Raw genomic sequence first — 83,273 nt, forward strand, 5'->3', positions numbered from 1 at the left:
GCTGGTCCGGTTCCGGACGACCTTGTCCCGTTCGCTCTTGTAGGCGGCCAGCTCCTTCTGCATGCGGGCGATCTCATCGCTCTCGGCCGATGCGGCCGAAGGGGCCGGCGGATCGGAGGCGTTCGCCGAGAGCAGGTCCGAGAAGCTGGGCGCGCCGGTGGATGGGCCGACGCCGGGCGTCCGGCTCCGGTCCGGGACGGCCGCGGGACCGGCGGTCGGATGAGTCCCAAGGATTTGCACATTCCCCTCCATCACGGTTCATGGGCGTTGTCGGTGGAGGAGGGAATAGCAAAGGTTGTGCCATGCCTGCGCCGCGCCGGAAAAGCCGCATATGCCGTCCGCAGGCCGTCCGGCGAGCGTCAAGTGGCGGATTCGCTCGACTTGCGCGTGATCGGACTTTGCCCATGGGCACAATTTGCCCGGCGGAGGAGGATTGGTGAGGGAACCGGTCGTGACGCCGCAGGATCGGCAACGTTTTGGTGCAACCCAAATTGCCAAGCGCGTGCCGACTTGCTATAGGTCCCCACCCCCTTCCGCTGGTGGACGGCCGTCCGCGATGCACACGTTCAGCACCACCGTCACCCGGCGCGCCCTTCTGATGCTGCTCGCCGCCGCGTTGACGCTGTTGGGGATCGTCGCGATGTCGGGATGGCTGGCCGAGAGCGCGCGGGAATTCTCGGGGGCCGTTGGCCGCACGACCGCGTTGCGGGTCGCCGCCGGGACGCTGCTCAGCCAGCTGCAGGACGCCGAGGTCGGTCAGCGCGGGTATCTGCTCACCGAGGATCGCCGGTATCTCAAGCCCTACGAAGCCGCCGTCACCGCGGTCGACGCCACGATCGCCCGGCTGCACGACCTTGCCGACGGGGATGCCGACGAGTTGCGCATCGTCGACCGCCTCGCCGTCCTCGCCGCCGCCAAACGGGAGGAGCTGGCGCAGACCATCGCGCTGATGGAGGCCGGCCGCCGGGACGAGGCGCTGTCCGTCGTGCGCACCGGCCATGGCATGATGCTGATGGACGACGCCCGGCGCTCGCTCGCCGATCTGATCACCCCCGCCGATGCGCAGCTCGACAGCCAGCTCGCCGCCCTTATCGGGCAGGTCCGTGCATCGGGTTGGGTGGCCAATCTGGGCGGCCTGTTCATCGTGCTGGTCGTCGGCGGCGCCGTCTGGATCGCCATCCGCTACACGCGCGACCTCATGCGGGCGCAGCACGCGATCCAGGCGCTCAACGATTCCCTGGAACAGCGCGTCTCCGCGCGCACGATGGAGCTGCAACGCGCCAACGGCGAGATCCAGCGCTTCGCCTACATCGTCAGCCACGACCTGCGCGCGCCGCTGGTGAACGTGATGGGCTTCACCGGCGAATTCGAGGCGGGGCTGGCGAGCGTGCGCGCCCACCTTGACCGCCTGCCGCGGGACGGCGGCGACACCGTGGCGTCGGAGGCGCGCCGGGCGGTGGAGGAGGACCTGCCGGAGGCCATCGGCTTCATCCGTGCCTCGACGACGAAGATGGACCGGCTGATCAACGCCATCCTCGCCCTGGCGCGCCAGGGCGGCCGGGCGATGAACCCGGAACCGGTCTCCATGCGGGCGCTGCTGGACGCCGTGGTCGCCAGCCTCCGCCATCAGGCCGGCGAGCAGCGCTGCGCCATCGCCATCGAGGGGCTCCTGCCGGTCTTGATGGCCGATCGGCTCGCCCTGGAGCAGGTGTTCGGCAACCTGCTCGACAACGCGATCAAGTATCTCGATCCGGCGCGGCCGGGACGGATCGTCGTCCGCGGACGGGCCGACGAGGATCGCCTGCTTTTCGAGGTCGCCGACAACGGCCGAGGAATCGCGCCGCAGGACCACGAGCGGATCTTCGAGCTGTTCCGCCGGTCCGGCGCTCAGGACCGGCCGGGGGAGGGGATCGGGCTGGCCTATGTGCGGACGCTGGTCCGGCGCCTGCAGGGCGACGTCACCGTCGAATCGGTTCCTGGACAGGGCAGCGTCTTTCGCATAAGCCTTCCCAAAGCCCTTGCCCTGCCATCGGAGGCGCCCGCTCATGGCGCATGACACCCAGTCGATGCGCATCGTCATGATCGAGGACGATGAGGGGCATGCCCGGCTGATCGAGAAGAACATCCGGCGGACCGGCGTCACCAACGACATCGTTCCCTTCGCCGACGGCACCAGCGCGCTGGCCTATCTGTTCGGCGCGGACGGAAGCGGGCGGGAGAGCATGGGGCGGGCGCTTCTCATCCTTCTCGACCTGAATCTTCCCGACATGACCGGGATCGACATCCTGGCCCGCCTCAAGGCCAACCCCCACACCCGGCGCTTTCCGGTCGTCGTGCTGACCACCACCGACGACCTTCAGGACATCCGGCGCTGCTACGACATCGGGGCCAACGTCTACATCACCAAGCCGGTGAACTACGACAGCTTCGCCGACGCGATCCGGAAACTGGAACTGCTCTTTTCCGTCATGCAGATCCCCGGGGCGGAAGCATGAGCGACCCGACCGTCCGCATCCTCTACATTGACGACGACGTCGCCATGGCGCGGCTGGTGCAGCGCAGGCTCGAACGGCGCGGCTACGCCGTGGAATGGGCGAAGGACGGCTGGGAGGGGTTGGCGCGGCTGGACCAGGGCGGCATCGCGGTGGTCGGCCTGGACCACGAGATGCCGGGGGCGACCGGGCTGGACATCCTGCCCGGCCTGCTGTCGCGCGAGGACGCGCCGCCGGTCATCTATGTCACGGGCGCCGGCGACACACGGGTGGCCGTCGCGGCGCTGAAGGCCGGCGCGGACGATTACGTCCCCAAGGAGGCCGGCGACGGATTCTTCGACCTGCTGGTGGCGGCCATCGAGCAGGCCCGGGAGAAGGCGCATCTGCGCCGGGAGCGGGAGCGTGCGGAGCGCGAGGTGCGCGCCGCGCGGGACCGCGCGGAGTTGCTGCTGCGCGAGGTCAACCACCGCGTCGCCAACAGCCTCGCCATGGTCGGCGCCTTCATCCAGATGCAGCAATCCGACCTGTCCGACTCCGAGGCCCGCGCCGCGCTGCAGGAGACCCAGGCGCGCATCGTCGCGATCGCCGGCATCCACCGGAGCCTCTACACCTCCGACGATGTGCGCTCCGTCCGGCTCGACCTCTATCTGGAAACGCTTCTCGCCGGGATGCACACCGCGATGGCGTCCCGGCGCCCGGACCGTTTCATCGTCGCCGCCGACGCGGTGTCGGTGCCGACCGATCAGGCCGTGTCGCTGGCGGTGATCGTGACCGAGCTGGTCACCAACGCCTGCAAATACGCCTATCCGGATGGCCGGACCGGCAGCATCCGCGTCCGGGCCACGGCCGCCGACGGGGCTCTGTCGGTGAGCGTGGAGGATGACGGCGTCGGTTTCCGCAATGGCGACGCTCCGCGTGGAACCGGCCTCGGCACGCGGATCGTCCAGGCGATGACGGCCAGCCTGGGGGCGCGGTTGGCCTATGACCGCAAGCAGGCCGGCACCTGGGTGACGCTGACGATGCCGCTGCCGACGCCGTGACGGCGGCCCGCAGGGTCCTGAGCCTCAGGCGGCACTGATGCCGGGATTGCGGCCCATGTCCTGGACCGCCGTGGCCACCACCGCACCGACCGGCGCGCCGGAATTCCTGCTGCGCAGCGGCAGCGAGACTCCGGCGCGGCCGGGAATCAGCGTTTCCCCTTACCGGGCAGGCGGTGCAGCAGTTCACCCACGATGCCGCGGCGGAACAGCAGCACGCAGACGACGAAGATCGCGCCGATCACCACCGGCACCGGCAGGCTGGTCGAGGCGAGATAGCTTTCCAGCGTCACCACCAGCGCCGCCCCCACCACCGGGCCGAGCAGCGTGCCCATGCCGCCGAGCAGCGTCATCAGCACCACCTCGCCCGACATCTGCCACGTCACGTCGGTCAGCGAGGCGAGTTGGAAGACCAGCGCCTTGGTTCCGCCGGCCAGCCCGGCCAGCGCCGCCGACAGCACGAAGGCCAGCAGCTTGTAACGGTCGGTGCGGTAGCCCAGCGACACGGCGCGCGGCTCGTTCTCGCGGATCGCCTTCAGCACCTGACCGAAGGGCGAGTGGACCGTGCGCCAGATCAGGGCGAAGCCGCCGAGGAAGATCGCCAGCACGACGTAGTACATGGTCAGCGGCCGGCTGAGGTCGAACAGCCCGAACAGATGCCCGCGCGGCACCGCCTGGATGCCGTCCTCGCCATGGGTGAAGGGCAGTTGCAGGGCCAGGAAGAAGATCATCTGGCTCAGCGCCAGGGTGATCATGGCGAAGTAGATGCCCTGCCGGCGGATGGCGAGCAGGCCGAAGACCAGCCCCATCGCCCCGGCGGCCGCGGTGGCGGCGAGCAGCCCGGCCTCGGGCGTCCAGCCCCATTCCTTGACCGCGTGGGCGGCGACGTAGGCCGCCCCGCCGAAGAAGGCGGCATGGCCGAAGCTCAGCAGACCGGCGAAGCCGATCAGCAGGTTGAAGGCGCAGGCGAACAGCGCGAAGCACAGCACCTTCATCAGGAAGACCGGGTACAGGGCGTAGGGCGCCAGGACTGCCAGAAGCAGCAGGGCCCCGGTCAGCAGGACCTTCGGGGAACCGCCGCGCAGGGCGAGACCTTCGTGCAGCGTGTCCCTGGTTTGCAGGCTCATGGCTTATCTCTCCCGCCCGAACAGGCCGGCGGGCTTGACCATCAGCACCACAGCCATGATGACGAAGACGACGATGTTGGAGGCTTCCGGGTAGAAGACCTTGGTCAGGCCCTCCAGCAAACCCAGCCCCAGGCCGGTGACGATGGCGCCGAGGATCGAACCCATGCCGCCGATCACCACCACCGCGAAGACGACGATGATGAGGTTTGAGCCCATCATCGGCGAGACCTGATAGATCGGTGCGGCCAGCACCCCGGCCAGCCCGGCCAGCGCCACCCCGAAGCCGTAGGTCAGCGACACCATCACCGGCACGTTGATGCCGAAGGCCTGGACCAGGGTCGGGTTCTCGGTGGCCGCCCGCAGATAGGCGCCCAGCTTCGTCCGCTCGATGGCGAACCACGTGCCCAGGCAGACCAGCAGCGAGGCCGCCACCACCCAGCCGCGGTAGGTCGGCAGATACATGAAGCCGAGGTTGGTCCCGCCCTTCAGCAGGTCCGGGATCGGGTAGGGCTGGCCCGACACGCCGTAGTGATGGCGGAAGGCGCCCTCGAAGATCAGCGCGAGGCCGAAGGTCAGCAGCAGGCCGTAGAGATGGTCGACCTTGTAGAGCCGGCGCAGCAGCGTGCGCTCCAGCGCCAGCCCGACCAGCCCGACCACCAGCGGCGCCAGAATCAGTGCCCCCCAGTAGCCGACACCGGCGTAGGTCAGCAGAAGCCACGCCACGAAGGCGCCGACCATGTAGAGGGCGCCGTGCGCCATGTTGACGACGTTGAGCATGCCGAAGATCACGGCCAGCCCGAGGCTGAGCAGCGCGTAGAAGGAGCCGTTGATCAGGCCGAGCAGAAGCTGGCCGAACAGGGCCTGCGGCGGAATGCCGAGCAGTTGGGACATCGGGCGTTCTTCTCCCGCTCACACGCCGAGATAGGTGTGGAGCTTGTCCATATTGGCGTGGAGCTGGTCGTTGGGGATCATGTCCACCACATGCCCCTCCTCCATCACGTAGTGACGGTCGGCGATGGTGGCGGCGAAGCGGAAGTTCTGCTCGACCAGCAGGATGGTGAAGCCGCGCTGCTTCAGCGCCCGCACCGCCACGCCGATCTGCTCGATGATGACGGGGGCGAGTCCCTCGGTCGGCTCGTCCAGCAGGATCAGGCCGGCGCCGGTGCGCAGGATGCGGCCGATCGCCAGCATCTGCTGCTCGCCGCCGGACAGGCGCGTGCCTTGCGTCGCCCCACGGCCCTTCAGGTTGGGGAACAGCGCGTGGATCTGCGGGACCGTCATCCCGCCCTCCTTCACCACCGGCGGCAGCGCCAGATTCTCGTCCACGCTGAGCGAGGAGAAAATCCCGCGCTCCTCCGGCACGTAGCCGATGCCGAGGCGGGGAATCTTGTGCGGCGCCATACCGATCAGCTCCTGGCCCTGGAAGCGGATGGAGCCGGTGCGCTTGCCCATGATCCCCATGATGGCGCGCATGGTGGAGGTCTTGCCGGCGCCGTTGCGGCCGAGCAGCGTCACCACCTCGCCCTGCCGCACCGCGATGTCGACGCCGTGCAGCACATGGCTTTCGCCGTAGAAGCCGTGCAGGTCGGCGATGTCGAGCATCGCCGTCCCGGTCCGGGCGGTCGTTGCGCGCATCCCCTCAGGCATGTCCGGTCCCCATGTAGGCTTCCATGACCTGCGGGTTGCGCGAGACGGCCTCGTACGGCCCTTCCGCCAGGATTTCGCCGCGGCGGAGCACCGTGATGGTGTCCGACAGGTGGGCGACGACCGACAGGTTGTGCTCCACCATCAGGATGGTGCGGTCGGCGGAAACGCGCTTGATGAGGGCGGCGGTGCCCTCGATGTCCTCGTGGCCCATGCCGGCCAGCGGCTCGTCAAGCAGCATCACCTCCGGGTCGAGTGCGAGCGTGGTGGCGATCTCCAGCGCGCGCTTGCGCCCGTAGGGCAGCTCGGCGGCCAGATGGTCGGCCCACGGGGTGAGGTTCACCGCCTCGATCAGCTCCAGCGCGCGGCCCCGCAGGTCGCGCAGCGTCTCCTCGGACTTCCAGAAATGGAAGCTGGTGCCGAGCGGGCGCTGCAACGCGACGCGGACATTCTCCAGCACGCTGAGGTGCGGGAAGACCGCGGAGATCTGGAAGGAGCGGACCATGCCGAGCAGCGCCACGTCGGCGGGCTTCATGGCGGTGATGTCTCGTCCCTTGTAGAGAATCCGGCCGCGCGTCGGTGTCAGGAACTTGGTCAGCAGGTTGAAGACCGTGCTCTTGCCCGCCCCGTTCGGGCCGATCAGCGCGTGGATGGTGCCGCGGCGGACCTGGAGGTTCACCTCCTTCACCGCGACGAAGCCCTTGAACTCCATCGTCAGGCCACGCGCTTCCAGAATGATGTCGCCGGTGTGCCCGGTCATGTGTCCGGTGGTCATGTCTGTCCTTTCCCGGTGATGAGCCGGCCTCGCGCCGTTCGCGCAAGGGGCGCGACGCCGCCGGTGCCGCGTCGCCGCGTCGCCGAAGCGCCGCGCCCCGACGGCGTGTTTCGCCTTACATCTTCTTGACGAGCGGGCAGTCGCTTTCGGACAGCGGCCGGAAGGCGCGTTCGGCGGGAACGCTGCGGACCAGCTTGTAATAGTCCCAGGGCGCCTTGGACTCCGCGGGGGTCTTCACCTGGAACAGATGCATGTCGCGCAGCACCCGGCCGTCCTCGCGCACCGAGCCGTTCTTCGTCATGAAGTCGTTCACCGGGGTCGCCTTCATCGTCTTCATGACGTCGGGGGCGGCGTCCGTCCCGGCGGCCTTGATCGCCTTCAGGTAATGGCTGACCGCGCCGTAGACGCCAGCCTGATAGAAGGTCGGCATCGCCTTGCGCTTCTCGAAGAAGCGCTTGGAGAAGGCGCGCGTCCCGTCGTCCATGTCCCAGTAGAAGGGGGTGGTCAGCATGATGTCCTGGGTCGCCGGCAGGCCCAGCGCATGGACCTCGCTGATGGCGAGCAGCAACGCCACGATGTTCTTGCCCGACTGGCCGAGCCCGAACTCCGCCGCCTGCTTGATCGCGTTCTGGGTGTCGGCCCCGGCGGTGGCGAGCGCCACGACCTTCGCCGGCGACGCCTGGGCCTGGAGCAGGAAGGACGAGAAGTCGGCGTTGTTGGCCGGCACGCGGACGCTGCCCAGCACCTTGCCCTTCTGGCTTTCGACGACGGCGCCGGTGTCACGCTCCAGCGCATGGCCGAAGGCGTAGTCCGAGGTCAGGAAGTACCAGCTGCTCAGGCCCGAGGCCACCACCGCCTCCGCCGTCACATGGGCGAGGGCGTAGGTGTCGTAGGTCCAATGCAGCCCGTTCGGTGTGCAGGCCTTGCCGGTCAGGTCCGAACTGGCCGGGGAGGAGAAGATGGCGACGCGGTTGGCCTCCTTGGTGATCTGCTGCACGGCCAGCGCCACCGCGGAGTTCGGCACGTCGATGATGGCGTCCACCTGATCGACGTCGTACCAGCGCCGCGCCGTCGAGGCGCCGATGTCGGCCTTGTTCTGATGGTCGGCGAAGATCAGCTCGACGGGCGTGCCGTTGATGGCGCCGCCGAAATCCTCCACCGCCATCTGCGCGGCGGCGATCGAGCCCTGTCCGGTGCTGTCGGAGAGCTGGCCCGACAGATCGGTCAGGATGCCGATCTTGATCTTGCCGTCGCTGTAGGCGGCGCCCTGGGCGTGGGCCGGTGCGGACTGGGCCTGGGCGAGCAGGCAGGCGGCGATGGCCGCCGTCACGGCGTAGCGCTTCACGATTTCCTCCCAATGAATCCTTGGACCCGAGATTTTCTTATGATGATCAGCCGGCGTTCCGCGACGCGGCCATGGTCTGGGCCGCGTGCTGGGCGGCGAGCCGGCCGAACACGGCGCCGCGCAGGACCGAGGTCGAGCCGGTGTAGACCTGATGGTAGAGGCCGACCGTCTCGCCCGCCGCGTAGAGGCCGGGCATCGGTTGGCCGTTGCCGTCGAGAACGCGGGCGTCCACATCCACCTTCAGCCCGCCGAAAGTGAAGCAGTTGGCCGAGACGATGGGGAAGGCGCGGAACGGCCCCTTGACCAGCGGGCGCGCCCAATTGGTCTTGGCCGGGGTCAGGCCGGTCGTCGCCAGACCGTCCACCCGCGTCGGGTCGAAACCGGCGGCGTCGGCCGGGCAGGCGGCGTTGTAGGCGGCGACCGTCGCCTTGGTGGCCTCGGCCGGCAGGCCGAGCTTCTCGATCAGGGCGTCGAGCGTCGGCGCCTCGATGGCCGGCACGTCGCTGCGGATGCTGGTGCGCCAGCGCGGGATGTCTTCCACCTGATCGTCGAACAGGACGTAGGCGAGCCCGTCCGGCTGGTCGGCGACAACGCGCGTGATGTGGTCGTAGGTGGCGTCGGCGGTGCCCGGCGCCTCGTCGAGGAAGCGCTCGCCCCGCTTGTTGACCAGCACGCCGTAGGGCCAGATGAAGATCACCGCCTCGGGCTGGCGGGAGCGCGGATCGACCGGCTCGGCGTGGTAGGAGCCGAAATCGCCGGCCGGCGCCGCTCCGGCGTCGAGCGCCATGCGGATGCCCTCGCCGCGGTTGTAGTAGCCGCCGCGCGCCACCGGCCGCACATGCTTGGCGCGCGCCCCCATGTAGCGGGTCATCATCTCCGTGTTGCCCTGGTAGCCACCCGAGGCCAGCACCGTCGAACGGCCGCGGATGGCGACACGCAGGCCGTCCGGCCCGGTGGCGTGGACGCCGCCGATGCGGCCCTGTTCGTCGCGCAGCAGGTCGAGCGCGGTGGTGCGGTAGAGCACGCGGGCGCCCAGCGCCTTTGCCTCCGCCATCAGCCGCTCGATCAGGGCGAGGCCGCCGCCCTGGGCGGCGATGCGCTGGGTGTTCTGGGTCAGCAGATAGATCGGCTGCGGCTCGAAGCGCAGGCCGAACTCCTTGAGCCAGCCGATGGTCGTCGGCACCCGCTCGGCGAAGCGGGCGATCACCTCCGGATCGGGGAAGGGATGGGCCTTCACGTAATCGGGCCAGTATTCATAGGGCTCGGCGGCGGCGGCCAGCACGTTGGGGTCGATGTTCAGCCCGGCGTTGGCGGCGAAATGCTCCTCGAAATCGTCGGCGATCTCGGAATCGTTCTTCATCCGCATGTAGGCTTCGGTCCAGCGCGAGTTGCCGCCGAAATCCTCCTCCGGCGCCCGCTCCAGCAGCGTGACCGACAGCCCGGCCTGCAGCGCCGTCACCGCCGCCGAAAGCCCGGCGATGCCGCAGCCGACGATCACCAGATCGCTGATTTCATTGTCGCTGGGGGTGTCGCTGGCGATGTTGTTGCCGGCCGGGCTCATCCTGGTTTCCTCCGTCATTTCATTCGTCTCCTGACCTGTCCCGCTTCATCCGGCGAGGCGTTTCTGATTCTTGCCCGGTGCACGGTCGGTGGTGCCATTGATGGTGCCATCGGCCACGATGATCCCGGCCTCCACCAGCCGCTCGACCACCGCGGGGTCGTAGCCGGCCTCGGCCAGCACGGCGCGCGTGTCCTGGCCGACGCGCGGCGGATCGCATCGGATCGCCAGATCCGCGTCCGCCACATGGATCGGCAGCCGCGGCAGGGCGGTCCGCACCCCGTTGGGCAGGGTGGTCGGCATCAGCCCGCCGGTCGCCCGCAGATGCGGGTCGTCGAACAGGTCCTCCGGCCGGGCGATCGGGGCGAAGGGGATGCGGGCGCGCTCGCACACCGACACCGCCTCCTCCATCGACAGGCCGCCGAACAGCGCCGTCAGCAGCGGCAGCAGGCGCGCCCGGGCGGCGATGCGGTCGTTGTTGGTGCGGAACTGCGGATCGTCGCGCAGGTCCGGCCGGTCGATGGTGGCGCAGAAGCGCTCCCAATGGCTGTCAGTGGTGATCCCGACGAAGATCGGCCGCCCGTCGGCGGTGTGGAAGGTCTCGTAGACCGCCCAGGCCGACACGCGCTCCGGCATCGGCGGGATCGGCGCGTCCGACTGGGCGGCGTAGCAGAGATGCTGCCCCATCAGGAACACCGTGGTCTCAAACAGGGCGGATTCGACGGTCTGCCCCCGGCCGGTCCGCTCCCGCTCGCGCAGCGCCACCAGGATGGCGATGACCGCGAACATGCCGCCGGTGATGTCCACCACCGAGGTGCCGGCGCGCAGCGGCCGGCCGCTCGGCCCGGTCATGTAGGCGAGCCCGGTCATCATCTGCACCACCTCGTCGAGGGCGAGGCGCCCGGCGTACGGGCCGTCGAGGAAGCCTTTCAGGCTGGCGTAGATCAGCCGCGGGTTGACGGCGGCCAGCGTCTCGGCGCCCAACCCCAGCCGGTCCATTGTGCCGGGGGCGAAATTCTCCACCAGCACGTCGGTCTCGGCGACGAGGCGGCGGGCGATCTCGCGTCCTTCCGGCGATTTCAGGTCGACGGCGAGCGAACGCTTGTTGCGGTTGAAATAGCCGAAATAGCCGGTGCCGAAGCCCTTCAGATGGCGGGTGGGCTCGCCGTTGGGCACCGGCTCGATCTTCACCACGTCGGCGCCGAGGTCGGCGAGGATCATGGCGCAGGACGGCCCCATCACCGTGTGGCCGAAGTCGAGCACCTTGACGCCGGCCAGGGGCAGCGGATTGTCGGCGGACGGGCCGGTCATGCGCCGCCTCCCGGCACCGGGCGCGGCGCGGCGCCGTCGTAGCGGTAGGGGATGGACGGCGGCATCGGCCCCTTGATCCGGCCGCCCTGCTGCGACTGCTCCCAGGCGTGCGCCAGGATGCCGACCGAGCGCGACAGCACGAACAGCCCGCGCCCGAGCCCGGACGGGAAGCCGAGTTCGGCGAACACCACGGCGGTGGCGCCGTCAATGTTCATCGGCACGCGCTTGCCCTTGCGGGCGGCCAGCGCGTCCTCGACGGCGCGGCCGATGGCGGCGACCTCCCCGGTCACCGCCCCCTCGCCCTTCGCCTCCTCCACCAGGGCCAGCAGGCGGCCGGCGCGGGGATCGACGGGGTGGAAGCGGTGGCCGAAGCCGGGAATGTGCTCGCGCCGCTCCAGCCGGGCGGCGATCTCGGCGTCCGCCGCCGCGGCCAGGGTGGCGCCTTCCGCCATGCGGGCGGCGATGGTCGTGTACAACTCCATGCATTGCTGGCCGGCGCCGCCATGGACGTCGCCCAGCGCGTTGATGCCGGAGGCCATGGCGTTGTTCAGCCCGACGCCGCAGGTGGCGGCCATGCGGGCCGTGGCGATGGACGGCGCCTGCGGCCCGTGGTCCACCGCCGCGACCAGCGCGGCCCCCAGCAGCCGGCCCTGCGCCGGCGTCGGCAGGTCGCCGCGCAGCATCAGCCAGACCATGTCGGGGAAGCCGATCGTGCCGATCAGCTCCTCGATGGCGTAGCCGCGCACCCGGATCGAACCTGGATGGATGTCGATGATCGACGTCCGCCACCAGGCGGCGGCGGTATCGATGGTCGCTTCGGACATGGGAATGCTCCCGGGGCAAGGCCCCTGCAGGCCCGGCCTCAGCCGAGCACGAAGGGGTTGGCGCGGTTGGGCTTGGTGGTGATCCAGACGCTCTTGGTCTGGAGATACTCCTTGATCGCCTCCACGCCGCCCTCGCGGCCGAGGCCGGAGCGCTTGTAGCCGCCGAAGGGCGTGGTGAAGCTGGTGGAGCGATAGTTGTTCACCCACACCGTCCCGGCGCGCAGCCGGTCCACGCACTGCATCGCGCGGTGCAGGTCGCGCGTCCACACGCCGGCCGCCAGACCGAACTCGACGTCGTTGGCGATGCGCAGCGCGTCCTCCTCGTCCTCGAAGGGGATGACACAGAGCACCGGGCCGAACACCTCCTCCTGGGCGATGCGCATGTCGTTGCGGACGCCGGTGAAGATGGTCGGCGCGACGAACTGCCCCTGGCCGTACTCCGGTCCCGACAGGGCATGGCCGCCGAGCGCGCAGACCGCGCCCTCCGCCTTGGCCATCTCGATCATCCGCAGGATCTTCTCCCACTGCGCGCGGGTGGCGATGGGTCCGATCTGCGTGTCCATCTTCGACGGATCACCGATGCGCGCCTCGCCCGCCGCCGCGACCAGCTTCTCCACGAAGGCGTCGTGGATGGTCTTCTGCACCAGCAGGCGCGAGCCGGCCATGCAGGTCTGGCCCGAGGCGCCGAACACGCCGGAGATGGCGCCCTTCACCGCCTGGTCGAGGTCGGCGTCGTCGAAGACGATGTTCGGCGACTTGCCGCCCAGTTCCAGCGTCACCTTCTTCAGGCCCGGCGCCGCCGCCTCGTTGACGCGCTGGCCGCCGATGTCGCCGCCGGTGAAGGCGACCTTGGCGGTCAGGCGATGGCGGACCAGCGGCTCGCCGACCTCGCCGCCGAAGCCGGTGACGACGTTGACGACGCCGCGCGGGAAGCCCGCCTCATGGGCCAGCTTCGCCAGCTCCAGGATGGAGGCGGAGGTGTATTCCGACGGCTTGATGACGATGGTGTTCCCGGCGGCCAGGGCCGGGGCCATCTTCCAGGTGGTCAGAGCCAGCGGCGAGTTCCACGGCGTGATGGCGACGACGACGCCGAGCGGCTCGTACTTCACATAGTTGAAGACGTCGGCCTTGTTGATCGGCACGACGGCGCCCTGAACCTTGTCGGCAAGGCCGGCGTAGTAATGGAACCACTGGGCGACGTTGCGCACCTGCCCGCTGACCTCGGCCATCAGCTTGCCGTTGTCGCGCTGCTCGATGGCGCCCAGCCGGTCGACGTTGCGCTCGATCAGCTCGGCCAGCCGGCGCAGCAGGGCGCCGCGCTGGGTCGCGGTCAGCCCGGCCCATTCCGGAGCCAGGAAGGCGCGGTGCGCCGCTTCGATCGCGCGATCGGCGTCGCCCTGCGTCCCGCGCGGAATCTCCGCCCACGCCCGTCCCGAATAGGGCTCCGTCGATTCGAACCACTCGTTGGACACCGGATCGCACCAGTCCCCGTCGATGAACAGCCTGTAGCGTTCCACCCTTCGCCTCGCAGAAGTTCTGTTAGATAGAACCATGTTTCATCTAAGAGAACATAGGCGTACTAAATGCGTCAACCCCGAACCGTTCGCCCTCCCACTTTTTTCCGCCCCGGCCATCCTTGACGTCCGACGGTTGTGTCGGGGAAAAATGCGCGCTAAGGCTGCCAATGGCCAAGGCCGCCAGGCTGCCAATGAAGGATGCGATATGACCGACGCAAAGCCCAAGACGACCATGGCCACGACCACAGCCACGACCACGGCCTCCGCCGGCGGAGTGGAGGCCGTCGACCGGGCGCTGAGCATCGTCGGCTGCTTCCAGGCGGGCGATCACGCGCTGAGTTTGACGGAGATCGCGGCGCGGACCGGGCTCTACAAGAGCACCATCCTGCGGCTGACCGTGTCCCTGGAGAAGGCCGGCTATCTCGTCCGCCACCAGGACAAGTCCTACCGGCTCGGCCCGGAGCTGATGCGGCTGGGGGGACTCTACCAACGCTCCCTGCGCCTGGAGGACCATGTCCGGCCGGTGCTGCGCCAGCTGATGCGCGAGAGCGGGGAGAGCGCGTCCTTCTTCCGGCGCGAAGGGGCGTGGCGGATCTGCGCGTTCCGCGAGGATTCGACGCAGGCGATCCGCGACCACGTCCACGAAGGCGACCGCCTGCCCCTGGACCGGGGGGCCGCCGGCCATGTGCTCCTCCGCTTCGCCGGAGCGGTGTCGGCGGAGGACTTCGCCGCCCTGCCCCTGCTGTCCTTCGGCGAGCGCGAATCCGAAACCGGCGCCGCCGCCGTTCCGGTCTTCTCCCAGCGGGAGGGGCTGGTCGGCGCCCTGACCCTGTCGGGCCCGCTGACCCGCTTCACCGAGGAGCGCGTGGCGGTGATGATGCCCCTGTTGCTGGCCGCCGGCCACCGGCTGTCGGAAACCCTGGGCGGCCATTACCCGAGCTGAGGGTTCGTCTGCGGGCGGAGCCGGGGGGCGTCGCTCTGCCCAGGCGGCTTGCCAGCGCCGCCGCCTTGCGGTAGAAAACACCTCTGGTCGGCAGTTCACCAAGGCGTCGCCGCCCCGTTCCGGGGAGCTAAACCTGCCACGACACCCCATCGACCGACACCTCATCGCGTGCCGCGTCGGAAGTTGGCGACCACCGGCATCCCTCCGCGGATTGGCGCGTTGTGAGGATGAATCCATGTCCAGAACGCCGCTGCCCTACAGCGCGGGCGATATTTCCGCTCTTGCGCGCTCGCTGCGCGCGCAACTTGCCAACCGGACCGAGCCGCCAGGCCATGTCGAATGGCTCAACATGCTGGCCAAGGCCGTCGGCTGCCGGAACTTCCAGCATTTCCGGGTCCAGGCCCAAACACAGACACAGACACAGATCCAGCCCCAGGCCCAGACGGTGGAGCAATTCACGGCGCAGGACCCTCCCGGCGTGGTGGTGGACGCGCCGCCACCGGTCGATCCGGTTCGGCTCCTGAAGGTGGCCCGCTGCTTCGACGCCGCCGGCGCCCTGCTGCGCTGGCCGCCGAAGCGCAGCGAGCGCGATCTGTGCCTGTGGGTTCTGTGGTCGCGGATTGACGCCGGTCGGGCGATGGGCGAGGGCGAGGTGAACGACGTCCTGCGCGGCGCCAACCGGTTCGGCGACCATGTCCTGCTGCGCCGCGAGCTGTGCGATTTCGGCCTACTCGACCGGACGCGCGACGGGCGTGTCTACCGGCGCGTCGAGCGCCGGCCGCCGCCGGAGGCGCTCGCCATGATCCGGCGCCTGAAGGCGGCACCCGCCGCCGGAGGGGCGCCGTCCTGAGGCGTCGGTCTCCGGCGGGTCGGCGGTGGCCTAGTCGCCCAGCGCGAAGGCCACCGCGGCGTCGGTGTGGAGCGCCGTCGTGTTGAACATTGGAAACCCCGGCCGGTCGGCCTGATCGACCAGCAGGAAGATCTCGGTGCAGCCGAGGATCACCCCCTGCGCCCCGTCGGCGGCCATCCGGTCGATGATCTCCAGATATTGGGCCTTGGACTCCGGGCGCAGGTCGCGCCGCACCAGCTCGTCGAAGATGATGCGGTCGACCGTCGCCTTGTCGGGATCGGAGGGCACCATGATCTCGACCCCGAAGCGCTCCTCGTAACGGCGGCGCAGGTCCTCGGAGAGCATCGTCGCCATCGTGCCGAGCAGTGCCACCCGCGACAGGCCGGCGGCCCGCATCGCCGCACCGGTCGGGTCGGCGATGTGGATGAAGGGGGTGGCGCGGTCGGCCATGATCGGCTCGACCACACGGTGCATGGTGTTCGACACGCACAGGATCACGTCGGCCCCGGCGCGCTCCAGCGCGTCGACCTTGCCGGACAGATAGCGCCGCGCGGCGTCCCATTCGTTCCGTCGGACGAAATGCTCGATGTTGCCGAAATTGACGCTGACGATGACGATCTCGCCGTTGTCCCAGCCGCCGAAGCGGGCGTTCAGCCCCTCGTTCAGCAGGCGGTAATATTCGGCGGTGGCCTGGTTGCTCATGCCGCCGAGGACGCCGATGGTCTTCTGGGGCAGGGGCCGGGCGGTGGGCGTCGTCATGTCGTGATCCTGTCGGTTGGGCCGCGGATGATAGAGCGGCCGCAGCGGAATCGCCAACCCTTCAGGCCTTTTCCACGGTCCGCCCCTCCTGGGTGAACAGGTAGGGGACGAAGCTGCGGTGGTGCTCGTCCACCGAGAGCTGGCTGCCGATGGGCGGGAAGGCGCGCTGCTGGCAGTCGGTGCGCTCGCAGATTCGGCAGTTCACGCCGATCGGCACGGCGGCGGCCTCGTTGGAGGTGTCGATGCCGGCGGCGTAGACGATCTCGTTGGCGTGGGTCGCCTCGCAGCCGAGCCCGACGGCGAACTGGCGCGACGGCTTCAGATAGGCGCCGCCGCGCTTGGTCACCGTGCGGGCGATACCGATGTAGGTGGTGCGGTCGGGCATGGTGGCGAACTGCACCAGGATCTTGCCGGGCTGGGCGAAGGCCTCGTGCACGTTCCACAGCGGGCAGGCGCCGCCGAAGCGCGCGAAGTGGAAGCGCGTCGCCGAATGGCGCTTGGTGATGTTGCCGGCCATGTCCACCCGCACGAAGTAGAAGGGCAGGCCGCGCGCCCCCGGCCGCTGCAGGGTGGACAGCCGGTGGCAGACCTGCTCGAAGCTGGCGCCGAAGCGGCTCTGCAACTGCTCGACGTCGTGGCGCAGCGCGCGGGCCTGGGCGGCGAAGGCGCGGTAGGGCAGGACCAGCGCCCCCGCGAAATAGTTGGCGAGCCCGACGCGGCAGATCGACCGCGCGTCCTCGCTGGAGAATTTCGCCTGGGCGACGCGCTCCTCGATCACGTCGCCGAAGCCCAGCAGGGCGATCTGGTGCGCCATGTGGAAGGCGCGGCTGGGGCCGTTCAGCAAGGCGGACAGGCGCAGCGTGCCGGTGCTGCCGTCGTAGCTGCGCATGGCCGTCTCGCCATCGTCGGCGACGATCTTCACACGGACGTCGTGCCGCCGCTTCAGATAGGCGGCCAGCTCGTTCAGCAGGGCGCCGGAGTGGATCTTCTCCGTGTTCCACAGATTTTCCGCCGCCTCGTCCAGCGGGCCGATGTAGTTGTTGCAGTAGTGGAAATAGTCGCGGACCTCCTCGTAGGGGAACTGTGGCCCGGCGAAGGCGTCGCTCGGTTCCTGGTTGGACAGGCTGTCGGCCAGCGACTGCACCCGCTCGTGAAGCTTCTGGTAGGCCTGGTGCAGGCTCAGCACGCGGCGGGCCAGTTCCGGGCTTGAGCCGACGGCGCTGCGCAGCTCCGCGTTGGTCAGCGGCGCCCCGGCGAACAGCGGGTCGGCCAGGGCCTCGCGCAGGTCGGCGACGAGACGGCTGTCCTCGTCCTCGACGAAGTTGGACAGGTCCACCTCGAACACGGCGGAGATCTTCAGCAGCACCGGCAGGGTCAGCGGACGCTGGTTGTTCTCGATCTGGTTCAGGTAGCTCGGCGACAGGTCCAGCGTCTTGGCCAGCGCCGCCTGGGTCAGCCCGCGCTGTTCGCGCAGGCGGCGGAGCTTGTAGCCGAGGAAGAGCTTCTGCATGGACCCGCCTATCACCCGAAGATTATGCCGAAGTGCATATTTGCAATCTTGGCAAACCGCGCGCTGCGTTTGCAAAGATGTTCGCAACTTCGCACATTTTTCCCGCCCGGCCAATTGCCCTGTTGCAAATCTTGTGAATAATCCAGGCGTTCCGGTGAGGGGACCGCAGCCACAAGGTTCGCAAGGTCCTCCGCCGCTCGCCAAAGTGGGAAACGCCTGATGCAAGAAATTCTGGCCAAGTTGGACGCCATGCGCTCCGGTGCGCGGCTGGGCGGCGGCGAAAAGCGCGTCGCCGGGCAGCACGCCAAGGGCAAGCTGACCGCGCGGGAGCGCATCGAACTCTTCCTCGACGAAGGCTCGTTCGAGGAGTTCGACATGTTCGTGCAGCACCGCTGCAACGACTTCGGCATGGAAGGCCAGAAGGTTCCCGGCGACGGCGTGGTCACCGGTCACGGCACGGTGAACGGCCGCCTCGTCTTCGTGTTCAGCCAGGACTTCACCGTCTTCGGCGGCTCGCTGTCGGAAGCCCACGCCGAGAAGATCTGCAAGATCATGGACCAGGCGATGAAAGTCGGCGCGCCGGTCATCGGCCTGAATGATTCCGGCGGCGCCCGCATCCAGGAGGGCGTGGCCTCGCTCGGCGGCTACGCCGAGGTGTTCCAGCGCAACGTCAACGCCTCGGGCGTCATCCCGCAGATCTCGCTGATCATGGGGCCGTGCGCCGGTGGTGCGGTGTATTCGCCGGCCATGACCGACTTCATCTTCATGGTGAAGGACAGCTCCTACATGTTCGTGACCGGCCCGGACGTGGTGAAGACGGTCACGCACGAGGTGGTCACGGCGGAGGAGCTGGGCGGGGCGATCACCCATTCCAGCAAGTCCGGCGTCGCTGACATGGCCTTCGAGAACGATGTGGAGGCGCTGCTCCAGCTCCGCCGCTTCATCGACTTCCTGCCGGCCTCCAACCGCGAGCGGGCGCCGGAGCGTCCCTGCACCGATCCGATCGACCGCGACGACCTGTCGCTCGACACGCTGGTGCCGGAGAACCCGAACAAGCCCTACGACATGAAGGAGCTGATCCTCAAGACGGTCGACGAGGGTGACTTCTTCGAGCTTCAGCCCGACTACGCCAAGAACATCATCATCGGCTTCGGCCGCATGAACGGCAGCACGGTCGGCATCGTCGCCAACCAGCCGATGGTGCTCGCCGGCTGCCTGGACATCGACAGCTCCAAGAAGGCCGCGCGCTTCGTGCGCTTCTGCGACGCCTTCGAGATTCCGATCCTGACCCTGGTGGACGTCCCCGGCTTCATGCCGGGCACCTCGCAGGAGTACGGCGGCATCATCAAGCACGGCGCCAAGCTGCTGTTCGCCTACGCCGAGGCCACCGTGCCGAAGATCACCGTCATCACGCGCAAGGCCTACGGCGGCGCCTATGACGTGATGGCGTCCAAGCATCTGCGCGGCGACATCAACTACGCCTGGCCATCGGCGGAGATCGCGGTGATGGGGCCGAAGGGTGCCGTGGAGATCATCTTCCGCGGCGACATCGGCGACACCGCCAAGATCGAGGCGCGCACCGAGGAGTACCGGCAGAAGTTCGCCAACCCGTTCGTGGCGGCGTCGCGCGGCTACATCGACGACGTCATCATGCCGCACGGCACCCGCCGGCGCGTCATCAAGGCGCTGTCCATGCTGAAGAACAAGCAGCTCCAGAACCCCTGGCGCAAGCACGACAACATCCCGCTCTGAAGGCGCGCCGCCCCATGACGACCCTGTTCTCAAAGATCCTGATCGCGAACCGCGGCGAGATCGCCTGCCGCGTCATCCGCACGGCGCGCCGCCTGGGCATCAAGACGGTCGCCGTCTATTCGGACGCCGACAAGAACGCCCTGCACGTCGAGATGGCCGACGAGGCCGTCCACATCGGCGCCGCCCCCTCGGCGCAGAGCTACCTGCTGATCGACCGCATCGTCGACGCCTGCAAGAAGACCGGCGCCCAGGCCGTCCATCCCGGCTACGGCTTCCTGTCGGAGAAGCGCGAGTTCCAGGAGGCGCTGGCAGCATCCGGCATCGCCTTCATCGGCCCGGACGCCCACGCCATCCAGGCGATGGGCGACAAGATCGAGTCCAAGAAGCTGGCCAAGGCGGCGGGCGTCAGCACGGTGCCCGGCTATCTGGGCGTCATCGCCGATGACAGCGAGGCGGTGACCATCGCCCGCGACATCGGCTACCCGGTGATGATCAAGGCGTCGGCCGGCGGCGGCGGCAAGGGCATGCGCGTGGCCTGGAACGACGAGGAGGCCCGCGAAGGCTTCCGCTCGGCCCAGAACGAGGCGCGTTCCTCCTTCGCCGACGACCGCGTCTTTGTCGAGAAGTACATCCAGCAGCCGCGCCACATCGAGATCCAGGTGCTGGCGGACGGGCAAGGCACCGCGCTCTATCTGGGCGAGCGCGAATGCTCGATCCAGCGCCGCCACCAGAAGGTCATCGAGGAGGCGCCGTCGCCCTTCCTCGACGCCGCGACCCGCAAGGCGATGGGCGAGCAGGCCGTGGCGCTGGCCCGCGCCGTGGACTACAAGTCCGCCGGCACGGTCGAGTTCATCGTCGACGCCGAGCGCAACTTCTACTTCCTGGAGATGAACACCCGTCTCCAGGTGGAGCATCCGGTCACCGAGCTGGTCACCGGCCTCGACCTCGTCGAGCTGATGATCCGCGTCGCGGCGGGCGAGAAGCTGACGCTGCGCCAGGACGACATCAAGCTGCACGGCTGGGCCATCGAGTCCCGCGTCTACGCCGAGGACCCCTTCCGCAATTTCCTGCCCTCGACCGGCCGGCTGACCCACTACCGTCCGCCGTCGGAGGACCCGCATGTCCGCGTCGATACCGGCGTCTACGAGGGCGGCGAGATTTCCATGTACTACGACCCCATGATCGCCAAGCTGTGCAGCTGGGGGTCGACGCGCGACGCCGCCATCGCCCGCATGCGCGAGGCGTTGGACCAGTATTACATCCGCGGCGTCAGCCACAACATCCCGTTCCTCGCCTCGCTGATGGCCAACCAGCGCTTCGTCGACGGCCGGTTGACCACCAACTTCATCGCCGAGGAATACCCGACCGGCTTCCACGCCTCCGACCTGCCGCCGGACGACCCGGCGGTCCTGATCGCCGTCGCCGCGGTGATCCACCGCTGCCTGAACGACCGCGACATCCAGATCAGCGGCAAGATGCCGGGCAACAAGGTCCGGGTGCGCGACGACTGGGTCGTCGTGATGGACGGCGCGCAGCACCCGGTCCATGTCCGCCCGACGGACGGCAGCCCGCAGCGCATCGGCTACACCGTCGATTTCGAGGGCATGCACCATGTGGTGTGGAGCGACTGGATGCTCGGCCAGCCGCTGTTCCGCGGCACGGTGAACGGCGCGCATGTCTGCGTCCAGGTGGACCGCGTCGGCGTCGGCTACCGCCTGTCGCACTCCGGCAGCCAGGCGCTGGTCAAGGTGCTGACCCCGAACGCGGCGCGGCTCGACGCGCTGATGCCGGTGAAGGCACCGCCGGACATGTCGAAGTTCCTGCTGTCGCCGATGCCCGGCCTGCTCGTCTCGGTCGCCGTGACCGAGGGGCAGGAGGTCAAGGCCGGCGAGGTGCTGGCCGTGGTCGAGGCGATGAAGATGGAAAACATCCTGCGCGCGGCGCAGGATGGCACGGTGTCCAAGGTGCACGCGACGCCCGGCTCCAGCCTGGCGGTCGATCAGAAGATCCTGGAGTTCGCGTGAGCCAAGCGGGCTCCGACATATAGGGAAAGGTAAGGACGATGGCTTTCGCAAACACGCTTTCGCAGCGTGCCGCTTCGCTTCTCGAGACGGTCGCCCCGCGGGGCGGCCTGCTCACCGCCGCCACCGCGGCGGTTCTGGGCAGCCTGCTCCTGGCCGCCTCGGCCAAGGTCCAGGTGCCCTTCTGGCCGGTGCCGATGACGATGCAGAGCATGGTCGTCATCCTGCTCGGCATGGCCTACGGCAGCCGGCTCGCCACGGCGACGGTCCTGCTGTACCTGCTGGAAGGCCTCGCCGGTCTGCCGGTCTTCGCCGGTCCGGGCGCCGGCCCGGCCTACATGGCCGGCCCGACCGCCGGCTACCTGCTGGGCTTCGTCCTGGCCGCCGGCGTCACCGGCTGGCTGGCCGAGCGCGGCTGGGACCGCAGCCCGCTCAAGGCCGTCGGCGCCCTGGCGATCGGCCATGCCCTGCTGTTCGTCCCGGGCGTGGCCTGGATGGCCGTCCTGTTCGGCGGCGAGAAGGCCGTCGCGCTGGGCCTGACGCCGTTCCTGGCCGCCACGGTCCTGAAGACCGCGCTGGGTGCCGCGATCATGCAGGCCGCCTGGAAGGTCGTCGCCCGCCGGTCGCAGGGCTGAGGGTAGGGGGGATTTTGCCCCCTCCCTAACCCACCCCCGCCTTTGGCGAGGGAGGGGACTTATCTCCCTCTCCCGCGAAGCGGGGGAGGGCCGGGGAGGGGGCAAGCGCCCACCCATTCATTGATCGTTTCAAATCATTCGAACCAAGAAGCCGTGTCGAGGAGACGTCCCATGAGCGAGTTCCCGAAGAAGACCCAGGCCGACTGGCAGACCCTGGCCACCAAGGACCTGGGCGCCAACGGGACGCTCGACGACCTCGTCTGGAAGACTCCGGAGGGGCTGGACGTCAAGGCCCTCTACACCGCCGACGATCTGGAGGGGCTGGAGCTGGACAGCCTGCCCGGCTTCCCGCCCTTCACCCGCGGCCCGCGCGCCACGATGTACGCGGTGAAGCCCTGGACCATCCGCCAGTACGCCGGCTTCTCGACCGCCGAGGACTCCAACGCCTTCTACAAGGCGAACCTCAAGGCCGGGCAGATGGGCCTGTCGGTGGCCTTCGACCTCGCCACCCACCGCGGCTACGACAGCGACCACCCGCGCGTGGTCGGCGACGTGGGCAAGGCCGGCGTCGCCATCGACAGCGTCGAGGACATGAAGATCCTGTTCGATGGCATCCCGCTCGACAAGATGTCGGTGTCGATGACCATGAACGGCGCGGTGCTGCCGATCCTCGCCGGCTACATCGTCGCCGCGGAGGAGCAGGGCGTCAGCCAGGACAAGCTGAGCGGGACCATCCAGAACGACATCCTCAAGGAGTTCATGGTCCGCAACACCTACATCTACCCGCCCGAACCCTCGATGCGGATCATCGCGGACATCATCGAGTACACGGCGCTGAACATGCCGAAGTTCAACTCGATCTCGATTTCCGGCTATCACATGCAGGAAGCCGGGGCGACCGCGGTGCAGGAACTGGCCTTCACCATCGCCGACGGTCTCGAATACGTCCGCGCCGCCATGTCCAAGGGGCTGCCGGTCGACAAGTTCGCGCCGCGCCTGTCCTTCTTCTTCTCCATCGGCATGAACTTCTTCATGGAGATCGCCAAGCTGCGCGCCGCGCGCCTGCTGTGGTCGACCCTGATGAAGCAGAAGTTCGACCCGAAGGACGCCCGCTCGCTGGCGCTGCGCACCCACTGCCAGACCTCCGGCGTCAGCCTGACCGAGCAGGACCCCTACAACAACGTCATCCGCACCACCATCGAGGCGATGGCCGCGGTGCTGGGCGGCACCCAGTCGCTGCACACCAACGCCTTCGACGAGGCGCTGGGCCTGCCGACCAAATTCTCCGCCCGCATCGCCCGCAACACCCAGCTCATCATCGCCGAGGAGTCGGGCGTCACCAATGTGGTCGATCCGCTGGGCGGCTCCTACTACATCGAGAATCTGACCCACAGCCTCGCCAACGCCGCGCTCGACCTCATTAACAAGGTCGAGTATCTGGGCGGCATGACCAAGGCGGTGGACAGCGGCATGCCCAAGCTGCTGATCGAGGAGGCCGCCGCCCGCCGGCAGGCCCGCGTCGACCGCGCCGAGGAGGTGATCGTCGGCGTCAACAAGTACCGTCCGGAGAACCCCGAGATGGTCGACGTGCTGGACATCGACAACACGGCGGTCCGCGAATCCCAGATCGCCCGCCTGAACAGCGTGCGCGCCAACCGCGACGACGCCAAGTGCCGCGCCGCTCTGGAGGCGCTGACCAAGGCCGCCACGGAGAAGTCCGGCAATCTGCTCGCCCTGGCGGTCGAGGCCACCCGCGCCCGCGCCACGGTCGGCGAGATTTCCGACGCGCTGGAGAAGGCCTTCACCCGCCATGTCGCGGTCATCCGCTCGGTTTCCGGCGTCTACGGCGCCGCCTACGAAGGCGACGAGGGCTTCAAGAGGATTCAGGAGGAGGTGTCCGCCTTCGCCGCCGAGGAGGGCCGCCGCCCGCGCATCCTCGTCGTGAAGATGGGCCAGGACGGCCACGACCGCGGCGCCAAGGTGATCGCCACCAGCTTCGCCGACATCGGCTTCGACGTGGACATCGGGCCGCTGTTCCAGACCCCGGAGGAGGCCGCCCGTCAGGCGGTGGAGAACGACGTGCACGTCATCGGCGTGTCGTCCCAGGCCGCCGGCCACAAGACGCTGGTCCCGCAACTGGTCGAGGAGCTGCGCCGCCAGGGCGCCGGCGACATCCTCGTCGTCTGCGGCGGCGTCATCCCGCCCCAGGACTACGACTATCTCTACAAGGCGGGCGCCGCCGCCATCTACGGCCCCGGCACCAACATCCCGAAGGCCGCCTCCGACATCCTGGCCATCCTGCGCAAGCAGAAGGCCGCGGCGTGATGACGAGCGAGGGGGTGTGGCTCTCTCGCGCTCCACAGCCAGGGGTCGTCGTGGCCCCTGGAATCCGGGATTTGACCCATGGGCAGCGGCGCTGGGCTGAGGAAAACGGCCCGGCGTTGAATGCTTATGATGAGTTCGTTGCGAAGCATGGTGTGTTCAGCGAAGGCAAGCGGCTATTCTGAACGGCCTTGCCGTCTTTTCCCGTTCAGTGGGGAAAGGGGGTAGAGCGGAGGCTCGTAGCGAAAGTTTCTTCCTTTGTCCATCACCGCCGAAACCGACCTCTACGCCCCCGTGAAGGCCTTCCTCGAAGCCCAGGGCTACGATGTGAAGGCCGAGATTCACGGCTGCGACCTCGTCGCGGTGCGTGGGGCCGAGCCGCCGTTGATCGTCGAGCTGAAGAAGCGCTTCACCCTGGACCTGCTGCTTCAGGGGGTCGACCGACTCGCCCTAACCGACACCGTCTATCTCGCCGTGCCGCAGCCGGGGCGCAAGGCCAGCGGCGCGTCGCCCCACGACAGCGGGGTGCGCAAGCTGTGCCGGCGGCTGGGCGTCGGCTTGCTGATCGTCGACACCGGCCGGGCGGCTGGGCATGAGGTGGAGGTCCTGCTCGACCCCGTTCCCTACAGCCCGCGCAAGGACAAGACGCGCACCGCCCGCCTGCTGGGCGAGCACGCGCGGCGCCGCGGCGATCCCAACCGCGGCGGCTCCACCCGCGTGCCCATCGTCACCGCCTACCGTCAGGACGCGCTGCGCTGCGCCCGCTTGCTGGCCGCCGGGCCGCTGTCGCTGAAGGCGCTGCGCGCGGCCGGGGCGCCGAAGGACGCCGCGGCCATTCTCCAGCGCAACGTCTACGGCTGGTTTGAGCGCATCGCCAAGGGCACCTACGGGCTGAGCGCGGCCGGTGTGCAGGGGGTGGAGACCTTCGCCCACGCGCTGGCCGCCGAATGACGGCCCCTCACTCCACGAAATCCTCGCGGCTGAGGCCGTAGCGCTTCAGCTTGTCGTAGAAGGTCTTGCGCGGGATGTTCAGCGCCTCGATGGCGGCCTTCACGCTGCCTTTGCAACGGGCCAGCTCGCTTTCGATCAGGCTCTTCTCGAACAGGTCCACCTGCTCGGCCAGCGACAGGCCGCTGCGTCCCGCCGCCATCGCCGGAGCGGTGCCGCCCACCGCGGAGAGCGTGTCGTCCAGTCCCAGCACGAAGCGGTCGGCGGCGTTGCGCAGCTCGCGGACGTTGCCTGGCCAGTCGTGCGCCGCCAGCCGCTGCACCTGCGCCGGGCTCGGCGCGCGCGGCTCGCGGTTGTAGCGGGCGGCGGCCTGCACGACGAAATGCTGGAACAGCAGGGGGATGTCGTCGCGGCGGTCGCGCAGCGGCGGGATGGTCACCACGACGACGTTGAGCCGGTAATAGAGGTCCTCGCGGAACTTGCCCTCGCTGGCCGCCTTGCGCAGGTCCAGCTTGGTCGCGGCGACGACGCGCAGGTCCACGGGGATCAGCTCGTTCGAGCCCAGCGGCTCCACCACCCGCTCCTGGATCACGCGCAGCAGCTTGACCTGGAGCGACAGCGGCATGCTCTCAATCTCGTCGAGGAAGAGGGTGCCGCCGCTGGCGTGCTCGATGCGCCCGACGCGGCGCTTGCCGGCCCCGGTGAAGGCCCCGGCCTCGTGCCCGAACAGCTCGCTCTCGAAGATCGCCTCGGGCATGGCGCCGCAGTTCAGGGCGACGAAGGGGTGCTTGCGCCGGTTGCTGCCGGCGTGGAGCGCGCGGGCGACCATCTCCTTGCCGGTGCCGGTCTCGCCCAGCACCAGCACGTCGGCGTCGGTGTCGGCCACCGCGGCGATGGCGCCGCGCAGCCGCTCGATCCCCGGCGTCCGCCCGACGATGGGCGAGGCCTCACCGGCGGCCAGCCCGGCCAGTTGGTCGCGCAGGCGCCGGTTCTCCAGGACCAGCCGGCGCTTCTCCACGGCGCGCCGCGTCACCTCGACCAGACGGTCGGAGGGAAAGGGCTTTTCCAGGAAGTCGTAGGCGCCGCGCCGCATCGCCTCCACCGCCATCGGCACATCGCCGTGGCCGGTGATCAGGATGACCGGCAGCTCGGGATCCAGCGCCAGGGCGCGCTCCATCAGCTCCAGCCCGTCGATCTGCGGCATGCGCACGTCGGTGACCAAGGCGCCCGGCCAGTCGCGGCCGAGATGGCGCAGCGCGCGCTCCGCCCCGTCGCAGGCGGTGACGTCGAAGCCGGCCAGCTCCAGCGCCTGCTGCCCGGCGAGGCGGACGGACCGCTCGTCGTCCACGAAGAGGACGGGGCCGCCCGGGGCGGTGCTGCCGGTCGTCATGTCTGGGAATCCCTGCGCTTGAGGCGGATGGTGAAGAGGGCGCCGCCCTCCGGGTGGTTGGCGGCGGTCAGGCTGCCGCCGAAATCCTCGACGATGCCGTGGCTGATCGACAGGCCGAGCCCGAGCCCGTCGCCCGCCTCCTTGGTCGTGAAGAAGGGCACGAAGATGCGCGGCAGGTCGGCCTCGGCGATGCCGGGACCACTGTCTCTGACCGTCAGCACCGCCTCCTCCCCCTCCGCGGCCAGGGCGATCCGGACATGGCGGCGGGGCGAGGCGCGCATAGCGTCGGCGGCGTTGCCGATCAGGTTGACCAGCACCTGCTGCAACCGCACGTCCTCGCCGGTGACCAGCAGGGCGCTGGCGGGCAGGTCGGTGTCCACCGTTACGGAATCCCGGCGCAGCCGCGCCTCCAGCAGGGCCAGCGCCTGCCCGACGGCGGCGGCGGCGGACACCGCGCCCAGCGTGCCCGAGGCGCGCCGGGCGAAGCCCTTCAGGCTGCGGGTGATGGCGGCCATGCGGTCGGTCAGGTCGGCGATCTCCGCCAGATTGTCGCGCACCGCGTCCGGCCGCCCGCGCTCCAGCAGCACCACCGCGTTGTCGGCGAAGCTGCGGATGGCGGCCAGCGGCTGGTTGATCTCGTGGGCCATGGCCGCCGACATCTGGCCGAGCGCCGCCAGCTTCGCCGCCTGGGTCAGCTCGTTCTCGGTGGCGCGCAGCTCCGCCGTGGCGGCGGCCACGCGGCGCTCCAGCTCGGCCCGCGCCTCCTCCTGGAGGGCCAGCCGCTCCACGAGGTTCAGGCGGCGCTGGGCCAGCGCGTGGCCGGTCAGGGCGGCCAGCGCCACCACCGCGGCGGCGAGCAGCCCGGCCTGCTGGGCGCGGGTGGCGACCGGGGCGAGGCTGGTCAGGGCGTGGATCGTCCAATCGCCGCCGGGCACCGCGGCGGATTGCAGGAGGTAGCGCCGCTCCGCGTTGCCTTCCCGCAGCGTGATGCGGTCGGACGCCCCGCCGAAGGCCCAAGGCAGGGTGGGGATCTCCTCGGTCGCGGGGGGCGACGCCGCGGGCAGCGTGACCGGCAGGCGGCGGGGCAGCGCGTTGTAGCGCCAGCCCTCCACGTTGGTGATGAAGACGACGCCGTCGCGGTCGGAGACCAGAACCTTCTCCCGGCCGTGCGACCAAGCCCGCTCCAACTCCTGGAAGCCGACCTTCAGGACCACGACGCCGGCCCCCCGATCGCCCGTCCGGTCCTCTGTGCGGTTTTCCGCCACCACCCGCTGCGCCGTGTAGTAGCCGGGGACGAGCGAGGTGGTGCCGAGCGCGAAATGATGCCCCTCCCCCCGCTCCATGGCCGACTGGAAATAGGGGCGGTAGCTGAAATTCTGCCCGACGAAGCTGGGCGCGGCGTTCCAGTTGCTGGCCGCGACGGTGGTTCCCGTCCCGTTCATCACATAGAGGGCGGACGCCTTCAGCGTCGCCGCGATGGCCTCCAGCTTGCGGTTCAGGCGGTCCACCCGCTCCGGGCTGGGATCGCGCAGCAGGTCGGCGACCTCCTGGTCGCGGGCGAGCACCATCGGCACGGCGGCGTGGCGCTCCAGCTCCGTGCGCAGGTTGGATTCGTAGAGCGAGAGCTGCGCCGCCCCCTGTTCGCGCAGGGATTCGCTGGCGTTGTCCGCCGCCAGACCCGCGGCCACCGCCGCCGCCAGCGGCATGCCGACGACCAGCACGGCCAGCATCACCCGCCGCGGACGGGCAAACAGGGCGGACGCCCGCCGGGAGAGCCAGTCGCGGCTTTGCGAAAATGTCCAGCGGGTGGGGACGATCCTAACCAACGGTCCTCAATCCATGCTGCGCCGCAACAAGAAATCGCGCGGAGCGGGCGATGTGCGGATTTTCGCACATGGATTCCGCCCCTGTCGTGCGGATTCTGACCCACGCGCTCCGTCAGAGCGCTGCGATTCCTCAGCTTTAATTTTGGCACACCGCTTGCTTTAAGAGGGGCATGACGGGCCGGCCGCCGACCGCGAGACAAGAGCGGCAGCCCATTTCAGGAACGCCACGAGGAGACGACCATGCACGCCCAAGGGCAGCCCCAGAAAAAGCCATTCTACACGAACCTGACCGTCCAGGTTCTGACCGCGATCACCATCGGCATTCTGCTCGGCCATTTCTATCCGGCTCTTGCGGTGCAGATGAAGCCCTTGGGCGACGTCTTCATCAAGATGATCAAGATGGTCATCGGCCCGATCGTCTTCCTGACCGTGGTCACCGGCATCTCCTCGATCGGCGACATGAAGAAGGTCGGCAAGGTCGGCGGCAAGGCGATCCTGTATTTCGAGATCGTCACCACCTTCGCCCTGGGGCTCGGCCTGCTGGTCGTCAATCTGTTGAAGCCGGGCTCGGGGATGAACATCCAGGCCGGCTCGCTGAAGGCCGACGCCGTCGCCAAATACGCGACCGAGGCGCAGAACCACACGACCATCGACTTCCTGGTCAACATCGTCCCGGACAACGTCATCGGCGCCTTCGTCAAGGGCGACATGCTGCAGATCCTGTTCTTCGCGGTGATCTTCGGTGTCGCGCTGTCCGCCATGGGCCAGAAGGGCAAGGTGGTCGAGGACATGTTCGAGAAGGTGTCGCACGCCCTGTTCGGGGTGATCGGCATCCTGATGCGCGTCGCCCCGCTGGGCGCCTTCGGCGCCATGTCCTTCACCATCGGCAAGTATGGCGTGTCGTCGCTGACCTCGCTCGGCCAGCTGATGGCGGCGGTCTACATCACGATGGCGCTGTTCGTCTTCGTCGTGCTGGGCAGCATCGCCCGCCTGTACAACTTCAGCCTCCTGACCTTCCTGCGCTACATCAAGGACGAGCTGCTGATCGTGCTCGGCACCTCCTCGTCGGAGTCCGTGCTGCCGCGCATGATGGAGAAGATGCAGAAGTTCGGCTGCTCCAAGCACGTGGTCGGCCTCGTCATCCCCACCGGCTACTCGTTCAACCTGGACGGCACCTCCATCTACCTGTCGATGGCCGCGATCTTTATCGCCCAGGCCTTCAACATCGACCTGACGATCTGGCAGCAGCTCACCATCCTCGGCCTGCTGATGCTGACGTCCAAGGGGGCTGCGGCGGTCACCGGCGGCGGCTTCGTGACGCTGGCGGCCACCCTGTCGGCCACCGGCCACCTGCCGATCGAGGGTCTGGCCCTGCTGCTCGGCGTCGACCGCTTCATGTCGGAAGCCCGCGCCATCACCAACCTGATCGGCAACGGCGTCGCCACCATCGTGGTCGCCAAGATGGAAGGCGAGTTCGACGAGAGCAAGGCGGTCGCCGAGTACCAGGAGCACTTCAAGGAACCGGCCCTGGCCCGCATCTGACGCGGGGCCGGCCTCTGGTCCTGAGGCGTGAAAAGGAAGGGGCGGTCCGCCGCGGGCTGCCCCTTTCCCATTCCGGTACTCGGACAATTCGGGTATAAGCCGGAGGGGAAACAGTTCGTCGTTCGGCAAATTAACTGAAATCAAGTTAAAGGGGAGAGGACGTATGTCCGGCGACTTCGACGCGATGGCGCTTGAGTACCACCGGAATCCGAAGCCCGGTAAGTTGGCGATCGTCGCCACCAAGCCCATGGCGAACCAGCGCGACCTCGCGCTGGCCTATTCGCCGGGCGTGGCCGCGGCGTCCAGCGCCATCGCCGCCGACCCGTCCCAGGCGGCGGAGCTGACGGCCCGCGCGAACCTCGTGGCGGTCGTCACCAACGGCACGGCGGTGCTGGGCCTGGGCGACATCGGCCCGATGGCCGCCAAGCCGGTCATGGAGGGCAAGGCCGTCCTCTTCAAGAAGTTCGCCGGCATCGACTGCTTCGACCTGGAGCTGAACGAGAAGGACGTCGACGGTCTGGTCGACACCATCGTCCGGCTGGAGCCGACCTTCGGCGCCATCAATCTGGAAGACATCGCCGCCCCCGCCTGCTTCGAGGTGGAGCGCCGCTGCCGCGAGCGGATGAAGATCCCGGTCTTCCACGACGACCAGCACGGCACCGCCATCGTGGTGGGTGCGGCGGTGCTGAACGGGCTGAAGCTGGTCGGCAAGGACATCTCCACCGTCAAGGTCGTCTCCACCGGCGGCGGGGCGGCGGGCATCGCCTGCCTGGACCTGATGCTCAGCCTGGGCGTCAAGCGCGAGAACGTCTGGCTGGTCGACCGCATCGGCGTGGTCCACAAGGGCCGCAACGAGGAGATGAACCCCTACAAGGACGCCTACGCGCAGGACACCGACGCCCGCGTGCTGAACGACGTCATCGACGGGGCGGACATCTTCCTCGGCCTGTCGGGCGCCAAGGTGCTGAAGCCGGAGATGCTGGTCCGCATGGCCGACAAGCCGCTGGTGCTGGCGCTGGCCAACCCGGAGCCGGAGATCATGCCGGACCTCGCCCGGCAGGCCCGCCCGGACGCCATCATCGCCACCGGCCGCTCGGACTTTCCCAACCAGGTCAACAACGTCCTCTGCTTCCCCTTCATCTTCCGCGGCGCGCTCGACGTCGGCGCGACGACGGTGAACGAGGAGATGAAGATCGCCGCCACCCACGCCATGGCCAGCCTCGCCCAGGCCGAGCCGTCGGACGTGGTGGCCGCTGCCTATGTCGGCGAGAACCTGCGCTTCGGCCCGGACTACATCCTGCCCAAGCCCTTCGACCCGCGTCTGGTGATCGAGGTGTCCTCGGCGGTCGCCAAGGCCGCCATGGAGTCGGGCGTGGCGACGCGGCCGATCGTCGATTTCCGCGCCTACCGCGACAGCCTCGGCCAGTATGTCTTCCGCTCCGGCCTCGTCATGAAGCCGGTCATCACCAAGGCGAAGGCGGCCCCCAAGCGCATCGTCTACGCCGAGGGCGAGGAGCCGCGCGTGCTGCGCTGCGCCCAGGTGGTGGTGGACGACGGCATCGCCCATCCGGTCCTGCTCGGCCGCGCCGACGTGATCGAGCGGACGATCGCCGACATGGGCCTGCGCATCCGCATCGGCAAGGACGTCGAGGTGATCGAGGCCGCCCGTGACCTGCGCTGCCACAACTACGCCGAGGTCTACCGGCAGATGATGGGCCGCCGCGGCGTGTCGCCGGCCAACGCGCTGAACGTCGTGCGCAGCCAGCCGACCGTCTTCGGCGCGCTGATGGTCCGCCGGGGCGAGGCCGACGGCATGGTCTGCGGCACCTCGGGCCGCTACGGCGACCACTTCAACCACGTCATGGGGGTGATCGGCCTGCGCAAGGGCGTGAAGGTCGCCGCCGCCATGAACGGGCTGATCTCGCAGAAGGGCACGCACTTCATCTGCGACACCTACGTCAACCCCGACCCGACCGCCGAGCAGGTGGCCGAGATCGCCCGGCTGGCGGCGGAGGAGGTGAAGCGCTTCGGCATCGAGCCGAAGGTGGCTCTGCTCTCGCACTCCAACTTCGGCAGCGCCGACACCCCGTCGGCCCGCAAGATGCGTCTGGCCTACCAGCTCATCGCTGAGGAGAATCCCGATCTGGAGGTGGACGGCGAGATGCACGCCGACGCCGCCCTGTCGGAGGTGCTGCGCAAGGGCGTTCTGCCCGACAGCCGCCTGAAGGGCGAGGCGAACCTGCTGGTCATGCCGACCCTGGACGCCGCCAACATCGCCTTCAACATGCTGAAGATCATGGCTGACGCGCAGAATGTCGGGCCGATGCTGCTGGGCGTGGCGCGCCCCGTGCACATCGTCACCCCGTCGGTGACCACGCGCGGTCTGGTCAACATGACGGCGGTGGCGGTGGTCGACGCCCAGCTCGCCGCCCCGGTCAACGCCGCCCCGCGTCCGCCGGCGCTGCAGGACGGTGAGGACTGAGCAACCGGCAACCGCGGGGCCGGACGGCGCTTGCGCCGTTCCGGTCCCGCGGGCCACTCTGCCGGGATGAGTCCCGACGCCCCTTCCCGCGATGATCTCTCCAGTCTGACGGCCGAGGCCGCCCGCCACCACGCCGAGGGACGGCTGGCCGAGGCGGTGACCGCCTACACCGACGCCTTGCGGCTGGATCGCCGCAACCCGGCGCTGCTCTACGGCTTCGGGCTGGTGCTGCGCGATCTCGGACAGATGGACGGGGCCGCCACATGCTTCGCGGCGGCCTTTGCCCTCGATCCCCGGTTCGTGGACGCGGCCGACAGCCTGGGCACGCTGCGCGCCGGGCAGGGCCGTTTCGCCGAGGCCGAAGCCTGCCACCGCGCCGCCCTGGCCCACCGCGCCGACCGGGCGACCTTTTGGAACAATCTGGCCAACGCGCTGAGCCGGCAAGGGCGGGCCGCCGCCGCCCTGGCGGCGTGGCAGCGCGCCGTCCTGCTCGACCCGGCCTTGCCGGAGGGGCTGTCTAACCTCGGCGGCGGTCTGCGCGACGCCGAACGGCTGGACGAGGCCGAGCGGGTGCACCGCCGCGCCCTGCGGCTGATGCCGGACGAGCCGCAGGCCAACAACAACTTCGGCCACGCGTTGCAGGCCCGCCTCCGCCATGCGGAGGCGGGCCGCTGGTTCCGCCGTGCCCTGGCGCTCGACCCCGGCTACGCGGCGGCGCTCTGCAATCTCGGTTTGGCGGTGCAGCGCCTGGGCGACGACGGGCTGGCGGAGCGCCTGTACGGGCGGGCGCTGCGCGTGGTGCCCGATCTGGCGCTGGCCCAATTCAACCGTGGCTTGCTGCAGTTGGAGCGCGGCGAACTGGCGGAGGGTTGGGCCGGCTATGGCTGGCGCTTCGCGTCCGGTCAGGCGGGCGGGGCGCGCCAGCCACGGTTGCCCGCGTGGCGCGGCGAGGACTTGACGGGCAAGCGCCTGCTGATCTGGGGCGAGCAGGGGGTGGGCGACACCATCCTGTTCTCCTCGCTCTGCACCGAGGCGATCGCCCGCTCCCGTTCCGTGGTGATCGAGGCCGACCGGCGGCTGGTGCCCCTGTTCGCCCGCTCCTTTCCCGGCGCGCTGGTCCGCCCGCAAAGTCCGGATGCCGTGGCGGTGCCCGATTGCGACCTGCACACGCCCATCGGCTCCCTGGCCCGGGTGTTCCGCCGCGACCTGTCCGCCTTCCCAGGGGCGGCCGACGGCTGGCTGGTCCCCGACCCGGCGCGGGTGGCGGTGTGGCGGGAGCGGGTGGCCGCGCTCGGCCCCGGCCTGCGCGTGGGGATCGGCTGGCGCAGCGCGCTGATGACCGAATCGCGCCGCGCCGCCTACAGCCGGCTCGACCAGTGGGGCGCGCTGTTCGCCGTGCCGGGTCTGGTCTTCGTCAACCTCCAGTACGGCGCGTGCGAGGCCGAGCGGGTCGCGGCGGAGGACCGGTTCGGCGTCGCCATCCATCGCTGGGACGACCTCAACCTGACCGATGATGTCGACGGGACGGCGGCGCTGATGACGACCCTGGATCTGGTGATCGCGCCCGCCACGGCGGTGGGGGAACTGGCGGCGGCGCTCGGCGTGCCGGTCTGGCGCTTCGGTGGGCGGGACTGGACCCAACTCGGCAGCGCGGTTCGCCCCTGGTTTCCCGCGCAGCGCCTGTTCCAACCGCGGGCCGGGGAGGACCTCCCTGGCGTGTTGAGGCGGATGGCCGCACAACTCAGCCGGCGCCCTATCTGAAATTTCGGCGAAAAACAATTCGCAACTTTACATGCTTTGCGGTAATGTGAGGGTCCAGCGATCCATTCGCGTTTCCCCGTCCGGGGTGCGCGCCTGATGGGAGAGGGTGCCATGTCTGACGGAATGGCCGGCGTCAACCAGATGGTCTCGGACCTCAACAAGTCCGTGTCCGCTGCCGTCGAACGCATGAACGCCCAGCGGGAGGCCGAGGCCGCCGCCGCCGCGAACGTGCAGGAATTCCGGAAGGACGTCCGCAAATCCTCGGTCAACACCCCCGGCTTCGCCACGGACATGGGCGTTCTCGCCAAGAATGTGACCCGGCTGAACGTGGTCGGCGCGCTGGGCGCCGACGATCCCGTCGATTTCTACAAGTTCCGCGTGACCACCAAGGGCGAAGTGACTCTGGGCCAAGTGGGCGACGATGGGCTGCGCGTCCAGGTGATGTCGAAGTTCGGCACGGTCCTGGCGGACAGCGACAAGAGTGCGGGAAAGAACTACGACGCCTTCAAGAGCATGATGCAGGGCGAGTATGAGCTCGACCGCGGCGACTACACGCTGCGCCTGACGCGTGACAAGGGGCAGTCGGCGAAGGACCCCAAGAACTACGCCATCCAGCTCAGCATGGGCAAATACACCCAGGATTACGACACGGTCGCCAAGGCGCCAAAGAAGGGGGAAAGCCCGTTCAACCTGTCCACCGGACAGCAGGCTATGCTGGATGGACTGAGCCAGGCGGCGTCGAGCCTGAATTCGATCCCCACCGGCCAGTCCGGCACGCAGAAGCTGCTGGGCAGCTTCAACCTGTTCGTCTGAGCACAGTCAGCACCCGTCCGAACGTCCGAGCCCTTTCCCCACCCACGGGGGAAGGGCTTTTTCCATCCGGGGTCCCCGGCCCACCCCGGTCGGCGCTCCTCCGCCGGTGCACCCTGCATTCGGCGGACCTTTCGCCCGTGGGAAATGTTAAGCCAACGCTATGACCGCACCGGACCACCCGATCCTGCTCTGCCACGACTGCGGGGCGCCGCACGCCCTGCCGCCGGTCTCGCCCGGCCATCGCGCCGAATGCCACCGCTGCGGCGCGGTGCTGCGCCATTTCCGGACCGGCGGGCTGGGGCAGGCGGTGGCGCTGGCCATCGCCTCGACGATCCTCTTCGTCACCGCCAACCTCTTCCCGATCCTGACCTTCGAGCTGGAGGGGCGGGCGCAGACGGCGACCCTGCTCAGCGGCTCGGTGGCGCTGTGGGACGGCGGCTACGAGGTGTTGGGCGTCCTGGTCTTCTTCGTGCTGTTCCTGGCGCCGCTGGCGCAGGTGCTCGGCACGCTCTACGTGGTGATGCCGCTCGCCGCCGGGCGGACGGCGGCGCCGGGGGCGGCCTGGACCTTCCGGACGGTGGCGCGGCTGCGCCGCTGGGCGATGGCGGAGGTCTTTCTGCTCGGCCTGATCGTCGCCTATGTGAAGCTGTCCGATCTGGCGGAGCTGGAGCCGGGGGCGTCGCTGGCCGCCCTGGTCGCCTTCATCCTGGTGCAGGTCTGGGGGGAAGCGTCGCTCAGCCCCTTCGAGGTGTGGGAGCGGATCGCCCCGCAGACCCGCGTCACCCAGGCCGCCGCCGCCGACCCGGAGCGGCTGACCGCCTGCCACGATTGCCATCAGGTGGTGGCGGGGTCGGATGGTGCGTGCCCACGCTGCGGCGCCCGTCTGCACCACCGCAAGCCGAACAGCCTGCCGCGCGGCTGGGCGCTGATCTCCGCGGCGACGATCCTCTACATCCCCGCGAACCTGCTGCCGATCATGACGGTGGTTTATTTCGGCGCCGGCCAGCCCGACACCATCCTGTCCGGTGTGGAGGCTCTGATCGCGGCGGAGATGTGGCCGGTCGCCCTGCTGGTATTCTTCGCCAGCATCACCGTGCCGGTGCTGAAGCTGATCGGGCTGGCCTATCTGCTGTGGACGGTGCAGCGGGGCTCGCCGAAACGGCAGCGCGACCGCACGCGGCTCTACCGCCTGATCGAGGGGGTCGGGCGCTGGTCGATGGTGGACATCTTCATGATCTCGCTTCTGGCGGCCCTGGTCCAGTTAGGCGCCATCGCCACCATCCACGCGGAGATTGGCGCCGTCGCCTTCGCCGCGGTCGTCATCATCACCATGCTGGCGTCGGAGTCCTTCGACCCGCGGCTGATCTGGGATGCGCCGCCCCGGCGGGCGCAGCGGCAGGATTCTTCTATGATTGATGCCCATGACTGATCCCAAGCCCACCGTGGAGCCGGCCAGCCCGGTGATCCGCCGCCGCCGCGGCCTGCCGCTGATCTGGCTGGTGCCGCTGGTCGCCGCGCTGATCGGCGGCTGGCTGGCCTGGAAGACGCTGAACGAGCGCGGGCCGACCATCACCATCACCTTCGACACGGCGGAGGGGCTGGAGCCCGGCAAGACCCGCGTGCGCTACCGCGACGTCGATGTCGGGACCGTGCAGGGGGTGGCGGTCTCGCCCGACCTGTCCAACGTCATCGTCTCCGTGCGCATGGTGAAGGGGGCGGCTTCCTACCTCAACGACCGGACGAGCTTCTGGGTGGTCAAGCCGCGGCTGGGCTTCGGCGGCGTGTCGGGCCTCGGCACGCTGGTTTCGGGCGCCTACATCGGCATGGATCCGGGAACCGGCAACGGCGAGGCGCTCACCGCCTTCCGCGGGTTGGAGGAACCGCCGCTGATCCGCTCCAGTTCGCCGGGGCGGCGCTTCGCGCTCCGCGCCGACCGGTTGGGCGGCCTCGGGCCGGGGGCGCCGATCTACTACCGCGGCATCCAGGTTGGCGAGGTGGTCGGCTACGAGTTCTCCAAGGACTGGCAGTCGCTGACCATCCCGGTCTTCATCCACGCCCCCTACGACCGGATCGTCCGGCCCAACACCCGCTTCTGGAACGCCAGCGGCCTGTCGGTGTCCATCGGGCCGGAGGGGCCGACGGTGGCGCTGGAGTCCCTGCAATCGCTGGCGACCGGCGGCGTGTCCTTCGAGACTCCCGGCCTCGGCGGTCCCGGCGACAACGGCGAGATCGCGGCGGAGGGCACGGACTTTCCGCTCTACGAGAACCGTAACGCGGCCAGCGACGCGCGCTTCACCCGGCGGGTGCCTTTCCTGGTGCATTTCGACGGGTCGGTGCGCGGCCTGCATCCGGGCTCGGCTGTGGAGTTCCGCGGCATCCGGGTGGGCGAGGTGACGGACATCCGCCTGGACGTCGATCCGGTGTCGGGGGAGGCCCGCATCCCGGTCACCCTGAACATCGAGCCGGAGCGGCTGGGCGGAGAGCTGCCGGCAGCGCACGACACCGAGGCCGCCTATGCCGGCATGCAGGCGCTGGTCGAGCGGGGGCTGCGGGCGCAGTTGCGCACCGGCAACCTGCTGACCGGCGAGCTGATCGTGACGTTGGACCTGTTCCCCGATGCGCCGAAGCAGACGATGATTTCGGGCGGTCCCTATCCGGAGGTGCCGTCCCAGCCGAACGTGCTCGACACGGCGACCAAGACCGCCACCGACCTGATGAACGAGCTGGCCCGCGCGCCCATCGCCGAAACGGTGGTGGAGCTGCGCTCGACCATCCAGAAGGCCGGCGCCCTGATCGCCTCGCCGGAGATCGCCCAGGCCATCGGCTCGCTCAGCCGGTCGTTGGCCGAGCTGGAGAAGACCACGCAGGCGCTGGGCAGCGAGGGCGAGCCGACCATCCGCGCCCTGCGCGACGTGGCGGAGAACACCTCCAAGCTGGTCCGGCAGGCCGAAAAGACGCTCAGCAGCACCGATGGGTTGGTCAACTCGTCCCGTCCCGCGGTCAGCGACCTGCAGGGGCTGGTGCGCGAACTGACCGCCGCGGCCCGGTCGATCCGCGGCCTGACCGACTATCTCGAACGCCATCCCGAAGCCCTGATCCGGGGCAAACGCGGTTGAGGACACCCATGGCAATCGCTCGTCACACCCATCGCTTGCTGCTGTGCGCTTCCGCTGTGGCCCTGCTGGCCGCCTGCAGCACGCCGCCCAGCCGCTTCTACCATCTGGACGCGGTCGCGCCGGACACGGCCCCCTCGGGCACAGCCCCAATGCGGGCCGGCGAGGCGCAACGGCGGGTGATCGGGCTGGAGGGCGTGAAGGTCCCCGGCTATCTCGACCGGTCGGAGCTGGTGATGCGGGCGCCGGGCAACCGGCTGGTCGTCCGCGAGTTCGACCGCTGGGGCGGCCCCCTTGACGAAATGGTGACCCGCACGCTGCTGCGGAACCTGGAGACGGACCTGCCGGGGACGGAGGTCGTCGGCCTGCCGCTTCAGCGCGACTTCCCGCTGTCCCAGGTGGTCGAGGTGACGCTGGACCGCTTCGACGCGGCGGAGGAGGGGCCGGCCGTTCTGGAGGCGCGCTGGCGCGTCTTCGACCAGGGCGGCGACCGGCTGCGCCGGCTGGGTCACACCGCGGCGCAGGAACCGGTGAGCGCTGCCGGCGATCCCGGTGCCGTCGCCGATGCCCTCAGCCGAACCCTGGCCCGTTTGGCGCAAGATATTGCAAGCGCGCTGCGCTGATCCGAACCGTCTGTTTTAAAACGGCCGATCCGGATGAAAATATTCGATTTCCGGTGGATTGTCTCAAATGCTGCGACGCAGAAACGGCCGGTTTCTTCAGTTTTTGTGACAGGACGTGCCTTGGACGGTGCCCTGCGTATTTCGCAGGGATTGATTGATTGGGATCAATGAGGCTGGGGAGCTTTGGGCGCCTACTGATCGGGCAAGCGCGATGCTTGGCCGGGCGGTTCGTCCGGTTCGGCGCCGCGCAACGTGGCGCGGCCCCCGCCGGGGAGGGCAGGGACCGCCGCAGACAAACAGAGGCGCGTCATGGATTCCCTGATGTTCGAACCGAAAATCCCCGTTGCCGAAGCCGAGACGCCGGACCCCTGGCGCGGTTTTGCGCCCGGTTCCTGGCGGACCACGGTCGATCTGCGCGATTTCATCGTGAAGAACGTCCGCCCCTACGGCGGCGACGGCAGTTTCCTCTCCCCGGCCAGCGACCGCACCCTGTCGCTGTGGAACAAGGTGCGCGATCTCCTGAAGGAGGAGCGCGCGGCCAAGGGCGGCGTGCTCGACGCCGACACGGAGCTGGTGTCCTCCATCGTCAGCCACGCCCCCGGCTACATCGACCGGGAGCTTGAGGTCATCGTCGGGCTTCAGACGGACAAGCCGCTGAAGCGGTCGATCATGCCCTTCGGCGGCTGGCGGATGGTCAAGACGGGCTTGGAGGCCTACGGCTTCAAGCCCTCGCCCAAGCTGGACGACGTGTTCCCGGCGCTGCGCAAGACGCACAACGACGGCGTCTTCGACGTCTACACCGACGAGATGCTGCGCTGCCGCAAGTCCGGCGTCATCACCGGCCTGCCGGACGCCTACGGCCGCGGGCGCATCATCGGCGACTACCGCCGGCTGGCGCTCTACGGCGCCGATTTCCTGATCGCCGACAAGAAGGCCCAGTACAAGAGCCTGGAAGTCGACCGCATCGACGAGAACACGCTGCGCCTGCGCGAGGAGATCACCGAGCAGATCCGCGCGCTCCGCGACCTCGTGACGATGGCGGCGTCCTACGGCTTCGACGTGACCCGCCCGGCGACCAACGCCTTCGAGGCGGTGCAGTGGACCTACCTCGCCTATCTGGCGGCGGTGAAGGAGGCCAACGGGGCGGCCATGTCGCTCGGCCGCGTCTCCAGCTTCCTTGACGTCTACATCGAGCGCGACCTGCGCGAAGGCCGCCTGGACGAGGCGGGCGCTCAGGAGCTGATTGACCAGTTCGTCATCAAGCTGCGGATGGTGCGTTTCCTGCGCACGCCGGAATACGACCAGCTCTTCTCGGGCGACCCGACCTGGGTGACGGAGTGCATCGGCGGCATGGCGCTCGACGGGCGCACGCTGGTCACCAAGGGCAGCTTCCGCATGCTGCACACACTCCAGAATCTCGGCCCGGCGCCGGAACCGAACCTGACCGTTCTGTGGTCGGAGAGCCTGCCGGAGGGCTTCAAGAAGTTCTGCGCCGAGACCTCCATCAAGACCTGCTCGGTGCAGTACGAGAACGACGACCTGATGCGGCCCTACTGGGGCGACGACTACGGCATCGCCTGCTGCGTCTCGGCCATGCGCATCGGCAAGCAGATGCAGTTCTTCGGCGCCCGCGCCAACCTCGCCAAGACGCTGCTCTACGCCATCAACGGCGGCCGCGACGAGGTCTCCGGTGAGCAGGTCGGCCCGGCCTTCGCGCCGATCACCGGCGACGTGCTCGACCACGACACGGTGGTCGCCCGTCTGCTGCCGATGATGGAGTGGTTGGCGCGCGCCTACATGAACACGCTCAACGCCATCCACTTCATGCATGACAAGTACATGTACGAGCGGCTGGAGATGGCGCTGCACGACCGCGACGTGCTGCGCACCATGGCCTGCGGCATCGCCGGTCTGAGCGTGGTCGCGGACAGCCTGTCGGCGATCAAGCACGCCACGGTCAAGGTGGTGCGCGACGAACGTGGCCTCGCCACCGACTTCGTCATCGAGGGCGACTACCCGGCCTTCGGCAACAACGACGACCGGGTCGACGGGATCGCGGTGTGGTTGGTCGAGACCTTCATGGGCCTGCTGCGCAAGCAGAAGGCCTACCGCGACGCGGTGCCGACGCAGTCGGTGCTGACGATCACCTCGAACGTGGTCTACGGCAAGAAGACGGGCAACACGCCGGACGGGCGCAAGGCCGGCCAGCCCTTCGCGCCGGGGGCCAACCCGATGCACGGGCGCGACCGCAAGGGGGCGATCGCCTCGATGGCGTCGGTGGCCAAGCTGCCCTACGCCCACGCCCAGGACGGCATCAGCTACACCTTCACCATCGTGCCCGGCGCGCTGGGTCCGACCGAGGGCGAGCGGGTGGATAACTTGGTGGGCATGCTGGACGGCTATTTCGGCCAGGGCGGCCACCACATCAACGTGAACGTCTTCGACCGCGAGACGCTGCTGCACGCCATGGACCATCCGGAGCTGTACCCGCAGCTGACCATCCGGGTGTCGGGCTACGCGGTGAACTTCATCAAGCTGACCCGCGAGCAGCAGATGGACGTCATCAGCCGCACCTTCCATGGGGCGCATTGACGAGTTGTTGAGCAGCGGCGTGTTGCCCCCTCCCTGACCCTCCCCCGCTGGGCGGGGGAGGGAACAGCTCCCTCTCCCGCCCAGCGGGGGAGGGAAGGGGCCCGCGCAGCGGGAAGGGTGGGGGCCCTACTCCATCCCCCTCACACCGCACCCCTACACCGTCCCCTGGGTGTCCTCCTTGATCCCCAGCGCCTGCATCCGCTCGTAGAGCGAGGCGCGCGAAATCCCCAGCAGCTTGGCGGCCTTGGCCTTCACCCCGCCGGTGCGCGACAGGGCGCCGACGATGGCGGCGCGCTCCGTGTCTTTCAGCACGTCGCTCAAGGGACGGTCGCCACCCTCCGCCAGCCGCTCGCCCGGACCGGCGGGGCCCGCCGCGCGCGGCAGGGCGCCGCGGATGTGATCGGCGGTCAGGACCGTGTCGTCGGTCATCGCCGACACCCGTTCCAGCACGTTGCGCAACTCCCGCACGTTGCCGGGCCAGTCGTAATCCTCCAGAACGGCGATGGCTCCGGCGGTCAGCTCCCGCGACGGGGCGGCGGTGGTGAAGGCCAACTCGTCGAGGATGCGGTCGGCGATGCTGCCGATGTCCTCCGTCCGGTCGCGCAACGGCGGCAGGGTGATCGGCACCACGTTCAGCCGGTAATAGAGGTCGGCGCGGAACTGCCGCTCGCGGACCAGGGCGTCGAGGTCGCGGCTGGTCGCCGCGATGACGCGCAGATCGACGCGCACCACCTTGTTGGAGCCGACCGCCTCGAACTCCCGCTCCTGCAGCACGCGCAGCAGTTTGGCCTGCAGCGGCAGCGGCATGTCGCCGATCTCGTCCAGGAACAGGGTGCCGCCGTCGGCCAGTTGGAACTTGCCCTCGCGCATCTTGCGGTCGGCGCCGGTGAAGGCGCCGGGGGCGACGCCGAACAGCTCCGATTCCAGAAGGTTTTCCGGGATCGCCGCGACGTTCACCCCGACGAAGGGCGCGTTGGCGCGCGGGCTGGCGGCGTGGATGCCGTGGGCCAGCAGTTCCTTGCCGGTGCCGGTCTCGCCCAGCAGCAGAACGGTGCTGTCGAGCTGCGCGGCGCGGCGGGCCAGACGCTTCACCTCGCGCATGGAATCGCTGTTGCCGATCATCTGCGACAGGGAGTATTTCGCGCGCCGCTCCTGCGCCAGTTCCTGGCGGGCACGGGTCAGCTCCTCCTGGAGCTTCTGGTACTTCGACATCAGCGGGCGCAGCCGGTCGGCCCGGTCGAACAGGGCGAAGCCGATGGCGCCGATCAGCGTCCCGTCCTCATCGCGCAGCGGCAGGCGGGTCACCACGATGGTCCGCTCCCCGATGTCCATGAGGTCGAGCAGCATGGTCTGCCCGCTCTCCACCACATGGCGCATCTGGCTGTTGGGGATGACCTCCTCCACCGGGCGGCCCAGCGCGTCGTCCGGATTGCCGGAATAGCCGAGCAACTCCAGATAGCGCTCGCCGATCCAGGCGATCCGCGCGTGCTGGTCGACCACGATCAGCCCGACGCAGGCGTCCGCCAGATGGTGGAACAGCGATTCCACGGCCCGGGCCCGCAAATGTTCGAAGTTCGGTTCGAGGCTCATGCCTTCTTCCTTCTTGGCGAGGGGCTTTGCGGAGGGCTTGGTGGAGGGGGATGCGGACCTAGCATCAAGTGGGGACACCATACCAGGGAATCCAGTTGGGGGATGCCCCGCGCATGGGCACGACGGAATTCCTATGCCGAATTACGCCGTGTGCCGCAGGACACGCTGCTGTATGGTGCGGAAAGACTGAGACCGACTGAAGACTTGTCCCTGGCATGCTGCCGAAGGCCGATTCGAACGACCCGACCATGCCGGACCACGAGCAACTTCTGCTTGCTGTCGCCCGCAACCGCGACTCCACCGCCTTCCGCGCGCTGTTCGATCACTTCGCGCCGCGGATCAAGGCCTACATGCGCCGCCTGGGCGCCGACGGCAGCGCGGCCGAGGAGCTGGTCCAAGACGTCATGATGGCGGTCTGGCTGCGGGCGGACCGCTTCGACCCGACACTGGCCAGCGCCTCCACCTGGATCTACACCATCGCCCGCAACCGCCGTATCGACCGTGTCCGGCAGGAGCGGCGGCCTGAGCTTCAACCCGATGATCTGGCGCCGGACGGTGGGGAGGAACCCCCGCCCGACCACCAGTTCGAAGCCGCCGAGACGGCCTCCCGCCTGCGCGCGGTGATCGGCAACCTGCCGCCGGAGCAGGCCGACGTGCTGCGGCTCGCCTATTACGAGGACAAGGTCCACACGGAGATCTCCGCCGAACGCGGCATCCCGCTGGGGACCGTGAAGACGCGCCTGCGGCTGGCCCTCGGCCGCCTGCGCCGGGCTTTTGGAGAGGGAGCGTGACCGTGCCGGCCCATCACCCCGCCCCCGAACTGCTGCTCGACTACGCCGCCGGCAGCCTGCGCGCGGTGCAGTCGCTGCTGGTCGCCGCGCATCTCGCCTATTGCCCGGAATGCCGGGCGCAGGTCGCGGAGCTGGAGGCCTGCGGCGGCGTCCTGCTGGCGGATCTGCCGCCGGAGCCGGTGTCCGATTCGCTGTTCGGCACGCTGATGACCCGGCTCGACGCGACGGTGGCCACGCCGACGCCCGTTCCCGCGCCGGCGGGGAAGAGCCTGTTTCCCGGCCCGCTGCGCCGCGCCATCGGGGCGGAACCGGAGGCGCTGGAATGGGTGCGCGTCGTTCCGGGCGTCCACCTGTCGGCCTGGGGAGTCAGCGCCGGAACGGCCTCGGCCTGCCTGCTGCGCATGGCGCCGGGGTCGCGGGTGCCGGCCCACCGTCACACCGACAGCGAGATGCTGCTGGTGATGAAGGGCGGCTTCTCCGACGAGTTCGGGGCCTACCGGGTCGGTGACGTGGCGTCCTACGACACCGGCACGCCGCACCACGCCGTGGCCGACGCGGACGGGGAGTGCCTGTGCCTGCTGGTGCAGGACCAGCCCTTGGTCTTCACCGGCCCGCTCGGCTGGCTGCTCAACCGGGGTTTCCGTTTCTGAGCGGAAAACTGGAACGGGACAGGAACATTCCTTCCCCGCCGCGGGCGCGCTGCTGCTAGACTGCGGCCATGGCTGTGTTCGACGATTGCAAGGTCCTGTGCCGCGACTGCGCGGCGGCCCTCCGCGGGAGCGAGCCGCGCTGCCCGAAATGCGGCGGCCGGCGGCTGGTCCGGCATGAGGAGCTGCACGGCCTCGCCATCGGCCACATCGACTGCGACGCCTTCTACGCCACGGTGGAGAAGCGCGACCGGTCCGAGCTGGTCAGCCGCCCGCTGATCATCGGCGGCGACCGGCGCGGGGTGGTGGCCGCCTGCTGCTACATCGCGCGGATGGCCGGGGTGCGCTCGGCCATGCCGATGTGGCAGGCGCTGGAGGCCTGCCCGGACGCCGTCGTGCTGCGGCCCGACATGGCGAAGTACAAGGCGGTGGGCCGGCAGGCGCGGGAGCTGATGCACGCCTTCACCCCGCTGGTCGAGCCGCTGTCCATCGACGAGGCCTTCCTCGACCTGTCCGGCGTGGCCGAGCGGCTGAGCATCAGCCCGGCCCAGGCGCTGGCTGAGCTGGTCCGCCGCTTCGAGAACCAGTTGGGCATCACCGCCTCGGTCGGGCTCAGCTACAACAAGCTGTTCGCCAAGATCGCCTCCGACCTGGAGAAGCCGCGGGGCTTCTCGGTGATCGGGCGGGGGCAGGCGATGGACTTCCTGGCGCCCAAGCCGGTGTCGATCCTGTGGGGCGTCGGGCCCGTGCTCCAGCGCAAGCTGCAGTCGGACGGCATCCGCACGGTGGGCGACCTGCGCGGCTGGTCGGAGATCGATCTGGTGCGCCGCCACGGCAAGATGGGCCGCCTGCTGCACCGCTTCGCCCGCGGCCAGGACGACCGCCGGGTGGAGCCGGAATCGCCGAGCAAGAGCATCTCCGCCGAGACGACCTTCGACTGGGAGACCGCCGACAAGGCCGCGCTCAAGGACGCGCTGCTGCCGTTGGCCGAGACGGTGGCGCGCCGCTTGTCGGCCGCGGGCTTGCGGGGGCGTAGCGTGGTGCTGAAGATGAAGACCGCCGATTTCCAAACCATCTCCCGCTCCCGGCGCGTCGATCCGCCCGCGCGGTCGGCGGGGCTGATCTGGCAGACCGGCTGCGAAATGCTGGACGCCGAGCCGGACGGGCGGTCGATCCGCCTGATCGGCGTCGGCTGCACCGACCTGCTCGACCCGGAGACCGAGGCGGAGCCGGGCCTGTTCGACGGCTTCGGCCCGTCTCCGCCGGGTTGAAGCGAATTCGGACCAATCCGGTCCAGGGATCGCTTGCCGCGGACCGGCGGAGGCGCACACTCTTGCCTTGAGCGTTTCGGGCGTGGAGAGACGGGATGAGTCAGGCGGTGTGCGCGGGGGCCATGATGACCTGCAGCTTCGGGGCGGCGCCGTCCGCCCTGGTGGTGCTGCCGCTGAACCGTACGATGGCCGGCGGTCCGCCGATGGCGAACATCATGGACAACAAGCCGATCATGAACATTCCGCCCTTCGGCGTGTGCACCAGCCCGGCCAACCCGGTGGTCGCCTCGATGATCCCGGTGCCGCCGCCGGGCGTGATCAAGCCACAGCCCTGCGTTCCCTGCACCGTCGCCCCCTGGGTGCCCGGCGCCCCGACGGTGATGGTCGGCAACATGCCGGCCCTGACCTCTACCAGCAAACTGATGTGCAACTGGGGCGGGGTGATCCAGATCGTCGTGCCGGGGCAGTTCACGGTGCAGACGCCGTAGGGTGTGCGGGGCTCTTGCCCCCTCCCTAACCCTCCCCCGCTATCGCAGGGGAGGGGACTGCCGCCGCTTCGCAGAAGGCACCCTCCCCTGCGAAGCGGGGGAGGGCCGGGGAGAGGGGGCAAGACCTCCCCAAGGGTTTTCCTCACCCCGCCGGGGGCTGCAGCACGGCGATCTCCTTGCCGTCCTCCGAATAGGTCCGCAGCGGTTCGATCAGCAGGCCGCGGCGGTAGACGCCGTGCTGCATCAGCGCGCCGGAGGGGAAGAAGCGGCGCAGCACCCCATCCTGGAGCCCGTCCAGGAAGGCCGCGCGCTCGCTCACCGTGCCGTCGTCGTAATAGCCCAGGACCGGGCCGTGCAGGCGATCGTTGGCGTAGCTCTCCCGTCGCATCGGACGGCCCTGCGGGCTGTGGAACAGCGCCTCGCCCTCGCGCTTGCCGTCGCTGTACTGGAAGACGGCGGCCACCGTGCCGCTCTCGTGGAAGAAGACCGACGGGCCGTTGAGCAGGCCGTTGCGGTAGGTCATGCGGCAGGTCGGGCGGGCGTTGGCGTAGAAGGTGGTCTGGCCGTGCTGCACGCCGTCCGCATACTCGGCCACCTGGACCAGGGCACCGCCGGGCGCGTAGTTGCGCACCTCCCCGTGCAGCTTCCCGGCGCGCAGCCGGGCGCGCAGGATCGGGTGCCCGTCCTCGCCGCAGGCGGTGTAGAGGCCATGGAACTGCTCGTCGCGCATCTCGCCGCTGCGGACGATGCGGCCCAACTCGTCGCGCTCCTCCACGGGTTGGGGATCGGCAATCCGGGCCTCAGATGGGCTTTCGTCGGCTGTCTCGGCGGCCATCTCAATTCACCTTCACCAGGGTGCCTTTGACGGTCATGATGGCGCCGGCGCTGACCTCGCCCATGGTCTGGGCCTTCAGCGTCGCGGACAGCCCCTCGGCGGTCAGGGCCATGCCGGCCTTCAGGTTCATGCCCATGCTCGCCTTGACGTCCATGCCCATGCCGGACTTGATCTCCATGGCCATGCCGGACTTCGCGTTGAAGGCGCCGCCGGCGTCGAGCTTCATGTCCGTCCCGGACTTGACGCCGACCTCGCCGGAGGTGGCGGTCACCTTCACCGACTTGCCCTTGATGACCACGTCGCCGGTCACGTCGATGGTCAGGTTGCCCTTCACGGTCAGGGTGTAGTCGCCGTCGGCCTTGTGGATGAAGTCGGCCTTGTTGGTGTGGGTCTCGTTGTCCTTCACCGTCACGGCGCGGGTGCCCTTCGCGACCTCGTGCGTCTCGTTGCCCTCCGACACGGTGATGCTGTGATCGTTCTTCACGGTCAGCTTGCGGTCGTGCTGGATGTCGATGGTGCTGTCGTTCTCGACCGTCTCCACCTCGTCGTGCTTGATGAGGCGGGTCACGTCGTTCAACACTTCGACGTTCATGTCCTTCTGGGCGTGAACGAAAATCTCCTCGGCGTCGGCCTTGTCCTCGAAGCGGATCTCGTTGAACTTGCCGGTGCCGTTCTTGGAGGTCTGCGTCTTGATGGTGCTCTTGGTCGAATCGTCGGGCAGCGTGTAGGGCACGGTCTGCTCGGCGTTGTAGACCGAGCCGGTGACCAGCGGACGGTCGGGGTCGCCGTCGAGGAAGGTCACCACCACCTCCTGACCGACGCGCGGGAAGAACATGATGCCGTAGTTCTTGCCCGCCCAGTTCTGCGCGACGCGGACCCAGCAGGAGCTTTTCTCGTCCTTCTTGCCCAGCCGGTCCCAGTGGAACTGCACCTTGATGCGCCCGTACTTGTCGAGCCAGATCTCCTCCCCGCTCTTGCCGACGACGATGGCGGTCTGGGTGGAGTGGATGCGCGGCTTCACCGCCGTGTCGAGCGGGCGGAAGGGCAGGTCGGGCGGGAAGGCGGTGAAATGGGCGTTGAAATGGCCGCTCGCCCCGTCGATGCGCACGGAATACAGGACATACTCGGCGTTCAGGTCGCTCTTGCTGTGGCCGGACACGGTGATGCGCGTCCCGGCCTCCAGCGACCGGCATTCGCCGCTGCCGCGCACCCGGCGTCCGGGGAAGGCCAGGGCCTGCTGGCGCAGCTTGGCCATCGCCTCCCCGTCCGACGAGGTAGTGTGGCGGCCCATGTAGTCGCTGACCGTGCCGAAGCCCGACGCGCCCTCGGCCGTGGCGTAGAGGTCGGTCGAGGGCGTCTCGAAATGGTAGCCGTCGATGCCGTAGCTCTTGGTCGTCACCCGCCGCTCGACGCTGAGCCCGTTCAGCACATGGTCCTCGTCGTCGTGCCCTTCGGTGGTGCGGTACTCGAAGGCGTCGAGCAGTGTGCTCTTGGCGAAGGCGTTGGCCCCGTCGCCCAGCACCAGCGTGTGCTTCCCGTCCTCATGCGTGAAGTAGTAGAAGATGCCTTCCTCTTCGAGCAGCCGGGCGACGAAGTTGTAGTCGGTCTCGCGGTACTGCACGCAGTATTCACGCTTGGCGTAGGTGCCGGTCAGCGACTTCTTGAGGTCGGTGTAGCCGGCGCCCTTGCAGACCTCCTCGACGATTTCCGGGACCGTCTTCTCCTGGAAGATGCGGCAGTCGCCGGAATGGGTCAGCATCCACAGCCAGGGATGAAGCTCCGCCTCGTAATGGGCGACCTGGCCGCGGTCGTCGACATGAGTCAGCTCGATCCGGCCGACGATGGCGTTGATGTAACGCACCGTCTCCTGGTCGCCGAGCGTGATGGCGACGGTCACCGCCTTGCCGACGAGGCGGTCGAAGGCGATGTCCTCGTCCGACGAGATCATGGTGACGCGGTAGGTGAACAGCGACGACAGCCGCTCCTCGCCCACGATGGTGCGCAGCGCCAGCGCGTCCGCCCCCAGCGGGGTGGTGATGGACAGATACTGGCCGTCCTGGGAAAAGCGCTTCGCCATCCTCGCCGCTCCCCGGTCAGGCCGCCGCGCCGTCCACGCCGACGGTGAAGCGGCCGTCCGCGCCGTGGTCCACGGTGATGCGGCCCACCGGCTGGCCGGCGGCGACGCGGTCGAGGATGCGGATCGCCACCTCCGGCACCACGAACTCCGACAGCAGCGTGTCGATCATGCGCGCCCCGGCGTCGGAGTTCAGCGCCCGCAGCACCAGCGCCTCCACCGCCGCGTCGGTGACCGCCAGTTCGGCGCCGCGGTTGCCGGCGGTGCGGCGTTGCAGCTTGTCCAGCTTCATCGTCACGATGCGGCGGATCTGCGCCTCGCTGAGCGGGTAGTAGGGCACGACCGACAGGCGGCCGAGGAAGGCCGGGCGGAAGCGGCGGCGCAGCACGTCGGAAATGGCGGCCAGCCCCTCCTCGCGCGCCTCGCCGATGCGTCCGGCGTCGAGCGCCTCGCGGCCCAGAGCGAACAACTCGGTGTCGCCCAGGTTGCTGGTCAGCAGGATCAGCGTGTTGCGGAAGTCCACCTCCACGCCCTCGCCGTCCTCCAGAACGCCCTTGTCGAAGACCTGATAGAACATGTCCAGCACATCGGGGTGGGCCTTCTCGACCTCGTCCATCAGCACCACGGCGTGCGGGCGGCGGCGCACCGCCTCGGTCAGGACGCCGCCGCTGCCGTAGCCGACATAGCCCGGCGGGGCGCCGCGCAGGGTCGCCACGGCGTGGGCCTCCTGATACTCCGACATGTTGATGGTGATCAGGCTGTCCTCGCCGCCGTTCAGCAGCTCGGCGAGCGCCAGGGCAGTTTCGGTCTTGCCGACGCCGCTGGGGCCGCTCAGCAGGAAGACGCCGATGGGGCGCTGCGGTTCGCCCAGTCCGGCGCGGTAGCCGCGCACGGCCCGCGCGATGGCCTGGAGCGCCTGCGGCTGGCCGACGACGCGGGCGGCCATGCGGTCCTCCAGCGTGGCGACCACCTCAAGGTCGTCCTTGGACATCGAGCCGACCGGGATGCCGGTCCAGTTCGACACCACGGCGGCGACCACCGCGCCGTCCACCCGGTGCGGAACGAGGGGGCTATCGCCCTGCACGGCCTTCAGTTTTTCCATGGCCGCGGCGGCCTCCACGGCGTGGCCGGCCTTCAGCGCGGCCTCCACCGCATCGACCAGATCGCGTTCGCGTGTCCAGCGCTCGTCCAGCGCGGCCTTCTCCAGGGCCAGCGCGCCGCGGCGTTGCGAAATCTGCGACAGGCGGGCGTGGTGGGCGGTGCCGGGTTCGGCCTCCAGCCGCTCCGCCTCGCGCGCCAGGATGGCGTCCTCGCGCTCCATCGCCTCGATGGCTTCGGGCTTGGAGCTGCGGGCGATGGCGACGCGGGCGCAGGCGGTGTCGAGCACGCTGATCGCCTTGTCGGGCAGCTGGCGGGCGGGAATGTAGCGGGCGGACAGGGCCACCGCGGCGGCGATGCCGTCGTCGAGCACGCTGACCCCGTGATGCTCCTCGAAACGGCGGACGAGGCCGCGCAGCATGGCCGCCGCCGCCGTCTCGTCCGGCTCCGGCACCGAGACGGGCTGGAAGCGGCGGGCCAGGGCCGGGTCCTTCTCGAAATACTTCTTGTACTCGGCCCAGGTGGTGGCGGCGATGGTGCGGAACTCGCCGCGCGCCAAGGCGGGCTTCAGCAGGTTGGCGGCGTCGCCCTGGCCGGCGGCCCCGCCGGCGCCGATCAGCGCGTGCGCCTCGTCGATGAAGACGACCATCGGCACGGGGGAGGCCGAGACCTCCTTGATGATCGATTTCAGCCGGTTCTCGAACTCGCCCTTCACCCCGGCCCCGGCCTGGAGCAGCCCGAGGTCGAGCGTGCGGATGACCATGCCGCGCAGCGGCAGCGGCACGTCGCCCTCGGCGATGCGCAGGGCCAGCCCTTCCACGATGGCGGTCTTGCCGACGCCGGGGTCGCCAACGAGGATCGGGTTGTTCTGGCGGCGGCGCATCATCACGTCGATGACCTGCCGGATCTCGCGGTCGCGCCCGATCACCGGGTCGATCTTTCCGGCCTTGGCCTGGGCGGTCAGGTCCTGGCTGTACTGGTCCAGCATGGCCCGTCCGTCCGATGCGGCGGAGACCGGAGCGGCGGCGGGAGAGGATTCGGATGTGGCGGCGGACGGTCCGCCCGCCTTCAGGGCGCACACCAGCTCCGGCAGGTCGGACGCGGTGCGCTCGCGCGGCAGGGCGAGCAGGGAGGGGGCGGACTCCGTGACCACCGCCCGCACGGAATCGCAGGCGACCGCCGCCCAGAGGATGGCCGGAAGGAGGATCTGCGGGCTGTCCAGATGGGTGACGGAGATCAGCAGCGCCGTCTCCAGCATCTCCGGCACGCGGGGGGAGAAGGCCGGGGTGCGGCTGTTGCCGCGGCGGATGCGGTCCAGCGCCGCTTCCAGTTCCGTTTCCAGCCGGCCCGCCTCGACACCGTAATGACGCAGGATGCCGGCGACGGTGGCGTCCTTCAGCCGCAGCAGGGCCAGCAGCACATGCTCCGCCTCGACGTCGTAATGGGTCTGCGAGACGCACAGCGCGGCGGAGCGTTCCAGCACCTTGCGCCCGTCGCGGTCGAGCTTTCCGATGAGGGACTTGATGTCGGCGGTCACGGGACGGCTCCCTGGGATGACGTTGCGGGCGAGGACGGGGTCAGAGGCGTTCGGCGTCCCCTCTCCCCTCTGGGGAGAGGGTTAGGGTGAGGGGGTTGCGCGTGGTGGTACGTCCGGCACAAGCGCAACCCCCTCACCGGCCCTCCGGGCCACCCTCTCCCCAGAGGGGAGAGGGTTTGAGGGGGCGAGCGTGAGGCGCCCGTCCTTCAAATTCGGACGGCCCGGTGCCCGCAGCCAGGAGGTCCAGCCGAGGCGGCTGCCCTCCTGCGGCTTGGTGGACAGGCGCGTCGGCGGCACCTTCGTGGCCTCCAGCACCAGCACGATGCGGAAGTCCATGCCGTCCCCGGTGTGGAAGCGGGCGAGCGCGCAGAGCGTCTGGTGGTGCCGCCCGTCGGGCAGGAACTCGCGGAAGCGCTCCAGGCTGTCGAGCGTCAGTTCGATGGCGTAGCAGCTCTGCTGGTCCCAGACGCGGCGGCCCAGCACGACCGTGCGGCCGAGGCTGTTGTTCCGCGCGCCGAAGCCGCCGCCGATGCGGGTGCGGCTCTCCTCGTCCAGCGGCAGCCAGCGCCCGACGAAGCTCTCCACCCGCACCTTGACCCGGAAGACGGCGCCGAGGATCGCCTCCAGCCCGGCCGACGAGCGGCGGCGGTTGGCGAGGATGCCGGAGAAGGCCAGCAGCATGCGGTCGGGCGTGCCGGGCAGGCGCTGCTCCAGGCCGGGCGTGCCGATGCCGGCCAGCGCGCGCAGCACGCGTGCCATCAGCGTGCGTTCCGGGTCGCGCTCCAGCAGGGGCAGGCTGCCCTGGCGGGTGCGGTAGAAGATCGACATCAGGCGGTGGTTGAAGATGTCGTAGAAGGCGGAGCCCGCCGTGTCGCGCCGCGCCGCCCGCTCGACCAGCAGTTCGGTGGCGACGTAGGGCAGGGGGCCGTTGATGCCGGCCACGCCCAGCACGGGCGAGCGGACGACGCCGCGCCCGTCCTCGGTCCGCCGCGCCTCGACAACGTCGCTGGCGGGGAAGACGAAGCTGGGGTCGTGCTCGATGCGAACGGCCTCCTGCTCCGGGTCGATGCCGGTGCCGAGCGGGGCCAGACCGGGGGCGGCGCGCTCCAGCAGGGCGATGGCCTGCAGCAGGTCGAAGCCCCAGGGCTCGGCCTCCAGCCGGTCGATCAGGGCGGGAGGGTGGCCCGAGGAGGGAGGGGGGCGGTCCGTCACAGGACCGGCTGGCTGCCGGCAAGGCGCGACCATGCCTTCCAGACCCCTTCCCGTTGCACCGAGCGCAGCCGAAGCTGGGCGAAGGCGTTGACGTTGACGTAGAGCCCGAGGAAGCGGCTGAGCACACCGCCGAAGACCAGCGGGCTGGCGCCAACGAAGTTCCGTTCGTCCAGGGCCACCGTCACCTCCAGCCCGCGCACGAAGCCGCGCCAGGCGTCCTGCCCCATGCGGTGCAACACCGGGCGGGAGGACAGGCCCTGCACGCCGCGGATCTGGTGCTGAGCGGACGGATCGTCGGGCGCGTGCAGCAGCAGGATCGATTGCAGGGCGCGCAGCCCCTCGGCGTCGCCGGTCAGGCTGAGATGGTTGACCGACAGGTGCGAGATCAGCTTCCAAGCCGAGGAACCGCCCGCCGGGGCGGGGCGTCCGGGGGTCGGCTTGTGCAGGCAGCGGATGGTGGCGATGGGGGCGGATTCTTCGATCATCAGCGCGGCCCCCGCCGGGACCTGCTCGGCCAACGCCCGGTTGGTGCAGAGCGTGCGCACGAGAAGCGTCTCGTCCGCCGGGTCGGTCGGCGTCAGATCGAGGTGGTGCAGGCTGAGATGCAGGTCGGTGCCCGGCACGTCGTCGCGCTGGGTCGGCTCGCGCGCGGCCAGCCAGAAGCCGCGCGGTTCCGTCTCGGCCTCGGCGTGCTGGTGCGAGAAGAGGGGGACGTAGCGGTGGTGCATGCCGTCGCCGTCGCGCAGGCCGCTGACCTCCAAGATCGAATGGACCTCGGTGGTGCGCTCGCGCAGGGCGTCGGGGACGACGCGGTAGGCGGTGCGCCGGTGGTTCAGCCGGATCGGCTCCGCCGTGCGGTTGAACAGGTTGACGATGGGCGTGCAGCCGAGGACGAAGCTGTCCTTGCGCAGGGTCAGCCGGTTGGGCAGCGGGCGCGACACCGCGATCAGGATGTCCACGACCTCTCCCGACAACCGCCCCTGGGGAATCGGCAGGTCGTAGAAGTCGAACTTCTGCGGGAACTCGAAGTATTCCTGCAGCAGGCCGTAGGCCGGCTGGGCGTGCTTGGGGTGCGGCAGCACCGTCTCGTCCGGACCGAAGCCCACCGGAGCGATCAGGGTCTCACCGCGCAGCCGCACCGGCGGCTTGCCCGGCTGGACGTAGGCGATCTCGACCACACCGCACAGGAACAGCTCGTGCAGGGCGGAGGTGAGGATCGTCTCGCCGTCGATGAACAGGCGCAGCTTGTCGATCGGCAGATTCTCGAAGGACTGGTTGCGCGTCTCCAGCCGCAGCCGCAGCACCGAGGCGGTGGCGGCGCCGTCGAGGAAGTCGTAGCGGTCCGCCGGCTCCACCGCGGCGTCGGTCACCGCGACCGGCCACAGCGTCACGTCGTAGGCGGTGCGGAAGCGGCAGCGGATGTTGTCCTCGGCCACGGCGTGCAAGGGGGTGCCGCGCGGCACGCGGAAGCCGCCGGTCAGCCGCCCCTCACCGGGTGTCGGCTCCATCCGCGCGATGCCCATGGCCGGGATCGGCGCGATCATCTGCGGGTGCAGGATGCCGAGCAGCGCCTCGGAAAAGCGCGGGAACTCGCGCTCCAGATTGAGCTGCAGGCGACCCGACAGGAAAGCGAAGGATTCGATCAGCCGCTCGACGTTGGGGTCGGCGGCCTGATCCGGCCCCAGCGCCAGCCGGCGCGCAATCTTGGGATAGCTGCGCGCGAAAGCTTCGCCCGCCCGGCGGACGTAGAGAAGCTCGCGTTCGTAATGGTCGAGGAGGTCCTCGCGCCGCATCCTGGTGCGTCCTTTCAGCCGGACTGGCTCGGCTCGGTGGCGGCCGGGCCGCGCAGGCCCACGTCGAATTCCAGCCGTTCGGTGACGGTGCCCGCCACGACCTCGCCGGAGATGCTGGTGACCATGGTGCCGCGCCCGGTTCCGGCGCTGACGGTCACCCGCGGGCGCTTCAGCCGCGGCTCGAAATCGATGATGGCCTGTCGCACCATCCGCTCCACCTGACGGCGGTCGGCGTCGGAAGCGGCGTCCAAATGCGTGATGTCGGAAATCCCATAGTCCAGCGCCGTTCCGCCGAGATCGGGGCGGCGCGTGCCGGTGCTGCGGCTGTCGAGGATGCGCGCCACCTCGCGCCGGATCGACGCCTTGAGGTCGGGCATGGACAGCACCGTGGTGGACGGCTCGTCGCCCGTCGGGTGGTCCGGTTCGAAGTCGATCAGCCGTTCGAACAGCAGCGACCGTCCACCGGTCATCGTCTTGGGCTGGGTCATCGCCGTGTCCGTTGGGGGCTTCAGTTCCTTCTCCCCTCTGGGGAGAAGGTTAGGATGAGGGGGTTGTGCTTTTGCCGGACGTGCCGACATGCACAACCCCCTCACCCTTCCCTCTCCCCAGAGGGGAGAGGGTTATTCACCACCTCAGCTGTCGGAGACGGTGCCCTTCAGCAGGTTGAACTTCACGCCGCCACCGCCTTCGTGCTTCTGCTCTTCGGTGTAGCGCTTGTAGGTCCAGTAGATCTCGGTGGCGTTGATCTCGATGGTCTCGGTCGTGTCGCCCTCGTTGACGCTCAGGCTGTGCTTGGCGATCAGCGGGTTGGTCAGCTCGATCGTCAGGAACTCGCCCCACTGGTGGCTGTCGCCGATCGGCTTCAGGCAGTGGATGGTCCACTGCTTCTTCGCCGTGTCGGAGTTGGCCGAGCGCAGCAGCAGCGAGATCAGCTTGGGCGAGGCCCGGTCCCACTTGCGCTCAAGCGTGATGTTCTCGACCTTCGGGGTGTGGACCGTGCGGCGGGCGTTGGTCGACACTTCCATTTCGACGGTCATGTCCTGCGACAGGGATTCGCACAGGATCATGTCCTTGAACACCACGCCCCCGGCGATCTCCACCGCGGACTCCCCCTGGACGTTGGGGATATCGAGAATGATCATAGACATGCGGATTTACTCCGGACGATGCGTTCGGGGGGAGGGGATCAGGCTTCCGGCGCCGGCAGTTCGGCGACCATGCGGATGGAGGCCGACAGCTCTTCGAGCTGGAAATGCGGGCGCAGGAAGATGTTGGCGCGGTAGACGCCCGGACGGCCCGGCACGTCGTAGACGTCGATGCGGGCCTCGCGCAGCGGGAAACGGGCCTTCGTGCCCTGCGACGCCTCGTCGTCCAGAAGGACGTAGTTGGCGATCCAGGTGTTCAGGTGGTCCGTGATGTTGTTGCGCGTCAGGAAGGCGCCGATCTTGTCGCGCAGCATCACCTTCAGGTAATGGGCGAAGCGCGACGACACCAGCATGTATGGCAGCATCGCCGAGATGCGGGCGTTCGCGTTGGCCTCGTCGGTGTTGTAGACCTTCGGCTTGTTGGTGGTCTGGCCGCTGAAGAACGCCGCGTAATCCGTGTTCTTGCAGTGGACCAGCGAGATGAAGCCGAGGTCGTTCAGCTCCTTCTCACGGCGATCGGTGATGGCGATCTCCGTCGGGCACTTCAGGGCGACGTCGCCCTCGTCGGTCTTGAAGGTGTGGCTGGGCAGACCCTCGACCTTGCCGCCGCCTTCCACGCCGCGGATGGCCGCGGTCCAGCCGTGCTTGGCGAAGCTGTCGGTGATGCGCGCGGCCAGCGCCCAGGAGGCGTTGCCCCACAGGTACTTGGAATGATCGCGGCCGTCGGTGTCCTCGACGAAGTTCATGCCTTCGACCGGAACGGTGTTCGGGCCGTAGGGCAGGCGCATCAGGACGTGCGGCATGGTCAGCGAGACGTAGCGGGAGTCTTCCGACGAACGGAAGGACCGCCACTTCACCATCTCGGCCGTCTCGAAGATCTTCGACAGGTCGCGCGGGGCGCCCAACTCGCCGAAGTTCTCCATGTCGAACATCGCCGGCGACACGGCGCTGATGAACGGCGCGTGGGCGGCGGCGGCGAGGTTCGACATCTTCTCCAGCAGGGAGATGTCCTGCGGATGGCGGCCGAACTCGTAATCACCGACCAGCATGCTGTAGGGCGTGCCGCCCAGCGTGCCGTACTCGGCCTCGTAGACCATCTTGAACATGGCGCTCTGGTCGAACTCGACCGCGCTGTCCAGGTCCTTCTGGAGGTCCTTGCGCGAGACGTTGAGGACGCGCAGCTTCAGCGTCGTCGAGGTCTCGGTGTTCATGACGAGGTAGTTGAGGCCGCGCCACGTGCCTTCCAGCTTCTGGAAGTCGGGGTGGTGCATGACCTCGTTCAGCTGGTCGCTGATCAGCTCGTCGATCTGCGCGATGCGCTGGTTGATCGCCTCGACCACGTCGATGGCGGAGGCGTCGCCGGTCTCGGCGAGGACCTGGTCGACGAATTCGGTCAGAAGGTCGCGGGCGTAGGGCCGCTGGCCCTCTTCGCGCGCCATCTTGCCTTCGACCATCATGCGGTCGAGCAGGGACAGACTGGCGGCGCTCTCAACGGACGTTTCCGTGCTCACCTGTTCGCTCCGTGAAGGGGGTTCTGATTGGGCTTGACGGGACGGGGAATCAGGCGGGCTCGCCCGCGGGCTCGCCGGCCGGGGCACCGGCCACCGGGCCGAGGAGCTTCTTCAACTCGTCCTGCTGCTCGGTGCTGGTGATGACGTCGTTCAGCAGGCCGTTCAGCTCGTCGTTGCCGTCCAGCTTGGCCAGCAGATCCGACAGCTTCTGGCGGGCTTCGAACAGGCGGCTCAGCGTCGGCACCTGCTTCAGCACCTCCACCGGCTGGAAATCGTCCATGTGGCGCATGTTCAGCAGGATGTTCAGCTTGCCGCCGTCCTCCTGCAGCTTGTTGTCCACCTGGAAGGCGAGGCGCGGCCCGACGGAGGCCATCACGTCGTTGAAGTTGTCGCGGTCGATCTCGACGAACTTGCGCTCCTTCAGCTTGGGAAGGGGCTTCTCCGGCTTGCCGCTGAGGTCGGCCAGGATGCCGACCAGGAAGGGCAGCTCCTTCATCTCCTGGGCGCCACCGGTGTGGACCTCGTAGGTGAGCTTCACCCGCGGCGGGCGGACGCGCTCCAACTTCTTCTGACTGCTCTCGCTCATATCTGACGACCTCATAGGGTTGTGCGCGTCGCGCGCCGGCTGTCGAGCTTCGCCATCATTCGAAAGGCACCCCCGCGGAGGCCAGCCGAGATGGACCCCAATTGGACGACATCGCCCCGGAACACCTCCGTTTCGGAGGGAATGTCCGGCGTACGAAGCATCGCCCGCTCAGCTTCGAAGGTGCTGCAAGAGGAAGTTGCGGGCCTCCAAGAGTTGACTCATCCGCTCGGCGCTGGAGAGCAGGCCGGTGTCGGGGTGGAAGATCGGGGCCAGCGTGCGGAAGCGGCTGTTCACCACCTGTGGGTCAAGGCCCCATTCGTGGGTGAAGCCCAGCACGTAGGTGGCCTGCCAGGGCTTGCGGATCGGCTGGCGCAGCGGGCGGAAGGCCAGGGTCTCCAGCGCCGCGGTCAACTGTTCCAGCCGCAGGCGGCAGCGGCTCATCTCGCTTTCCACGGCGTTCAGTTCGCCCGCGGTGATGAGATGCGCGCCGTCGTCGTTGCCGATGGTGGCGGCGACCCAGGCGGCCTTGCGCACGGTCGCCGCGTCGAGCGGCGTGGCGTGGCGCACGCGCAGCTTCGGCACGACCCGCACGCGGCGGGTGCCGCCGTTCTTCAGCGTCACGGTGCGGTGGGAAACGTCCACCGGCTCCGGGCTGCCGGGATCGGGCAGATGGGTCAGCGCCTCCGGCCCGACCAGCGTCAGGCAGGAGCGGATCAGGGCGGGCACCGTCATGCCGCGCGCCGTCGCCGCGGAGTCCACGGCGGCGTAAAGGGCATGCTGACAGGGTGCGGTGATGGTGGGCAAAGGGCCTCCGGGTACGCACGGCGGTAGTGCCCCGCAAGGTGTGCGATGGCGGGCCGCCGCGGAACGCCTTGTTGGTCCACTCCCGGAGTCACGCTGCCGGAACTGCGTCCGTTGCGGAGCGAAGGCGGTCAGGCGCCTTTGCCGCCGCGCATTTCCTCCATCACGGCGCGGATGCCGGTCTCCAGCGCCCGGGCGCGGCGGCGCTGCCGCTCCTCCCGCCGCGTCGCCTCCTGCGCCTCGCCGCGCAGGCGGTCCACCTCCTCGACCAACGAGGGGGCGACGGTGCCGCGGTCGGTGTAGAACAGCCCGACCTGGATGACCTCGTAGAGGGAGGTGCCAGCGGGCATCAGCCGCTCCAGCGCGGAGAGGGCGGCCAGCCGCTCGCCGGGGGAATCGCTGCGCAGCCGGGCGAGGATCGCGTGCAGGCGGGCATCCTGGTTCATGATGGCCGGTTCATGATGGAGCGCGCCCTTTCTGGTTGGCTGGTCCGGTTGGCCGGTCTGGTTCGCCGGGGGAGTATCGCAGGGGCCGGGGAGCGGCAAAAGCAGATCAGACCAAGTTGGGCCAATCTGAACGGGATGCCCCCAAGGAAAGCCGCTATAGCCGGACCCTGGGAGGCTGGCCATGCTCTACGGTTTCGGGCGTCTGGCGCTTGTGTTGTGGCTGTGCGCCGTGGGCGGGCAGGCGTTCACCCTGTTCGCCTTTCACAACGCGGTGGCGGAGGCACACACGGCGGAAATCGCCGCGCGCGCATCGGCGCTGGCCAGCCGCGTGGCGGCCAGTGCTGCGGAGCGCGCCGCCATCGGCTTTCCACTCGCCGACCAGAACGACCTGCAAAGGCTGATCGAAGTGGCCTCCACCGGCGGTGGGGGCGTGCGGCTCTACGTGGTGGACCCGCGCGGGACCGTGCTGTTCGCCACCGCCCAGGCGGCGGGAACACCGGTGCCGGCCTCCTGGATGGGCGGCGCCGCGGGGTTGCCGACGGAGCCCTGGGACCTCGCCGACCGCGACGGTGTGCTGGTCGGCGTGCCGGTGGCCGACGCCCTGGGCAAACCGGCCGGCGCCGTGCTGGGTCTCGCCCCGCAGCAGGACGCGCGGGTTGAGGTCCTGGCCGCGCTGCGCGAGACCGCCACGGTCACCGCCGTCTTCCTGGCCGCCATCGCGATCCTTGCCGTTCTGGGCACGCGGCTTCTGCTGTCGGGCGTCTGCCGGTCCGTTATGGAGCGGACGGCCTTCTACGCCGCCGAGGCGCGGCAGCTTCAGGCCGACGCGCCTGCCGTCGCGGTGGGCGATCCGGCGCTGTCCGCCGTCCTGGCCGGGCTGCGCGCGGCGGAGACCGAGGCCGCCCGCATCGACGGGGAGGTGCTGCGATGACCCGCCCCGTGACTCCATTCCCTCTGCGCGGCGTGTTGCGGCGCTTCATCCCGCTGATGGCGGTGGTGGTCGTCGTGCCCTGGCTCGCCACTCTGGCGGCGGCGTTGATCGCTGCGGCGGGGCTGGCCGACCGGGGAACCGCCTCCCGCGCCGAGATCGTCGGGACGGGCATCGCCCATGACCTGGAGAAGGCGCTGGCCCTCGGCCTGCCGCTCGACCGCATGGCCGGGATGGACGATTATCTGGGCGAGGCCGGCGCGGTCTTCCCGGAGATCAGGCTGATCCTGGTGGTGGACGGCGCCGGCCGTCCCCTGTTCCAGAAATCCGACGCGGCGCGGCCCGACCTGTCGGTGCGGCTGGTGCCGGCGGAAACCGACTGGTCCGCGCTGGGGCTGGTCCTGCAACGCTTTCCCATCCGCCAGGGCGCCGCCACCGCGGGCGAGGTCCTTCTCGGCCGCAGCGCCGTGGCGCAGCCGGCCAACGCGCCGCGCATCCTGATCGACTTCGCGGTGGCGCTGAGCATCGCGCTGGCGCTCGGTGGGCTGGCACTGCGCACCATGCTGAACGCCCAGGTGATGGCGCCGCTGCGGCTGGCGGCCTCGCTGGAGGCCAACCTGGCGCGCTCCGCCTACGACCGCATCGCTCCGCCGGTGGAGCAGAGCTTGATCGGCACCCTGCTGGCCGAGATGAACCGGGTGGTAACCGGCGTGAACGACCGCTTCGCCCGCCTGCGCAGCTATCTGGCCGAGGTGCGCGACCTCAGCTTCAACAAGGACGCCGCGGCGGAGGTGGCGCCGCTGATCGAGCGGATCGAGCGGCTGGGCCGCTTCTCGCCCGACCGGCTGACCGCGCTGGCCCCGCCGGACGCCGGGTCGCTGCCCTACGCCACCGCCTTCTGCGCGGGTGTGGGAACGGCCGTCGCCGCGGCGGTCGCGGCCCGGCACCTGCCGCCGGGCGTGGCGCTCGGCGGGGTGGTTCTGGGCATGGCCGCGGCGGTTCCGCTCGCCCTGGCGCTCGGCCGCCGCGCGCCCGTCGCCGGGGCGCTGGCGCTGGGTGGCTGGGCGCTGCTGAGCGGGCTGGGCGACGGGACAGCCGTATGGCTGGCCGGCGCGGTGCTGGGCGGTCTGTTCGCCGCACTTCCCTTCCAGGCGGCGCGTCCCGCCGCGGAAAGCCTGCGCGCCGGGCCGGCGGTGTCCGCCGCCGGTGGTCTGGTCGTCGGGACGGGGCTGTCGGTCCTGTGCCTTGGCGGTGCCGTGCCGGGTGTCCTCATGGCCGGAGCGGTGCTGTCCGGGCTAGCCGGCCTCCTGGCCGCCGTCCGGCTGGAGCGGCGGACCGGCGTGACCCTGCCGCGGGCGACCCTGCGCTCCCTGCTGGCGGTGGACCGCTGGTGGACGGAGGGCGCGGTGCGTCCCAAGGGCTGGGGGCTGTGGCTGGTCACCGCGCTGGCTCTGGCGGTGTTGAGCCGGGCTGACGGCGGCGGGGCGATGGACGCTCGCCGGGTCGCGGAACTCCTCTGGCTGCACGCCACCCCGGCCTGGCTGGCCGCCGCGCTGGTCGCGGTCCTGGTGCCGCGGAGCGCCGCGCCGTTGTTGAGCCTGGGGGGGACGGCGGCGGTCGGCCTGCTCCTGGCGCTCGGCCCGGTCGAGCCGGGGACCGCCGTCGCGCTCGCCGTCGCGGCGGCGCTCGGTGCCGGGCACGCGGGCTTCGCGGTGTCGGGCGATTGGGGAGGCATGACCGCGGCGCGGGCCGCGCTGACCCTGGCCGGAACGCTCGGCGCGCTCTGGCTGTCCGGCGGCAGCACTCCCATGGTCGCCGCGGGCACGCTGCCCTCGCTCGCCTTGCTTGCCGGGATCGCCGCCGTGCCGCCGTTGCTCCTGACCCTGTGGCGCCACGCCGCACCGCGCCGGCGCGTTCCGGTCGACGGGGAGGCCGCGCGATGACCGGTCTTCGCCAGCGCATGACGGTGGCCGCCGCCGCGGTGGTCCTTGCCGTGCTCGTCACTGCCGCGGTCTTCGCCCTGCTGCGCATCGAGAGCGGAGCCACCCGCCACGCCGAGGACGAGGGGCGGATGACCCTGCGGCTGTGGGAAGGGCTGCTCGATCAGTCCGCCGCGGCCGCGCGGGTGGCGGTGGGCGACCCCCGCCTGAGCGACGCCCTGGAACGCGGCAACGCCGCGGCGGCGGCCGAACGGCTCGGCGCGCTGGGATTCACGGCGGCGACGGTGGTCAACGGCGCGGGGCAGACCCTGCTCGCCGTCCCGGCCGACCAGCCGATCCGCCTTCTCGACGAGCGGCGCATCGGGCAGGTGCTGGCCCGCAACGACACGCAGGACGGTCTGGTGCTGACCGGCGGTGCCGCGCAGCTTCTGCTCACCCGCCCCCTCGGCGCGCAACGGCCGGCCGACCGGGCGCTGGTCGCCATCCGTCCACTGACCGGCAGCCTGGAGGCGCTGGCCGGCGTCCTCGGCGGCTCCGCTTTCCTGGTCGGCAGCGACGGCACGTTGTACGGCCACGCCGGGCCGTTGGCCTGGGCCGACGTGCGTCCCGCCGCGGAGCGCGGCGAGGAGGTGCAGGCGACCATCGGCGCCCGCGGCTACGGCGTGCGCAAGCTGCGCCTGCCCAAGATCGCCGGGACGGAGGGGGACGGCACGCTGTACCTCGTCACCGTGCGCGAGACCACGCTGGCCGCCATGGCCGACAGCCTGCTGGACAGCTCCGCCATCCTCGTGGTGCTGATGGTGCTGGTGGCGGGGACGCTGGGGCTGGACTGGTACTTCCGGCGCGTCTTCACGCCGGTCTACGCCTCCATGTCCGCCTTGTCGGCCCTGGCCGCGGGTGACACCGGCGTCGCCGTGCTGGGGGCGGAGCGCAGCGACGAGGCCGGGCAACTCGCCCGCACCGTCGAGGTCTTCCGCAGCCGCAGCCGCGCGCTGCGCGACGCCGAGGAGCGGCGCGCCCGCCACTGGCTGCGCCAGCAGTCCTTCATCCGGCGCCAGATGCTGCGCCTGTCGGAAACCCTGCCGGAGCAGGGGCGGCGGGAGCTTCTCGCCGACCTCGCCCGCATCGAAGCGGCGTCGGAGGGCCGGACGCCCTGCGCCCGCACCGACGACCCCGGCGCGCTTGCCGTCGCCTTCGAGGTGATGGCGGAACGCGTGCGCGACCAGCACACCGCACTCGACGGCATGGTCCGCCAGCTTCAATCGGCGTTGGACACCCGGACCGAGCTTGTGGAACTGCAAAAACAGTTCGAGATCGCCCGGCGCATGCAGGCGGCCATCCTGCCGCCCGACCTGACCACCGCCCCCGACCTGGAGGCGTCGGGCCTGATGCGCCCGGCGGCGGAGTTCGACGGCAGCTTCTACGACTTTTTCCTGACGGTGGACGGGTCGCTGGTGGTGCTGATTGGACAGGTGTCCGGCGGCGGGCTGGCCGCCGGCTTCATGACGGTCACGGCGCGCGCCGCGCTGCGGACGCTGGCGGCGGCCGGGCTCGGGCCGGCGGCCTGCCTGACCGGCGCCAACCGGCTGCTGGCGGCGGACAACGCCGCCGGTCTGTCGATCGGGCTCGCCATGGGCATCGTGTCGCCGCGCTCGCGCCGGCTGGTCTTCGCCGCGGCGGGCGTGCCGGAGCCCTTCCTGCTGCGGCGTTTCGGCGACGTGGTGGACCTGCCGGTGGCGGCCAACCCGCCGCTCGGCCTCGACCCCGCGATGACGGCGGTGGAAACCGCGCTCGACCTGCCGGTGCCCTCCACGCTGGTGCTGTGCAACGGCGGGCTGCTGGACGGCGAGAACCGCTTCGGCGTCGCCTTCGGGCGGGCGCGGCTGACCGGCATCCTCGGCAACCTCGACAACCTGTCCTCGGCCAGCGTCACCGCGGCGGTGTCCGCCGGGCTGGCCGAGCATGGCGGCGGTGCCGCGATGGCGGTGGACCGGCTGTGCGTCGCCCTGCGGGTGCGGGCATGAGGGCCGGCGGACTTCCGTTCCCTCTCCCGGGGCGGGAGAGGGCTTGGCGGGCGGGGCGCCTTTTCGCCGGTGTTCTGGGATTGATGGGCGCCCTGCTCGCCGGGCCGGCGGCGGCGGAGCTGGCCCCGGCGTCCGAAGGCGGACCGGCGCTGTTCCAATGCAGCCGCTACCTGCGCAACGGGGAGGCGCTCTACGGCATCCCGCCGGGCATCCTGCACGCCATGAGCGTCGTCGAATCCGGGCGGGCCGGGACGCCCTGGCCCTGGGCGCTGAACGTCTCCGGCCGCCCGCACTATCCGGCGACGCGGCGCGAGGCGCTGCGGCTGATGCAGGACGGCGAGGGCGGCCTGCGCGGCGACGTGGCGGTCGGCTGCATGCAGATCCACACGCGCTGGCACGCGGGTTCCTTCGCGGGTGGCGAGGACATGCTGGACCCCGCGGTCAACGTCGCTTACGCCGCCCGCTTCCTGCGGGAGCTGTACGACCGCCACGGCTCCTGGACGGAGGCGGTGCGCCGCTACCACGCCAGCGACCCGGCGGCGCAGGACACCTACCTCTGCCTCGTGCTCGACCGGCGGGTGCGGCTCGGCTACCAGCGCGAGACGGCGGAGATGCGGCGGCTGTGCGGCGGTCCGGACTCATGAGCGCGGTGCCATGAAGAAACTTCTGATCGGCGTTCTGGCGCTGCTGCTCCTCCTGGTGGCCTTCGCGGGCGGCTATTTCCTGGCGGGCGGGGGCTTGCCCGGCGCCGCGGACGACCCCGCGCCCGCCGAAGCGAACGCCGCGTCCGCCGCCGCGCCACAGGAGGCGGCGAAGGCGGAGCCGGAGAAGGCCGCTCCGGCCGCGGTCCCGGTCCGCCCGGTCGCGACCGTGAAGGCGCCCACGGCGCGCTTCTCCATCGAACTCGGCGTCTTCCGCTCCGCCGGGAACGCACAGGACTTCGCGATGGCGCTGGCCGGGCGGGGCCTGCCGGTGGAGATCGTCGAGACCATGGACGCCGCCGGCGGGCAGTGGCACCGCGTGCGCGCCGGCGCCTTCGCCGATCGCTGGCAGGCCGAGGCTCGCCGCCCGTCCTTCGAGCGGACCGCCGGGATCGGCGGTGTGGTGGTCGAGGAACCGCTTCCCGCTGCCCAGCCCGGGAAGGCCGGCGGCGGCGAATGATCCAGTTCGGACCAACGGGGTAACCCGCCGGATTTGCGGGCTTCTCCGCACGGCGGGGCAGGCCTCCGGGTCATCGCCGCGAAACCCCCGCGGGACTACGCCAGAACGAACCAGACAGCGCGCGGATTTGGGCCGCCGGGATGCTTCTATCAGGCTGGGCCGCCACCCCGCACGGCGAGCGGTCCGCCCGACGGTTTCTTCCCCAGGAATTCCCGCGATGACCACGATCACGCTCGGACGATGGCAGGTGGCGGCTCTGGCCGCCGGCGTCGCCGTGCTGACCGTCGTGGCCCTGCTGCTCGGCGCGGTGATGGCGGCGCTGATCCTGACGGGCGGCGATGGCGGTGGCGCACCGGTGGCGTCCGCACCCGCCTCCGCCGCCGCTTCCTCCATGGCATCCGCCGGAGCGCCCGCGGCCGGCGGCGGGCTGGGCGCGATGGCGCGCAGCAGCGTCGCCGACAGCTTCGAGGCCCGCCAGGGCGTGATCGAGACGGCGGACATCTTCAGCGACCAGGCGCGTGGACGGGCGATCTCCGCCACCGAACCGGTGACCCGCGGCGCCGCTGACGCGGCCCGCCGCCTCCTGCCCGGCTGGATGGCCGGCACGGCCGCCCACGTCATCGAGAAGACCGGCTACCGCGTCACCGAGTTCGCCGGCAACAGCGTGGAGGGCATCGTCGAGGACACGCTGAACGACCGGCTGGACGCGATGAAGGACGGCGGGGCGGCGCCGATCCGCCACTACGCCATCGAACTCGGACGCTTCGCCACCCCGGCCAACGCGGAGTCCTTCGCCGCCGCCGCCGCCCAGCGCGGCGTGCGCGGCACGGTCGATTTCGCGCCGCTGCCCGGCGGCAATGCCCCCTACGCCGTGCGCACCGGACGCTACGCCGCGGCCGATGAGGCCGCCCGCGCGCTGGACGCGCTGACGCGGGCCAATGGGGTGTCCGGAACCGTCGTCACCCTTGCCGAAGCGGGAGAGCGCTGAACGCCATGACTCCGGTGAACGGAAAAGGATTTGGTCTGGCCGGCGCGCTGGCGCTGGCGCTGCTCGCCGCCGGATGCGCGGACAAGCCGCGCGCCGCGCTGGACAGCGTGTCCTTCACGGTCGCGCCCGCCGCCAACGACACCACGCCGGTCGCCATCGACCTCGTGTCCGTTCGCGACAAGGCGCTGGTGGACAAGCTGGGGGCGCTGACCGCCGCGGAGTGGTTCGGCCAGCGCGAGCAGTCCATGCGCGATCACCCGACCACGCTCGGCGTGACGAGCTGGGAGCTGGTCCCCGGCCAGACGCTGAAGACCGACCTGCCACCGGGCGAGCCGGCCTGGGCCCTGCTGGTCTTCGCCAACTATTCCACGCCGGGACCGCACCGCCTGCGGGTGCCGGACACACGAACGCTGACCCTCACCGCCGGGGACAAGGATGTCGAACTGGTTCCGTGATGTTCTTTCCCATTCCGTGAGGGCCGAATGACCGAGGCGCGCGACATTCCCGACGCCATCGACTGGCACGACGGGATGCTGCTGGCCCCGCAGCATTTCCAGCAGCAGGCGCTGCGGCACGAGCGGCAGCTGACCTACCATGTCCGGCAGGCGCGGCCCTTCCATTGGGGCGTCGTCCATCTCCAGGTCGACCGCGTGCAGCTCGTCTCCGGGCTGGTCCAGGTGCGGGAGCTGGAGGCGATCCTGCCCGACGGCCTCGTCGTGGACTACCGCGCCGGAACCGACGAGCCGCTGGAGGTGGACATTTCCGCCTACGCGGACCCGGTGGGGCAGACGCAGATCACCATCCACCTGATCGTTCCCGCCGCCCGCGGCGACCGCGCGCCGGGGCCGGGCGAGACGCCGCGCTACGTCTCGGTCGAGGGCGCGCCGGTCGCCGACCAGCATGGCGGGGAGGAGCTGTCCATTGCCCGGCTGCGCCCGCGGCTGGCCCTGTTCGCCACCACCGGCCCGACCCAGAAGCCGCCGCAGAAGTTCGTCTCGATGCCGGTCGCGCAGGCGACCTTCCGCAACGACGCCTTCGTGCTGACCGACTTCGTGCCGCCAGCGCTGACCGTCGCCGCCAACGCGCCGCTCGGCCGGCTGGGGGCGGAGGTGGTGCGGCGCGTGCGCGAGAAGGCGCTGTTCCTGGCCGAACGCTCCGGCGTCGGCAACGGCAACCCGGCGACCGAGCTGGCCGAGGCGGCGCGGACGGAGATCCGCAGCCTCGTCACCGGCCTGCCGCCGCTGGAGGCGCAGCTCGGCGTCGGCGTCTGCCACCCGTTCGACGTCTACATGTCGCTCTGCACGCTGGCCGGCCACCTGTCGGCCTTTGCCAGCGGCGCCGTGCCGGCCAAGCTGTCGCGCTACGACCACGACGACCCGATGGCGAGCTTCGGCGAGGTGCGCGACTTCATCCTGCGCATGATCGACCGGGTGAAGGAGGGCGTCGCCCGCATCCCCTTCACCTTCGAGGACGGCATGTTCGGGTTGCCGATGGACGAGGCCTGGCTGAAGGGCCGCTTGGTCGTCGGCGTGCGCGGCCCGGCTTCCGCCCCGGTCAGCGAGGTCGCCGCCTGGATGGAGAACTGCATCGTCGCCTCGCGCTCGCGGCTGGAGACGCTGTCCGGCCTGCGTGTGAAGGGGGCCGAGCGCGTCGCGCTGGACGACAGCGGCGAGGGCGGCGTGGCCGCCCCGCGCGGCGTGGTGCCGTTCGAGATCAAGGTCGATCCCCGCTACATCGTCCCCGGCGAGCGGCTGGAGATCTGGAATCCGGACTCGCTGGGCAGCCGCTTCCGCCCCGTCGAGATCACCCTCTTCGTCAGCGCCTGAGGCTGGGAATGACCGCCATGCTGCACCGCCGGGATCTGGTCGATCACTTCCTCGCCTTCGCGCGGGAACTCCAGAGGCACCGCGCCGCGGTCGGGGCGGGTCGTCCCGCCGCCGCCGCGAAGCCCGAGGGCGCCGCTGGGGAGACGGCGGACAGCCTGCCGGCCTTCCTGACCGAGGACGCCCTGGCGATCCCGGCGCCGCGCGGTGCCGCCGCGGCGGTGCCGGCCCTGGCGCTGGAGCCCGACGCGGAGATCATCATCCGCCGCCTTCAGGACTTTCTGGAGGCGCAGGCGGTCCAGGTCGGGCGCACCGGCACCGACCTGATGATCAGCCAGCACCGCGAGGCGCAATACGCCATGGCGGCGCTGGCCGACGACCTGTTCATCCACGACGTGGAATGGAACGGGCGGGAGCTGTGGCGCAGTGTGCTGCTGGAGCAGGCGGTGTTCCGCACCCGGCTGGCCGGCGAGCGGGTGTTCGACCGCATGGAGGCGCTGCTCGCCAGCAACGACCGGCGGCTGGTTCAGCTGGCGGCGGTCTATCTCTGCGTGCTCGGCATGGGCTTCAAGGGGCGCTGCCGGGTGCCGGGCGGCGAGTCCACCCTGCGCGACTACAGCGCCCGCCTGTTCGAGTTCATCGCCGGCCGCGAGTCCGAGATGGGCGCTGGTGTGCTGCCCACCGGGCGGACGCTGATCCCCGCCGCCTACGCCTACACGCTGACCGACGGCAAGGCGCGCACGCTGGCGCGCGGGCCGCGCTGGCCGCTGGTGCTGGGCGCCATCGCCGGGCTGTGGCTGGTGCTGGGCCAAGCGCTTTGGTGGATGTCCACCGCGCAGCTTTCCAACGCGGCGGATGCGGTGCTTCAGGCATCGGTCCGCGTGACCCGCTGACGGGAGAGGACGGTCATGGAACTCCTGGCAGCGGTCCTGTCCGGTATCGCCGGCAACCAGATCTGGGTCTTCGCGGGGCTTCTCGTCCTCGTCCTGCTGATCATCGCGGTGATGGCGGCGATCCTGCTGCGCGCCCGCAGCGCGGCGCCGCCCGCCCCGGCGGAACCGGCGGTCTTGCCGCCGCCCGACGCGGCGGTGGAGGAAGGCGGGGCGGTCCCGGCGCTCGCGGCGACGGCGCCGGACGTCACCATCCGCGACATCCGTCGCCTGTTCCGCGATGGTCTGGCGGCCTACCGCGAGACGCTGTCGCGCAACGTCTATCTGGTGCCCTGGTACCTGCGCACCGGCATCGCCGCGTCGGACGACGCCGGCCTGCTGTCCTGTGCGGACGAGGTGCGTCCCCCGGTGACCGCCGAGCGGCACGCCGGCTTCTCCTGGCGCTTCTACGACCGGGCGGTGGTCATCGACGTCGACGATCCCCGCGCCGCCTGGGCCGGCGTGCTCGACCTGCTGGGCCGCCGCCGCCCGATGCTGCCCGCCGACGGGCTGATCCTCACCGTTCCGCTGGCCGAGCTGGACGACGTGCGCCGCGCCACCGCGCGCGGGACGGAGCTGTACGCCCGGCTGTGGGAGATCCAGCGCACGCTGGGCTTCGCCCTGCCGGTCTATGTGGTGGTGACGGGGTGCGAGGAGGCGCCCGGTTTCGCGGCGCTGGCCGAGGCTCTGCCCCCGTCCCTGACCGGCGGGATGCTCGGCTGGTCGAGCCCCTACGCGCTGGAGACCGCCTTTTCCCCCGACTTCGTGAGCGAGGCGCTGCAATCGCTGGCCGACGGGCTGCTGGCGGTGGAGCTGGAGGTGTTCGGCGCGACGGCCACGCCGGACGGCGCCCCGCTGTTCGCCCTGACGGAGCGGCTGACCGGGACGGAGGCGGCGCTGCGCGCCCTGCTCGGCACGGCCTTCAAGCGCACCGCCTATCAGGAGACGCTCTACGTCCGCGGCCTCTACTTCACGGGCCGCCCCGATCCGGACGCGGCGGCGCTGTTCGGGCGCGACCTGCTGAACCGCAAGATATTCCCCGAGGCCGGCCTGCCCAAGCCGACCCGAGCGCTGGCCGCGTCCCGCGCGTGGCGCCGCTACTCCTGGCCGGTGGGGACGGGGGTCGCCGCCGTGGCCGCCGTCCTGCTGCTGTGGGTGGGGGTGCAGCGCGCCTCCACCCTGTCGGACCGGCTGGTGCCGGTCCTGGCCGACATTCCGGGCGGGCTCCAGCAGCTCGCCGACCAGCGCCCGGCGGTCGAGGCCGGGGCGCCGATGACCGCCGCCTACGGCGATCCGGCCGCCCGCTTCGTCCAGGGCGTGACCATGCTGCCCACCGACTGGACCTTCAACCCGCTGCCGGCCGCCTGGATCAGCGGCGTCCCGGATTCGGTGTCGGGCGCGCTGGCCGTCGGCTACCGCCGGCTGGCCCTGTCAACCGTGCGCGACGTCGCCGAGGACCGCTTGCGCCGCCTGACCCGCGATGGCGGGGTCGGGCCGGCGGGGGCGGGCGCCTTCGAGCGGCTGCGCGCCTTCGCGGGCGAGATCGGCATCGCCGAGGGGCTGGCCCGCGCCTACAACAACGTGGACGCCCGCGACCCGACCCTGCCGCTGGACGAGGTGCTGGACTTCGCGCTCGGCTCCGGCGTGGCGCGCGGCTTCTCGGCGCGGCTGCACGGCTGGGAGATCGACCAGCCGCCGGGCGGCACCGCCATCCCGGCGCCGGGACCGGGCGCGCAACGCCCGATCGACCTGACCGCCCACCGGGCCGAAGTCAGCCGCCGTTTCCGGCAATACGCCGACGCCTACCTGCGCGACCTCGCCATGGGCGGCCTCGCCGCCGCAAGGCTGTCGGTCGCCGCCAACGAGCTGGAGCTGCTGGCCGGCGGGGCGCGCTCCGGCGCCGACGCGGCGGCGGCCTACGCCGAGGTGCTGTCGAGCCTGGAGGACGCGGCCCGCGGTTTGGGAGCGGAGCGCGGCGCCTGGATCGGCGCCAACGGCCCCGTCCTGCCGCCGGAGTTCGAGGCGCTGCTGGGCCGGCTGGAGAAGTCCGACCTGCTCGGCCCCACCCTGCGCGCCGACATCCTGGATCTGGCGCAGCGCCGCTACGACGAGGCGGGCGTCGGCGCCCGCAGCCTGGACTCCGTGATCGGGCACCTGCTGGAGCAGGCCCCCAGCGGAGGCGCCCGCTTGGCTCCGGCGGCGGAGCAGCTTCGCCGCACCCTGTCGGTGTGGATGGCCCGCCGCTTCATGAAGACGGACGACACCGGCGCGCTGGCGATGCCCGCCGTGGGCGCCGGCTGGGACCGCGCCGCTCTGGACAGCATCCCGCCGCTGGTCGAGGACTATCTGCTGTTCGACGCCAAGGACCTGCCGCAGGCGCCGGCCATGCTGCGCACCTCCATGCGGGCGGCGGCGCAGCACCAGCTCCGCCAGGGGGTGGAGCGCATCCTCGCCCGTGCGCTCGCCGGCAGCCCGGCGGGCGGCGGGGTGGACCGGACGGGCGGGCTGGCGCAGCTCCGCGCCTCGGCCCACGCGCTGCGCACCGCCTTCCCGGTGCTGGCCGAGACGATGCAGTCCTTCCGCCAGATCGGCCTGACCACCTCCGCCGACACCATCCGCGACACGGTGGCCCGGCAGGCCAACGCCGTTCTGGCCCAGGCCGACCGGCTGTTGGAGGGCGACCAGCTCTACCGGCCCGACGCCCACGCGCTGGACGTCTGGGTGGATGGTCCGCTGGTGCCGCACCTGCTGTTCGGACAAACCACGCCGGCCGGGCTGGCGCTCTATCTCGGCAACGCCCGGCAGGAGGTGACGGTGCTCGCCCGCGACATCGCCGCACCGGTGGTGGAGATCCTGGAGCGCCCGGTGATGGGCGCCGGGACCGGTTCGGGCGCCGCGTCCAAATGGGCGCGCATCATCACCGAACTGGACAAATACGACGGCGGTCGCCCGAACAGCTCCCTGGCGCAGCTCGAAAAGTTCGTGACGGTGGAAAGCGCCGCGGTGGACGCCGCCGGGTGCCAGAATCTCGGCGCCATCGACGGGGTGCCGGACGACTTCTTCCGCAGCCGTCTGGCCGAGTTGAAGCAGTGGATCGCCACGCGCTGCGTGCTGGCCGCCGACGCCCGCGTCTACGACGCCTACGTCGACATGGCCGCGTCCTTCAACGAGATGCTGGCCGGTCGCTTCCCCTTCGCCGTTTCAGGAATCTCCGGTGGCGCCGTGCCGGGCGAGGACGCCGACCCGGCGGCGGTGCGCGCCTTCTACGAGCGGTTCGACGCGCGCTCAGCCTTCGTGCTGGAGGGGCTGCGCCGCGGCGAACGCTTCGGCACCGCCGGACGCGAGGCGCTGCGCTTCGTGGAGACGATGGACCGGGCGCGCCCGCTGCTGATCGCCGCGGTGACCCCGGACCAGAGCGGCGGTCTGGCGCTCGACCCCGCCTTCCGCGTCAACCGCGGTCGCGAGGCCGGGGGCAGCGACATCATCGAATGGAAGCTCGCCACGCCGAACGGCTCCCTGTCCAGCATGCTGCCGCGGACGCCGCTGCGCTGGTATCCGGGCGACAAGCTGAGCCTGACGCTGCGCTGGGCCAAGGACGGCACGGTGCTGCCGGTGTCCGGCGTCGGCGCGGGGGTGACGGTGGACGGACCCTCGCTGCGCTTCGACTATGACGGTCCCTGGGCGCTGTTCGCCCTGGCCGGCCGGCAGGCCGCGCCGCAACGCGACCGCCGCCCCGGCCCGGACACCGAGCCGCTGCTGCTGTTCGAGGCCACCGCCAGCGGCCCGGTCAAGGAGGCCGCCGCCGCTGCCCCGCTGCCGATCGCTCCGGCCGTGCAGGCGGTGCCGCAACCCGTGGTGAAGCCCAACGTGCGGGTCTTCATGACGCTGGTGGTCAAGCGCACCGTCCTGGCCGACGGCAAGCCGCCGCGCGAGGAGAAGGTGGCCGTGCCGGCGCTGCCCGCGCAGGCGCCGCCGCTGGCCCCGGTCGGCAGCATGCGGCGGATGCCGGGCCTGGCCGGCTGGCCGGCGCCGTCGGGCGCGGTGGCCCCGGCGGACCGCGCCTTCTTCGACCTGGGCACCCCGCCGTCCCAGTCCCCGATGCTCCGCCCCGCGGCCCAACGCTTCCCGTGAGCAGCCAAATGACCGCATCCCACCCGCTGATCGACATCGGCGCCCTGCTCCAGCCCATCCCCGGCGACGATCCGGCGGGCGACGACCTGCGCCACGGCCCGGAATTCGACGCGCTGACCGAGGCGCGCCGGATGGACGACGATCTGGACCAGGGCATCTGGCAGACCACCGTCAAGAAGGCCGACTGGAAGGGCGTCGTCCAGCAGTCCTCTGACCTTCTGAAGACCCGCACCAAGGACCTCCAGGTCGCGGCGTGGCTGGTCCAGGCGCTGGGCCACCTGCACGGCCCGGCGGGGCTGGCGCCGGGGGTTCTGCTGGTCCACGGGCTGGTCGAGGACTTCTGGGACGGCCTCTACCCGCGGCTGGACGACGGCGACCCGGAGCCGCGGCTGGCGCCGCTGGTCTGGCTGGACAGCCAGTTGTCGCGCGACCTGATGGCGACCGCGATCACCCAGCCGGGACCGCACACCGACGAGACTCACCGTTTCCAGGACTGGCAGAACGCCCAGCGCCTGCGCAAGCTCGCCACCCGCGATCCGCGCGCCTTCCACGCGGCGGTCGACGATGGTGAGGTGACGGTCGAGCAGATCCTCGCCGCGCAGGACCGCACGCCGCCGGACTTCTACCAGACCCAGCACGGTCATCTGCGCGACACGGTGACGGCGGTGCGCACCCTGGCGGCGGAGTTGGACGCCGTGGCCGGGCGCGCCGCCCCCGGCTTCAGCCAGCTTCTGAAGACTCTGGAAAGCCTGATCCAGTTCCACCGCGAGGCGCTCGCCAAGCGCGGCATCGATCCGGACGGCGCCTCCGCCGCGCCGGAGGAGGCCGAGGGCGACGAGGGGGCCACCATCGACGCGTCCGCCGAGATCATCCCCGCCGCCTTCGCCCGCCCCGGTGGGCCGCGGACCCGGCAGGAGGCCTACGCGATGCTGCACCAGATCGCCGATTTCCTGGCGCGGGAGGAGCCGCACAGCCCGACCTCCTACCTCGTCCGCCGCGCCGCGGCCTGGGGGAACCTGTCCCTGCCGGAGCTTTACGCCGAGCTGCTGGGCGACCGCGGCGAGGTCGGGCGGATCTTCGGCCTTCTGCGGCTTGAGGAGCGCTGAGCCATGCCCCGCATCCTGCTCGACTATCCCGGCATCAAGGGCGAGTCGCTGATCCGCAATTACAAGAATCTGGCCGATTGCGTCAGTTTCGACCTGTCCTCGGGCAAGCGCGAGGTCGGCGGCTTCAACTACGACGACCCGATCGAGGACAACTCCTACTTCGGCAGCCGCAAGGCGCAGAAGCAGGACAAGCTTGGCGTCGACAGCCTGAAGCTGGAGCGCCACTTTGACCTCGCCTCGCCCAAGCTGATGCAGGCGGCCTTCGATCCGCAGAAGAAGGACGTCACCGCGACCATCCACTTCTTCCGCACCTTCGCGCAGCTTCAGGGCGGCGAATTCTTTGGCGAAAGCGACATCTTCGCCGAGCCGTACCTGACCATCATCCTGAAGAACACGCAGATCACGGAGTACGTGCTGTCGGTCGACGACGACGACAGCAGCAACGGTACCGAGACCATCTCGCTGGCCTTCGACCAGTTGCAGATGACCTACCAGCACCAGATCGACGGCCGGAAAATCGGCCAAATCCGTGGCGACATCACATTGGCGAGCAAGTCATGACCCAGTCGAACCCGTCGGCCCTGAGCGGCGACACCCCTCTCCTGTCCCGCAACGGCCAGGGGCGCCGCAGTCCGGCGCGCCGGGCCGAGCATTTCCTGGAGCAGGTGATGTTCCAGAGCCGCTGGCTCCTGGCGCCGCTCTATGTCGGTCTGGTGGGCGCGCTGCTGATGATCGGCTGGCGCTTCGCGCTGGAACTGGTGCACGCGCTGCCGCTTCTGATCCACGGCACGGAAAACGACATCATCCTGATCGTGCTCGGGCTGGTCGACCTGACGATGGTCGGCAACCTCGTGCTGATGGTGATCTTCAGCGGTTACGAGAACTTCGTCTCGAAGATCGACGTCGCCGGCCACGCCGACCGCCCGGAATGGATGGGCAAGCTGGATTTCAGCGCGCTGAAGGTGAAGCTGATCGCCAGCATCGTGGCGATCTCCTCCATCCAGATCCTGAAGACCTTCATGAACGTGTCGGAGGTGTCCGACCGCGACCTGATGTGGCTGGTCGCCATCCACGTCACCTTCATCGTCTCCGGCGTGCTGCTGGCGACCATGGACGTGCTGGTCAAGAAGAGCCACGCGCACTGACACCCGGCGGGAAAGGAGAGGGCATCATGATTCGGTACGCGCTGGCGTTCCTCGCCATCCTTCTGACCGGCCTGCCCGGAGCGTCGAGGGCGGAAACGCCCTCTGGGCCGGCGAAGGTGGTGGTCGGCACCTACGTCAACCAGATCACCGGGGTGAACCTCCGCGACAATCAGGTCAATGTGGACTTCTACGTCTGGTTCCGCTGGGACGACGACTCCCTGAACCCGCTGGAGACGTTCGAGCTGATGAACGGGCGGATCGAATCCCGCACGCCCACCCCGATCCGCAAGCTGAAGGACACCAACTACGGGCAGGCGCGTGTCCAGGCCGTTCTGAACCAGCCCTGGGACGTGAGCCATTTTCCGCTGGACACCCAGACCATCCGTCTGGTGATCGAGGACAGCGACCAGACGGCGGAATACGTCGTCTATGTGCCGGACACCGACAACAGCACCGTCGATCCCGACGTCGACGTCTCCGGCTACACGCTGATCAACAACGGCGCCACCATCTCGGCGCACCGCTACCGCACCAACTACGGCGATATCACCCTGCCGAAGAACCACGAGTCGGTCTATTCCCGCTACACCCACGCGATCACCTTGGAGCGGCCGGATTCGGTCTATTACATCAAGACCTTCTCGACCATCTTCATCTCCTCGCTGGTGGCCTTTCTGGCTTTCCTGGTGAAGCCGGTGGACCTCGATCCCCGCTTCGGACTGGGCATCGGCGCGCTGTTCGCCGTGGTCGCCTGCTACTTCGTCATCGCCAGCGACCTGCCGCGCAGCAGCGGCTTCACCCTGTCGGACCGGGTCAACCTCGCCTCCATGGGCATGATCTTCCTCAGCCTGATGCAGAGCGCGGTGTCGCTGATGATCTATGAGCGCAACGCGGCGAAGTCCCTGCTCCTGGACCGCTGGTGTCTGGTGGCTTTTCCCGTCGCCTACGCGCTGCTGTGCGTCTGGCTGACCGCGGTGTGAGTCCGGCGCCGTGATCCAGTTGGGGGGCGCCGGTCCGGCCTGAGCTTCGCCACAATCCTCCTTCATCCTCCGAGGAGAGCGACGAGGGAGAGTGGGATGATCGGAAACCGGACGGCGCTGGCGGCTGCGGCGTTTCTCGCCATCGGGATCGCGGCGGCGGGCTGGTCGGCGGGGCGCGAGGTCGCCCAGGTCCGGCTGGCCGACCGTTTCGTCACCGTGAAGGGCTCCGCTGAGCGCGAGGTCAAGGCCAACCTTGCCCTCTGGCCGGTGCGCTTCGTCGCCACCGGCGACGACCTGTCCGCCGTCCAGGCGAAGACGGCGGCGGACGAGAAGGCCGTGCTGGCCTTTCTGGAACGCTACGGGCTGGGCGCCGACGCCGTCGTCTCGCGCTCGCTCGATCTCGTGGACCTGCTCGCCCAGGCCTACCGCCAAGGGCCGGCGGACCAGCGCTACATCCTCACCCGCACTTTGATGATCCGCAGCCCGGACGTGGAGCGGGTCGACCGCGCCAGTCAGAATCTGGCGGAACTGCTTGACCAGGGTGTCACCCTGGGCGGGGAGCCGGGCATGGGCTCCGGCCCCAATTACCTGTTCACCCGGCTGAACGACGTGAAGACCGAGATGATCGCCGAGGCGACGGCCAAGGCGCGCGAGGCGGCAACCCAGTTCGCGACCGACAGCGGCGCCACTCTGGGCGGCATCCGCCGCGCCAACCAGGGGCTGTTCCAGATCCTCGCCCGCGACGAGGCGCCCGGCATCATGGAAAGCCGGCAGATCGACAAGATCGTCCGCGTCGTGTCCACGCTCGACTGGGAACTGGTGGATTGACGGGGCGGCAGCGCGCCGCCCGCTGCCTCGTTGTATAGGGTATCTACATACAAGAATCGCCATGTCCGGCCGCCCCCTGCCAAAGGGGCGGTGCGGGCGGCGTGGATCGTCGCGGGGCTCCAAGTTCCTCTCAAGTCCATTTGGGTCCGTTTGTTTCAAGAAAACGCCGTTTTCGATAAAAGACAAACAACAACGCCGGTCTGAACACCAGGAACCGCACAGAAAATCGGCATGATGAGCGGATGCCGTGCATCATGAGCAGGATGTTTTTGACGCGGCGTTCCGATTTTCGGATCGGTGTGACCGCCGTTTCCCTCCCAAAACCTCAAAAAGCGACGGATTCGTCAGAAAGCGCTAGTTCACCTGCGCCGTGCATGGTTATATAGCCGGCATATATAGCGATTTCGGGGTGTCCGCTGATGTCCGTCCAACCGCAGGTGTCGTTCGCCGGGCCGCACGCGTCGCCGATCGGCGCCGAGCGCATCCGGCTGCTGGAGGCGGTGGGGCGCGAGGGCAGCATCTCCGGCGCGGCGCGGTCGGTCGGCGTCACCTACAAGGCGGCCTGGGACGCCATCGACGCCATGAACAACCTGTTCGGCCGCCCGCTGGTCGAGGCGCAGGCCGGCGGAAAGCGCGGCGGCGGAACCGCCTTGACCCCGGACGGCGTACGGCTGGTCGCCACCTTCCACCGTCTGCAGAGCGAGATGGTCCGCGCCTTCCAGGTGCTGGAACCGGAACTCAACGGCACCGGCCTGTCGGCGGCCAGCCTGATGTGGGGATTCTTCATGCGCACCAGTGCCCGCAACGCCCTTCGTGGAACCGTCACCGCCATCACCGACGGGGCGGTGAACGCCGAAGTCACCCTGGCCGTCTCGGACCAGACCTCGATCGTCGCGATCATCACCCGCGACAGCGTGCGCGACCTGGGCCTCTTCCCGGGGCGCGCGGCGACGGCGCTGATCAAGGCGCCCTTCGTGATCCTCGCCCCGGCGGACGAGGCGAAGCGCACCTCGATGCGCAACCGCGTGGAAGGCGTGGTGGCCCGCCGCGAAGACGGCGCGGTCAACAGTGAGATCACCCTGGACATCGGCGGCGGCAAGACGCTGACCGCCATCATCACGCTGCGCAGCGCCGACGACATCGGCCTGAAGCCCGGCGACCCGGCCTGCGCGCTGATCGACGCATCGCACATCATTCTTGCGGTGGATTGACGATAGATCGGAAGGAGTTTTCGAATGACGCGTTTCCTGCTTGCCGCCGTCGCGCTGCTGTCCGTCTCGGCGACGGCCCGGGCCGACGAATTCAACGTCGCGGTCGCCGCGAACTTCACCGCCCCGGCGAAGGAGATCGCCACCGCCTTCGAACAGAAGACCGGCCACAAGGCCGTCCTGAGCTTCGGCGCGACCGGTCAGTTCTACGCCCAGATCAAGCAGGACGCGCCCTTCGTCGTCTTCCTCGCCGCCGACGACGAGACGCCGAAGAAGGCGGTGGAGGAGGGCTTGGCCGTTCCGGACTCCCGCTTCACCTACGCCGTCGGCCGTCTGGTGCTGTGGACCAAGGCCAGCGACGCGCCGCTGGGCGAGGACACGCTGCGCAAGGGCGCCTTCGAGAAACTGTCCATCGCCAACCCGGCGACCGCGCCCTATGGCCTCGCCGCCGTGCAGACGATGAAGAAGATGGGCGTCTACGAGGCGATCCAGCCGAAGATCGTCCAGGGCAACAGCATCGCCCAGGCCTTCCAGTTCGCCGAGACCGGCGCCGCCGAGCTGGCCTTCGTGGCCCTGTCCCAGGTGATCGCCAAGCCGGACGGCACCCGCTGGCCGGTTCCGGAGGCGCTGCACGACCCGATCTTCCAGGACGCCGTCCTGCTGAAGAAGGGTGCCGGCAACGAGGCCGCCACGGCCTTCCTCGCCTTCCTCAAGGGGCCGGAGGCCGCCGCGGTGATCTCCAAGTACGGCTACGGCACGCGGGCGCCGAACTGACCATGCCGGACTCTCTGGTAAGGGCCGCCCGCCGATGAGCTGGCAACCGATCATCCTGACGCTGGAGCTGGCGGCGCTGACGACGGTCATCCTGCTGATTGTCGGCACCCCCCTGGCCTGGTGGCTGGCGCGGTCCGGGGCCTGGTGGAAGGAGGCGGTGGCCACGGTGGTGGCGCTGCCTCTGGTCCTGCCGCCGACGGTTCTCGGCTTCTACCTGCTGATGCTGCTGGGGCCGAACGGCCCCGGCGGGTGGCTGGCCTCCCTGTGGGGCGCCCGCTCCATGGCCTTCACCTTCGAAGGGCTGGTCATCGGGTCGGTGCTCTACTCCATGCCCTTCGTGGTGCAGCCGATCCGCAACGCCTTCGAGGCGTTCGGCGACCGCCCGCTGGAGGCGGCGGCGACGCTGCGCGCCTCGCCGCTCGACACCTTCTTCACCGTGGCGGTGCCGCTGGCCCGTCGCGGCTTCCTGACCGGTGCCGTGCTGGGCTTCGCCCACACCATGGGCGAGTTCGGCGTCGTCCTGATGATCGGCGGCAACATCCCCGGCCAGACCAAGGTGCTCTCGGTGGCCATCTACGACTATGTCGAGACGCTGCAATGGGATGAGGCCCATCTGCTGGCCGGCGGCATGCTGGTCTTCTCCTTCACGGTGATCCTGACGATGATGATGCTGGAGAAGCGCATCGGGCGGGGCGGGCGATGAGCCTGTCGGTGCATTTCCATGGGACGCTCGGCCAGTTCGCCCTGGACGTGGCGTTCGAGGCGCCCGGCCGCGGCATCACCGCGCTTTTCGGCCCGTCCGGCTGCGGCAAGACCTCGGTGCTGCGCTGCGCGGCCGGGCTGCAGCGGCTGAACGGGCGCTTCGCCCTGGACGGCGATGTCTGGCAGGAGGGGCGGACCTTCCGGCCGACGCACAAGCGGTCCATCGGCTACGTCTTCCAGGAAGCCAGCCTGTTCCCCCATCTGTCGGTGCGCACCAACCTGCTGTTCGGCCATCGCCGGACGGTGGGGCGCGGCGTGCCGGAGCACATCCGCCTGGACGACGTGGTGGACCTGCTGGGGCTGGGGCATCTGCTCGCCCGCTCGCCCGAGCATCTCTCCGGCGGCGAGCGCCAGCGGGTCGGCGTCGGCCGCGCGCTGCTCTCGCAACCGCGCCTGCTGCTGATGGACGAGCCGCTGGCGGCGCTCGACCGCTTCAGCAAGGAGGAGATCCTTCCCTATCTGGAGCGGCTGCACGGCGTGCTGTCCGTCCCCGTCCTCTATGTCAGCCACGATATCGCGGAGGTCGAGCGGCTGGCCGACCATCTGGTGCTGCTGCGCCAGGGGCGCGTCGTCGCCGCCGGCCCGATGCAGGAGCTTCAGGCCGATCCCACCCTGCCCATCGCCCGGATGCCCGAAGCCGGGGTGACCCTGCCCGCCGTGGTGGCGGGACGGGAGGACGCCTACGGCCTGACCCTGCTCCGGCTGGACGGCGGCCATCTGTTCGTTCCGGGCGACCTCGGGCCGCAGGGCACGGCGCGGCGGGCCCGCATCGCGGCGTCCGACGTCAGCCTCGCCCGCAACCCGCCGGAGGGCAGCACCATCCTGAACGCGCTTCCGGCCCGCATCGTCGCGGCGGAGCGGCAGGATGAGGTGCAGATGATGGCCGTCGTGGCTCTGGGCGAGGAGGGCAGGGGCGCGCGGATGCTCGCCCGCGTCACCCGCAAGAGCTGGGACGCCCTCGGGCTGTCGCCGGGCCAGCCGGTCTACGCCCAGGTCAAGGGCGTCGCCTTGGTCCAGGAATCCCTGTGATTCGGATGGGCGTGCTGCTCGCTACCTCGGCGTGAAGCGCTTGGGCAGGCGCAGCGCCCCTGTCCCCATCGCGATTCCGAACAGAACGCACAGCAGCCCGGCGGCGTGGGCGAGCGTGAAGGCCTCGCCGAGGAACAGCACGGCGGCCAGCACGCCCGCCGCCGGAATCAGACCGGTGAACAACCCGGCCCGGTTGGCCGGGACATGGGCGATCCCGCGCATCCACAGCACCACCGCCAGCAACCCGCCGGTCAGGCCGGACGCCACGAACAGCAGCCAGACCCAGCCGGGCACCGCGGCCGGATCGAAGCCGCCCAGCGTCGCCAGGGCACCCGGCGCCATCATCGCGGCCGCCAGCACATTCGCCAGGCAGGTCAGCGCCAAAGGCGGAATCCGACCGCCGAGCTGCCGGGCGAAGACTCCGTACAGCCCCTCCGACACCACCGCTCCCAGCACCAGCGCGTTGCCGACGACGGAATCGTCGGGTCCACCGCCGCCTCCGGGGCGCAGATTCAGCGCCACCATGCCAACGACCGCCAAGGCGATGGCCGCGGCACTGCCGGCCCCGATCCGCTCGCGCAGGATCAGCGCCGCTCCCAGCGCGGTCATGGCCGGGATGGTGCTGGTGATGATTCCGGCGGCCACCGCGCTGGTCTCGCGCAGCCCATAGAGAAGGAACAGGTTGAACAGCACCATGCCGAACAGGGAGAGCAGGGTGAGGCTCGTCCAGTCCCGGCCATTGCGCGGCAGCGCCGCTGTTCGACCCCTGAGGGCAAAGGGTGCCAGAAGCACCGCGACCAGGGCGAAGCGCATTTCCGCGGCCACAAGCGGCGGGATGTGGGATACGATCACCTTGGACGCTGGAACGGACAAGCCGACCAGGGTCATCGACAGGGCGAGGTTGAGGTAAGCGGCGCGCATGGGCCGCATTCTATGAGCGCCGCCGCCGTCTTACGGAAGCGGCATTTTCACGCAATGAATTTGCAAAGAATGCGTGTCATTCTTCGCGCCAAGGTCGCGGTACACAAGGGGCGGGGTATGTCGGAGCCGATCCTCGGGATCACCAATTGGATGCATCTGTTCCGCTGGATCGTGAAGCTGATCCGTGACGAATACGGCGTGGATGAAAAGGTCCTGACCCGCAACGCCGTGCTGGACGGCGGAATCGGCCTCACCGCCGAACAGCTCGAACAGGTTCTGGACCACATCGCCGAAACCTTCGAGCTGACCTTTCCCGAGAACACCCTGAACGAAACCGTGCGGTTGGAAGACCTCTGCACGCTGACGGCCTGGATGCGCGGCCTCTTCAAGAAGCCGGACTTCGTCACGCCGCCGTTCGAGGAGCGCTGCCGTTCCCTCAACAACGTGCCGGCCTGATCCGCGCGGTTCGTTCCTCAGGGCGCATGGCTGGAAACGCCGTCGCGGATTCCCATCTGCGGCAGCGAACCCGTCCCGCCAATCTCTCTTCTTCTGAGCGTCCCATGCCGTTGCATCTCATCAAGCTGGCCGTCGGGATCGACGACCTCGATCATCTGGCCGCCGTGCAGGCGCGCCGTGCGCGGACCGTCGAGGGGCGAACGACGATTCCCGTCTTCACGCGCCGCGTGCCGAAGCGCGGGGAGGAAATCCTCGCCGGCGGTTCGATCTATTGGGTGGTCCGCGGTACCGTTGCCGCCCGCCAGCGGGTGATCACCATCGACACCACCGTGGACGAGGAAGGGGAGAACTGCTGCATTCTTGGAATGGACCCACAGCTCGTCGCCACCGTGCCGACCCCCCACCGGCCGTTTCAGGGATGGCGCTATCTCAATCCGGAAACGGCGCCCAGGGACCTGTCCGAAGCGGGCGGGCAGGGCGACGAATTGCCGGCCCATCTGGCCGCCGAACTGCGGTCTCTCGGCCTGCTGTAATCGGTTCGCCCGGCTGCGGCCTGCCAACCCATTGATTTTTCACGATTGCGCAGAATTTTCATCGCCCTGTCAAAAAAGCGCTTGCGTGTTCGTGGGGGAGGCGCCTATAACCCCCTCCACCGACGCGGTGGCCGCCAACGAGGCGCCGACGGGTCGGGAACACAAAAGACAATCTGGCCCTGGCGGCCCACTCCTTGAAGGGGTTGGGCGCGGGGTGTTGCGGTTCTCCTGAGGGCCGCGGGATCTTGGATATCGTTGATACCGTGTTGT

At 69.8% G+C, this 83,273-nt stretch carries 70 protein-coding genes (1 of these 70 cut by a window edge); 43 read left to right on the forward strand and 27 right to left on the reverse strand.

Translation table 11 applies throughout. The features are described 5' to 3' along the window. On the reverse strand, positions 1-63 hold the 5' portion of the coding sequence (locus FBZ83_RS26620; protein WP_247888487.1) for a hypothetical protein. 300 nt of this gene lie to the left of the window's left edge; 63 of the gene's 363 nt are visible here — the first part of the coding sequence; its start codon is at positions 61-63; its stop codon lies beyond the left edge, outside the window. A gap of 493 nt (positions 64-556) precedes the next feature. Between FBZ83_RS26620 and FBZ83_RS26625 the strand changes: the two genes are divergently transcribed. Genes FBZ83_RS26625 through FBZ83_RS26635 form a run of 3 tightly spaced genes read left to right on the forward strand, consistent with a single transcriptional unit; the run spans position 557 to position 3,532 of the window. After that, the gene (locus FBZ83_RS26625; protein ID WP_145689826.1) at positions 557-2,056 is read left to right on the forward strand and encodes a sensor histidine kinase; all 1,500 of its coding nucleotides are present in this window, start codon (positions 557-559) and stop codon (positions 2,054-2,056) included. Further along, positions 2,046-2,495, forward strand: a complete 450-nt coding sequence (locus FBZ83_RS26630; RefSeq protein WP_145689827.1) for a response regulator — start codon at positions 2,046-2,048, stop codon at positions 2,493-2,495. The genes FBZ83_RS26625 and FBZ83_RS26630 overlap by 11 nt, the downstream gene beginning before the upstream one ends. Then, positions 2,492-3,532: a sensor histidine kinase gene (locus FBZ83_RS26635; protein WP_145689828.1), complete on the forward strand. Its 1,041-nt coding sequence runs from the start codon at positions 2,492-2,494 to the stop codon at positions 3,530-3,532. Before FBZ83_RS26630 ends, FBZ83_RS26635 begins: the two co-directional genes overlap by 4 nt. A 146-nt stretch (positions 3,533-3,678) precedes the next feature. On the opposite strand, the gene FBZ83_RS26640 is transcribed toward FBZ83_RS26635, so the two are convergent. From FBZ83_RS26640 to FBZ83_RS26680, 9 genes are all read right to left on the reverse strand, one after another. Then, positions 3,679-4,656, reverse strand: coding sequence for a branched-chain amino acid ABC transporter permease (locus FBZ83_RS26640; protein ID WP_145689829.1), 978 nt, complete (start codon positions 4,654-4,656; stop codon positions 3,679-3,681). 3 nt (positions 4,657-4,659) lie between these two features. Beyond that, the gene (locus tag FBZ83_RS26645) at positions 4,660-5,547 is read right to left on the reverse strand and encodes a branched-chain amino acid ABC transporter permease (protein WP_145689830.1); all 888 of its coding nucleotides are present in this window, start codon (positions 5,545-5,547) and stop codon (positions 4,660-4,662) included. 18 nt (positions 5,548-5,565) lie between these two features. Next, entirely contained in the window at positions 5,566-6,291 is a 726-nt protein-coding gene (locus tag FBZ83_RS26650) for an ABC transporter ATP-binding protein (protein WP_432612502.1), read from the reverse strand. 4 nt (positions 6,292-6,295) lie between these two features. Continuing rightward, positions 6,296-7,060 (reverse strand): ABC transporter ATP-binding protein, encoded by a 765-nt coding sequence (locus FBZ83_RS26655; RefSeq protein WP_145689879.1) that lies wholly within the window; start codon positions 7,058-7,060, stop codon positions 6,296-6,298. 130 nt (positions 7,061-7,190) lie between these two features. Then, positions 7,191-8,420, reverse strand: coding sequence for an ABC transporter substrate-binding protein (locus tag FBZ83_RS26660; protein WP_247888489.1), 1,230 nt, complete (start codon positions 8,418-8,420; stop codon positions 7,191-7,193). 46 nt (positions 8,421-8,466) lie between these two features. After that, positions 8,467-9,999, reverse strand: coding sequence for an FAD-dependent oxidoreductase (locus tag FBZ83_RS32100; protein ID WP_247888490.1), 1,533 nt, complete (start codon positions 9,997-9,999; stop codon positions 8,467-8,469). 27 nt (positions 10,000-10,026) lie between these two features. Continuing rightward, complete coding sequence (locus FBZ83_RS26670) at positions 10,027-11,289, reverse strand: CaiB/BaiF CoA transferase family protein (protein WP_145689832.1); 1,263 nt, start codon at positions 11,287-11,289, stop codon at positions 10,027-10,029. Continuing rightward, positions 11,286-12,113: a citryl-CoA lyase gene (locus FBZ83_RS26675; RefSeq protein WP_145689833.1), complete on the reverse strand. Its 828-nt coding sequence runs from the start codon at positions 12,111-12,113 to the stop codon at positions 11,286-11,288. The genes FBZ83_RS26670 and FBZ83_RS26675 overlap by 4 nt, the downstream gene beginning before the upstream one ends. Positions 12,114-12,151: 38 nt before the next feature. Continuing rightward, a complete protein-coding gene (locus tag FBZ83_RS26680) occupies positions 12,152-13,630 on the reverse strand; it encodes an aldehyde dehydrogenase (protein WP_145689834.1) in 1,479 nt (492 codons plus the stop codon). Positions 13,631-13,835: 205 nt separating this feature from the next. Here FBZ83_RS26680 and FBZ83_RS26685 point away from each other — a divergent pair, with 205 nt between their 5' ends. Beyond that, complete coding sequence (locus tag FBZ83_RS26685) at positions 13,836-14,573, forward strand: IclR family transcriptional regulator (RefSeq protein ID WP_211101703.1); 738 nt, start codon at positions 13,836-13,838, stop codon at positions 14,571-14,573. Between the two features lie 235 nt (positions 14,574-14,808). Beyond that, on the forward strand, positions 14,809-15,423 hold the full coding sequence (locus tag FBZ83_RS26690) for a DUF2087 domain-containing protein (RefSeq protein WP_145689835.1): 615 nt from the start codon (positions 14,809-14,811) through the stop codon (positions 15,421-15,423). A gap of 30 nt (positions 15,424-15,453) precedes the next feature. Here the strand turns inward: FBZ83_RS26690 and FBZ83_RS26695 are convergent, their stop codons facing one another. Both FBZ83_RS26695 and FBZ83_RS26700 read right to left on the reverse strand, forming a co-directional pair. Further along, positions 15,454-16,182 carry an aspartate/glutamate racemase family protein gene (locus FBZ83_RS26695; protein WP_145689836.1) on the reverse strand — a complete coding sequence of 243 codons (729 nt, stop codon included), beginning with the start codon at positions 16,180-16,182 and terminating at the stop codon, positions 15,454-15,456. 61 nt (positions 16,183-16,243) lie between these two features. Further along, on the reverse strand, positions 16,244-17,692 hold the full coding sequence (locus FBZ83_RS26700) for a helix-turn-helix domain-containing protein (protein ID WP_145679376.1): 1,449 nt from the start codon (positions 17,690-17,692) through the stop codon (positions 16,244-16,246). Positions 17,693-17,911: 219 nt separating this feature from the next. Between FBZ83_RS26700 and FBZ83_RS26705 the strand changes: the two genes are divergently transcribed. The 5 genes from FBZ83_RS26705 (at position 17,912) to FBZ83_RS26725 (ending at position 25,373) form a co-directional block, all read left to right on the forward strand. Continuing rightward, positions 17,912-19,444: an acyl-CoA carboxylase subunit beta gene (locus FBZ83_RS26705; RefSeq protein ID WP_137141242.1), complete on the forward strand. Its 1,533-nt coding sequence runs from the start codon at positions 17,912-17,914 to the stop codon at positions 19,442-19,444. 23 nt (positions 19,445-19,467) lie between these two features. Then, positions 19,468-21,468: an acetyl-CoA carboxylase biotin carboxylase subunit gene (locus tag FBZ83_RS26710; protein ID WP_145689883.1), complete on the forward strand. Its 2,001-nt coding sequence runs from the start codon at positions 19,468-19,470 to the stop codon at positions 21,466-21,468. Between the two features lie 38 nt (positions 21,469-21,506). Next, positions 21,507-22,100, forward strand: coding sequence for a biotin transporter BioY (locus FBZ83_RS26715; RefSeq protein ID WP_137141241.1), 594 nt, complete (start codon positions 21,507-21,509; stop codon positions 22,098-22,100). Between the two features lie 171 nt (positions 22,101-22,271). Continuing rightward, complete coding sequence (scpA, locus tag FBZ83_RS26720; protein ID WP_145689837.1) at positions 22,272-24,425, forward strand: methylmalonyl-CoA mutase; 2,154 nt, start codon at positions 22,272-22,274, stop codon at positions 24,423-24,425. A 255-nt stretch (positions 24,426-24,680) separates the two neighbouring features. Then, positions 24,681-25,373: a DUF2161 domain-containing phosphodiesterase gene (locus FBZ83_RS26725; protein WP_145689838.1), complete on the forward strand. Its 693-nt coding sequence runs from the start codon at positions 24,681-24,683 to the stop codon at positions 25,371-25,373. A 7-nt stretch (positions 25,374-25,380) separates the two neighbouring features. Here the strand turns inward: FBZ83_RS26725 and FBZ83_RS26730 are convergent, their stop codons facing one another. Both FBZ83_RS26730 and FBZ83_RS32420 read right to left on the reverse strand, forming a co-directional pair. After that, positions 25,381-26,760: a sigma-54-dependent transcriptional regulator gene (locus FBZ83_RS26730; RefSeq protein ID WP_145689839.1), complete on the reverse strand. Its 1,380-nt coding sequence runs from the start codon at positions 26,758-26,760 to the stop codon at positions 25,381-25,383. Then, the gene (locus FBZ83_RS32420; protein ID WP_282186915.1) at positions 26,757-28,586 is read right to left on the reverse strand and encodes a sensor histidine kinase; all 1,830 of its coding nucleotides are present in this window, start codon (positions 28,584-28,586) and stop codon (positions 26,757-26,759) included. Before FBZ83_RS32420 ends, FBZ83_RS26730 begins: the two co-directional genes overlap by 4 nt. A gap of 240 nt (positions 28,587-28,826) precedes the next feature. Between FBZ83_RS32420 and FBZ83_RS26740 the strand changes: the two genes are divergently transcribed. From FBZ83_RS26740 to pflB, 8 genes are all read left to right on the forward strand, one after another. Next, a complete protein-coding gene (locus FBZ83_RS26740; RefSeq protein ID WP_145689840.1) occupies positions 28,827-30,128 on the forward strand; it encodes a dicarboxylate/amino acid:cation symporter in 1,302 nt (433 codons plus the stop codon). A gap of 163 nt (positions 30,129-30,291) precedes the next feature. Then, positions 30,292-32,610, forward strand: coding sequence for an NADP-dependent malic enzyme (locus FBZ83_RS26745; RefSeq protein ID WP_145689841.1), 2,319 nt, complete (start codon positions 30,292-30,294; stop codon positions 32,608-32,610). Between the two features lie 66 nt (positions 32,611-32,676). Next, positions 32,677-34,371 carry a tetratricopeptide repeat protein gene (locus tag FBZ83_RS26750; protein WP_145689842.1) on the forward strand — a complete coding sequence of 565 codons (1,695 nt, stop codon included), beginning with the start codon at positions 32,677-32,679 and terminating at the stop codon, positions 34,369-34,371. Positions 34,372-34,482: 111 nt separating this feature from the next. After that, complete coding sequence (locus tag FBZ83_RS26755) at positions 34,483-35,184, forward strand: hypothetical protein (RefSeq protein WP_145689843.1); 702 nt, start codon at positions 34,483-34,485, stop codon at positions 35,182-35,184. Between the two features lie 160 nt (positions 35,185-35,344). Then, the gene (locus FBZ83_RS26760; protein ID WP_145689844.1) at positions 35,345-36,613 is read left to right on the forward strand and encodes a paraquat-inducible protein A; all 1,269 of its coding nucleotides are present in this window, start codon (positions 35,345-35,347) and stop codon (positions 36,611-36,613) included. Further along, a complete protein-coding gene (locus FBZ83_RS26765; protein WP_247888491.1) occupies positions 36,606-38,300 on the forward strand; it encodes an intermembrane transport protein PqiB in 1,695 nt (564 codons plus the stop codon). Before FBZ83_RS26760 ends, FBZ83_RS26765 begins: the two co-directional genes overlap by 8 nt. An 8-nt stretch (positions 38,301-38,308) precedes the next feature. Then, positions 38,309-38,920, forward strand: coding sequence for a PqiC family protein (locus tag FBZ83_RS26770; protein WP_247888492.1), 612 nt, complete (start codon positions 38,309-38,311; stop codon positions 38,918-38,920). Between the two features lie 321 nt (positions 38,921-39,241). Then, the gene (gene pflB, locus FBZ83_RS26775) at positions 39,242-41,512 is read left to right on the forward strand and encodes a formate C-acetyltransferase (protein WP_432612503.1); all 2,271 of its coding nucleotides are present in this window, start codon (positions 39,242-39,244) and stop codon (positions 41,510-41,512) included. Positions 41,513-41,665: 153 nt separating this feature from the next. Here the strand turns inward: pflB and FBZ83_RS26780 are convergent, their stop codons facing one another. Continuing rightward, positions 41,666-43,102, reverse strand: coding sequence for a sigma-54 interaction domain-containing protein (locus FBZ83_RS26780; RefSeq protein WP_145689848.1), 1,437 nt, complete (start codon positions 43,100-43,102; stop codon positions 41,666-41,668). A 215-nt stretch (positions 43,103-43,317) separates the two neighbouring features. On the opposite strand from FBZ83_RS26780, the gene FBZ83_RS26785 reads away from it, so the two are divergent. The 4 genes from FBZ83_RS26785 to FBZ83_RS26800 all read left to right on the forward strand — a co-directional run bounded on the left by FBZ83_RS26785 (position 43,318) and on the right by FBZ83_RS26800 (position 46,299). Then, entirely contained in the window at positions 43,318-43,893 is a 576-nt protein-coding gene (locus tag FBZ83_RS26785) for a sigma-70 family RNA polymerase sigma factor (protein WP_145689849.1), read from the forward strand. After that, entirely contained in the window at positions 43,890-44,543 is a 654-nt protein-coding gene (locus FBZ83_RS26790; RefSeq protein ID WP_145689850.1) for a ChrR family anti-sigma-E factor, read from the forward strand. Before FBZ83_RS26785 ends, FBZ83_RS26790 begins: the two co-directional genes overlap by 4 nt. 68 nt (positions 44,544-44,611) lie before the next feature. Further along, entirely contained in the window at positions 44,612-45,811 is a 1,200-nt protein-coding gene (locus FBZ83_RS26795; protein WP_145689851.1) for a DNA polymerase IV, read from the forward strand. Positions 45,812-45,906: 95 nt separating this feature from the next. Then, positions 45,907-46,299 (forward strand): DUF4280 domain-containing protein, encoded by a 393-nt coding sequence (locus tag FBZ83_RS26800; RefSeq protein ID WP_014198555.1) that lies wholly within the window; start codon positions 45,907-45,909, stop codon positions 46,297-46,299. A gap of 142 nt (positions 46,300-46,441) precedes the next feature. Here FBZ83_RS26800 and FBZ83_RS26805 read toward each other — a convergent pair whose 3' ends face one another. The 11 genes from FBZ83_RS26805 to FBZ83_RS26855 all read right to left on the reverse strand — a co-directional run bounded on the left by FBZ83_RS26805 (position 46,442) and on the right by FBZ83_RS26855 (position 59,337). Then, complete coding sequence (locus FBZ83_RS26805; RefSeq protein ID WP_145689852.1) at positions 46,442-47,134, reverse strand: toxin-antitoxin system YwqK family antitoxin; 693 nt, start codon at positions 47,132-47,134, stop codon at positions 46,442-46,444. Position 47,135: 1 nt separating this feature from the next. Continuing rightward, positions 47,136-49,211, reverse strand: a complete 2,076-nt coding sequence (locus FBZ83_RS26810) for a type VI secretion system Vgr family protein (protein WP_145689853.1) — start codon at positions 49,209-49,211, stop codon at positions 47,136-47,138. A gap of 16 nt (positions 49,212-49,227) precedes the next feature. Next, positions 49,228-51,843, reverse strand: coding sequence for a type VI secretion system ATPase TssH (gene tssH, locus FBZ83_RS26815; protein WP_145689854.1), 2,616 nt, complete (start codon positions 51,841-51,843; stop codon positions 49,228-49,230). A gap of 81 nt (positions 51,844-51,924) precedes the next feature. After that, on the reverse strand, positions 51,925-53,055 hold the full coding sequence (gene tssG / locus FBZ83_RS26820) for a type VI secretion system baseplate subunit TssG (protein ID WP_247888493.1): 1,131 nt from the start codon (positions 53,053-53,055) through the stop codon (positions 51,925-51,927). Beyond that, a complete protein-coding gene (gene tssF, locus FBZ83_RS26825; protein WP_145689855.1) occupies positions 53,052-54,848 on the reverse strand; it encodes a type VI secretion system baseplate subunit TssF in 1,797 nt (598 codons plus the stop codon). Before tssF ends, tssG begins: the two co-directional genes overlap by 4 nt. Before the next feature lie 14 nt (positions 54,849-54,862). Next, positions 54,863-55,336, reverse strand: coding sequence for a type VI secretion system baseplate subunit TssE (gene tssE, locus FBZ83_RS26830; protein WP_145689856.1), 474 nt, complete (start codon positions 55,334-55,336; stop codon positions 54,863-54,865). Between the two features lie 144 nt (positions 55,337-55,480). Beyond that, a complete protein-coding gene (locus FBZ83_RS26835; RefSeq protein ID WP_052584407.1) occupies positions 55,481-55,996 on the reverse strand; it encodes an Hcp family type VI secretion system effector in 516 nt (171 codons plus the stop codon). Between the two features lie 38 nt (positions 55,997-56,034). Beyond that, positions 56,035-57,504 (reverse strand): type VI secretion system contractile sheath large subunit, encoded by a 1,470-nt coding sequence (tssC, locus tag FBZ83_RS26840; protein WP_014198563.1) that lies wholly within the window; start codon positions 57,502-57,504, stop codon positions 56,035-56,037. A 49-nt stretch (positions 57,505-57,553) separates the two neighbouring features. Then, positions 57,554-58,090, reverse strand: a complete 537-nt coding sequence (tssB, locus tag FBZ83_RS26845) for a type VI secretion system contractile sheath small subunit (RefSeq protein WP_014198564.1) — start codon at positions 58,088-58,090, stop codon at positions 57,554-57,556. A gap of 168 nt (positions 58,091-58,258) precedes the next feature. After that, the gene (locus FBZ83_RS26850) at positions 58,259-58,894 is read right to left on the reverse strand and encodes a hypothetical protein (protein ID WP_174452046.1); all 636 of its coding nucleotides are present in this window, start codon (positions 58,892-58,894) and stop codon (positions 58,259-58,261) included. Between the two features lie 128 nt (positions 58,895-59,022). Next, the gene (locus FBZ83_RS26855; RefSeq protein ID WP_145689857.1) at positions 59,023-59,337 is read right to left on the reverse strand and encodes a hypothetical protein; all 315 of its coding nucleotides are present in this window, start codon (positions 59,335-59,337) and stop codon (positions 59,023-59,025) included. A 181-nt stretch (positions 59,338-59,518) separates the two neighbouring features. Between FBZ83_RS26855 and FBZ83_RS26860 the strand changes: the two genes are divergently transcribed. The 19 genes from FBZ83_RS26860 to modC all read left to right on the forward strand — a co-directional run bounded on the left by FBZ83_RS26860 (position 59,519) and on the right by modC (position 81,093). Beyond that, positions 59,519-60,268 (forward strand): hypothetical protein, encoded by a 750-nt coding sequence (locus FBZ83_RS26860; RefSeq protein ID WP_145689858.1) that lies wholly within the window; start codon positions 59,519-59,521, stop codon positions 60,266-60,268. Further along, a complete protein-coding gene (locus tag FBZ83_RS32110) occupies positions 60,265-62,208 on the forward strand; it encodes a hypothetical protein (protein WP_247888494.1) in 1,944 nt (647 codons plus the stop codon). Before FBZ83_RS26860 ends, FBZ83_RS32110 begins: the two co-directional genes overlap by 4 nt. Next, entirely contained in the window at positions 62,205-64,229 is a 2,025-nt protein-coding gene (locus tag FBZ83_RS26870; protein ID WP_145689859.1) for a PP2C family protein-serine/threonine phosphatase, read from the forward strand. Before FBZ83_RS32110 ends, FBZ83_RS26870 begins: the two co-directional genes overlap by 4 nt. 83 nt (positions 64,230-64,312) lie before the next feature. Continuing rightward, complete coding sequence (locus FBZ83_RS26875; protein ID WP_186466203.1) at positions 64,313-64,873, forward strand: lytic transglycosylase domain-containing protein; 561 nt, start codon at positions 64,313-64,315, stop codon at positions 64,871-64,873. A 10-nt stretch (positions 64,874-64,883) separates the two neighbouring features. Next, entirely contained in the window at positions 64,884-65,390 is a 507-nt protein-coding gene (locus FBZ83_RS26880; RefSeq protein WP_145689860.1) for an SPOR domain-containing protein, read from the forward strand. A 217-nt stretch (positions 65,391-65,607) separates the two neighbouring features. Next, a complete protein-coding gene (locus tag FBZ83_RS26885) occupies positions 65,608-66,378 on the forward strand; it encodes an SPOR domain-containing protein (RefSeq protein WP_145689861.1) in 771 nt (256 codons plus the stop codon). Between the two features lie 5 nt (positions 66,379-66,383). After that, positions 66,384-66,833 (forward strand): hypothetical protein, encoded by a 450-nt coding sequence (locus FBZ83_RS26890; RefSeq protein ID WP_145689862.1) that lies wholly within the window; start codon positions 66,384-66,386, stop codon positions 66,831-66,833. Positions 66,834-66,860: 27 nt separating this feature from the next. After that, entirely contained in the window at positions 66,861-68,204 is a 1,344-nt protein-coding gene (gene tssK, locus FBZ83_RS26895) for a type VI secretion system baseplate subunit TssK (RefSeq protein WP_145689863.1), read from the forward strand. An 8-nt stretch (positions 68,205-68,212) separates the two neighbouring features. Then, positions 68,213-69,094, forward strand: a complete 882-nt coding sequence (locus tag FBZ83_RS26900) for a DotU family type IV/VI secretion system protein (RefSeq protein WP_145689864.1) — start codon at positions 68,213-68,215, stop codon at positions 69,092-69,094. 15 nt (positions 69,095-69,109) lie between these two features. Further along, the gene (locus FBZ83_RS26905) at positions 69,110-73,261 is read left to right on the forward strand and encodes a type VI secretion system protein (protein WP_145689865.1); all 4,152 of its coding nucleotides are present in this window, start codon (positions 69,110-69,112) and stop codon (positions 73,259-73,261) included. 8 nt (positions 73,262-73,269) lie between these two features. Further along, a complete protein-coding gene (gene tssA, locus FBZ83_RS26910; RefSeq protein WP_247888495.1) occupies positions 73,270-74,367 on the forward strand; it encodes a type VI secretion system protein TssA in 1,098 nt (365 codons plus the stop codon). A gap of 3 nt (positions 74,368-74,370) precedes the next feature. Beyond that, complete coding sequence (locus FBZ83_RS26915) at positions 74,371-74,928, forward strand: Hcp family type VI secretion system effector (RefSeq protein ID WP_137104922.1); 558 nt, start codon at positions 74,371-74,373, stop codon at positions 74,926-74,928. Further along, positions 74,925-75,512 carry a TIGR00645 family protein gene (locus FBZ83_RS26920; protein WP_145689867.1) on the forward strand — a complete coding sequence of 196 codons (588 nt, stop codon included), beginning with the start codon at positions 74,925-74,927 and terminating at the stop codon, positions 75,510-75,512. Before FBZ83_RS26915 ends, FBZ83_RS26920 begins: the two co-directional genes overlap by 4 nt. Positions 75,513-75,538: 26 nt before the next feature. Further along, positions 75,539-76,492, forward strand: coding sequence for a hypothetical protein (locus FBZ83_RS26925; RefSeq protein WP_145689868.1), 954 nt, complete (start codon positions 75,539-75,541; stop codon positions 76,490-76,492). Between the two features lie 96 nt (positions 76,493-76,588). Then, a complete protein-coding gene (locus FBZ83_RS26930) occupies positions 76,589-77,320 on the forward strand; it encodes an SIMPL domain-containing protein (protein WP_145689869.1) in 732 nt (243 codons plus the stop codon). Positions 77,321-77,739: 419 nt separating this feature from the next. Then, a complete protein-coding gene (locus FBZ83_RS26935; protein WP_014198584.1) occupies positions 77,740-78,531 on the forward strand; it encodes a TOBE domain-containing protein in 792 nt (263 codons plus the stop codon). A 24-nt stretch (positions 78,532-78,555) separates the two neighbouring features. Continuing rightward, positions 78,556-79,302, forward strand: coding sequence for a molybdate ABC transporter substrate-binding protein (modA, locus tag FBZ83_RS26940; RefSeq protein WP_103041487.1), 747 nt, complete (start codon positions 78,556-78,558; stop codon positions 79,300-79,302). A 34-nt stretch (positions 79,303-79,336) separates the two neighbouring features. Then, positions 79,337-80,005, forward strand: coding sequence for a molybdate ABC transporter permease subunit (gene modB, locus FBZ83_RS26945; RefSeq protein WP_014198586.1), 669 nt, complete (start codon positions 79,337-79,339; stop codon positions 80,003-80,005). After that, on the forward strand, positions 80,002-81,093 hold the full coding sequence (gene modC / locus FBZ83_RS26950; RefSeq protein ID WP_145689870.1) for a molybdenum ABC transporter ATP-binding protein: 1,092 nt from the start codon (positions 80,002-80,004) through the stop codon (positions 81,091-81,093). The genes modB and modC overlap by 4 nt, the downstream gene beginning before the upstream one ends. A 21-nt stretch (positions 81,094-81,114) precedes the next feature. Here the strand turns inward: modC and FBZ83_RS26955 are convergent, their stop codons facing one another. Continuing rightward, complete coding sequence (locus tag FBZ83_RS26955; RefSeq protein WP_145689871.1) at positions 81,115-82,014, reverse strand: DMT family transporter; 900 nt, start codon at positions 82,012-82,014, stop codon at positions 81,115-81,117. A gap of 12 nt (positions 82,015-82,026) precedes the next feature. Here FBZ83_RS26955 and FBZ83_RS26960 point away from each other — a divergent pair, with 12 nt between their 5' ends. Together FBZ83_RS26960 and FBZ83_RS26965 are read left to right on the forward strand one after the other, a co-directional pair. Beyond that, the gene (locus FBZ83_RS26960) at positions 82,027-82,470 is read left to right on the forward strand and encodes an acyl carrier protein (protein WP_236778236.1); all 444 of its coding nucleotides are present in this window, start codon (positions 82,027-82,029) and stop codon (positions 82,468-82,470) included. Between the two features lie 104 nt (positions 82,471-82,574). Further along, positions 82,575-83,003, forward strand: a complete 429-nt coding sequence (locus FBZ83_RS26965) for a DUF1489 family protein (RefSeq protein WP_145689872.1) — start codon at positions 82,575-82,577, stop codon at positions 83,001-83,003. Positions 83,004-83,273 lie beyond the last annotated feature (270 nt).

Origin of the sequence: Azospirillum brasilense, from assembly GCF_007827815.1 — a bacterium.
GTDB classification, from domain to species: domain Bacteria; phylum Pseudomonadota; class Alphaproteobacteria; order Azospirillales; family Azospirillaceae; genus Azospirillum; species Azospirillum brasilense_C.

Bases quoted from the DNA above. Each gene is read 5' to 3' on its own strand.
- FBZ83_RS26645 (WP_145689830.1), bottom strand. From the start codon at position 5,547: ATGTCCCAACTGCTCGGCATTCCGCCGCAGGCCCTGTTCGGCCAGCTT.
- FBZ83_RS26705 (WP_137141242.1), top strand. From the start codon at position 17,912: ATGCAAGAAATTCTGGCCAAGTTGGACGCCATGCGCTCCGGTGCGCGG.
- FBZ83_RS26870 (WP_145689859.1), top strand. From the start codon at position 62,205: ATGACCGGTCTTCGCCAGCGCATGACGGTGGCCGCCGCCGCGGTGGTC.
- tssK (WP_145689863.1), top strand. From the start codon at position 66,861: ATGACCGAGGCGCGCGACATTCCCGACGCCATCGACTGGCACGACGGG.
- tssE (WP_145689856.1), bottom strand. From the start codon at position 55,336: ATGACCCAGCCCAAGACGATGACCGGTGGACGGTCGCTGCTGTTCGAA.
- FBZ83_RS26755 (WP_145689843.1), top strand. From the start codon at position 34,483: ATGTCTGACGGAATGGCCGGCGTCAACCAGATGGTCTCGGACCTCAAC.
- FBZ83_RS26880 (WP_145689860.1), top strand. From the start codon at position 64,884: ATGAAGAAACTTCTGATCGGCGTTCTGGCGCTGCTGCTCCTCCTGGTG.
- FBZ83_RS26800 (WP_014198555.1), top strand. From the start codon at position 45,907: ATGAGTCAGGCGGTGTGCGCGGGGGCCATGATGACCTGCAGCTTCGGG.
- FBZ83_RS26630 (WP_145689827.1), top strand. From the start codon at position 2,046: ATGGCGCATGACACCCAGTCGATGCGCATCGTCATGATCGAGGACGAT.
- FBZ83_RS26655 (WP_145689879.1), bottom strand. From the start codon at position 7,060: ATGACCGGGCACACCGGCGACATCATTCTGGAAGCGCGTGGCCTGACG.
- FBZ83_RS26875 (WP_186466203.1), top strand. From the start codon at position 64,313: ATGGGCGCCCTGCTCGCCGGGCCGGCGGCGGCGGAGCTGGCCCCGGCG.
- FBZ83_RS26685 (WP_211101703.1), top strand. From the start codon at position 13,836: ATGACCGACGCAAAGCCCAAGACGACCATGGCCACGACCACAGCCACG.
- FBZ83_RS26890 (WP_145689862.1), top strand. From the start codon at position 66,384: ATGACTCCGGTGAACGGAAAAGGATTTGGTCTGGCCGGCGCGCTGGCG.
- FBZ83_RS26955 (WP_145689871.1), bottom strand. From the start codon at position 82,014: ATGCGCGCCGCTTACCTCAACCTCGCCCTGTCGATGACCCTGGTCGGC.
- FBZ83_RS26780 (WP_145689848.1), bottom strand. From the start codon at position 43,102: ATGAGCCTCGAACCGAACTTCGAACATTTGCGGGCCCGGGCCGTGGAA.
- FBZ83_RS26885 (WP_145689861.1), top strand. From the start codon at position 65,608: ATGACCACGATCACGCTCGGACGATGGCAGGTGGCGGCTCTGGCCGCC.
- FBZ83_RS26795 (WP_145689851.1), top strand. From the start codon at position 44,612: ATGGCTGTGTTCGACGATTGCAAGGTCCTGTGCCGCGACTGCGCGGCG.
- FBZ83_RS26675 (WP_145689833.1), bottom strand. From the start codon at position 12,113: ATGTCCGAAGCGACCATCGATACCGCCGCCGCCTGGTGGCGGACGTCG.
- pflB (WP_432612503.1), top strand. From the start codon at position 39,242: ATGTTCGAACCGAAAATCCCCGTTGCCGAAGCCGAGACGCCGGACCCC.
- FBZ83_RS26765 (WP_247888491.1), top strand. From the start codon at position 36,606: ATGACTGATCCCAAGCCCACCGTGGAGCCGGCCAGCCCGGTGATCCGC.
- FBZ83_RS26785 (WP_145689849.1), top strand. From the start codon at position 43,318: ATGCTGCCGAAGGCCGATTCGAACGACCCGACCATGCCGGACCACGAG.
- FBZ83_RS26810 (WP_145689853.1), bottom strand. From the start codon at position 49,211: ATGGCGAAGCGCTTTTCCCAGGACGGCCAGTATCTGTCCATCACCACC.
- FBZ83_RS26650 (WP_432612502.1), bottom strand. From the start codon at position 6,291: ATGCGCGCAACGACCGCCCGGACCGGGACGGCGATGCTCGACATCGCC.
- FBZ83_RS26730 (WP_145689839.1), bottom strand. From the start codon at position 26,760: ATGACGACCGGCAGCACCGCCCCGGGCGGCCCCGTCCTCTTCGTGGAC.
- FBZ83_RS26855 (WP_145689857.1), bottom strand. From the start codon at position 59,337: ATGAACCAGGATGCCCGCCTGCACGCGATCCTCGCCCGGCTGCGCAGC.
- modB (WP_014198586.1), top strand. From the start codon at position 79,337: ATGAGCTGGCAACCGATCATCCTGACGCTGGAGCTGGCGGCGCTGACG.
- FBZ83_RS26965 (WP_145689872.1), top strand. From the start codon at position 82,575: ATGCCGTTGCATCTCATCAAGCTGGCCGTCGGGATCGACGACCTCGAT.
- FBZ83_RS26835 (WP_052584407.1), bottom strand. From the start codon at position 55,996: ATGTCTATGATCATTCTCGATATCCCCAACGTCCAGGGGGAGTCCGCG.
- FBZ83_RS26960 (WP_236778236.1), top strand. From the start codon at position 82,027: ATGAGCGCCGCCGCCGTCTTACGGAAGCGGCATTTTCACGCAATGAAT.
- FBZ83_RS26715 (WP_137141241.1), top strand. From the start codon at position 21,507: ATGGCTTTCGCAAACACGCTTTCGCAGCGTGCCGCTTCGCTTCTCGAG.
- FBZ83_RS26925 (WP_145689868.1), top strand. From the start codon at position 75,539: ATGATTCGGTACGCGCTGGCGTTCCTCGCCATCCTTCTGACCGGCCTG.
- FBZ83_RS26690 (WP_145689835.1), top strand. From the start codon at position 14,809: ATGTCCAGAACGCCGCTGCCCTACAGCGCGGGCGATATTTCCGCTCTT.
- FBZ83_RS26625 (WP_145689826.1), top strand. From the start codon at position 557: ATGCACACGTTCAGCACCACCGTCACCCGGCGCGCCCTTCTGATGCTG.
- tssF (WP_145689855.1), bottom strand. From the start codon at position 54,848: ATGCGGCGCGAGGACCTCCTCGACCATTACGAACGCGAGCTTCTCTAC.
- FBZ83_RS32110 (WP_247888494.1), top strand. From the start codon at position 60,265: ATGACCCGCCCCGTGACTCCATTCCCTCTGCGCGGCGTGTTGCGGCGC.
- tssA (WP_247888495.1), top strand. From the start codon at position 73,270: ATGACCGCATCCCACCCGCTGATCGACATCGGCGCCCTGCTCCAGCCC.
- FBZ83_RS26640 (WP_145689829.1), bottom strand. From the start codon at position 4,656: ATGAGCCTGCAAACCAGGGACACGCTGCACGAAGGTCTCGCCCTGCGC.
- FBZ83_RS26900 (WP_145689864.1), top strand. From the start codon at position 68,213: ATGACCGCCATGCTGCACCGCCGGGATCTGGTCGATCACTTCCTCGCC.
- FBZ83_RS26670 (WP_145689832.1), bottom strand. From the start codon at position 11,289: ATGACCGGCCCGTCCGCCGACAATCCGCTGCCCCTGGCCGGCGTCAAG.
- FBZ83_RS26915 (WP_137104922.1), top strand. From the start codon at position 74,371: ATGCCCCGCATCCTGCTCGACTATCCCGGCATCAAGGGCGAGTCGCTG.
- modC (WP_145689870.1), top strand. From the start codon at position 80,002: ATGAGCCTGTCGGTGCATTTCCATGGGACGCTCGGCCAGTTCGCCCTG.
- FBZ83_RS26935 (WP_014198584.1), top strand. From the start codon at position 77,740: ATGTCCGTCCAACCGCAGGTGTCGTTCGCCGGGCCGCACGCGTCGCCG.
- FBZ83_RS26860 (WP_145689858.1), top strand. From the start codon at position 59,519: ATGCTCTACGGTTTCGGGCGTCTGGCGCTTGTGTTGTGGCTGTGCGCC.
- FBZ83_RS32100 (WP_247888490.1), bottom strand. From the start codon at position 9,999: ATGACGGAGGAAACCAGGATGAGCCCGGCCGGCAACAACATCGCCAGC.
- FBZ83_RS26635 (WP_145689828.1), top strand. From the start codon at position 2,492: ATGAGCGACCCGACCGTCCGCATCCTCTACATTGACGACGACGTCGCC.
- FBZ83_RS26740 (WP_145689840.1), top strand. From the start codon at position 28,827: ATGCACGCCCAAGGGCAGCCCCAGAAAAAGCCATTCTACACGAACCTG.
- modA (WP_103041487.1), top strand. From the start codon at position 78,556: ATGACGCGTTTCCTGCTTGCCGCCGTCGCGCTGCTGTCCGTCTCGGCG.
- FBZ83_RS26695 (WP_145689836.1), bottom strand. From the start codon at position 16,182: ATGACGACGCCCACCGCCCGGCCCCTGCCCCAGAAGACCATCGGCGTC.
- FBZ83_RS26770 (WP_247888492.1), top strand. From the start codon at position 38,309: ATGGCAATCGCTCGTCACACCCATCGCTTGCTGCTGTGCGCTTCCGCT.
- FBZ83_RS26700 (WP_145679376.1), bottom strand. From the start codon at position 17,692: ATGCAGAAGCTCTTCCTCGGCTACAAGCTCCGCCGCCTGCGCGAACAG.
- tssB (WP_014198564.1), bottom strand. From the start codon at position 58,090: ATGAGCGAGAGCAGTCAGAAGAAGTTGGAGCGCGTCCGCCCGCCGCGG.
- FBZ83_RS26750 (WP_145689842.1), top strand. From the start codon at position 32,677: ATGAGTCCCGACGCCCCTTCCCGCGATGATCTCTCCAGTCTGACGGCC.
- FBZ83_RS26805 (WP_145689852.1), bottom strand. From the start codon at position 47,134: ATGGCCGCCGAGACAGCCGACGAAAGCCCATCTGAGGCCCGGATTGCC.
- FBZ83_RS26760 (WP_145689844.1), top strand. From the start codon at position 35,345: ATGACCGCACCGGACCACCCGATCCTGCTCTGCCACGACTGCGGGGCG.
- scpA (WP_145689837.1), top strand. From the start codon at position 22,272: ATGAGCGAGTTCCCGAAGAAGACCCAGGCCGACTGGCAGACCCTGGCC.
- FBZ83_RS26905 (WP_145689865.1), top strand. From the start codon at position 69,110: ATGGAACTCCTGGCAGCGGTCCTGTCCGGTATCGCCGGCAACCAGATC.
- FBZ83_RS26930 (WP_145689869.1), top strand. From the start codon at position 76,589: ATGATCGGAAACCGGACGGCGCTGGCGGCTGCGGCGTTTCTCGCCATC.
- FBZ83_RS26745 (WP_145689841.1), top strand. From the start codon at position 30,292: ATGTCCGGCGACTTCGACGCGATGGCGCTTGAGTACCACCGGAATCCG.
- FBZ83_RS26920 (WP_145689867.1), top strand. From the start codon at position 74,925: ATGACCCAGTCGAACCCGTCGGCCCTGAGCGGCGACACCCCTCTCCTG.